Source organism: Streptomyces sp. MNU76 (assembly GCF_020982545.1).
In the GTDB taxonomy this organism is placed as follows: domain Bacteria; phylum Actinomycetota; class Actinomycetes; order Streptomycetales; family Streptomycetaceae; genus Streptomyces.
In genome coordinates, this window is sequence record NZ_JAJKLK010000001.1 from 1,206,231 (window position 1) to 1,321,573 (window position 115,343).

The following is a 115,343-nucleotide window of genomic DNA, read 5'->3' on the forward strand; positions in this document are numbered from 1 at the left end:
TGCTGGTGTCACGGTGGTCGCCGCAGACGTAGAGGCCGGCGAGGAGACGCACCGGGCGGCGCAGGTCGTGCGGCGCGGGCATCGCGGGGACCGCCTCGGGGACGTGGTAGGCGGCCAGCAGTTCCCAGCGGGTCGTGGACGTGCGGTAGAGACGGGCGAGTTGGGCGCGGACCGTGGCGTCGAGGTGCGCGGCGTCCGGGGGAGTGCCGAGGACCGTCGAGGTGATCAGGGCGCGGCCCGCCGGCGCCCGGCTCGGGTCGACCTGGCTGATCACCGCCGTGTGCGAGACGGGCCCGCTGCGGTCGGCGTCGAGGAGCAGCGCCGGTTCGGTCAACGGAGGCTCGTCCGTGGCGTGGTGCAGCACCGTCACCGGGTGGAACCCCGGCACGCGCAGACCGGGGAGCAGCGCGGCGGCGGACCGGGCGTCCGTGGCCAGCACCACGGCCCGGCAGACGAGTTCACCGTGGTCCGCCGTGGTCACCGAGGTCGTGCTCATGGCGGTCACCCGTACCCCGGTACGGACCGAACCCGGCGGCAGCGCGGCCGCGAGGAGTTCCGGCAGGGTGTCGGCGCCGCCCTCCGGGACGCAGAGCCGGCCGGTCGCGTAGGTGTGCAGGGCCAGGTCGGCGCAGCGGCTGGAGGTCGCCAGCGTCGGGTCGGCGAGCAGCGCGGTCAGCAGGGGACGGACGAAACCGTCGATCGTCCTGGGCGGGAAACCCCGGGTCGCCAGCGCCTGGGAGGCCGGGACCTCCGCCCGGGTGAGCAGCCGTTCGGGCGCGGTCGCGGCGAGCCGGGCCAGGGCCATGGCCAGCCGCGACTGATCGGCGGGAGCGCCCAGCCGACCGGGCCGGGTGCCCGTGGAACGGCCCTGGGGACGGCCCTGGTTCCGGGGGAGCCTAGGGGCGCTTGCGAGGGCGCGCGCGGCCGTGAGTGCGCCCCTCGCGCTTCGCAGGACGGGGGCGGCGCCTGCCCGCTGATGACGTCCGTCGGAGTGCAGCAGGACGCCGGGGGCGAACGGGCGCAGGGCCAGGGTGTCCACGCCCGGGGTGCGGCGCAGTTCCGGGTACGACGTGGAGAGCAGATGCGTCGTCCGGTCGAGGCGGAAGCCGTCGATCTTCTCGGTGGACATACGGCCGCCGACGGCGGGGGCGGCCTCCAGGACGAGGGTCCTGAGGCCCGCCCTGGTCAGATGTCCGGCCGCAGCGAGGCCGGCCACGCCGGCTCCTACGACGATGACGTCCACGTCCTCCGTGTCCGCCTGGTACGCCGACTGGTGCACCGACTCAAGCACGTGCCCCTCCCGAGGTCGCGCGGCTGCGGGGACGTTATGCCCACAACACCCATCTGAAATACCTGAGTTCGGCACGAGAGTGAAGGCGGGGCCCGGTCCCGGGGAAGGAGCGTGTGACCTCGCACGGGGGCATGGGCGGGGTGTGTGCGCCGGGCGTTCGGGGGGTGCGGGTTCGTCGGCGCACCCGATAACGCTCCATACCGACAACGAACCCCCCGGTCAGCCGAGCGCAGCTCGAATCGCGTCCTCGATCTCCGGATACCTGAACGTGAACCCCGACTCCAGCAACCGCGAGGGAACCGCCCGCGTGCTGCCCAGGACGTCACCGGCGACACCCCCGAGCGCGAGCCGCAGCGCGGGCGCGGGCACGGTGAACAGGGTGGGCCGGTGCAGCACACGCCCCATCGCCGCCGTGATCTCACGGTTGGTACGCGGGGTCGGCGCCGTCAGGTTGAACGGCCCGGACAGCGACGGCGTGAACAGCAGATGCCGCAGCGCCGCGACCTCGTCGTGCAGGGAGATGAAGCTCCAGTACTGGCGGCCGTCTCCCATCCGCCCGCCCAACCCGGCCTTGAACAGCGGGAACAGCGGACCCCACGCACCCCCGCCCCGAGCCACCACCAGCCCCGTACGGGCGAACGCCGTACGGATCCCGGCCTCCCGCGCGACCCCGGCCGCCCCTCCCACTCCACGCACAACGCGGACAGGAACTCCGACCCCGGCTCCGCCGACTCGTCCACCACCCGGTCACCGGTGTAGCCGTAGAACCCGATCGCGCTGCCGTTCACGAACACGCTCGGCGGGTGTCGAGCGTGGCGGCGGCCTCGGCGAGCGTCCGGGTGCCGCGCACCCGGCTCTCGCGGATCGTCGCCTTGTACGCGTCCGTCCAGCGGCGGGACGCCACCCCCGCGCCGGCGAGGTTGACGACGGCCGCGCACCCCGTGAGCCCCGCCCGGTCGACCCGTCCCGCGTCCGGGTCCCAGCGCACCTCGCCGCGCGCCCAGGGCTCCCGTCGCACGAGCCGGAGCACCTCGTAGCCGTCCTCGGCCAGGGAACGGGCCAGCGCCGAACCGATCAGGCCGGACGCACCGGCGATCGCGACACGAGAACCGGGCGGAACGGGTGATTCAAGGGTCATGCCCACCATCCTGCCCGGCGGGCGGAGCGAACGGCGGCCCGGGCACGCGAACCAGTCCGAACCTGCCGCCCGACGGCCGGTTCGCCGCCGTACAGTGGCCGCCATGCCCGTTCCGCACATACGCCAGGCGACCTCGGACGACGAGGACACGCTCGGTCGCCTCGACCGCGAGACCTGGTCCACGCTGCACTCCGTCCAGGAACGGCCCACGCAGCCGTACGAGCCGTTCTTCAACGAGCGGTACGGCCCCCACGACCACCTGGTGGCCGAGATCGGCGGCGCAGTCGTCGGCTACGTCCGCCTCGCCCTGCCCTCCAACCTCGCCTGTCACGCGCACGTCCGCCAGATCCAGGGTCTCGCCGTCGCGGACGAGGCACGCGGCTCGGGCGTCGCCCGCGCCCTGCTGCGCGCCGCGCAGGACGAGGCCCGGCGGCGCGGCGCACGACGGCTCACCCTGCGCGTCCTCGGCCACAACACGCCCGCCAGGAAGCTCTACGAGTCCGAGGGCTTCGTCGTGGAGGGCGTGCTGCCGGAGGAGTTCCTGATCGACGGGGCCTATGTCGACGACGTGGTGATGGGCCGTCGCCTCTGAGGCGTACGCCGTCACGAGGTCACGAGGTCACCCGTGTCCACCGGGGCCGTCGCGTTCGCGGCCCGCTCCGCGTCGGGGGCGACCTCGTCCACGGTGAGCACGTAACCCGTCTCCGCGTCCGAGGTGGAGCGGGCGAAGACGACGCCGAAGACCTTGCCGTCGGTGGTGAGGAGGGGGCCGCCGGAGTTGCCCGGGCGGACGGTGGAACGGATGGAGTAGATGTCGCGGGTCACCGAGTCGGTGTTGTAGATGTTCCGGCCGGTGGCGTCGATACGGCTGGCGACCGTGGCCGCCTGGAGGTCCAGACCGCCGTCCTCCGGATAACCGGCCACCACCGCCGCGTCACCGCGCCCGGCACTGGCGTCGAAGCGCAGCAGCGGGGCCTGCAGACCCGGGACGTACAGCACCGCCACGTCCTTGTCCGAATCGAACAGCACCACCTTCGCCTCGTACGCCTTGCCCACGCCCCCCACCCGCACGGTCGGCTCGTCGATGCCGGCCACCACGTGGGCGTTGGTCATCACCCGCTCGGTGGCGAACACGAAGCCGCTGCCCTCGCGGCCCTGGGTGCCGGCGACGCCCTCGATCTTCACCGTGCTGCGCTTGGCGGCGCCGGTCGCGGCCGCGGTGACGCTGTCGCCGGAGGGCTTGGCGACCTCGGCCGTCGCCTCGTTCTCGAAGGGGTTGAAGACCTGCGGGAAGCCCGCCTCGGTGAGCGCGGAGGTGGCGTTGGAGAACCAGGCCGGGGTGGTCTCCGGCATGGTGTCCTGCACGGCGCCGAGCAGCGCGGAGTTACGGATCGAGTTGGTCACCACCGCCGACGAGGAGGCCCCGAGGACGCTCGCGGCCACCCAGGCCACGATCAGCACGGCGACCGTGTTGGCCGCGGCCCCGCCGACGCCGTCGGCCACCCGCAGCGGACTGCGGTCGATCTCCCGCCGCAACCGCAGCGCCAGCCGGCCCGCCAGTTCGTGCCCGATCACGCCCGGCACCAGGACCGTCAGCACCGCGGTGATCGTCGCCGCCGGGGTGCCCGCCTCCACCAGCTCCATCATCCAGGGCAGCACCCAGACGCCTATCGCCGCGCCGCCGACGAAACCGGCGAGGGACACACATCCCGCGACCAGGCCGCGACGGTAACCGGACGCCGCGTAGACCAGGATCACCAGCATCAGCAGGATGTCGAGCACGTCCACTCCGACCGCCTCTCTCTAGGGACCCTGTAGTACGCGCGGCACGGGGACAGTGATCAGCTCCGCTCGCGCGGCATCCCGAGGGCCCGCGCGAACCGGCCATCGGCGCGCCGGCTCCGCCCCGAACAGTAAAAACGTCCCGGACCACGGCGTTGGTTCCTTCCGCTTCCCCCGGGTGGCCCACTCCACATCGCGGCCGGCGCGCATCCGGGTGACTGTGGGGCCATGCGTGTGTTCCGGATGTCGCGGGGGGCGCGAATACGGCGGCTGCCGCGCGTGTGGCGCCGCACACGGACCCCGCACGCCCCGGACCGGGCCCGGCAGCAGCCGCGCCGGTCCCACGGCCGCAGGCGCCCGGCCCGCGAGCGTATGCGCCTGGCCCGGGAGCGCGTGGACCTGCCCCGGCCGGTCCTTCTCCTACTGGCCTGCCTGCCGGGGCTCGCGGCCGTGCTCGCCCTGGTGCTGTTCGCGATCGGCGCGGACCGTACGGACGAGCGCGCCGACGGGCCCGCCACGACCCAGCCCGCCCTGCCGCACCAGGCGCCCCGGCCCCCATCGTGCCCAGGTCCCGTTGGCTGGAGAAGGACGCACCCACCCAGCCGCCCGCTCGCTACGACGACGAGGTCGCCGCCGTCTTCATCCACCACACGGACTCGCCGAACGGCTACGACTGCGCCGACGCGCCCCGCATCATCCGCGGCCTCTACACCGGCCAGACCGGTGCCAAGCACTGGGACGACATCGGCTACAACTTCCTCGTCGACCGTTGCGGCACCATCTACGAGGGCCGCGCGGGCGGCGTCGACCGGGCCGTCACCGGCGCCCACACCCAGGGCTTCAACCATCGCACCACCGGGATCGCCGCCCTCGGCACCTTCACCGCCGGGGTGCCCGTCCCGCAGGCCATGACCGACGCGATCGCCGCACTCGCCGCCTGGAAACTGGGCCTCTCCGACAGCGACCCCCGGGGCAGCGTCCGGCTCACGTCCAGCAACAGCCTCAGCCGCTACGCCGCCGGCACCACCGTCCTGCTGCCCACCCTCGCGGGCCACAGCGACGGCTTCATGACCAGCTGCCCCGGCGCGGCCCTCGCCGAGCGCCTGCCCGCGATCCGCGAACAGGCGGCCCGCCTCCAGGGCCGCTCCTAGGGGGTGTTTCGAAAGTCCCGCACAGCACCCACGGCGCCCGGCACGCACTCTCGCCGCACCGGCCGAAACCCCAAGTACGTCCAGTACGAGGGCTTTCGTCCGGCACGCCGAGAGCACGCACCGGACACCGCGGGCACCGCACAGGACTTTCGAAACACCCCCTAGCCCGCACGACCGTTCATCCGTTCACCGTTCACCGTTCACAGACAGCGCGCCGTCGGCTCACAGAGTTCTCCAAGATCCGCGCCCTACCTTCGTCGTGTCACGCCGACCGGAGGTGGGGAAAATGATCAGCAGCCGTACGAAGCACACGTCCCGCGCGCCGAGGACGTCCTGGTCCTCGGCCCTGCGGAGCCCGTGGACGGTGGCCTGCGCGACCGCCGTCGTCGTGCTCGGCCCGTCCGCCGTCACCGCGTCCGCGCTGGAGCGCGCCAACTCGGCGCCCCTGCACGGGGCCTCGGCCCCCGCTCACCCGGCCCCGGGCAAGGAGCGACGCCACCACGGCGGGCCGTACACCACCGAACAGCACGCCTACCTGCCGCGCCCGACGAACCGCGGCCTGCGCGCCTGAACCCGCCGTTCCCCGGTGCCGCGACCTACGCCCGGAAACGCTCCCAGAGCTTGGGGAGGCGTTCCGCGAGTGCGGACTCGTCCTCGAAGTCGAGCGGCGTGCCCTCGGGTTCGCCGGGCGGGGGCGGGATGCCGAGGTCCGGGGCGACCACACCGGTGAGCTGCTCGTACGCCTCGTCCGCGGCGTACCCCAGCTCCTCGCCGTCCCCGTCGATCTCCTCGTCGAAGTCGTCCAGCAGATCGGCGAGCGCGTCCGGGTCGTGCACCGCCCCCTCGAAGACCTCCCGGCCCTGGCCGATCAGCCAGCACCGGAAGTAGTCGAACGCGTCGTCACTGGCACCGCCCAGCAGTACCGTGGCGGCGGCCCAAAGGTCCCAGGTGTAGGCGCGGTTGTAGCGGGACTCGAAGTGCCGGGCGAAGTCCAGCACCGCCTCCGGGTCCAGCAGGCCGAGCCGTTCCACGAGCAGGTCGGCCTGGTCCTCGGGATCGCCCTCGGCGTCCTCCCGGGCCGTGTCCACCAACTCCCAGAACTCCGTCTCGTCCATCACTGGTCCAGCATCGTGCCTGGGAGGGTGGGACGCACGTGGAGAACGACCCTTTCTTGCCTCACGGCGCCTCGTACAGCCCGGCGAGCCGGCGCGCGTCCTCCGCGAAGCGCTCTCGCAGCCCTTCGGGAGCCAGCACCTCGACCTCCGCTCCGAGCGCGGTGAGCTGGGTGTGCGCCACCTCCTCCGACTCCACGCGGAGGGCGACGGTCACCCGGCCGTGCTCGTCGGGGGCGTCGGCCACGGCACTCAGGGCGTCCCGGGCCGACACGGGGTCCACGACGTACGGCAGCCTCCGCACCCCCTCCGCCGACAGCCGTACGACGACCTCGGCGCGCAGGATCGACCGGGCGAATCGTTCCGCCTGCTCGTCCCAGTGGGCCGGCAGATCGAACTCCTCGTCTCGGGTGAAGCGGTCGTCACCGGTGTCCACGCCGGTGAAGCGGTCGATGCGGTAGGTACGGAAGACCCCCGGTCCCGGCCGGGTGCCCGGGCCGGAGGGGGCGCCCGCGTCGGGGACCCTGGCGCACAGGTACCAGACGCCGGCCTTGAGCACGAGACCGTACGGCTCCAGGCCGCGCTCGACCTCGGTGTGCCCCTTGCGGTACCGCGCGACGATCCGGCGGTCGTCCCAGACCGCGTCCGCCACGGTGGGCAGCAGCTCGGGGGTCTTCGGCTCCTTGAACCAGCTCGGCGCGTCGAGGTGGAAACGCTGGGAGGCCGTGCGGGAGGCGTCGCGCAGGGAGGGGAGGAGTGCGGCCGACACCTTCAGCCGGGCGGCGGAGGCGGCGTCCTCCAGTCCCATCTCCCGCAGCGCGCCCGGCACACCGCTGAGGAACAACGCCTCGGCCTCCGTGCGGGCCAGCCCCGTCAGCCGCGTCCGGTACCCGCCGATCAGCCGGTATCCGCCGGCCCGGCCCCGGTCCGCGTAGACCGGGACGCCCGCCTCCGACAGCGCCTGGGCGTCCCTGGTCACCGTCCGCTCCGACACCTCCAGTTCCCGCGCGAGTTCGGCGGCGGTCATGGAGGGCCGGGACTGAAGCAGCAACACCATCTTGATCAGCCGGGCAGCACGCATGGGGCCATGATGCCGGGCCGGGGCGACAAAAGGGGGTGTCTTGTCGGGTGCGCTGTTCGGGTGCGGGTGCGTGGGGGCTTCTCGCGCAGTTCCCCGCGCCCCTGAAAAGCAGGGGCTGCGCCCCGTGCTTTTCATCCTTCAGGGGCGCGGGGAACTGCGCGAGAAGCCCCCACCGGGCCGCACTCGCCGACGAATCCGCGCCCCCGAGCTGTGAGGCGCCGCCCCTACAGCCCGTACCGCTCCCGGGCTTCCTTGACCGCCGTCGCCTTCACCTCACCACGCCGCGCGAGTTGCGCGAGCGCCGCGACGACGACGGACTGGGCGTCGACGCCGAAGTGGCGCCGCGCGGCCTCCCGGGTGTCGGAGATGCCGAACCCGTCCGCCCCGAGCGACGAGTAGTCCTGCTCCACCCACTGCGCGATCTGGTCCGGGACCTGCCGCATGTAGTCCGAGACGGCCAGCACCGGCCCCTCGGCCCCCTGCAGCGCCTGCCGCAGGAACGGCACCCGCTCCTCCCCGCGCAGCAGCGCCGCGTCGGCCTCCAGCGCGTCCCGCCGCAGCTCGCTCCAGGACGTCGCGGACCAGACGTCGGCCGCCACCCCCCACTCCTCCGCGAGCAGTTTCTGCGCCTGAAGGGCCCAGTGGATCGCCGTACCGGAGCCGAGCAGCTGCAGGCGCGGCGCGTTCGCCACCGGGGAGAGCCCCGCCGACTCGGCCGTGTTGAAGCGGTACAGGCCCTTGACGATGCCCTCGTCCACGCCCTCCACGGCCGGCTTCGCGGGCTGCGGCAGCGGCTCGTTGTAGACGGTCAGGTAGTAGAAGACGTTCGGGTCCTCGCCCGGCCGGGCCTCGCCGTACATCCGCCGCAGACCGTCCTTGACGATCGCCGCGACCTCGTAGGCGAACGCCGGGTCGTACGTCAGCGCCGCCGGGTTGGTCGCCGCGATCACCGGGGAGTGGCCGTCGGCGTGCTGCAGACCCTCGCCCGTCAGGGTCGTACGGCCGGCCGTCGCGCCGACGAGGAAGCCGCGGCCGAGCTGGTCGCCGAGCTGCCACATCTGGTCGGCGGTTCGCTGCCAGCCGAACATCGAGTAGAAGATGTAGAACGGGATCATCGCCTCGCCGTGCGTCGCGTACGACGTCGAAGCGGCGATGAAGTCGGCCATGGAGCCGGCCTCGGTGATCCCCTCGTTGAGGATCTGCCCGTCCTTGGCCTCCTTGTAGTACATCAGCTGGTCACGGTCGACCGGCTCGTACGTCTGGCCCTTGGGGGAGTAGATCCCGAGGGACGGGAAGAGTGACTCCATACCGAAGGTCCGGGCCTCGTCGGGGACGATGGGCACCCAGCGGCGGCCGGTCTGCTTGTCGCGGACCAGGTCCTTGACGAGCCGGACGAAGGCCATGGTCGTCGCCACGTTCTGCGAGCCGGAGCCCTTGTCGAAGGAGGCGAAGGTCTTGTCGGCGGCGGCCGGGAGGGGCGCCAGGGCGTGCGTACGGCGGGCGGGCGCCGGGCCGCCGAGGGCCGCGCGGCGCTCCTGGAGGTAGCGGACCTCGGGGGAGTCGGCGCCCGGGTGGCCGTAGGGCACGACCCCGTCGACGAAGTCGCTGTCCTTGATGGGGAGTTCGAGCAGATCACGCATCTGCTTGAACTCGTCCGTCGACAGCTTCTTCATCTGGTGGTTGGCGTTCTTCGACGCGAAGCCCTCGCCGAGGGTGAAGCCCTTGACGGTCTGGGCCAGGATGACGGTCGGCGCGCCCTTGAACTCGACGGCGGCCTTGTAGGCGGCGTACACCTTGCGTGCCTCGTGACCACCGCGCGAGAGGTGGAAGCACTCCAGGATCTTGTCGTCGCTCAGCAGCTTCGCCATCTCGACGAGCGCCGGGTCCTTGCCGAAGAAGTCCTGGCGGATGTAGGCGGCGTCACGGGTCTGGTACGTCTGCACCTGGGCGTCGGGCACCTCGCGCAGACGGCGTACGAGCGCGCCGGTGGTGTCCAGCTGGAACAGCTCGTCCCAGGACGAGCCCCAGAGCGTCTTGACGACGTTCCAGCCGGCGCCCCGGAACTGGGCCTCCAGCTCCTGCACGATCTTGAAGTTCGCGCGGACCGGGCCGTCGAGGCGCTGCAGGTTGCAGTTGATGACGAAGGTGAGGTTGTCCAGGCCCTCACGGGAGGCCAGGGCGAGTGCCGCCGTGGATTCGGGCTCGTCCATCTCGCCGTCGCCGAGGAACGCCCAGACGTGGGAGTTCGAGACGTCCTTGACGCCGCGGCTGGTGAGATAGCGGTTGAAGCGCGCCTGGTAGATGGCGGAGAGCGGGCCGAGGCCCATGCTCACCGTCGGGAACTCCCACAGCCAGGGCAGCCGACGCGGGTGCGGGTACGACGGGAGGCCCTCGCCGCCCGACTCGCGGCGGAAGTTGTCCAGGTGGGACTCGTTCAGCCGCCCGTCGAGGAAGGCGCGGGCGTAGATACCGGGGGAGGCGTGGCCCTGGATGTAGAGCTGGTCGCCCGAACCGTCGGCCTCCTTGCCCTTGAAGAAGTGGTTGAAGCCCGTCTCGTAGAGCCAGGCGGCGGAGGCGAAGGTGGCGATGTGGCCGCCGACGCCGTACTTGGAGCCACGGGTGACCATCGCGGCCGCGTTCCAGCGGTTCCACGCGGTGATACGGCGCTCCATCGCCTCGTCACCGGGGATGCCCGGCTCGGCGGCGGTGGGGATGGTGTTGACGTAGTCCGTCTCGAGCAGCTTGGGCAGCGCGATGCCGTTGCCCTCCGCACGCTCCAGGGTGCGGCGCATCAGGTAGGCCGCGCGGTGCGGCCCGGCCGCCTTGGTGACGGCGTCCAGCGAGGCCTGCCATTCGGCGGTCTCCTCCGGGTCGCGGTCGGGGAGCTGGTCGAGCGCGCTCGGCTGGATGGCGTGGGAGTCGGTCATTGCGCCGCCTTCCTCAGTCGAAGGGGGTTCCCTCATCGGTAAGGGTTTGGGGGTGCCCTTGGTCTTTGGCAGGACAGGGCTGGGGCTTCGGTGGAAGCCCGTCGGCGACTGTAACCCGCTGATCGATGATCGATCAAAGGGTTGCGAGCAAAATATCTTGATCACGAGAAAGTCGGCACGGGGTGCCTTCGGCGGTGGCACCGGGTGACCATTGTGATCCCGGGTTTGTGCAGGTGGGGCGGCGTTTGAGCGGGGGTTCGCTCAGGGGGTGAGTGGGTTGCGGCGCGTTGGCGGGTGCGGGTGCGTGGGGCTTCTCGCGCAGTTCCCCGCGCCCCTTGAAAGCATGGGGTGAGCCCGGGTGACCAAGGGGCGCGGGGAACTGCGCGACCAGCCCTCACGCACCCGCGGCCGAAAGCGCACCCCACCGCTACGCCGGCTCGTCGTCCGTGTGCGGGGCGCAGCCCAACACGTGGGCCTTGACCAGGTCCGCGATCCGCGGATCCCGGCGACGGAACGCGGCCACCAACTCCTCGTGCTCCTCGGCGTACGACTGCTGGACCGTCCCCAGCCACCGGATCGACAGCGCCGTGAAGACCTCGATCCCGAGCCCCTCCCACGTGTGCAGCAGCACCGAGTTGCCCGCCGCCCGCACCAGCTCGCGGTGGAACGCCACCGTGTGCCGCACCTGGGACGTACCGTCGGCGTTCCGGTCGGCCTCGTACAGCGCGGCCACGTGCGGCTCCAGCGCCGAGCAGTCCTCCGCCAGCCGCTCCGCCGCCAGCTCCGCCGCGATCGCCTCCAGGCCCGCCCGCACCGGGTAGCTCTCCTCCAGGTCGGCCGCCGTCAGGTTCCGCACCCGTACGCCCTTGTTCGGCGCGGACTCGATCAACCGCAGCGACTCCAGCTCGCGCAGTGCCTCCCGCACGGGAGTCTGGCTGACCTCCAGCTCCGTCGCGATCCGCCGCTCCACGATCCGCTCACCCGGCTTCCACCGTCCGCTCACGATCCCCTCCACGATGTGCTCGCGGATCTGTTCGCGCAGCGAGTGGACGACGGGCGCGGTGGTCATGCGGGCTCCTTCGGCGGGGGACAGAGCCCCAAGGGCGTTGACCTCTAGACAATAGAGCCGTGGCCGTTCGGTGGAGAGGCGCACGGGGGTGCTTTCGCGCAGGTGAGACGAGACTTACACGCTCCCACCGAGGACCGGTTTGTAAAGACCCGTACCGGCCAGGCTCAAGGGCCTCGTCAGGGGCGCGGCGCGAACACAGCGGTGCCCCGCCCGGAGAACTCCGGGCGGGGCACCGTCGTCACGCGTGCACCCAGGGGCTACAGACCGAGCTCGACCTCGAACTCGCCCGCCTCCAGGATCGCCTTGACGGCCGTCAGGTAACGGGCCGCGTCGGCGCCGTCGACCAGACGGTGGTCGTAGGAAAGGGTCAGGTAGGTCATGTCGCGGACGGCGATGACCGTGCCCTCCTCCGTCTCCAGGACGGCCGGGCGCTTGACCGTGGCACCGATGCCGAGGATCGCGACCTGGCCCGGCGGCACGATGATCGTGTCGAAGAGCGCGCCGCGCGAACCCGTGTTGGAGATCGTGAAGGTCGCGCCGGACAGCTCGTCGGGCGTGATCTTGTTGGCGCGGACCTTGCCGGCCAGCTCCGCCGTGGCCTTGGCGATACCGGCGATGTTGAGGTCACCGGCGTGCTTGATGACCGGGGTCATCAGGCCCTTCTCGGAGTCCACCGCGATACCGATGTTCTCGGTGTCGAAGTAGGTGATCGTGCCCTCGGCCTCGTTGATCTTGGCGTTGATGGGCGCGTGCGCCTTCAGCGCCTGGGCGGCGGCCTTGACGAAGAACGGCATCGGGGAGAGCTTGACGCCCTCGCGCGCCGCGAAGGAGTCCTTCGCGCGGGCGCGCAGCCTCATCAGACGCGTGACGTCGACCTCGACGACCGACGACAGCTGCGCCTGCTCGTGCAGCGCCTTGACCATGTTGTCGCCGATGACCTTGCGGATGCGCGGCATCTTGACGGTCTGGCCCCGGAGGGGGGACGCCTCCAGGGAGGGCGCCTTCTTCGCGGCGGCGACCGGGGCTGCGGCGGCCGGAGCCGGGGCAGCGGCGGCCTTCGCGGCCTCGGCGGCGGCGATGACGTCCTGCTTGCGGATACGACCGCCGACGCCGGTGCCCTTGACGGAGCCCAGGTCGACACCGTTCTCGGCGGCGAGCTTGCGCACCAGCGGGGTGACGTAGGCGCCCTTGTCGGTGGCCTTGGTGGCGGCGCGAGGCGCGGCCGGGGCCGGGGCAGCCGGGCGGGAGCCGGAGCGGCCGGAGCAGCGGCGACGGGTGCCGGAGCCGGGGCGGCCGGCTGCGGGTCGGAGCCGGAGCCGGAGCGGCGGGGGCGGGCGCCGGGGCAGGGGGGGGCAGCGGCGGCGGGCGCCGGAGCCGGGCAGCCGCCGGAGCGGCACCAGGGGCGCCGATGACGGCCAGCTTGGCACCGACCTCAGCGGTCTCGTCCTCGGCGACCGTGATCTCCAGCAGCACACCGGAGGTGGGCGCCGGGATCTCGGTGTCGACCTTGTCCGTGGAGACCTCGAGCAGCGGCTCGTCGGCCTCGACGGAGTCGCCGACCTCCTTCAGCCAGCGGGTGACGGTGCCCTCGGTGACGGACTCGCCGAGCGCCGGGAGGACCACGTCGGTGCCCTCGGCGGAGCCGCCGCCGGTGGCAGCCTCGGCGGTCGGGGCCTGAGCGGGGCCTCCTGCTCGGTGGAGGGCTGGGCCGCGGCGGGCTCGGGGCCGGCGCCGGAGCCGGGGCCTCCTCGGCGGCCGGGGCGGGGCGGCGGCGGGCGCGCCCGTGCCGTCGTCGATCAGTGCCAGCTCGGCGCCGACCTCGACGGTCTCGTCCTCGGCGACCTTGATGGAGGCGAGGATGCCTGCGGCGGGGGAGGGGATCTCGGTGTCGACCTTGTCGGTCGAGACCTCGAGCAGCGGCTCGTCGGCCTCTACGCGCTCACCCTCGGCCTTCAGCCAGCGGGTGACAGTGCCCTCGGTGACGCTCTCGCCGAGCGCCGGAAGGGTTACGGAAACCGCCATGGTTTCTGTTGCTCCTTAACGATTGCGGAAGTCTGGATCGTCGCTTCGTCGACCGAGGGTCAGTCGTGCGAGTGCAGCGGCTTGCCCGCGAGAGCCAGGTGGGCCTCGCCGAGCGCCTCGCTCTGCGTCGGGTGGGCGTGGATCAGCTGGGCGACCTCGGCGGGGAGGGCTTCCCAGTTGTAGATCAGCTGGGCCTCGCCCACCTGCTCGCCCATGCGGTCGCCGACCATGTGGACGCCGACCACGGCACCGTCCTTGACCTGGACGAGCTTGATCTCGCCCGAGGTGTTCAGGATCTTGCTCTTGCCGTTGCCCGCGAGGTTGTACTTCAGAGCGACGACCTTGTCCGCACCGTAGATCTCCTTGGCCTTGGCCTCGGTGATGCCCACGGAGGCGACCTCTGGGTGGCAGTACGTCACCCGGGGGACACCGTCGTAGTCGATCGGAACGGTCTTCAGGCCGGCCAGACGCTCCGCCACCAGGATGCCCTCGGCGAAGCCGACGTGCGCGAGCTGGAGCGTCGGGACCAGGTCACCGACGGCGGAGATGGTCGGGACGTTCGTGCGCATGTACTCGTCGACCAGGACGTAGCCGCGGTCCATGGCGACGCCCTGCTCCTCGTAGCCGAGACCGGCGGAGACCGGGCCACGGCCGACGGCGACGAGCAGGACCTCGGCCTCGAACTCCTTGCCGTCGGCGAGGGTGACCTTGACACCGTCCTGGGTGTACTCGGCCTTCGAGAAGAAGGTGCCCAGGTTGAACTTGATGCCGCGCTTGCGGAAGGCGCGCTCAAGAAGCTTGGAGGAGTTCTCGTCCTCGAGCGGGGCGAGGTGCTTCAGCCCCTCGATGATCGTGATGTCGGTGCCGAAGGACTTCCAGGCGGAGGCGAACTCGACGCCGATGACACCGCCGCCGAGGACGATCGCCGACTTCGGGACACGGTCCAGGACGAGAGCGTGGTCCGAGGAGATGATGCGGTCGCCGTCGATCTCCAGGCCCGGCAGCGACTTCGGCACGGAGCCGGTCGCCAGCAGGACGTGACGGCCCTGGACGCGGCGGCCGTTCACATCGACGGAGGTCGGGGAGGACAGACGGCCCTCACCCTCGATGTAGGTGACCTTGCGGGAGGCGACGAGACCCTGCAGACCCTTGTAGAGGCCGGAGATCACGCCGTCCTTGTACTTGTGCACACCGGCGATGTCGATGCCCTCGAAGGTGGCCTTCACACCGAACTGCTCGCTCTCGCGGGCCTGGTCGGCGATCTCGCCCGCGTGGAGCAGGGCCTTCGTGGGAATGCATCCCCGGTGCAGGCAGGTGCCGCCGACCTTGTCCTTCTCGATCAGGGCGACGTCCAGGCCCAGCTGAGCCCCGCGCAGGGCTGCGGCGTAACCACCGCTACCACCGCCGAGGATCACTAGGTCGAAAACGGTGCTGGCGTCGTTCGCCACGTCACGTCCTCCATGCATGTGCGCCGTACGCCGGTCGTCCGAGACCCGCGCGGCGGCTGGTGTCCGGCCGCTCTTCTTCGGCCCTATGGTGGGGGCCCTGTCCTGCCGAGCCCCATCTTCGCACTTGTCGCGGGCGAACGAGACGCCGGGCCGGGGTGTGAGACACCACACGCTCAGATGTGACAGGGGGCCGAGGGGCGGCGCCCCGTCAGGGGCGCGGGGAACTGCGCGACCGGCCGCGGCCGGCCCGCAGTCGCCCGCGTCCCTCAGGTGTCGAGCTCTTCGGCGAATGTCAGCCCAGGTCGCCGGAGGCGGCCCGCTCGGCCAGTCGCACCAGCGTCCGCACGGCGGTCCCGGTCCCGCCCTTCGGCGTGTACCCGAACGGGCCGCCCTCGTTGAACGCCGGCCCCGCGATGTCCAGGTGCGCCCAGGTGATGCCCTCGCCCACGAACTCCTTCAGGAACAGCCCCGCGACCAGTCCGCCGCCGGCCCGCTCGCCCATGTTCGCGATGTCGGCGGTCGGCGAGTCCATGCCCTTGCGCAGGTGGTCCGGCAGCGGCATCGGCCACGCCGGCTCGCCGGACTCCTCGGCGGCCTCGTGCACCGCGGAGCGGAACGCGTCGTCGTTGGCCATGATCCCGAAGGTCCTGTTGCCCAGCGCCAGCATCATCGCCCCGGTCAGCGTCGCCACGTCGACGATCGCGTCCGGCTTGTCCTCGGACGCCTTGGCGAGCGCGTCGGCCAGGACCAGGCGGCCCTCGGCGTCGGTGTTCAGCACCTCCACCGTCTTGCCGCTGTACATGCGCAGCACATCACCCGGGCGGGTGGCGGAGCCGGACGGCATGTTCTCGGCGAGGGCGAGCCAGCCCGTGACGTTGACCTCCAGCTTGAGCCGGGCGGCGGCGACGACCGCGGCGAACACGGCGGCGGCACCGCTCATGTCGCACTTCATCGTCTCGTTGTGCCCGGCGGGCTTGAGCGAGATACCGCCCGAGTCGTACGTGATGCCCTTGCCGACGAACGCCAGGTGCTTCTTCGCCTTGGAGCTGGTGTACGACAGCTGCACCAGCCGGGGCGTGGCAGCCGAGCCCGCGCCGACGCCGAGGATGCCGCCGTAGCCGCCCTTGGCGAGCGCCTTCTCGTCGAGGACGGTCACCTTGATGCCGTGCTCCTTGGCCGCGGTCTGCGCGACGGCGGCGAAGGCCTCGGGGTCGAGGTCGTTCGGCGGGGTGTTGATGAGGTCGCGGGCGCGGTTCAGCTCCTCGGTCACCGCGACCGCGCGCTCGACCGCCGCCTTGTGGGCCTTGTCGCGAGGCTTCGCGCCGAGCAGGACGACATCGGAGAGCGGCGCCTTGCCGTTCTTCGCCTTCGCGTCCTTGCCCTGCTCCTTGTAGGCGTCGAAGGAGTACGCGCCGAGCAGCGCACCCTCGGCGACGGCGGCCACGGCGGCGGCGTCGACCACGGGCAGCGCGAACGCGGCCTTCTTCGTGCCGGTCAGGGCGCGGGCCGCGGCACCGGCCGCGCGGCGCAGCGTCTCCGCGTCGAACGAGCCGTCCTTCTCGGGCACCGCGCCCAGGCCCACCGCCACCACGAGCGGAGCCTTGAAGCCGGACGGCGCGGGCAGCTTGGTCACCTCGCCCTCGGCGCCCGCGGCGCCGAGGGTCTCCAGGAGGCCTGCCAGCTTGCCGTCGTACGCCTGGTCCACGGCCTCGGCACCCGGCGCTACGACCAGGTCCCCGGACCGGGATGCAGGGCCCTTCGCGACACCGACCACGAGCGCGTCGACCCGGAGGCCCGACGCGGCGGCGGTGCTGAGAGTGAGAGCAGTCACGGTGGTGAAATCTCGCTTCCGATTGAGTTTCGGTGGCCGAACGGATGGGTCGACGTGCCGGGAACGAGCCTAGGCCCTTGTTCGGCCCATCGGACCTGGAGCGTCGGCCGGTTGCGCCGCGCCGTCCGTATGGCGTCCGCTGCGACCAGCCTCCCCGACTTTGCCTCCCGGACGTGCAGGGAGATCCCCATGGCTGAGGGATAGGGGGATCCCTTGTCGCGGCTGCGCGGGGCGCGCGTCCATGGTCCTCGCGCGTGGTGCCGACCGTCTTCGCGCGTAGCGTCGGAGACCGATTTCGATCATCCCTGCGGGCGTTCACCCCTATGTGACTTCATGGTCATTTTCGTGCGCTCATGTGCCCTGACCTGGGTGAGACCCGTCCCGCCGGTGAGTGATCAACTCATCTCATCGGTCTGCATCGTTTCCACAGCTTCCCCTCGGTGCGGCCGTTCAGTCCGGCCCCGGGGGAACTTCTCGGGGAAAGGGCGAACATGGCGCACAGCATCGACCAAGTGGCCTCCGAGCCAAGCGAGTTCGAGCACTACCGACGGCTCGCCGCAGCCGTCTGGGGCGCCGGCGCCGACACCCTCGCCCTCAACCGCGGGGGCTCGGGGCGCGGGTGTGCCATCTGGTGCACGGGGTGCCGCCGGGCATCGACGTCACGTCGCGGGTGTCGCCCACGCGCGGGGCGCCTCCGTGCACTGCGCGGTGCCCGGGGTGGGGGATCATCCCTGGAGTACGTCGCCGCACGCCTTGGAGCCCCCACGATGAGTCGCGTCCTCGCCCGCAGCGCCCTGCTGCCCCTCCTCCTGCTGACGGTGGGGTGCACGAGCGCCTCCGACGACCGGCCCGGCACCGGACGGGCGACGGGCGAGAGCGCCCGCTGGCGACCGGAGCCGGGCATCGAGTGGCAGTGGCAGCTCAGCGGGCGCCTGGACACCTCCGTCGACGTCCCCGTGTACGACATCGACGGCTTCGACCAGTCGGCCGACACCGTCGCCGAGCTGCACGACGACGGCCGCAAGGTCATCTGCTACCTCTCCACCGGGGCCTGGGAGGACTGGCGTCCGGACGCCGACGACTTCCCGAAGGCGGTGATAGGCAAGGGCAACGGCTGGGAGGGCGAACGCTGGCTCGACATCCGCGCCACCGACGTCCTCGAACCGCTGATGGCCGCCCGTATCGACATGTGCGCGGAGAAGGGCTTCGACGCGGTCGAGCCCGACAACATGGACGGCTACCGCAACGACACCGGCTTCCCCCTCACGGCCGCCGACCAGCTCCGCTACAACCGCCTCGTCGCCCGCCTCGCCCACGAACGGGGCCTCGCGGTCGGCCTGAAGAACGACCTCGACCAGATACCCGAACTCGTCGACGACTTCGACTTCGCGGTCAACGAACAGTGCGCCCAGTTCGAGGAATGCGAGGACCTCACCCCGTTCATCGAGGCGGGCAAGGCCGTCTTCCACGTCGAGTACGAGATGGAGACGGGCGACTTCTGCCCCGAGGCCCGCCGACTGGAGCTGAGCTCGCTGCTGAAGAAGTGGGAGCTGGGGGTGTGGCGGGAGGCCTGCTGACCCCTGGCAGGAGGGGCAGGGAGCTCAGCCGAGGGTGAGGACCACCAGCGCCGCCGTCGCCGCCGTCTCCGCGAGACCGCCGAACACATCACCGGTGACGCCCCCGAACCGCCGGACGCAGTGCCGCAGGAGCACCTCGGCGGCCGCACAGGCGAGGACGACCGCGAGGACCGTACGGCCGATGTCGTACGGCCCGAACAGCGCGCCCGTGCCCGCCGCCACGCACCCGGTCAACGCGGCCACGAGCAGCGCGCCGCGCACCGGCACCACCCGGCCACCGCCGCCCCAGCCCCTCCGGCCGGGCGGCGGGCACCCCGGCCCGCGCGGCCAGGGTCAGGGCCAGCCGGGCGGTGGTCGCGCCGACCACCGCCGCGAGCGCGCCCAGTGCCCAGGACTCGCCGTACGCCTCGGTGAGCGCGGCGACCTGGGCCAGCAGGACGAGGACGAGGGTGACGACACCGAACGGCCCGATGTCCGACTGCTTCATGATCCGCAGGGCGTCCTCGGCGGGCCTGCCGCTGCCGAGGCCGTCGGCGGTGTCGGCGAGCCCGTCCAGGTGCAGCCCCCGGGTGAGGGCGGCCGGCACGGCGACGGAGGCCACGGCGGCGAGCAGCGGCCCGGCCCCCAGGAACAGCAGGAGGCCGCCGAGCAGGGCCGCGCCCAGGCCGACGACCAGCCCGGCGACGGGCGCGCACAGCATCCCGGCGCGCGCCGCCTCACGGTCCCAGCGGCGCACGGTCACCGGCAGCACGGTGAGGGTGCCGAAGGCGAACCGCAGGCCGTCGGCGAGCGTCGGACGGGACGGGACAGGGGGCTCGGGGGGCGTGGACACCGGCGCAGGCTACCCGTCGCGGTGGAGCGGCTCGGCGGCGCCCGGGAGCAGTGCTGGATAAAGTTCGCATATGGGTTACTGGTGGGAGCGGAACATCATCGAGCCGGGCAAACTGCCGCTGCTGTTCGCGCTCACCGCGTTCATCCTGACGTTCCTGATCACCCGGGTCGTCACCCGTCTCATCCGGGCGGGCAAGGGACCGTTCCGCAACATCAGCGGCAGCGGTGGCGTCCACATCCACCACGTCGTCCCCGGGGTCGTGCTCACCGTCGTCGGCGGATTCGGCGCGGTGGCCAGCGACGGGCACGGTTTCGGAACGCTGATCTCCGCCGTGCTGTTCGGCATGGGCGCGGGTCTGGTGCTGGACGAGTTCGCGCTGATCCTGCATCTCGACGACGTGTACTGGAGCGAGGCCGGCCGCAAGAGCGTCGAGATGGTCGTGCTGACGGCCGCCCTGGTGGGGCTGATGCTGGTCGGCTTCCTGCCCTTCGGCGTCAACGACCTCAGCGAGGAGGAACTCCAGGACCGGGGAGCCGTCATGGTCAGCATGGGGACGAACTTCCTCGTCGCCCTGATCGCCCTCGCCAAGGGCAAGGCCCGCACCGCGATCTTCGGCGTGATCATCCCGATCGTCGCCGTCGTCGGAGCCGTCCGGCTGGCCCGCCCCACCTCCGCCTGGGCCCGCCGCTTCTACCGCCGCAGACCGCGCGCCCGCGCCCGCGCCTGGAAGCGCGCCTACCGCCACGACCGCCGCTGGTCGGGCCCCAGCCGCCGCTTTCAGGACTGGATCGGCGGCACCCCGGACGCGACCCCCGAGCGCCACTGACGGACGGCCTGCGCCGCGCACACCACCAGCACCGCCGCGATGGCCGCCAGATGCTCCTTGCCCGCGAGGTTCTCCTTCACCAGCACCTCGACGGCCATCGCCACGACCACCGCGCCCGCCGTGACGTACGCCCGGTACCGCCAGCCCGCGTACACGGCGAGCCCGACCACGGCCGCCGACGGGCCGGTGTCCACGACCTGCGCGTCCGACGCGGGCAGCCCGAGGAGGGGGACGTCCGGACCGAGCGCGACGCCCACGCGCGCGTACAACGTGCCGGCCAGCGTGGCCAGGTACGCGACCGCGAGGGTCCGCAGCCGTCCCAGACAGATCTCCGCGATACCGAACACGATCAGGATCTGCGCCAGCGCGCCCCACACCGGCAGGTCCAGCGCCGGTACGAACAGGGAGAGCGGGGTGCGCGCCAGGGCCGTCCAGAGCGGGTCCTCCGCCCGGACGGCGCCGACGTTCTCGACGAACCGGTAGCCCCAGGACTGCTGGTGCGTGACGTGGACGACGGCCGCGAGACAGACGGCCGTGACCGTCATCCAGATCGCGCGCAGCCGACGGCGGGCCAGGGGTGGGCGCACGGCGGCGTACAGGAGCCCCCACTCTGCGCGGGCCCAGCGGGCGACCCTGCCCGTACGCGTCTGCTTCATCCTCACGCCGTCAGAAGACAGGACGGGGGAGTGTGAAGTTGAGCGGGGTCGGAGTGATGCTGATCTCGTCGGGTTCCTGTGGGGTGCGTTGTCGGGTGCGGCTCCGGCGGGGCTTCTCGCGCAGTTCCCCGCGCCCCTAAGTGATCAGGCCTCCGCGGTCCTGAGGGGCGACCGGCGGCGGGCCTGAAAAGCACGGGGCGCACCCCTCTGCTTTCAGGGGCGCGGGGAACTGCGCGAGAAGCCCCACGCACCCGCACCCGACAACGCAACCCCCGAGGCCACCTACGTCGCGTCGTACTCCTCCGCGACGTTCTTCTCCTCGGCCTTCCCCGGCCCCACCACCCCGTCGGCCTCCCGCTCAGGCAGTTCCGCCGCCAACGCCGCCGCGGCCCGCACCAGCGGCAGCGCCAGCAGCGCGCCCGCGCCCTCGCCGGCCTTCACCCCGTGGTCGAGCAGCGGCTCGACGGCCATCCGGTCCAGCGCCTTGGCCTGTGCCGGCTCCCCGCTGCCCTGCCCGGCCAGCCACCAGTCCGGCGCCCGGAACGCGACCCGCTGGGCGACCAGCGCGCACGCCGCCGACACCACCCCGTCCAGGATCACCGGCGTCTTGCGCACCGCGCTCTGCAGCAGGAACCCGGTCATGGCGGCCAGATCCGCCCCACCCACGGTCGCCAGCAACTGCAACTGGTCCCCGAGCACCGGCCGGGCCCGCCGCAGGGAGTCCCGTACGGCCGCGCACTTGCGCATCCACGCCAGATCGTCGATCGCCCGCCCACCGCGCCCGGTCACGACCGACGCATCGGTCCCGCACAGCCCGGCGACGAGGACCGCCGCCGCCGTGGTTCCCCCGACACTCACATCACCGAGGACGACGAGGTCGGTCCCGGAGTCCGCCTCCTCGTCCGCGAGGGCGACGCCCACCCGGAAGGCGGCCTCCGCCTCCTGAGCCGTCAGCGCGTCCTCGACGTCGATACGCCCGGACCCGCGCCGCACCCGATGCCGTACGACCTCGGCGGGCAATGCCTCCGGGTCGCAGTCCAGCGCGAGGTCCACCACACGGACGGGTACGCCGAGTTGCCGGGCCAGCACCGCCACCGGGCTGCTGCCGTCCAGGACGCCCCGCACCAGCTCCACCGCGGTGCCCGCGGCCCGCGCGGAGACGCCGAGTTCGGCGATCCCGTGGTCGCCCGCGAACAGCAGCACCCGGGGCCGTTCGATCGGCCGCACCGGCACGGCCGACTGCGCCGCCGCCAGCCACTCACCCAGTTCGTCGAGGCGGCCCAGCGCCCCGGGCGGCACGATCTGCCTCTCCCGACGCGCCTCGGCGTCGCGGCGCACCCCACCGTCGGGGCGCTCGATCAGATCGGTGAAGTCGTCGAGATTAAGCGAGCTCATTCGCCGAACAGTACCGGCAGGGATCGAACACGACCGCGCCACACCATGGCCCCGCGACGCATGTACGTCCCACCGCGCCAACGGCACGTCATTGCACCGGGGACCGGGCTCACGTACGTACCTTTTTGGGGCGAATGTCCCTACGTCGCCCGCAGGAGCCGCCATGTCCCCCACCCCGCGGCCGGAGCCCGGCCCACTCGCGCCGGGAGTCGACCCCTTCCACGAACCGCGCCGGGAGGACTGCCCCTGGTGCGGCTCGCGGCAGTTGCGTACGCGGGTGCGCGCGCCGGAGGGGCGGCGGCGTACACCGGGCACGTTCGTGGTGGACGAGTGCCGGGACTGCGCGCACGCCTTCCAGAACCCCCGGCCCACGGCGGACGGGCTGCTGCTGCGGTACCACCAGCACGCCGCCGAGGACGAGTTCGGCACGCACTCCCTCGGGCGGCGCCGCCGCCGGCACCTGCGGGGCGCCGCCCGCGCGCTGCTGAGATATCCCGAACCGGAGAGCTGGCTCGACGTCGGCACCGGACACGGCCACTTCCCGGAGATCGCGCATGAGATCCACCCGTACACCTCCTTCGACGGTCTCGACCCGACCCCGCGCGTCGACCGGGCCTGGGAGGCGGGGCGCGTGGAGGAGGCGTACCGGGGCCTGCTCACCGACCCCGAGATCACCACGCTACTGCGCGCCCGCTACGACGTGGTGAGCATGCTCCACCACCTCGAACACACCGCCGATCCCCGCGAGGAGCTCCGTGCCGCCCGCGCCGTGCTGCGCCCCGGCGGCCTGCTGCTGCTCGAAGTCCCGGACCCGGCCCGCCCTTTGGGCCGCTGCCCGCCAGGAACCGGCGCCTCTGGAAGCCGTGCGACCGCCCCGCCCCCTGCACCTCGTGCCCCTGCGCAACCTGCTCGCCGAACTGCGCTCCCTGGGCTTCGAGGTCCTCACGGCCCGCCCGTGCACCCCCTCCCGCCCCGCGCACCGCATCCTCGCGCGCCGCGCCACACCACCGGCCGCCCCGCAGCCCCCGGGCGCCGATGGTCGAACGGGCGGACCCCTCAACCCCGTAGCGACAGCGCCCGCCCCGCCACCACCAGCAGCACGTGTTCGCACTCCTGCGCGAAGGCCGCGTTCAGACGGCCGAGTTCATCGCGGTAGCGGCGGCCGGAGGCGGTGGCGGGGACGATGCCGGAGCCGACCTCGTTGGAGACGGCGACCAGTGTGCGGCGCGTGTGCCGTACGGCCTCGGTGAGCTCGGTGACACGCGCCCGGAGTGCGCGCTCCCCGCCCCGGCCCACTCCGCGTCGTCCCACGCCCCCACCGCGTCCATGGCGTCCGTCAGCCACAGCGAGAGACAGTCGAGCAGCAGCGGCGCCCCGTCGTCGTCCTTCAGCAGCGGGACGAGGTCGCAGGTCTCGACCGTGCGCCAGGAACCGGGCCGCCGCTCGCGGTGCGCGGTGACCCGCTCGGCCCACTCCCCGTCACCGCCCCGCAGTCCGCCGGTGGCCACGTACAGGACGTCCGGGAACGCCTCCAGCCGCCGCTCGGCCTCCACCGACTTCCCGGACCGCGCCCCGCCGAGCACCAGCGTGCGCCGCGGCACATCGGGGACGTCCTCGTAGGCGCCGACCACCAGCGTCGTCCCGTCCGGCACGGTGCGCGCGCCCGCCGCCGCGAGCCGGCGCGGCAACTCGCCGTCCGCCGGCACGTCGTGGCCGATGTGCACGGCCACGACATCGGTCGTCGGGCCCACCGCCCCCGCCGCCCGCAGCCGGGCCAGCGCGTCCGGCCGCCCCAGCACGTCGAGGAGCACCATGTCGTACGGCTCCGACGGCCCCTCCACACCGGCGGGCGCGGCCCCCGGCGGCAGATACAGCAGCCGCCGGCCGCCCGGACCGGTCACCGCGTACCCGGTCCCGGGCGAGTCCAGGGCCAGTGCCCGCACCCGGTGTCCGCTCAGCAGCGCCAGCTCCCGCCCGTCCGGCACCCGCACGGGCTGCGGCAACCCCGTCGGCACCTCCACGGCGGGCCCGTCGTGCGGGTGCGACAGCAGGACCTGCCGTACTCCGGTGAGCGTGCGCCCGGCGCGCGCGGCCGCAAGGGCGGCGCCCGGAGTGAGGTCGAGCAGCAGTGTGCCGTCCACGAGCAGCGCGGTCGCCCCGCGCGCGGCCACACCGAGCGCGGTCGCGCACACCGCACACGGACAGTCGGGGCGGGGCAGCCCCGCGGGAGCGCCGGTGCCGAGCAATGTCAGTTCCACGTAGACGATTTTCCCGCGTCCCGATGAGTACTCGCAGATCTTGCGCGTCCGACCTAGGGTCTGTCCGTCGGATCAGGTCACAGGGGGGGCCGCGGCGCCTCATGAGCACCGGTGAGCGGGGTCCGGTGCGTGCGGCTGCAAGGCGGAGGAGGGAGTCGACGCGGAGCGATGGGGGCCCCTCCCGCTCGAGCGAAGCCGAGAGTGGCGGAGACCGACGACACGCGGCAGACGTGCGTGCCGGACCCCGCGTCTGGGACATGATCCGACGGACAGGCCCTAGGCTCAGGGGGAACCGGATCTTGCTCGGTGCCGGGTGCGGTGCCGGGCCGGTACTTACGGAGGCTCACATGGCGGCATGGACGTGGCGGTTCGAGAAGGCCGACGGGACGGAGGTCCAGCCCGCGGTCCAGCCCGAGGAGTTCACGACCCAGGGGGATGCCGAGTCGTGGATCGGCGAGCACTGGAAAGCGCTGCTGGAGGGTGGCGCCGACCAGGTCCGTCTCTTCGAGGACACGACGGAGATCTACGGGCCGATGAGCCTGCACGCGCAGGACGCGTAGCGCTCCGCGGGTGGGGCGGGGTCCTGCGGGGCTCCGCCCCGATCCCCGTGGGGGCGGACGGGTGTGTTGTCGGGTGCGGGTGGGTGGGGGCTTCTCGCGCAGTTCCCCGCGCCCCTGGAGCAGGCTGCGCCCCGTGCTTTCGGCCCGAAGGGGCCGGAGGCCCTTCAGGGGCGCGGGGAACTGCGCGAAGCCCCACCCACCCGCACCCGCCGACGAGACCCGCACCCCGAGCCGCTGGGCGCCCTCAGCCTCGCACCCCGCACAGGTGCAGCAACGCCGCCACCTGGCGATAAGGATCCGTCCGCCCGGCCCGCTCCTCCGCCGCGAGGAGCGCATCGAGGTCCCCCTGCCCGTCGGGCAGCCCCGCGTCGTCCGCGGCGAGGTCCGTGAACACCCGCACCCCGTACCAGGCGTGCAACGGCGCCCCGATCCCCGCGAGCGCGTCCGTCAAGGTCTCCAACCGATCCGCCCGCACATCCAGCCCGAGCCGGTTCCGGTACGCAGTGGTGTCGAACGCGGCCAGCGCCCCAGCCCAGTCCCCGGCGAGCCCCGCCCGCATCGCGAGCGCGTCCCCGTTGCGGACGAGCAGCGACAGCAGCCCACTCGGCGCCAGCATTCGCGCCAGCCCGGCCAGCAGGGCGTCGGGCTCCTCGACGTACATCAGCACCCCGTGACAGAGCACCACGTCGAAGCTGCCCGGCAGGAAGTGCACACCCGTGTCCCGGCCGTCCCCCTCGACGATCCGCATCCGCCCTCGGATGCCCTCGGGCTCGGCGGCGACCGCCTCCCGGGCCACGGCGATCAGCTTCGACTCGCGCTCGATGCCGGTCACCGCGTGTCCGGCCCGGGCCAGCCGCAGCGCCTGCGTGCCCTGCCCCATGCCCACGTCGAGCACCCGGAGCCGCTGCCCGACCGGGAAACGTCCGGCAATCTGCTCGTCGACCTGGCGCGAGACCAGCTCCTGTCGCACGACCTCACGCAGGGTGCCCAGTCGGTCCAGCCATGCCTGCGCGGCACCTTGTGAGAAAGGGGTGGTGCTCAGGGCCGCTCTCCGCGCTTGACCTGCGGCTTGGGCAGCCGGAGGCGACGCATCTGGAGCGTGCGCATGAGGGCGTAGGCCACGGCGCCCTTGGTGTTCGCGTCGGGGAAGCGCTCGCGCAGCTGCTTCTTCAGACGGAACCCGAGGCTGATCGAGTCGACCACGATCAGCACGATCACGAAGAGCCACAGCAGCAGCGCGATGTTCTGCAGCGACGGCACCTGCACCATGCTCAGCACGAGGATGATCACGGCCAGCGGCAGGAAGAATTCCGCGATGTGGAACCGCGAGTCCACGTAGTCACGGGCGAACCGGCGGACCGGGCCCTTGTCCCGGGCCGGCAGATAGCGCTCGTCACCGGTGGCCAGCGCCTGGCGCTGCTTCTCCATCGCGGCACGGCGCTCGTCGCGGGAGCGTTTGGCGGCCTCCTTGCGCGTCGTCGGCGTATTGGCGACGCTTCGGCGCTGCCCCTGGGCCACACTCCGTTTCGGAGTGGGGCGCCCCTTGGGGGCCTGCGGGTCACGGGTCTGCTTGGAGTCGGTCACCAGCGCCTTGTCGGCGACCGATTCCTTCTCGCTCTTGGCGCGGCTACGGAACACAAAACCCAAGGGTACGGGGTGCCGGGGCATGGACCCCAGTCGAGTGGGGAACGATCCGGCAACACCCGGCGTCCGTACTGGAGACAGAGCTGGGGCGACAGTTCGGAAAAGGGGGAGCGCGGTGACGGTTCGTCCGTAGCGGAGCTGAGGTGTTCCGGGGAGCGGCCCGTACGCAACCCCGGGAGTCACCTACTCCCTACGCCGGAGCGGTGCCGCACACAGTCGTCCTTGGGGATGACCGCATCCGTCCCCGAACAGTGCGGTAATGGATGCAGGGCCCGTACTGTGGGTTCTGTCGCAGACCTGTGAGCTGGAGTCCGTCAGAAGGGGGCGCGCGAAGCCCATGAGCGGTGTCATGAAGCGTATGGGGATGATCTTCCGCGCGAAGGCGAACAAGGCCCTTGACCGGGCCGAGGACCCGCGCGAGACCCTTGATTACTCGTATCAGAAGCAGCTGGAGCTGCTCCAGAAGGTGCGCCGGGGCGTGGCCGACGTCGCCACCTCCCGCAAGCGCCTGGAGCTCCAGCTCAACCAGCTCCAGTCCCAGTCCTCGAAGCTGGAGGACCAGGGCCGCAAGGCGCTCGCGCTCGGCCGCGAGGACCTGGCCCGCGAGGCGCTCTCGCGCCGTGCCGCGCTCCAGCAGCAGGTGACGGACCTGGAGACGCAGCACTCCACGCTCCAGGGCGAGGAGGAGAAGCTCACCCTGGCCGCGCAGCGCCTGCAGGCCAAGGTCGATGCCTTCCGCACCAAGAAGGAGACGATCAAGGCCACGTACACCGCCGCCCAGGCCCAGACCAGGATCGGCGAGGCGTTCTCCGGCATCTCCGAGGAGATGGGCGACGTCGGTCTGGCCATCCAGCGCGCCGAGGACAAGACGGCCCAGCTCCAGGCCCGGGCCGGCGCCATCGACGAACTGCTGGCCTCCGGCGCGCTCGACGACCAGTCCGGGATGCACAAGGACGACATCCAGGCCGAGCTGGACCGCCTCTCCGGTGGTACGGACGTCGAGCTGGAGCTCCAGCGCATGAAGGCGGAGCTGGCGGGCGGCCCGTCCGCCCAGCAGCAGGCCATCGAGGGCGGCACCGGCCAGTCGGCGCCGCAGCAGCAGTCCCAGCGCCAGGACACCCCGCGCTTCGACAAGTAGGGCGACTCCCGTCCCGGAGGAGGGCGACATGATCGTACGGATCATGGGGGAGGGGCAGGTGAGGTTGGACGACGTCCACTTCGCCGAACTGAACAAGCTGGACGACGTCCTGTTGGCGGAGATGGAGGTCGGCGACGGCCCGGGCTTCCGCCACACCCTCCACGCCCTCCTGGACAAGGTCCGCGAACTGGGCACCCCCCTGCCCGACGACTCCCTGGAACCTTCGGAACTGATCCTCCCGTCGCCGGACGCGACGCTGGAGGAGGTCAAGCAGATGCTGAGCGACGACGGCCTGATCCCGGGGTGAGGAGCCTGAAAAGCAGGGGCGCAGCCCCGCTTTTCAGGGGCGCGGGGAACTGCGCGACCGGCCCCCACCGGACCCGCACCCGACAACGCACGCTTTCGGGGTCGAAGGGGCAGCGCCCCTGGGGATGGGACGGGTAGGGGCGGCGGGGGCGAAAATCCCTGCCCCCACAGGTACCGCCGCCACCAGTTCCGCCCCCACAACCGCCCCGTACCGTAATCAACCGTGAGCACCCTCCAGCGAGCCAGGACCTGGCTGACGGCGCACCCCCTCGCGCTGGACGCCGCCCTCGCCGCGGGCGTCCTCGTCGCGATGGTCGCCGGCTCCTTCGTGGACCCCAACGCCGACCACGGCGACAAGTGGGGCGCCCGCACCCCCGACGCGCTCAGCCTCGCGCTCATGGTGCCGGCCGCCGCCGTCCTCGTCGCCCGCCGCCGCGCCCCCCTGGCCGTCCTGGCCGCGACCTGCGCGCTCACCCTCGCCGAACTGGTGACCGGCGACCCCCGCGCCCCCGTGGCGATGTCCGCCGTCATCGCCCTCTACACGGTCGCCTCCACCACCGACCGCCCCACCACCTGGCGCGTCGGCCTGCTCACGATGACCGTGCTGACGGGCACGGCCATGCTCGTCGGCCCGCTGCCCTGGTACGCCCAGGAGAACATCGGCATCTTCGCCTGGACCGGCATGGCCGCCACCGCCGGGGACGCGGTCCGCAGCCGCCGCGCCTTCGTGCACGCCATCAGGGAGCGCGCCGAACGGGCGGAGCGCACCCGCGAGGAGGAGGCCCGCCGCCGGGTCGCCGAGGAGCGGCTGCGGATCGCCCGCGATCTGCACGACGTCGTCGCCCACCACATCGCCCTGGTCAACGTGCAGGCCGGAGTCGCCGCGCACGTCATGGACAAGCGGCCCGACCAGGCCAAGGAGGCCCTCGCCCACGTCCGCGAGGCCAGCCGCTCCGCGCTGGGCGAACTCCGCGCCACGGTCGGGCTGCTGCGCCAGTCCGGCGACCCCGAGGCACCCACCGAACCCGCCCCGGGTCTGGTCCGGCTCGACGAACTCGTCGGTACCTTCCACAGCGCCGGCCTCGCGGTGGAGGTGGTCCGCGCCGACGAGGGGGTGAGCCTCCCGGCCGCCGTCGACCTGGCCGCGTACCGCGTCATCCAGGAGGCGCTCACCAATGTGCACAAGCACGCCGGTGAGGCGGCCAAGGCCGAGGTCAGCGTCGTACGCGTCGGCCCGGACGTGGAGATCACCGTCCTCGACAACGGCACCGGACGGACCGCGGCGGGCGACACGAGTCCCGAGAACCCCGAGGGCGGCGGGCACGGCCTGCTCGGTATGCGCGAACGCGTCGCCGCGCTCGGCGGCACCCTCACCACCGGCCCCCGCTACGGCGGCGGCTTCCGGGTCCATGCGATCCTGCCGCTCGAGACCCGAACGACCACCGCGGAAGACGTACGACCGTGATCCGCACGGTCGAGGCGGCGGCCGTACGACCGTGACCAGCGCCCCGGGGGACCCCGTATGACGATCCGTGTCCTGCTCGCCGACGACCAGGCCCTGCTGCGCAGTGCCTTCCGGGTGCTCGTCGACTCGGAGCCGGACATGGAGGTGGTCGGGGAGGCCTCGGACGGGGCGGAGGCGGTGCGGCTCGCGAAGGAGGAGCGGGCGGACGTCGTGCTGATGGACATCCGGATGCCCGGCACGGACGGGCTGGCCGCCACCCGCATGATCAGCGCCGACCCGGCGCTCGCCCAGGTCCGCGTCGTCATCCTCACCACCTTCGAGGTCGACGACTACGTCGTGCAGTCGCTGCGCGCCGGCGCCTCCGGCTTCCTCGGCAAGGGCTCCGAGCCCGACGAGCTGCTGAACGCGATCCGGGTGGCCGCCGGCGGAGAGGCACTGCTGTCGCCCACCGCCACCAAGGGCCTGATCGCCCGCTTCCTCGCCCAGCCGGACGACTCGGCCGGCGGCGAGGGCGGGGGCACCGCCCGCTCGGAGCGGCTCGCCACCCTGACCGGTCGCGAGCGGGAGGTGCTCGTCCAGGTCGCCGCCGGGCTCTCCAACGACGAGATCGCCGAGCGGCTGGAAGTGAGCCCGCTGACCGTGAAGACGCACGTCAACCGGGCCATGGCGAAGCTGGGCGCCCGGGACCGCGCACAGCTGGTGGTCGTCGCGTACGAGTCGGGCCTGGTACGACCGAGGGTGGACTGAAGGGCGCCGGGGACTACTCCACTCGGAGTATGCGCGGGATAAGGAAATGGCCCTGGGGAGCGAGGGAACGGGCGCTTCCGTGGCCCAGGGTATGAGGTGAGCGCTCACCATCGCTTCACACGAGCGACACATGGGGGGCAACAGCCGCATGTGGCAGGGGCGTTCGCCACCCGCTCACGCCACAGAAGAGAGACCCTGACCCATGTCCTGGCTGTCCCGGTTCAGCCTCGCACAACGGGCCCTCGTCGGTCTGATGTCGATCATCGCGCTCGTCTTCGGGGCGATCGCGATACCCCAGCTCAAACAGCAGCTGCTGCCCACCATCGAACTGCCCGTGGTGTCCGTGCTCGCCCCCTACCAGGGCGCCTCCCCGGACGTCGTCGAGAAGCAGGTCGTCGAGCCCATCGAGGACAGCCTCGAAGCCGTCGACGGCATCACGGGCGTGACCTCCACCGCCAGCGAGGGCAACGCCCTGATCATGGCGTCCTTCGACTACGGGCCCGGCACGGAGCAACTCGTCGCCGACGTCCAGCAGGCCGTGAACCGGGTCCGGGCGCAGCTGCCGGACGCCGTGGACCCGCAGGTGATCGCGGGCTCCACGGACGACATCCCGACCGTCGTCCTCGCCGTCTCCGCGGACCAGGACCAGCAGGCCCTCGCCGACGAGCTGGACCGGACCGTCGTGCCCACGCTGGAGGGCATCGACGGCGTCGGCCAGGTCACCGTCGACGGTGTACGGGACCTCCAGGTCACCGTCACCCCCGACGACGCGAAGCTGGCGAAGGCGGGCCTGACCACGATGGCCCTCTCCCAGGCCCTCCAGGCGGGCGGCGTCACCGTCCCCGCGGGCTCCTTCGACGAGGACGGCGCCAACCGCACCGTCCAGGTCGGCGGAGGCTACACCTCGCTGGAGCAGATCGAGAACCTGATGGTGCGCGGCGAGGGCGCCAAGAAGCCCGTACGTCTCGCCGACGTCGCCGCCGTCGAGGAGGAGCAGGCCAAGGCCGACTCCATCACCCGGACGAACGGTGAGCCGAGCCTCGCGGTCATGGTCACCATGGACCGCAACGGCAGCGCGGTCGCGATCTCCGAGGCCGTTGAGGAGAAGCTGCCGGACATGCGCCGTGACCTGGGCTCCGGCGCCACCGTCACCGTGGTCAGCGACCAGGGCCCGGCGGTCTCCAAGTCCATCGACGGGCTGACCACCGAGGGCGCCCTCGGTCTGCTCTTCGCGGTCCTGGTCATCCTGGTCTTCCTGGCGTCGGTCCGGTCGACCCTCGTCACCGCGGTCTCCATCCCGCTGTCGGTGGTCCTGGCGCTGATCGTGCTGTGGACCCGTGACCTCTCTCTGAACATGCTCACCCTCGGCGCGCTGACCATCGCCATCGGCCGCGTCGTCGACGACTCGATCGTGGTGCTGGAGAACATCAAGCGGCACCTCGGCTACGGCGAGGAGCGCGAGGAGGCCATCCTCAAGGCGGTCCGCGAGGTCGCCGGCGCGGTCACCTCCTCCACCCTGACGACGGTCGCCGTCTTCCTCCCCATCGGCCTCACCGGCGGCATGGTCGGCGAGCTGTTCGGCAGCTTCTCGCTGACCGTGACGGCGGCCCTGCTGGCCTCCCTCCTGGTCTCGCTGACCGTGGTCCCGGTGCTGTCGTACTGGTTCCTGCGCGCGCCGAAGGGCACACCCAAGGACGCCGACGAGGCACGCCGCAAGGCCGAGGAGAAGGAGGCGAAGAGCCGCCTCCAGCGCCTCTACGTCCCCGTCCTGCGCTTCGCCACCCGCCGCCGGCTGACCAGCCTGGCCATCGCGGCCGTCGTCCTCATCGGCACGTTCGGCATGGCACCGCTGCTCAAGACGAACTTCTTCGACCCCGGCGACCAGGAAGTCCTCAGCCTCAAGCAGGAGTTGAAGCCCGGCACCAGCCTCGCGGCGACCGACGAGCAGACGAAGAAGGTCGAGAAGCTGCTCGCCGACACCGAGGGCGTCAAGGACTACCAGGTCACCGTCGGCTCCTCCGGCTTCATGGCCGCGTTCGGCGGGGGCACCGACACCAACCAGGCCTCGTACAGCGTCATGCTGGACGACTCGGCCGACGCCGCCGGCGTCCAGGACACCATCGAGAAGGGCCTCGCCGGGCTCTCCGGCATCGGTACGACGACCGTCGCGGTCGGCGACGCCTTCGGCAGCCAGGACCTCAGCGTGGTCGTCAAGGCCGCCGACGCCGAGGTCCTGCGCAAGGCCGCCGAGCAGGTCCGTGACGCCGTCTCCACCATGGACAACGTCACCGACGTCACCAGTGACCTGGCGCAGAGCGTGCCGCGCATCTCGGTGAAGGCCACCGACAAGGCCGCCGCCGCGGGCTTCGACGACCAGACCCTCGGCGCCGCCGTCACCCAGGCCGTCCGGGGCGCGACGAGCGGCCGGGCCATCCTCGACGACACCGAGCGGGACGTCGTCATCAAGTCGGCGAAGCCCGCCGAGACCCTGAAGGAGTTGCGGGAACTGCCGCTGGGCGCGGTGAAGCTCGGCGACATCGCCGACGTGAAGCTGGTGGACGGCCCGGTCTCCATGACCCGCATCGACGGCCAGCGGGCCGCGACGATCACGGCGAAGCCCAAGGGCGACAACACCGGCGCGGTCAGCACCGACCTCACCGCCAAGCTGAACGCGCTCGACCTGCCCGAGGGCGCCACCGCCTCCATCGGCGGCGTCTCCGAGGACCAGGACGAGGCGTTCGCCTCCCTCGGCCTGGCGATGCTCGCGGCCATCGCGATCGTCTTCATGCTGCTGGTGGCGACCTTCCGGTCCCTGGTCCAGCCGCTGATCCTGCTGGTCTCGATCCCGTTCGCGGCCACCGGCGCGATCGGCCTGCTGATCGTCACCGGCACGCCGATGGGTGTCCCCGCGATGATCGGCATGCTGATGCTGATCGGCATCGTGGTGACCAACGCGATCGTCCTGATCGACCTGATCAACCAGTACCGCCGCCAGGGCTACGGCACGGTCGAGGCCGTCATCGAGGGCGGCCGCCACCGCCTGCGCCCGATCCTGATGACGGCACTGGCGACGATCTTCGCGCTGCTGCCCATGGCCCTCGGCATCACCGGTGAGGGCGGCTTCATCGCCCAGCCGCTGGCCGTGGTCGTCATCGGCGGTCTGATCACGTCGACGCTGCTGACGCTCCTGCTGGTCCCGACCCTCTACACGATGATCGAGATCCGCAAGGAGCGCCGGGCGAAGAAGAAGGCCCTGAAGCGGTCCGGCACCCCGTCCGAGCCGACGAAGCCGGAGCCGGACTCGGACTCGGAGGCGGGCAAGCCGGAACCCGCCGGGGTCTGACACCGTTCCTGGGGACTGAGCAGGAGTGAGCCCGCTCAGCCGCACGCCCCGAACGGTCTTGGGCGCACTGGTCCCCGGCGTACTCAACCCCGGGGCGGCGACACGCATCCTGTGCGTGGTCCGGGCCCGGGAGGCCAGTTCCCTCACGACCTGGCCAGATGGGTACGGCCAGAGGCGACGGGGAGGCCCCGGACCATCACTCCGGTGGAGCGGGGGCCCCGCACGCTGGCACCGTACCCGGCGTCCCAGATCGCCCGGTCACCGTAGTCCGGACAGCCCACACTGTTGCAAGCCCGGAAGCCGGCCATCACACGATCGAGCTAATTCGCCCTCGTGCGCACTTCCCGACAAGCGGTTGGCAACCCCCGAAGGTCCCGGGCGGCCGGGTCGTGGAACCACATGGTTCCGCGACCCGGCCGTCGCGCGTCGCCCTTACGTATCCTGTGCCTCGAACGGCTGGTCGGGCTGCTGGGGCCTGTCCGCATCGGGGGGAGGGACCAGGGCGTGCCGCTGCGCAGCGACGACCCCGGATCGGTCGGCGGGTACAAGGTGGTCGACCGGCTCGGCACCGGCGGAATGGGTGTCGTCTACCGGGCGAGATCCCGCTCCGGGCGCGAGGTCGCCGTGAAGGTGGTGCACGCCCAGTACGCGCAGGACGCCGTGTTCCGCAGCCGGTTCCGCCAGGAGATCGAGGCCGTCCGCAAGGTCAGCGGCGCCTTCACCGCGGCGGTCGTCGACGCCGACCCGGAGGCGGAGCGCCCCTGGATGGCCACCCAGTACGTGCCCGGCCGCTCGCTCGCCCAGCGCATCCGCGACCACGGCCCGCTCGACGGCACCGAGCTGCGCGTCCTGGCCCTGGGGCTGGTGGAGGCGCTGCGGGAGATCCACCGGGCCGGTGTGGTGCACCGGGACCTGAAGCCGGCCAATGTGCTGATGGCGGACGACGGCCCCCGGGTGATCGACTTCGGTATCTCGCGCGCGGCGGAGAACCTCGCCCTGACCGAGACCGGCCAGATGATCGGCACCCCGCCGTTCATGTCCCCGGAACAGCTCACCGACGCCCGCACGGCGGGCCCCGCCTCGGACGTGTTCTCGCTGGGCACCCTGCTGGTCTACGCCGCCACCGGCCGGGGTCCCTTCGACGCGGACAGCCCTTATCTGACGGCCTACCGGGTGATCCACGACGAACCCGTGCTGGACGGGGTGGACCCGCCCCTGCGGGCCGCGCTGGAACGCAGCCTGGCCAAGGAGGCCGCCGACCGCCCCGGACTCGACGAACTGGCGCGGGAGTTCGAGGCCGCTCTGCCGGAGCCGGAGCCGGGGTCCCTGCCGGTGGTGCCCCGGCGCGAGGAGGTCGCGGCCGCCGCCACGGAGTTCCACCTGGAGATCGGCACGGGCCCGGAGCCGGAGCCGCCCCCCGCCCGCCGACGCCGTCTCCGTCCCCTGCTCGCCGCGACCGGTACCGTCGGCGCGCTGGTCCTCGGGCTGACCGCCTATCTGCTGGGGCCGGGCCGCGCGGACACGACCGACACGGCGGCCCCCGCGCCGACCCCGACCTCCCGCTGGACGCCACCGCCCGGCGGCTGGAAGCCCTGGCAGACGACGGTGTTCGCGAAGGCCGCGGCGGGCGCACGCCGACCGTTGCCCTCGGGCGTCGGCGGCGTCGGCGGCGCTCCCTCCTGCCAGGTGCACGGCGGCGACGTCTACTGCGGCGGCGCGGGAGCCCTCCCGGTCCGCGTCGACGGCCGTACGGGCAGGACGGTCTGGCGCGCGGACATCGCGCCGGCGACCACCGAGCAGGACCGGTACTACGCCTCGGTCCTCGGCGTCAGGGACGGCACGGTCCTCGTGCAGCAGACCGTCTTCAGCGGCGAACCCGTGGTCGACCCGGTCGATGTCATCGCCCTCGACGCGGACACCGGCGAGCAGCTGTGGACCCGGCGGGTGGACATCTCCGACATCGACACGGCCCTGACCGGGGACCTCGTCCTCACTCCCGAACCCGACGGGGTGACGGTCACGGCGCGGTCCCCGCGTACCGGGGCCGAGCTCTGGTCCCTGCCGATGCCCGCCGGCCACCACTGCACGTTCACCACGGCCGGAGCGGGCACGTACGCGCACTGCCGGCCGGTGGCCCGGGACGCCAAGGCGGCGAACTCGGAATCCCGGGTCCTGGTCGTGGACCGCGCCGACGGCTCGGCCAGGACCGTGAAGGTGCCGCTGGACAGCGAACTCCTCGGCGTCAAGCAGGGAGATCTGGTCCTGGTCGTGGACGCCACCGACTACACCGACGCGACCCGCGGCGGCGACCCGATGTACGAGACGATCATGCTCCTGGACCTGGAGACCGGGTCCAGGGTGATGACGAAGCAGGGCGAGGACGGGCGGGGCCGAGCGGCCCTGGTGGGCGGCGTGCTGGTGTTCGTCCGGTCCGGCGGCCAGGTGACCGGCGTGTCACCGCACACGGGCGAGGTGCTGTGGCGGACCAGGACCAGCCTGGAACGACCGGGCGCGCCCGGGTACGACGCGTCCTCGGACACCTTCTACCTGGCCAGCGCCACCGGAAGGGTCGCGGCGCTCGACAGGCTCAAGGGCACCCTGCTCTGGGAGACGCTGCCCCGCGCCACGCCCATCTCGTCCGTCCAGGGCGAGCCCTGGGCACTGCCCCACGAGGGAACGGTGGCCGTGGCCGTCCCGGACGGCACCCTCTTCTCCGTCGACCCCGCTCACCCCGACCGGGAGCCCGTGTCGGGGTGAGCGCGGGGCCGGGGCCCACGAGGCGGTGCCGAAGGCGCGGTACGCAGGCGCCGGAGAAGGGTTACGGCAGCGCCAGCATCCGCTCCAGCGCCAGCTTCGCGAACGCCTCCGTCTCCTTGTCGACCTCGATGCGGTTGACGAGGGTGCCCTCGGCGAGGGACTCCAGGGTCCACACCAGGTGGGGGAGGTCGATGCGGTTCATCGTCGAGCAGAAGCAGACCGTGCGGTCGAGGAACACGATCTCCTTGCCCTCGGGCGCGAAACGGTTCGCCAGCCGTCGCACCAGGTTCAGCTCGGTGCCGATCGCCCACTTGGAACCGGCGGGCGCGGCCTCCAGCGCCTTGATGATGTACTCGGTCGACCCGACGTAGTCCGCCGCCGCCACGACCTCGTGCTTGCACTCGGGGTGGACCAGCACGTTGACGCCCGGGATCCGCTCCCGTACGTCGTTCACGGACTGCAGGCTGAAGCGTCCGTGCACCGAGCAGTGCCCCCGCCACAGGATCATCTTCGCGTCGCGCAGCTGCTGGACCGTGAGGCCGCCGTTCGGCTTGTGCGGGTTGTAGAGGACGCAGTCGTCCAGCGACATGCCCATGTCCCGCACGGCGGTGTTGCGCCCCAGGTGCTGGTCCGGCAGGAAGAGGACCTTCTCACCCTGCTCGAAGGCCCAGTCCAGGGCCCGCTTCGCGTTCGACGAGGTGCAGATCGTGCCGCCGTGCTTGCCGGTGAAGGCCTTGATGTCGGCGGAGGAGTTCATGTACGAGACGGGCACGACCTGCTCGGCTATGCCGGCCTCGGTCAGCACGTCCCAGCACTCGGCGACCTGCTCGGCGGTGGCCATGTCGGCCATCGAGCACCCGGCGGCCAGGTCCGGCAGCACGACCTTCTGGTCGTCGCCGGTGAGGATGTCCGCGGACTCGGCCATGAAGTGCACACCGCAGAACACGATGTACTCGGCCTCGGGGCGGGCCGCCGCGTCGCGGGCCAGCTTGAAGGAGTCGCCCGTGACGTCCGCGAACTGGATGACCTCGTCGCGCTGGTAGTGGTGGCCGAGCACGAAGACCTTGTCCCCGAGCTTCTCCTTGGCCGCGCGGGCGCGCTCCACCAGGTCGGGGTCGGACGGGGAGGGGAGGTCGCCCGGGCACTCGACACCGCGCTCGCTCCTCGGGTCGGCCTCGCGGCCGAGCAGCAGCAGGGCGAGGGGCGTCGGCTGTACGTCGAGCTCCTGGGTCTGGGCGGTGGTCACGACACGCACCCTTTCTGTTCTGCGGCTCGCCGCCCGGGGGAGGGTCGGCGGGACATTCGGGCTATCCTTTTCGTCGAATTGACGCTATCTATCATAACCGCTTCACGTCACTTTGACGATGCCCATAGCGTCGATGTGACATGAATCCCGGCGTGGCGATGTCCACACCCATCAGCGGCTCGGTGCCCACTCCGGCGGCCATGTGCGAGCATGAAGAGAGACGCGAACGAATCCGCGCGCCCCGGAATGAATCCGGGACCCCGGCGGTTGCAATCGTCGGCAAGCAGTCTCCGTACAACCCGGGAGAGATGTAGATGTCCGTATCGGACGAGACCGGCACCGTCACCGACGGCATCATCGTGACCGACGCCGCCGCGGCCAAGGTCAAGGCCCTGCTCGACCAGGAAGGCCGGGACGACCTGGCGCTGCGCGTCGCCGTTCAGCCCGGCGGCTGCTCCGGCCTGCGTTACCAGCTCTTCTTCGACGAGCGCTCGCTCGACGGCGACGTGGAGAAGGACTTCGACGGTGTGAAGGTCGTCACCGACCGCATGAGCGCCCCGTACCTGGGCGGCGCCACCATCGACTTCGTCGACACCATCGAGAAGCAGGGCTTCACCATCGACAACCCGAACGCGACGGGTTCCTGCGCCTGCGGCGACTCCTTCAGCTGAACCCCGCCCGCGCGGTGGCGCGCCACACGCGCCAGTCGGCACGAGAAGGCGGCGACCCCCTCCGAGGGGGTCGCCGCCTTCGTCGTCCGCGGCCGACGGGGCCACCGGGGCTGCCTATCGGGGCTGCGACTCCGCGATCCCGCCCTCGGGGATCTCCCTGCCGTCCGACCCGACCACCTTCCGGTCGCCCAGCGGCTTCTCCAGCGGCACCGTCCGCTCCACCACCTTGGCGATCATGATGCAGACCTTGCCCTCCCACGGAGTGTCGGTCACGGTGACCCTCACCTCGCCCGACTCCTCGCTCACCGAGGCCGAGTAGTCGCTGCAGACGCCACCCCAGAAGGACACGGTCAGCTCGTTCCCGTCGACCGTGTAGCCCTGCACCTGCACGTCGTGCGAGTCCGCGCCGGTCGGCGGGGTGTCACCCGGCTCGCCGGGCCGCTCGGTCGGCTCCGAGCGCGGCTCGGGGGAGGCCAGATACTTCGGATCGACCGCCGGATGCGTCACGGTGTAGTTGTCCCCGGCACCCGTCGGCCGCACCTCGAACATCCACGACGGCACCAGTGCCGGGTGACCGTCCACCGGATGCGACGCGAGCCCGAACACCGCGTTCTCGACGGTGACCGGCTCCGGCTTCGGTAGCGCGGTCATCCGCTCGCACGGCGTCTCGTCCGCGACGACCGTGCCCTTCTCCCCGGCCGTCCCGTTCTCGCCCTCCAGCGGCACGGGGCCGGTGCAGCCGCCGATGCCGCCACGCTCGGTGCCGACGCCCTGGCCCGAGCCGTTCAACAGCTCCAGCGCCCGTTCCGCGTCCACGACGGGGTACGTGTCGCTCTTCACCGGCGACTTCAGGTTGCCGCTGCCGCCGACCACCTGACCGTCGGCGCCGACCTGGACACCGGTCGACCAGCCGTACGTGGGCAGCCCACCCACCTCGGGATCGGCGTTCACGACCCGTACGGCGCCCATCAGCTGACCGGCGTCGAGCTTGGCGTCGTCCTGGCCGACGGCCTTGAGCACGGGTGCCGCCGCCTTCCTGGCGACCGCCTCGCTCACCGGGTCCCCGCTCTCGACGGTGCCCGAGGTGCAGACGTCGACCTTCCGGCAGTTGTCGGTGCCCGGCGTGTACCGGTTGAAGGTCCAGGTCCCCGGCGCCTGCTTGTTCACCCGCAGCACGGGTCCCGAACCGTCCCCGGCCGCCCCCACCTGCCAGGCCTCACCCTCGGCGGTCGGCTTGCCCGCCACCCCGAGGGCCTTCGCCAGCCGCGCGACCTCCGCGGCCGTCACCTCGCCCTTGACCACGTGGACGGCGGCGGAGCCGGGCCCCTCGGGCAGGTCGCCGTCCGCGCGATAGGTCACCCCGTTGGGGTCGGGTTCACCGGGCGCGATGCCGTTCGAACCGTCGCCGGTGTACCCGTCGAGCGCGAGAGGCGGGGGAGTGCCGCCACCGCCGGGCGAGCCGGAGCGCCCGCCGGTGCCGCCGGACCCGCCGGAGGAGGACGAGGCGAGGAGCGCCCCGCCACCACCGATCACCAACACGGCGGCCGCGACGGAGGCCACGACCAGCCGCGAACGCGGGGGCCGAGGGCGGGTGCCGGGGTCACTGTGCGCGGCGGCGGGATGCGGAGCCGAAGCCGGACTGGCATCCGTATCGGAGGCCGTATCGGAGGCGGAAGCCGGAGCGGAAGCTGAAGCCGGAGCTGCGGTGGAAGCCGGACTGGCATCCGAAGCGGGTGCCGACACCGCATCGGTAGCCTCCTCGGTCCCCTCGGCCTGCCCGGTCCCCTCAGCCTTCTCGGTCCCTTCGGCCTGCTTGGTCCCCTCCGGCTTCTCCGGGTTCTCCGGCTTTTCCGGCTTCGCGGTCTTCCCGGGCGCGCCCGCAGCCCCGAGTTCCTCCGGGGCGTCGGGCTCGGGGCCCTCGTCCGGGTTCTCGGGGTTGTCGGGTCGCTCGGGGTTCACCGCATCGCTCCTTCGGCAGGTCGTACACCGCCTCCCCTATACGGGGGACAGCGATGAGACGCGGCGGAGGAGCCGATGGTTCCCTCAGTCGCCGTACACCGGCATCGCGTCCACCAGCCGCGCTGACGTCACCGGCACCCTCACCCCGTGAATGAGCGAAGGAGACACCGGGGCCGTAATGACCTTCGTGGGGGCCGCCCAGTGCGGAGCCATCCTGGCGCAGTCGCCACGCAGCGCCGCGAGGTCGCCGTCGAGGTCGAACGGAACGGTGCCGTGGATCTCGGGGTTCGTCATAACGGCACCGTACGCACCGGAAACCTCACGAAGAAAGACCTACTATCGGGTAGTTTTGCCTGCTTCAGGCCGGCTGGACGACCCGGTAGCGTGAACTGTCAATCCCCTCTCCCTTCGCAGGAGTGTGTCCTCGCCGTGCGTATCGCAGTCTCCGGCTCCATCGCCACCGACCATCTGATGACCTTCCCGGGCCGCTTCGCCGACCAACTCGTCGCGGACCAGCTGCACACGGTCTCCCTCTCCTTCCTCGTCGACCAGCTCGACGTACGTCGAGGCGGTGTCGGCGCGAACATCGCGTTCGGCATGGGGCAGCTCGGCACGCGGCCGATCCTGGTCGGCGCGGCGGGCGCCGACTTCGACGAGTACCGCGCGTGGCTCGACCGGCACGGGGTGGACACGGCCTCCGTGCGTATCTCCGAGACGCTGCACACGGCCCGCTTCGTGTGCACCACGGACGCCGACCACAACCAGATCGGCTCCTTCTACACCGGCGCGATGAGCGAGGCCCGCCTCATCGAGCTCAAGACCGTCGCCGACCGGGTCGGCGGCCTCGACCTTGTCCTGATCGGCGCGGACGACCCGGAGGCGATGCTCCGCCACACCGAGGAGTGCCGCTCCCGCAACATCCCGTTCGCCGCGGACTTCTCCCAGCAGATCGCCCGCATGGACGGCGACGAGATCCGGATACTGCTGGACGGCGCCACGTACCTCTTCTCCAACGAGTACGAGAAGGGCCTCATCGAGTCGAAGACCGGCTGGTCGGACGCGGAGATCCTGGCGAAGGTGGGCCACCGGGTGACCACGCTCGGCTCGCGCGGTGTCCGCGTCGAGCGGGACGGCGAGGACCCCATCGAGGTCGGCTGCCCCGAGGAGGAGCGCAAGGCCGATCCCACGGGTGTCGGGGACGCGTTCCGCGCGGGGTTCCTCTCGGGCCTGGCCTGGGGCGTCTCGCTGGAGCGGGCGTCGCAGGTGGGCTGCATGCTCGCCACGCTGGTCATCGAGACGGTGGGTACGCAGGAGTACGCGTTGCGCCGGGCGCACTTCATGGATCGGTTCGAGAAGGCCTACGGGGACGAGGCGGCGGCGGAAGTGAAGAAGCACCTGAGCTGAGGTGGGCCGGGGCGACCACCGGGTTGCCGTGGTCGGCGCGTTGTCGGCCGCGGGTCCGATGTGGCTGGTCGCGCCCACGCGGCGGAGCCGCATAGAAGACACAGCCCCGCGCCCCTGAAGAGAGGCCTGCGGCCTCATCTCAGGGGCGCGGGGCGCCCGTCAGCTCACCCGGCGCACCACGTACGCCGCGCCCCGCTCCACCGGCTCCTCGCCCACATACTCCTGGCCCCGCATCTCGCACCACGCCGGGATGTCCAGGCGGGCCGCCTCGTCGTCCGACAGGACGCGGACGGTGCCGCCGACGGGGATGTCCCCGATCACCTTGGCCAGCTCGATGACGGGGACCGGGCACCGCTTGCCGAGGGCGTCCACGACGAGGGTGTCCTCCTGGACGGCCGTGACGGTGCCGGTCACCGGCGCCCCCAGCTTCTCCCGTACGGTCGCGACCGTCCCCGGCAGCACGGACAGGAACCGCTCGACGTCCTCGGCCGCCGCCCCGGCCGGCAGCGACACCCGGACGTTCCCCTCGCTCAGCACCCCCATGGCGCGCAGCACATGGCTCGGCGTCAGCGTGCTGCTCGTGCAGGAGGACCCGGAGGAGACGGAGAAGCCCTCGCGGTCCAGCTCGTGCAGCAATGTCTCCCCATCGACATAGAGACAGGAGAAGGTGACGATCCCCGGCAGCCGGCGCTCCGGGTCGCCCACCACCTCCACGTCCGGCACCAGCGAGGGCACCCGCGCCCGGATCCGCTCCGTCAACTCCCGCAGCCGCACGGCCTCCTCGTCGGCCCCGGCCCGTACGGCCCGCAGCGACGCGGCGGCCGCCACGATCGCCGGGATGTTCTCGAAGCCCGCCGCCCGCCCCGACTCCCGCTCGTCGGCGGGCCCATGCGCCACGAACCGCACCCCCTTGCGGACGACGAGCAGCCCGACTCCGGAGGGTCCGCCCCATTTGTGGGCACTGCCGGTCAACACCGACCAGTCCCCGTTCACCCGCCCCCATCCGAGCGACTGCGCCGCGTCCACCAGCAGCGGCACGCCCGCCGCCCGGCAGGCATCCGCCACCTCGGCCACCGGCTGCTCGGTTCCCACCTCGTGGTTGGCCGACTGCAGACACGCGAGCGCCGTGTCGGGGCGCAGGGCCTCGGCGTAGGAGGACACGGCGACCGACCCCGTGCGGGCCACCGCCACCCGGGTGACCGTCCCGCCGTCGGCCTCGTGCGCCTCCGCCGTGTGCAGCACCGAAGAGTGTTCGACCGACGACACGATCAGGTGGCGGCCCACCCGTCGCCGCCCGGCCAGCACCCCCGCGATCCCCGAGTGCACCGCCCGGGTCCCCGACGAGGTGAAGGCCAGTTCGTCCGCCCGGCATCCGACCGCCTCGGCCGCGGCCTCCCGGGCGGCGTCGAGCAACAGCCGGGCCCGCCGCCCCTCCCGGTACAACCGCGCGGGATCGGCCCACCCTTCGTCCAGCGAGGCCATCAGCGCCTGCCGAGCGACGGGATGAAGGGGAGCGGAGGAAGCGGAGTCGAAGTAGGCCACACCTCAACGCTAAAGCCTCGGGCCGGCAGCAAAGGGGCGCGGGGAACCGCGCGAACGGCCACAACGCTCGCGCACCCGCCAAATCACCCGAACCCCCGAGCTATTAGGCGCTCGGCATGACCCGCGGAGTGTTGGGCCCCCCTCCCCGCGCGACCCCAAAACGCGTCCAGTAGGGTTTGGTCCGCATAAACATCCAAACCCCTGCCCGTCGCAGGGCGGCGACCGACCAGCGAGAAGGCCGCAGCCATACCGCGCGGGCGAGACTCTCGGGAAGGCGCTACGTGAGTCCCAACGGCTCCGACCGCTCGCCGCGGCGCCCGATGCGGCGGAAGCTGCTGCAGGCAATGACCGCAGGCCTGGTCCTGGCAACCGCAACCGGTTGCACATGGGAGGACTTCCCCCGCCTGGGTATGCCCACCCCGACCACGGAAGAGGCTCCGCGGATCCTCTCCCTGTGGCAGGGGTCGTGGGCGGCCGCGCTCGCCACGGGCGTGCTGGTGTGGGGCCTGATCCTGTGGAGTGCTTTCTTCCACCGGCGCAGCCGCACCAAGGTCGAAGTTCCCCCACAGACCCGGTACAACATGCCCATCGAGGCGCTGTACACGGTCGTCCCGCTGATCATCGTCTCGGTGCTCTTCTACTTCACCGCCCGCGACGAGTCGAAGCTCCTCGACACGTCGAAGAAGCCCGACCTCACGGTCAACGTGGTCGGCTTCCAGTGGAGCTGGTGCTTCAACTACATCGAGAACGTCGAAGGCTCCACCGGCGACGCGAAGACCGACGAGAACCTGGCAGCGGTTCCCACCAAGTGGAAGAACCAGTTCCCGGACAACGCGGGCGGCGTCTACAGCTGCGGCATCCCCGGCGACAAGAACCCGCAGACCGGCAACCCCGGCCCCACCCTGTGGCTGCCCGAGGGCAAGACGGTCCGCTTCGTGCTGACCTCGCGTGACGTCATCCACTCCTTCTGGGTCGTGCCGTTCCTGATGAAGCAGGACGTCATCCCGGGCCACACCAACGTGTTCCAGGTGACGCCCAATCAGGAGGGCACCTTCCTCGGCAAGTGCGCCGAGCTGTGCGGCGTCGACCACTCCCGGATGCTCTTCAACGTGAAGGTCGTCTCCCAGGAGCGGTACGAGCAGCACCTGAAGGAGCTGGCCGAGAAGGGCCAGACCGGTTATGTCCCGGCGGGCATCGAGCAGACGCAGCACGAGAAGGACCGGGAGGTGAACCAGCTGTGAGCATCGTCAACGAACCCCAGGGCACCGCCGCAGACGAGGGCTCGTACGAGGACGAGCTGCCCGTCCGGCGCAAGCAGCCCGGCAACGTGGTGGTGAAGTGGCTGACCACCACCGACCACAAGACCATCGGCACCCTGTACCTGGTCACGTCGTTCGCGTTCTTCTGCATCGGCGGCGTCATGGCGCTCTTCATGCGCGCCGAGCTCGCCCGCCCGGGTACGCAGATCATGTCGAACGAGCAGTTCAACCAGGCGTTCACGATGCACGGCACGATCATGCTGCTGATGTTCGCGACGCCGCTGTTCGCCGGATTCGCCAACTGGATCATGCCGCTGCAGATCGGCGCGCCCGACGTGGCGTTCCCGCGGCTGAACATGTTCGCGTACTGGCTGTACCTCTTCGGCTCGCTCATCGCGGTCGGTGGCTTCCTCACCCCGCAGGGCGCGGCCGACTTCGGCTGGTTCGCCTACAGCCCGCTGTCGGACGCGGTCCGCAGCCCGGGCATCGGCGCCGACATGTGGATCATGGGTCTGGCCTTCTCCGGCTTCGGCACGATCCTCGGCTCGGTCAACTTCATCACCACGATCATCTGCATGCGCGCGCCCGGCATGACGATGTTCCGCATGCCGATCTTCACCTGGAACGTGCTGCTGACCGGTGTCCTGGTCCTGCTCGCCTTCCCGGTCCTCGCGGCCGCGCTGTTCGCCCTGGAGGCGGACCGCAAGTTCGGCGCGCACATCTTCGACCCGGCCAACGGCGGAGCGCTGCTCTGGCAACACCTCTTCTGGTTCTTCGGTCATCCAGAGGTGTACATCATCGCCCTGCCGTTCTTCGGCATCATCTCCGAGGTCATCCCGGTCTTCTCCCGCAAGCCGATGTTCGGCTACATGGGCCTGATCGGCGCGACCATCGCGATCGCCGGCCTCTCGGTGACGGTGTGGGCGCACCACATGTACGTCACCGGTGGTGTGCTGCTGCCGTTCTTCTCCTTCATGACGTTCCTCATCGCCGTACCGACCGGCGTGAAGTTCTTCAACTGGATCGGCACGATGTGGAAGGGCTCGCTGTCCTTCGAGACACCGATGCTCTGGGCGACCGGCTTCCTGATCACCTTCACCTTCGGTGGTCTGACCGGTGTCATCCTGGCCTCGCCTCCGATGGACTTCCACGTCTCCGACTCGTACTTCGTGGTGGCGCACTTCCACTACGTCGTCTTCGGCACCGTGGTGTTCGCGATGTTCTCCGGCTTCCACTTCTGGTGGCCGAAGATGACGGGCAAGATGCTCGACGAGCGTCTCGGCAAGATCACCTTCTGGACGCTGTTCATCGGCTTCCACGGCACCTTCCTCGTCCAGCACTGGCTGGGCGCGGAGGGCATGCCGCGCCGGTACGCGGACTACCTCGCGGCCGACGGCTTCACCGCGCTCAACACGATCTCCACGATCGCCTCGTTCGTGCTCGGTCTGTCGATCCTGCCGTTCCTCTACAACGTGTGGAAGACCGCCAAGTACGGCAAGCCCGTCGGCGTGGACGACCCGTGGGGCTACGGCCGCTCCCTGGAGTGGGCGACCTCCTGCCCGCCGCCGCGGCACAACTTCCTCACCCTGCCGCGGATCCGCAGTGAATCCCCGGCGTTCGACCTGCACCACCCGGAGATCGCCGCGCTCGAACAGCTCGCGCACGGCGGCCCGGCGGCAGGCGAGCTCGCTGCCAGCGGCAAGGAGGCCGGCAAGTGAAGGTCCAAGGCAAGATGTTCATCTGGCTGAGCGTCTTCGTCCTCGCCATGGCGATCGTCTATGGCGTGTGGTCGAAGGAGCCGGCCGGCACCACGGCGCTCTTCCTGGCCTTCGGCCTGTGCATCATGGTCGGCTACTACCTGGCCTTCACGGCCCGGCGGGTCGACGTGGGCGCGCAGGACGACAAGGAGGCCGACGTCGCGGACGACGCCGGTGAGCTGGGCTTCTTCAGCCCGCACAGCTGGCAGCCCCTCGCCCTGGGCGTGGGTGGCGCGCTCGCCTTCATGGGCGTCGTCTTCGGCTGGTGGCTGCTGTACTTCTCCACCCCGATCATCCTGATCGGTCTGTGGGGCTGGGTCTTCGAGTACTACCGCGGCGAGAACCAGAACCAGTAGCACGCGCCTGTAGCACGCACCGCGCGCACGGAAGCCCGGACACTCCGAGTGGAGGTCCGGGCTTCCCCCTTTCGCCACGCCGCGCGTAGCCCACTCGGCTCACCCGACGCGCCACGCCCGCCGGCCGTTCCTACGTTGAACCCATGAACACCTCACCCCGTAACCGCACGGTCGTCAGCGGCGCCCTGCTGGTGGTCTCCCTGGGAGCGGGCGTCAGCGCCTGCGGTTCCGGTGGCCACCCCCTCTCGGGCACGCCGTACGACGCGGCCGACCACGTCTCCTTCAACACCCCCTCCGGCGACGGCGAGAAGGCCGACCCGGACAAGCCGCTGGAAGTCACCGCCAAGGACGACGGACGCATCACCGACGTCACCGCCGTGGACGCCGCTGGACGCTATGTGGCGGGCGAACTCTCCGAGGACGGGGGTCGCTGGCGCTCCACGTCACCGCTCGCCGCCAACGCCCGCTACACGGTCCACGTGAGCACCGAGGACGAGGACGGCGCCCCCGGCCGTGAGACCGTCGCCTTCGACACCGGCCGCCCGCTCACCAAGAAGCGCCTGAACGTCACCTTCGGACCGAAGGAGGGCCGGTACGGCGTCGGCCAGCCCGTCACCGCCGAGCTCAGTCGGCCGGTCAAGGACAAGGCCGCCCGGTCCGTCGTCGAACGGGCGCTCAAGGTGGACTCCACGCCCGCCGCGGAGGGCGCCTGGCACTGGGTGGACGACAAGAAGCTGCACTACCGGCCCAAGGAGTACTGGCCGGCCGAGGCCACGATCCGGGTGCACAGCAACCTGGAGGGCCTCAAGATAGGCGACCGGCTCTGGGGCGGGAAGGCCGAGCCGATCCAGCTGACCACCGGCGCCAAGATAGTCGCCGTCACGGACGCCGCCGCGCACCAGATGACCGTCTACAAGAACGACGAGGTCGTCAAGCGGATACCGGTCACCACCGGCATGCCCGGCTACGACACCCGCAACGGCGTCAAGGTGGTACTGGCCAAGGAAGGCACCGTTCGCATGACCAGCGCCAGCATAGGCGCGTCCGACTTCTACGACCTGACCGTGCACCACTCCGTCAGGGTCACCAACAGCGGCGAGTACGTCCACGCCGCCCCCTGGTCCACCGGCTCCCAGGGGTACGCCAACGTCAGCCACGGCTGCACCGGCATGAGCATGGACAACGCCCAGTGGTTCTACGACACCATCAACGAGGGCGACATCGTCGAGGTCGTCAACTCCGCCGGTGACACCATGGCCCCCTTCGGCAACGGCTACGGCGACTGGAACCTCGACTGGAAGAACTGGCGCGAGGGCAGCGCCCTGGTGGGCGGCACGAAGGAAGTACCCGGACCCCAGGTGCAGGCTCGCCTGAGGCCCGAGTCCGTGTAGGCGAGATCTAGGGCCTGTCGTTCGGATCACGCCTGGGCCGCGGGGCTTGGTGCGCACATCTGCGGCGTTGTCGTCAGTTGCCAACGCTCCGCGTTGACGCCCTCCTCCGCCTTGCAGCTGCACGTACCAAGCCCCGCTCACCGGCAGCCGTCAGGCGCCGTCGCCCGAAGCCGGCGTGATCCAAACGACAGACCTAGGCGCTCAGCGCCTGCCGGTTGCGGAGCAGGGAGGCCAGCGCCGCCGCGAACTCCACCGGCTCCACCGGCAGGGTCACCGCCGCGTCCGCCCGGCTCCACGTGGCGAGCCACGCGTCCTGCGGCCGCCCGATGAGCACCAGCGCCGGCGGGCACTCGAAGATCTCGTCCTTGATCTGCCGGCACACCCCCATGCCCCCCATGGGCACGGCCTCGCCGTCGAGGACACAGACGTCGATCCCGCCCCTGTCCAGCTCCTTGATGACGGCGGCGGGGGTCGCACACTCGATGAACTCCACGGCCGGCACGTCCGGAGCGGGGCGGCGCCCGGTCGCGAGCCGCACCTGCTCCCGGGTGTTGGAGTCGTCGCTGTAGACCAGCACCGTGGCGGTCGGCTGCATTGTTCCTCCGTGACGTCAGCGTCTTAGGGACAGGGCCCGATGCGCGGATGCTACTCCCTCGAACCCCACGTCAGCACCGGTACGGAAGGGAGCAACACTCCGAACGGCACCCCCCGGAGTGAGGGCGGGATAAGCGACCGACATAATGTCGGTCGTGGCGACAGCAACGACAGTAGAAACCGGGCACGCGCACCCGTCGGTCAACCGGCCGAACCTCACCAGCGTCGGAACCATCATCTGGTTGAGTTCCGAGCTGATGTTCTTCGCGGCCCTCTTCGCGATGTACTTCACCCTGCGATCGGTGACCGGTCCGGAGTTCTGGTCGGAGAAGGCCGACACCCTGAACTTCCCGTTCTCGGCGACGAACACCACGATCCTGGTGCTCTCCTCCCTCACCTGCCAGCTCGGCGTGTTCGCCGCCGAGCGCGGGGATGTGAAGAAGCTCCGGATGTGGTTCATCGTCACGTTCGTGATGGGTGCGGTCTTCATCGGCGGTCAGGTCTTCGAATACACCGAGCTGGTCAAGCACGAGGGCCTGTCGCTCTCGTCCGACCCGTACGGCTCGGTCTTCTACCTGACCACCGGCTTCCACGGCCTGCACGTGACGGGCGGTCTCATCGCCTTCCTGCTGGTCCTCGGACGCACCTACGCGGCCAAGAGGTTCACCCACGAGCAGGCGACCGCGGCCATCGTCGTGTCCTACTACTGGCACTTCGTCGATGTCGTCTGGATCGGCCTCTTCGCCACGATCTACATGATCAAGTAGATCGGCGGCCGGGCCGGGCGACTGACGCGCCCGCCTCGCACCGAGAACGACCCTTCCAGAAGCACCGACGCAGAAGATCCTGACACCGGGGTAATCCGTGAAAAAGCTCTCCGCACGACGACGCCATCCGCTGGCGGCGCTCGTCGTCCTAACCATCGCGCTGGCGGCCTGCGCGGGGCTGTACACCGCCTTCGCGCCCGCGGACAAGGCGGTGGCCGAAGAAACCGCGCAGACCCTCACCATCGAGGAGGGCAAGAAGCTCTACGCCGTCGGCTGCGCGAGTTGCCACGGCACCGGCGGTCAGGGCACCTCCGACGGTCCCAGCCTCGTGGGTGTGGGCGCGGCGGCCGTCGACTTCCAGGTCGGCACCGGCCGTATGCCGGCCCAGCAGCCGGGCGCGCAGGTCCCGAAGAAGCCGGTCGTCTACTCGCAGGCCGAGATCGACCAGCTCGCGGCGTACATCGCCTCCCTGGGCGCCGGCCCGGAGATCCCGACCGAGAACGAGTACGACCCCGAGGGCGCGGACATCGCCGAGGGCGGCGAACTCTTCCGGACCAACTGCGCTCAGTGCCACAACTTCACCGGCAAGGGTGGTGCGCTGTCCGAGGGCAAGTACGCGCCGTCCCTTGAGGGTGTCGACCCGAAGCACATCTACGAGGCCATGCAGACGGGCCCGCAGAACATGCCGTCCTTCCCCGACACCACGCTGTCGGAGGAGAACAAGAAGGACATCATCGCGTACCTCGACGCGGTCAACAGCGACGACACCGTGGAGCCCGGTGGCCTCAGCCTCGGCGGGCTCGGCCCGGTCAGCGAAGGCCTCTTCGGCTGGGTGTTCGGGCTCGGCTCGCTGATCGCCGTCGCCGTGTGGGTCGCCGCTCGGACCGCAAAGGCCAAGAAGTCATGAGTAGCCAAAAGATTCCAGAAGAGAACCTGCCCGTAGAGCAGGACGACGCGCACGGCGCGGTCGCGGTCGCGGACGAGGAGAACCCCTTCGCGGACCCGGGCCTGCCGCCCCACGAGCACCGGGTGCAGGACATCGACGAGCGGGCCGCCAAGCGGTCCGAGCGCACGGTCGCCCTGCTGTTCACGGTGTCGATGCTGTCGACTGTCGGCTTCATCGCCTCCTACGTGGCGATCCCCGTCGACAAGGCGATCTACGTCTGGCCGATCGGGCACATCAGCGCACTGAACTTCGCGCTGGGGCTCACCCTCGGGCTGGCCCTGTTCTGCATCGGCGCGGGCGCGGTCCACTGGGCCCGCACGCTGATGTCGGACGTGGAGATCGCCGACGAGCGTCACCCGATCGAGGCCGCCCCCGAGGTCAAGGCCAAGGTGTTGGCCGACTTCAAGCAGGGTGCCAAGGAGTCCGCGCTCGGCCGGCGCAAGCTGATCCGCAACACGATGTTCGGCGCGCTGGCCCTGTTCCCGCTCTCCGGCGTCGTCCTGCTGCGCGACCTCGGTCCGCTGCCGGGCACCAAGCTGCGGCACACCCAGTGGGCCAAGGGCAAGAAGCTCATCAACATGAACACCATGGAGCCGCTGCGTCCCTCCGACGTCGCGGTCGGGTCGCTGACCTTCGCCATGCCGGAAGGCCTGGACGAGCACGACCACGACTTCCAGAAGAACATCGCCAAGGACGCCCTGATGATCGTTCGGATCCAGCCGAACGACATCAAGGACAAGCAGTCACTGGAGTGGTCGCACGAGGGCATCCTCGCGTACTCGAAGATCTGTACCCACGTGGGGTGCCCGATCTCCCTGTACGAGCAGCAGACGCACCATGCCCTCTGCCCCTGCCACCAGTCCACCTTCGACCTCGCCGATGGCGCCCGAGTGATCTTCGGTCCTGCGGGGCACGCCCTGCCGCAGCTGCACATCACCGTCGGTGAAGACGGCTACCTCGAAGCCGTGAGCGACTTCGACGAGCCCGTCGGCCCTGCCTTCTGGGAGCGCGGATGAGCACCACGACCAGCACCGAAGCGCGCGACCCGCGCGGCAAGGCACCGGCCGGCGAGCGCGTCGCCGACTGGGCCGACGGCAGGCTCGGGATCTACTCCCTGGCCAAGGCCAACATGCGCAAGATCTTCCCCGACCACTGGTCGTTCATGTTGGGCGAGATCTGCCTGTACAGCTTCATCATCATCATCCTCACGGGTGTGTACCTGACCCTGTTCTTCCACCCGTCGATGAACGAGGTGGAGTACCACGGCAGCTACGTCCCGCTGCAGGGCCAGCTGATGTCCGAGGCGTTCAACTCGACCATGCACATCTCCTTCGAGGTGCGCGGTGGTCTGCTGATCCGGCAGATCCACCACTGGGCGGCTCTGATCTTCCTCGCCGGCATGTTCGTGCACATGATGCGTGTGTTCTTCACGGGCGCGTTCCGCAAGCCGCGTGAGGTCAACTGGCTGTTCGGCTTCCTGCTGTTCGTCCTCGGCATGTTCACCGGCTTCACCGGTTACTCGCTCCCGGACGACCTGCTCTCCGGCACCGGTGTCCGCTTCATGGAGGGCGCTGTCCTGTCCGTGCCGATCGTCGGCACGTACCTGTCGTTCTTCCTCTTCGGCGGGGAGTTCCCGGGCGGCGACTTCGTGGCCCGCTTCTACTCGGTCCACATCCTGCTGCTGCCGGGCATCATGCTCGGCCTCGTGGTGGCGCACCTGATCCTGGTCTTCTACCACAAGCACACCCAGTTCGCGGGTCCCGGAAAGACGAACAACAACGTCGTCGGCATGCCGCTGCTCCCCGTGTACATGGCGAAGGCCGGCGGTTTCTTCTTCCTGGTCTTCGGTGTCATCGCGGCCATCTCGGCGATCGCCACGATCAACCCGATCTGGAACATCGGCCCCTACCGTCCGGACCAGGTGTCGACCGGCGCCCAGCCCGACTGGTACATGGGCTTCTCCGAGGGGCTGATCCGTGTCATGCCGGGCTGGGAGATCAACTTCTGGGGTCACACGCTCGTCCTGGGCGTGTTCATTCCGCTGGTGATCTTCCCGCTGGTGCTGGCCGCGATCGCGGTCTACCCCTTCATCGAGTCCTGGGTCACCGGCGACAAGCGCGAGCACCACATCCTGGACCGCCCGCGCAACGCGCCGACACGGACCGGTTTCGGTGTCGCCTGGATCACCTGGTACATGGTCCTGCTGATCGGTGGTGGAAACGACCTCTGGGCGACCCACTTCCACCTGTCGATCAACGCCATCACCTGGTTCGTCCGGATCGCGTTCTTCGTGGCCCCGGTCCTCGCGTTCATCATCACCAAGCGCATCTGCCTCGGCCTGCAGCGCCGCGACAAGGACAAGATCCTGCACGGTCGCGAGACCGGCATCATCAAGCGCCTGCCGCACGGTGAGTTCATCGAGGTCCACGAGCCGCTCAGCCAGGAGCAGCTGCACACGCTCACGGCGCACGAGCAGTACAAGCCGGCCGAGCTCGGCCCCGCGGTCGACGAGAACGGTGTCGCCCGCAAGGTGTCGCGCCTGGAGAAGGTCCGCGTCAAGCTGAACCGGGGTTACTACGGCGAGGACAGCCAGATCGCCAAGCCCACCGTCGAGGAGTACAAGGAGATCACGAGCGGCCACGGCCACCACTGATCGCTTCGCTTCGCCACACACGGTCGAAGGGCCCCCGTCCGATCTTCGGACGGGGGCCCTTCGCCGTGCCCCGACCTGGATAGGGTGGGCGTATCAGTGATTTCGCGGTCCGCGTGGCACCCCCTGCCCGCGGCTACGACACCCAGGAGCGGCTATGAGCGCTGTGACCCCCGCTGGAGGCGACACCGCGGCGGGCCGTTCCTGGCCCGCCGTGCTGAACGCGCTGCTGTCCGGGCACGACCAGGACGCCGGTGCCACCTTCTGGGCGATGGACCAGATCATGCGCGGTGAGGCGACGGACGCGCAGATCGCCGGGTTCGTGGTCGCGCTGCGGGCCAAGGGGGAGACCGTCGAGGAGATCACCGGTCTCGTCGAGGCGCTGTACGAGCACGCCAAGGTGATCGAGGTGTCGGGGAGGACCGTCGACATCGTCGGTACGGGCGGGGACGGCGCCAAGACGGTCAACATCTCCACGATGTCGTCGATCGTCGTCGCCGGTACGGGCGCGAAGGTCGTCAAGCACGGCAACCGGGCCGCGTCGTCGGCGTCCGGGGCGTCCGACGTGCTGGAGAAACTGGGCGTCAATCTGGAGCTGACGCCGCAGCGGGTCGCCGAGGTCGCCGAGGAGGCCGGGATCACCTTCTGCTTCGCGGTGAAGTTCCATCCGGCGCTGCGCCATGTGGCCGCCGCGCGGGGGCAGTTGGGCATCAGGACCGTCTTCAACGCGCTCGGTCCGCTGGCCAACCCTGCGAAGGTGCGGGCCCAGGCGGTCGGTGTGGCCGACCCCCGGATGGCGCCGATCATGGCCGGGGTCTTCGCCGAGCGCGGCAACTCCTCCCTGGTCTTCCGCGGGGACGACGGGCTGGACGAGCTGACGACCACGGCGACGTCGCGGGTGTGGGTCGTGCGGGACGGCAAGGTGACCGAGGAGGGCTTCGACCCGCGTGACGTGGGGTTGGAGCTGGTGCCGGTGGAGGCGCTGCGGGGGGCCGACGCGTCCTACAACGCGGATGTCGCGCGGCGGTTGCTGGCCGGGGAGACGGGGCCCGTGCGGGATGCGGTGCTGCTGAACTCGGCTGCGGCGCTGGTGGCGTTGGAGCCGACGTCCGGGTCGCTGGCGGAGCAGTTGCGGGGCGGGATGGAGAAGGCGGCGGAGTCGATCGATTCCGGGTCGGCGCGGCGGGTCCTCGAGCGGTGGGTCGCGGCGACGAACCGGTAGGACGAACAGGTGGTTGGTCGGGTACGGGTGGGTGGGGGCTGGTCGCGCAGTTCCCCGCGCCCCTAAGGCCTACGGCCCTTCGGGCCGAAAAGCACGGGACGCAGCCCCTGCTTTTCAGGGGCGCGGGGAACTGCGCGAGAAGCCCACCGGACCCGCACCCGCCGACGAATCCGCGCCCCCGAGCTATGAGGCGCCCCATCCCGCCATCCGGACACAAGTTGCGGCGCGACGATCACTTCACGTACGTTCTGGTTCAGGTCATGAGTGACAGCCCATAGCCCCGGCTGGCTGTCCGGCAACCCTCCGTCCGTGGCGGGGTGCCCCGGGTGAAGACCGGGTCGTAGGCAGCGAGGTCTACGGCAAGCGCGGTTTCGAGGGAGTCTCCCGTGAGCAAGCGAATGCGATAGGGACGCCGAGCCCCGCCTCCGCGCACCCCTTTCTCTTCTTTCTCCTCCTCCGTATGCCTTCCTTCGGCATGCCTCCTCACGGGAGTACCCCCATGTCTGTCTCCACCCTTGCCGCCGACCAGTCCGTTTGTGCCCCGCTGCCCGTTCTGGGCCGGGATGTCACCGTCCCGCTCGTCACCGGCGGCGAAGTCACCTACGCCGCGCTCGACTACGCGGCCAGCGCCCCGGCCCTGCAGCGCGTCTGGGACGACGTGGCGGCGTACGCGCCCTACTACGGCAGCGTCCACCGTGGCGCCGGCTACCTCTCCCAGCTGTCGACCGACCTCTTCGAGAACGCCCGCAGGACCGTCGCGGAGTTCCTCGACTGCCGCGCCGACGACCAGCTGATCTTCACCCGTTCGACGACGGACTCGCTGAACCTGCTGGCCCAGGCGCTCCCCGCCGACTGCCAGGTCTTCGTCTTCGAGACCGAGCACCACGCCTCGCTGCTGCCCTGGCGGAACGCGAGGGTCACCTACCTGGACGCGCCCCGCACGCCGAGGGAGGCCGTCGCCACCCTGGAGGCCGCCCTCGCCGACCGCGACCCGCACGGGCCGGCGCTGGTCTGCGTCACCGGCGCCTCCAACGTCACCGGTGAGATCTGGCCGGTGCGGGAGCTGGCCGCCGCCGCGCACGCGCACGGCGCGCGGATCGTCCTCGACGCCGCCCAGCTGGCCCCCCACCACCCCCTCTCCGTGCAGGAGTTGGACGTGGACTGGGTCGCCTTCTCCGGCCACAAGCTGTACGCGCCCTTCGGTTCGGGTGTCCTCGCCGGCCGCGCCGACTGGTTGCGCGCGGCGGACCCTTACCTCGCGGGCGGCGGCGCCAGCCGCAAGGTGACCCGGCGCACCGACGGCGGTGTGGACGTCGAGTGGCACGAGACCGCCGCCCGGCACGAGGCCGGTTCGCCCAACGTCATCGGCGCCTACTCCATCGCCTCCGCCTGCAAGGCGCTCACCGAGGCCGGGTTCGACACCCTGGTCGCCCGTGAGCGGCACCTGATCGACACCGTGCGCGCCGGGCTCGCCGACGTGCCCGAGGTGCGGATCCTCTCCCTCTTCGGGGACGACGCCCCGCGCGTCGGCGTCATCTCCTTCGTCGTCGAGGGCTGGAACAGCTCCCACTTCGCCGCCGCCCTCTCCGCCGAGTACGGCATCGGCGTACGCGACGGCCTCTTCTGCGCCCACCCCCTCGTCCGCACCCTCCTCGGCAGTGACCCGCAGACCCAGGGCGAGTGCGGCGCCCCCGAGGCCGCGCCCGGCGAGCGCTCCCTGAACGCGATCCGGGTGAGCTTCGGCGCGGGCACCCCCGACGAGCACGTGGAGCGGTTCGTGGGCGCGGTGAAGGAGCTCGTACGGGACGGCGCGCAGTGGAACTACCGTACGGAGGACGGGCGTTGCGTTCCGGCCGTCTGAAGGTCGGCCGTCTGAAGGTCGGGCGTCTGAAGGTCGGCCGTCTGAAGGTCGGCCGTCTGAAGGTCGGCCGTCTGAAGGTCGGCCGTCTGAAGGTCGGCCGTCTGAAGGTCGGCCGTCTGAAGGTCGGGCGTCCGGTCGCCCGCCGTCACCCGTGCGCCCAGGACGATCATCCGCAGGGCCCGTTCCGTGGCGTCGGCGAGGAGTTCGCTCACGCGGAGCATGGCCTCCGTGAGGGCCATCGGGGCGGGCAGGATGCCGGTGTACGCGTCCACGCCGGGCACCTCGCGCGCGCCCTCGCCGAGGGTGCCCGCGAGGGCGAGGACCGGGCGGCCGTGCAGCTTGGCACGCCGGGCGACCTCGGCGGGGACCTTGCCGCGCGGTGTCTGGTGGTCGAGGGCGCCCTCGGCGGTGATGACCAGGTCGGCGCGGGCGAGTCGGGCGTCGAGGTCCAGGTGGCCCAGCAGCACCTCGAAGCGGGGGAGCGGCCGGGCGCCCAGGGCGGCCAGTCCGGCCCCGAGGCCGCCGGAGGCGCCGGTGCCGGGGCCGTACCGGAGATCGGCGCCGGCCGGCACGTCGGGGAGGTCGCGGGTGAGGACGTACGCCCAGGTCTCCAGGGCCGTGGAGAGCTCTTCGACCTGCTCCGGTGTCGCCCCCTTCTGCGGGCCGAAGACCCGGGCCACGCCTCGCTCGCCGCACAGCACGTTGAACGGGTTGCAGGCCACCAGCAGCTCCACGTCCTTCAGACGGGGGTCGAGACGGGTCGGGTCGATCCGGTCCAGACGGGTCAACTCTCGCCCGCCCGCAGGTAGTTCGAGGCCGTCGGCGTCCAGGAGGCGCGCTCCCAGCGCCTGGAGGGCACCGGCCCCGCCGTCCGACGTACCGGAGTCGCCGCAGCCGATCAGGATCCGCCCCACGCCGGTGTCGAGCACGGCACGGATCAACTCGCCGACGCCGTACGTGGTCGTCGCGCCGGGGTCGCGCAGTGCGGTCGGGACGAGGGAGAGGCCCGCGACGGCGGCCATCTCCACCACGGCCGTGTCCGTCATGGCCGTGTCCGTCACGCCCGGGGCGGGGGAGCCGAGGAGGGCGAAGTGGGTGTCGACCGGTTCGCCGACCGGGCCCGTGGCGAACCGGGGGACCAGGCGGCCTCCGGTGGAGGCGGCCAGCGCGGCTGCCGTGCCCTCGCCCCCGTCCACCAGGGGGATGAGGTCCACCTCGGCCTCGGGGACCACCCGGCGGACGCCTTCCGCGATGGCTTCGGCGGCGGCCTCGGCCGACAGGAAGATCTTCCGCTGGGCGACGGTGTCCTTGTACAGCGGCAGCGCGACGGCGATCTCCCGCTGCTGTCTGAGCCATCGGGGGGACTGCCCGGGCCGGCCGACGAGTCCGATCAGTTCCTCGTGGACGTCGGCGTTCTGCCGTTGCAGGAAGACGGTCAGCAGTCGGGCCGGCTCGGTGAAGGGCCGTCCGGTCTCCGGATCGACGCCCTCCTCCTGGAGGTTGGTGAACTCCCCGGCCTCCTGGACCAGCAGTTCGTCGACCCGCTGGTCCACGTCCCGCAGGAGGATCGACCGCGTGGTCGTCGCCACCGAGGCGAGCGCCACGGTCATCACGAGCAGCAGCCACAGCAGGATCCGGACCCGGGCCGAGACCCGCCCGCGCGGTCGGTCAGCCGTCGTCACCGGGGCCGTCGTCGGCGTCGTCCCGGCCGTCCTGCTCGGCGTCGTCATCGTCGTCACTCGCGGAACTGTCGGTCACCGGGGGCCGCGAAACGACCTCGTCACGGGGCGTCGCCTCCGGCCGTGACGGGGTGGGACCGGGAGACCCGCTCTCCAGCTCCACCTTGGAGGGCACCTTCGGCGGCTGCGGGCTGTCGGTCAGGGCGAAACTGGTCGCGGCGATCCCGAGCGGAATCGCCACGACGGCGGCGAGAGCCGCGCTCCGGCGGGAGAAGACCATGGGGACGATCCTGCGGAAGGGACCCGTCGGCGCGGATGAGGGCGAGATGCGGACTTCTTCATCTCGGGGCGGCTCGCGGGTGCTCAGCCGTCCAGACCGATGGCGAACGCGGCCTCCAGGTCGTGCTGCGAATACGTCCGGAACGCCACGTGCGTGTCGGTGCCCAGCACACCCGGGATCTTGCTGATGGACCCGGGGATCACATCGGCCAGGTCGTCGTGGGCCTTCACCCGGACCATGGCGACCAGGTCGTAGGTACCGGTCACCGAGAACACCTCGCTCACGGACTCGAGGGCGGCGATCGACTCCGCGATCTCCGGGATCCGGTCCACGCTGGTCTTGATGAGCACGATCGCGGTGATCACGGCTGTTTCTCTCCCTCGGGGGCCGGAGCTGGGACGTCCGACGGAACATCCACGGGCGCTTTCACTCTAGCCCCACGCCCGTAGCGCCCCCACGCGTAGGCGAACCCCAGTCCGAACCCCACCAGGTGTGCCAGATAGGCGACCCCCGGCCCCGAGGTCTGCCGGCCCGCGGCCAGCCACTGCAGGCTCACCCAGAACGGCAGGGTGACCCACGCCGGGAAACGCAGCGGAAGAAAGAAGAGGAAGGGCAGGAGGCTCGTCACCCGCGCCCTGGGGAACAGGAACAGAAACGCGCCGAGGACCGCGGAGATCGCCCCCGACGCGCCGACCAGCGACTGCGGGGACCCGGCGTGCGCCGCCGCGTACGCCACCAGCGCGACATAGCCGCAGCCCACGTAGAAGAGGGCGAACTCCACATGGCCCATGCGCTCCTCGGCCATCGCCCCGAAGACGAAGAGGAAGAGCATGTTGCCGAGGAGATGCAGCCAGCTGCCGTGGACGAAGAGCGCCGTGAGGGGCGTGAGCGCCGCGCGCCCGGTGCCGTGGAACAGCTCGACCGGGACGACACCCCAGCGCCGGAAGTACGCCCGCTGCGCGGCGAGCAGCTCGTCCCCGGCGCCGTACACGGGGTTGAGGCCCGCCGCCGGTCCGATCAGGAAGAGCGCACAGCACACGGCGATCAGCCCGTACGTCACCGGCGCCGACTCGTTTCGTACGGTCCGGGCGGCCGAGGTGCTCCACTTGCCGATCATGAGCAGAGCATGACGTAACGGGACCCACCCGCACAGACCGCCTCGCCGCCGACGGCGATCGGCCCCGCCCCCGCGGGCAATCCGCGGCGCCACCGCAGGCGAACAGGCGTCCAGGACCGGTCAGGCCGTAGGGTTACGAGCCACACGCACCGGGACGCCGGTGTTACACGGAGACGGAAGAAGGAAGAGCAGCCACGATGACGGTTCCCCTGCCGACGGACACCACCCGCTGGCGCTGCACGCTCTGTGGCAACCTCACGCGGTTCGACGTGACCCGCTCGTCGAAGGTCGTCGAGTACGTTCACCTCGATCTCGCCGGGAAGCCCGAGGTCGAGGAGCGCAACGTGGTCAGTGAGACCATCGAGTCGGTCCGTTGCCGCTGGTGCAACGCCGTGGACCAGGTGGAACTCGTCGACAGGCCGGGCGCCGGCTCCTGAGGATGGGGGTCCCCCCGCCCCGGCGACGCCGGAAGCGGGGGACGGCCCCGCGAAGAGATGGGGTGTGACGGATGGTGGAGAGCTCAGGCGGGGGGCCGGGCGACGGCGCCGCTGAGGTGCTCGACCGTCCGCTGCCCGAGGGCGTCCGCAAGCGCGTCGTGCAGATCGTCTCCGACGGGTTCGGCGGACTGACCGTCGCCGAACTGCCCGCCCAGCTCAGACAGTACGCCCGGTTCGCCCCGAACCGCCGGGTCAAGTTCGCCGGGAACGCCATGGCGGCCGCCGTGGAGAGCGACACGCTCTTCAGACAGCGGATCGGGGAGCGGTTCCGGGAGACCCATCCGGAGCTGGCCGGCGCCCTCGACACGGGTGCGCCGCCCCCGGCCGCGGATCCGTTGGACGTGGCGGCCGCGGCCTATGTGCTGCGCCCCACGGGCTGGGTGAAGCTGGTCGCCGCCGCCGGTGAGGAGGCGCTGCGGGCCGACGCCGAGCGCGCCGACGAGGAGAGCCGGGCCGAGCTGGAGCGGCTGCGTGAGCAGCTCGCCGAGGCCCGCGGCCACACGAAGACCGAGACGGAACGGCTGCGCGCGGAGCTGGAATCGGCCAAGAAGGACGCCGACTCGCTGCACCGCAAGCTCCGGGCCGCCCTCAGCGACGTCAAGCGCGGCGAGGCCGCCCTGCGCAAGCTGCACGCCGAGATGGAGACCCTGCGCGCCGAGAGCCACGCCCAGGTGTCGGCAGCCGAGAGCGAGACCCGGCGGCTCAAGGCCCGGCTCGGCGAGGCGGAGGCCGCTCTGGAGGCCACCCGGCGGGCCGCCCGCGAGGGCCGCAGCGTCGAGGACATGCGGGTACGGCTGCTGCTGGACACCGTGCTGGACGCGGCCCAGGGCCTCAGACGCGAACTGGCACTGCCGCCGGTCTCCGTACGGCCCGCCGAGACCGTCGACGCGGTCGAGCCGGGCCGGATGACCCCGAAGGACATCGCCGCCCGCGCGCTGTCGGAGAACGACCCGGCGATCCTGGACCAGTTGCTGGCGCTGCCGCAGGCGCACCTCGTCGTCGACGGCTACAACGTCACCAAGACCGGCTATCCGCAGATGCCGCTGGAGAAGCAGCGGCTGCGGCTCCTCGGCCAGCTCTCCCAGCTCGCCGCGCAGACCGGAGCCGAGGTGACCTGTGTCTTCGACGGAGCGGAGCTGGCCGCGCCGGTGCTGCTCGCGCCGCCGCGCGGCGTGCGGGTGCTGTTCTCCAAACCGGGTGTCACCGCCGACGAGTTGATCCGCCAGCTGGTGCGCGCCGAACCCCCCGGTCGGCCGGTCATCGTCGTCTCCACCGACCGCGAGGTGGCCGACGGGATCGCCAAGGCGGGGGCCCGGCCGGTCGCCTCCGTGGTGCTTCTCAAGCGCCTTTCCTGACCTTTCGATCACTTCGACACCTTGCATCCCAAGTGCAACGTACAGGCGCTATGACCGAATTGACGGAACTGTTGCGCAACGTAGCGTCAACCGAGCGCTACGGGATGTGTGTTGAGTGTAAATTGTGCGCCCTGGGACGGGATTTTTCCTGTGGGGGATTTGAAGTGATCACCGTTGGGTCACTAGGGTCTGGGCTCAAACCTCTGAACGGGTGATCGTCGCCGGAGTCCCCGCCGGTCGGTCGCTCACATGAAGGAGTTCACCTACCGTGGCGTCCCACCGTCGACCCAAGCAGCCGAGCCGTACGCGTGTGACCGTGCTCACCACCGCTGCCGCCGCTGCCGTGGCCCTGACCTCGCAGGCTGCCAACGCCGCCCCCGGCGAGAAGCCGAGCAAGGACGACGTCCAGGCCAAGGTCCACAAGCTCTACGAGGACGCCGGGCGGGCCACCGACAAGCTCAACGGGGCCGAGGAGAAGCAGGAGAAGCTCGAAAAAGAGATCTCCACGATCCAGGACAACGTCGCCAAGGGGCAGGAGGAGCTCAACGAGCTCCGGGAGGGCATAGGCCTGGCGGCCAGCGCCCAGTACCGCTCCGGTGGCATCGACTCCTCGATCCAGCTCTTCCTCTCCGCCGACCCGGACGACTACCTGGACAAGGCCGCCACGCTCGACCAGCTGACCGGTCAGCAGGTCGAGGCGCTCAAGAAGATCCAGGAGAAGCAGCGCACGCTCGCGCAGCAGCGCCAGGAGGCCACGGAGAAGCTGGAGGACCTCGCGGACACCCGCGAGACCCTGGCGGACAAGAAGAAGGAAGTCCAGAGCAAGCTGGCCGCCGCGCAGAAGCTCCTCAACACCCTGACGGCCGAGGAGAAGGCCGCCCTGGACGAGCAGGAGACCCGCGCCAGCCGCGACGCCGGGGACCGCGTCGAACTCGGCAACGAGGCGCCCGCCTCCAGCTACGGCGCCGCCGCCCTCGCCGCCGCCGACACCCAGGTCGGCAAGCCCTACGTCTCCGGTGGCAGCGGCCCCAACTCCTACGACTGCTCCGGGCTGACCCAGTGGGCCTACGCCCAGGCCGGTGTCTCGATCTCCCGGACCACGTACACGCAGCAGAACGACGGCACGAAGATCGGCCGCGACCAGCTCAAGCCGGGCGACCTGGTGTTCTTCAACGACCTCGGACACGTCGGCCTCTACGCGGGCAACGGCATGGTCCTGCACTCCCCCTACCCGGGCACGGTCGTGCGCTACGAGTCGATGAGCACCATCGGCAGCTTCCAGTTCGGTGTCCGCGTCGTCGGCTGACACCTGCTCCGCCTCGAACAGGGCCGACCGTCACACAGTGTGACGGTCGGCCCTGTTCTGCTTCAAGATCAGGACACAGAGCCGCCCGAACGGGCGAATTCCCGCACCTCGTGCTGACCCCTTCCCCCGCTGGTGACCTGGGTCCCAGGCCGGACGTCACGCTGTGTTGCCGCGGAGGTCTTTGGCTGGGAGACCGTCACGCGGCTACTGTCGGCCGCGCTTCCCTCACCCGCCGTGAGCGCACCCCTTCCGCGGGGCGACTTCCGGCGCGGGGAGTGCCCTGTCCACCGTCGAAGGGAGTGCGGCTTCCCGTGGTGTCCCACAGTCGCCTTGTACCGTCCGGGTTCGACCGGGGCGCGGCCGCCGCCCTCGGTGTGCTGTCCGCCGCTGCCGCCGCCCTCGGCGCCATCCCCGTCCAGCAGGCCGCCGCCGCGCCGCACGACACCACCCGCGCCGAAGTGGACCGGTTGTACGAGGAGGCCGAGAAAGCCACCGAGGCGTACAACAAGGCCGACGAGCGCGCCGACGAGCTGCGTGAGCAGGTCGGCACCGCACAGGACTCGATCGCCCGGCAGCAGGACCGCATCAACACCATGCGGGAGTCGCTGGGTTCGCTCGCCGGCGCACAGTACCGCTCCGGCGCCCTCGACCCGTCGATCACCCTGCTGTTCTCCGAGAACCCCGACGACTACCTCGACCGGGCGTCCGCCCTGGACCGCATCAGCGCCCAGCAGGCGGGCGAACTCCACGACCTCCAGCAGGCCATGCGCGACCTCAACCAGAACCGCGCGGAGGCCGGCGGCAAGCTGACCGAGCTGGAGAAGAGCCGCAAGGCCGTCGCCCAGCACAAGCGGACCGTGGAGGGCAAGCTCGCGGCCGCCCGGCAGCTGCTCAACTCCCTCCCGGACGAGGAGCGCGCCGAGTACGAACGCGCCTCCCGCTCCACCGCCTCGGGCCGCACGGACATGCCCGACCCCGCCGGCGCCGTCGCCCCCAACGGCCGAGCGGCCGCCGCCGTCGCCGCGGCCCGCTCCGCCCTCGGCAAGCCGTACGTGTGGGGGTCCACCGGTCCCGACGGCTTCGACTGCTCCGGTCTCATGGTCTGGTCGTACGGCCAGGCGGGCGTCGGCCTGCCGCGCACCTCGCAGGCCCAGCGGTACGCCGGCACGCAGGTCCCACTCTCCCAGGCGCAGCCCGGCGACCTGGTCACCTACCGGCCCGACGCCAGCCATGTCGGCATGTACGTCGGCAACGGGCAGGTCATCCACGCCCCCTACCCGGGCGCCCCGGTCCGCTACGACCCCGTCGCTATGATGCCGATCGCCTCGGTCACGCGCCCCTGAGCGCCGCTCCGGTCCCCGGCCGCGACAGGGCGACGGCGGCCGGGAGCCGCACGTCGCCGCGGCAGTCGCCCCCGTGCCGCCGTACCCGGGCTGGGACCGGCCGACCCTGCCGGACGGCGCCTGGGTCCCCGTACGATCGGGAACGTGGCTGGTCGAAGGCGCGCGACGCGTTCCCGGTCCGGGTCGGGGGTCCGGCACGGGCTCCCGGGACGCGGAGGTGTTCCCTCGGCGGTCGCCCTCGCCCTCGCCGTCCTCGTCGGCTGCGGCGGCGACGCGGAACCCGACGCCGCCCGCGCCGACGTCGAGCGGATGCTCGACCGGCGGGCCACGGCGGTCCTGGAACGGGACGGCGCGGCCTACCGCGCCACCGAGGCGCCGACCTCCCCGGTCGCCGGTCAACTGGCCACCGGGGCGGCCGAGTTCGCCAACCTCCGCCGCCTTCCGCTGTCCTCCTGGTCCTACGACCTCAACTCCTTCCGCCGCTCCGGCGACCGGGCCACCGCCGAGGCGGCCCTGCGCTACCGGATCCGCGGCTACGACGAGTCGCCCGTCACCGCCGTACGGACCCTGACCCTCGTCCGGGACGACGACGGGGCGTGGCGGGTGGCCGCCGACGAGCCCTCGAAGAAGGGCACCGAACAGCTCTGGGAACAGGGGCGGATCGTCGCGGTACGCGGGAGCGGAGCCTCGTGCTGGGGGTCGGGCGGTCGGCGGACGCCCTGCGGGGTACGCGGCGCTGGCGGACCGGGCCGTGCCCGCCGTGACGGAGGCGTGGGGGAGGACTGGGCGCGGCGGGTCGTGGTCGTCGTACCGGAGTCGCTGGACGAGATGGCGGGGCTGTTGGGGCGCCCGCGGCCGGGTACCGGGGATCGCGGCGGTCACGACAGGGGAGGTGGGGGTTCGGCGAAGGCGCCGGCGGACCGGATCGTGGTCAATCCCGACGCCTACGCGGTCCTCGGTGACTTCGGCAAGCAGGTCGTCCTCACCCACGAGACGACCCATGTCGCCACGCGCGCCCACACCAACGCCGCGACGCCGCTGTGGCTCTCCGAGGGCTACGCGGACTGGGTCGGCTACCGGGGCACGGGGCGCGCGGCGTCCGATGTCGCGCCCGAGCTGCAGCGGGCGGTGGGGGAGGGACGGTTGCCTGCGGCGCTCCCCGCCGACGAGGACTTCGGCTTCGCCGACGACTCCGGGAAGCTCGCGCAGGCCTACGAGAGCGGGTGGCTGGCGTGCCGTCTGATCGCCGACCGGTGGGGTGAGGTGCGGTTGGACGAGTTCTACCGGGCGGTGGGTGCGCGTGGGGAGCGGGAGGGTGCGGTGGAAGGGGCGCTGGAGGAGGTGCTGGGGACGACGGTGGAGGGGTTCACGGGGAGTGGAGGGTATGCGCGGGCGCAGCTGGGGGAGGGTGAGGGGTGGGGAGGGTGGTTGGGGGTGCGTTGTCGGGTGCGGGTCCGGTGGGGGCTGGTCGCGCAGTTCCCCGAGCCCCTGAAGCACGGGCTGCGCCCGTGCTTTTCATCCCGCGGCCCCGTCTCTTCCAGGCCCGCAGAGTTGTGGTCCTTCAGGCCCGCAGGGGCCTGTTCCTTGAGGGGCGCGGGGAACTGCGCGACCAGCCCCCACCCACCCGCACCCGACAACGAACCCTCCGCGCCCCGGCCAACCCCTCACGAACCCAGCGGCTCCCTCGTACGAGTGGCCCGGCCCGGGTGGGGCTCAGGGGCAGCCCCGCGCACCGTGTCCTGCCACAGCACGCACGCGGCGCGCACCGCCGCCAGGACCAGCAGCCCGTTGCGGACGAACAGGAGCGTCACCCCCAGCCAGTCGCTCGCCACGACATGGCCGAACCAGATCGGGAACTCCAGCACGGTCACGAAGGACGCCACCAGGACCATGCCCCCCGGCAGCCCCATACGGCTCGCCCGGAAGCAGAGACAGACGGCGGCCAGCCCCACCAGCCACACCATGTACTGCGGGCTGATCACCCGACTCGTGGCCGTGAACATCAGCACCCCCACGAACGCCGCGTCCGCGAGCGTGTGCGGCGCGAACCGCCGTGCCCGCACCCGCCACAGCAGCAGCCACGCGAACGCCACCCCGCTGAGCAGCAGGGCCGCGTCGCTGACGACGTCGACGTGCGGGCCGAGGAACTCCACCGAGCCGTAGTTGAGCAGGACCTCCCCGTCCCAGCCGAACTGCCGGGCCACATGGAAGACCAGGGCGCCCAACGACTCCACCTCGGTGCCCCGGTCGCGCTGGAAGGTCAGGAAGGCGAAGGCGCCGGGCATGGCCAGGGCCAGGCCGGCCGCCAGCGTGAGGCCGGTGGCCACCGCCCAGACCCACGCGGCACGCCGACGGGCACCCAGGAGCAGCAGCGCCGGCCACACCTTCAGCAGGGCCGCGAAGGCCGTCAGCGCCCCCATCGCGCGCGGATGGCGGCTGCCGGCCAGGAGAGCCGCGACCGCCACCGCCGTCACCATCACGTCGTACCGGGCGTACACGGTCGGACCGAGCAGGGGCAGGCCCACCACCCACATCCGGGCGCCGCGCCGGCTCCTGCCGGGACGCGCGCCCGCGTGGAGGAGCAGGGCGAGGACCGCCAGGTCGGCGAGGAAGGCGAGGACGAAGAAGGCCGACGCGTAGTCCAGGAAGGGAAGCAGCGCGGGGGAGAGGATCGCGAGGGCGGCGGCGGGCGGGTACTGCCAGGTGACGTCGTTGTGCGGATACGTGCCCGTGCGCAGGGTCTCGTACCAGCCCTGGTAGATCACCGAGACGTCGCCGGTGACGTCCGGCCCGGGGAACACGAACACCTTGAAGACGAACAGCAGCAGGAGCAGCCGGGTCGCGCCCCAGAGTGTGAGCAGCCCGAACGGGAGCCGTCGAGAGCCCGTCATGTCCATCCGCACCACGTGTGTCCCTGTCCCTGTCCGTCCGCGCACCGGTTCGCCGGTGAGGGACATGATCCCCCGCCGGGCTGTGAGACGGCCGTGAGGCCCGGCCGGGCCCGGCGGGCCCTGGTGGGTGGGAACCGCCCCGGGGTGTGGGGATGTGCCTGGCGGCGGTGCGTCCGGGCCCGTTCGGTAGGGTCGGCGGCGATGCACAAGACCCTGATCGTGACCAACGACTTCCCGCCCCGGCCCGGCGGCATCCAGGCGTTCCTGCACAACATGGCGCTGCGGCTGGACCCCGAGCGCCTCGTCGTCTACGCGTCGACGTGGAAGCGCGGCCGCGAGGGCGCCGAGGCGACGGCCGCCTTCGACGCCGAGCAGCCCTTCACCGTCGTACGCGACCGGACGACCATGCTGCTGCCGACGCCCGCCGTCACCCGCCGGGCGGTCTCGCTGCTGCGCGAGCACGGTTGCGCGTCGGTGTGGTTCGGCGCGGCGGCCCCCCTCGGCCTGATGGCCCCCGCGCTGCGCAGGGCGGGCGCCGAGCGGCTGGTGGCCACCACGCACGGCCACGAGGCGGGCTGGGCGCAGCTGCCCGCCGCCCGGCAACTGCTGCGGCGGATCGGCGAGGGCACGGACACGATCACCTACCTGGGCGAGTACACCCGCTCCCGGATCGCCACGGCCCTCACCCCGCAGGCGGCCGGCCGGATGGTCCAACTGCCGCCCGGGGTCGACGAGAAGACCTTCCACCCGGGTTCCGGCGGCGCCGAGGTCCGCGCCCGGCTGGGCCTCACGGACCGCCCGGTCGTCGTCTGTGTCTCCCGGCTCGTGCCGCGCAAGGGGCAGGACACGCTGATCCGCGCGATGCCCGGCATCCTCGCAGCGGAGCCCGAGGCGGTGCTGCTGATCGTCGGCGGCGGACCGTACGAGAAGGAGCTGCGCCGGCTCGCCCGGGAGACCGGGGTCGCCGGGTCCGTGCGCTTCACCGGCGCCGTGCCCTGGTCCGAGCTGCCCGCCCACTACGGCGCAGGCGACGTCTTCGCCATGCCGTGTCGCACCCGCCGGGGTGGCCTGGACGTGGAGGGCCTCGGCATCGTCTATCTGGAGGCCTCGGCCACCGGCCTCCCCGTCGTCGCGGGCGACTCCGGCGGCGCCCCCGACGCCGTGCTCGACGGCGAGACGGGCTGGGTCGTACGGGGCGGTTCCCCGACGGAGGCCGCGGAGCGCGTCACCACCCTCCTCGGCGACCCGGAACTCCGGGCCCGCATGGGGCAGCGGGGACGGGAGTGGGTCGAGGAGAAATGGCGCTGGGATCTGTTGGCGGAACACTTGAAGGCATTGTTGTAGGCAGCCGACCCCTGGGGTGCGGGGAACTGCGCGACCAGCCACAGCAGGCCCGCAGCCGCCCATGATGCACAGGTGGCACCCCGGATGGCGTCCCAAAACCGGCCGACCCCCTAGCCGGAGCCGAATAATCCGCACATGCTGCGCACATGACAGCAAAACTGATGCAACGTCAGCTGACGAGACGTCACATCCTCGGTATGGCCGCGCTCCAGAGCGCGGCCGCCCTCGGCCTCACCCGCATCGGCCTCCAGTCCGCCCGGGCGGCCGAGCCCGACGCCGTCGACAACGCCCCGGCGATCGTCATCGGCTCCGGCTACGGCGCCGCCGTGGCCGCCCTCCGCCTCGGCCAGGCCGGTATCCGCACCCTCGTCCTGGAGATGGGCAAGGCCTGGACCACCCCCGGCTCCGACGGCAAGATCTTCTGTTCCACCAGGGAGCCGGACGAGCGGTCGATGTGGTTCAAGACCCGCACCGAGGCCCCGCTCGCCACGTTCCTCTGGCTGGACGTCGTCAACAAGGACATCGGCCTCCACCCCGGCGTGCTGGACCGGGTGCGCTACGCCAACATGTCGGTCTTCCTCGGCCGCGGCGTCGGCGGCGGCTCCCTGGTCAACGGCAGCATGGCCGTCACCCCCCTCCAGTCGTACTTCGCCGAGCAGTTCCCGACCGTCGACACCGCCGAGATGTACGGCACGTACTTCCCGCGCGCCCGCGCCATGCTCGGCGTCAACACCGTCGACCCCGCCTGGTTCGAGTCCACGGAGTGGTACCGCTTCAGCCGGATCTCCCGGGCCCACGCGGCGAGGACCGGCCTGAAGACCACCTTCGTGCCCAGCGTCTACGACTTCGGCTACATGCAGCGCGAAGCGGCGGGCACCGCGGCCAGGTCGGCTCTCGCGGGGGAGGTCATCTACGGCAACAACCACGGCAAGAAGAGCCTCGACAAGACGTACCTGGCCGCCGCCCTCGGCACCGGCAACGTCACCATCCACACCCTGGAACGGGCCCGGGGCATCCGCCGGCTGAGCGACGGCACGTACGTCGTCACCGTCGACCGACTCGACGGCACGGGCACGGTCGTCGAGACCAAGGAGTACGGCTGCACCTACCTGTTCCTCGGCGCCGGCAGCGTCGGCACCACCGAACTCCTCGTCCGCGCACGGGCCAGGAACACCCTCCCCGCCCTGGACGCGAGCGTCGGCGCCGGCTGGGGCCCCAACGGCAATGTGATGCTCGGCCGGGCCAACCACCTGTGGGACACGGTCGGGGCGAACCAGTCGACCATGCCGGTCATGGGCATCGACGACTGGGCCAACACCGCCAACCCCGTCTTCGCCGAGATCGCCCCCCTGCCCACCGGCCTCGAACACTGGGTCAGCCTCTATCTGGCGATCACCAAGAACACCGAACGCGCCTCCTTCACCTACGACGCCGCCGGCGACACGGCGAAGCTCGGTTGGAGCGCCGCCCAGAGCGCGGTCTCCTCGTCCATGGCCAAGAAGCTCTTCGACCGGATCAACTCCGCGAACTCCACGATCTACCGGTACGACCTGTTCGGCTCGCCCAGCAAGGTGTTCGCCGACGACTTCACGTACCACCCGCTGGGCGGCTGTGTGCTGGGGAAGGCGACCGACGACTACGGGAGGGTGAAGGGCTACTCCAAGCTGTACGTCACAGACGGCTCGCTGGTGCCCGGCTCGATCGGGGTGAACCCGTTCGTCACGATCACCGCGCTCGCCGAACGCACGATGGCGCGGGTCCTCGTGGAGGACACCGCGCCATGAGCCGACCGGCCCGTACGGCCGGTATGGGTTGCTACTTCTGGTAGATCGCCTCGATCTCGTCCGCGTAGTCCTTCGCCACCACGTTGCGCTTGAGCTTCAGGGACGGCGTCAGGTGGCCCGACTCCTCCGTGAACTGTGAGGACAGAATGCGGAACTTCCGCACCGATTCCGCCTTCGACACCGCGGCGTTGCCGTCGTCGATCGCGGCCTGAACGGCCGCGTTCAGATCGGCGTCCGCGCCCAGCGACGCCGCGGTGGAGCCCGCCGGCTTGCCGTGCTCGGCGGCCCAACGGCCCAGGAACTCCTCGTCGATGGTGACCAGCGCGCCCACGAACGGCCGCCCGTCACCCACCACCATGCACTCCGCGACCAGCGCGTGGGCGCGGATACGGTCCTCGATCACGGCCGGGGCGACGTTCTTGCCGCCCGCCGTGACGATGATCTCCTTCTTGCGGCCGGTGATGCTGAGGTAGCCGTCCTCGTCCAGGGTGCCGATGTCACCGGTGTGGAACCAGCCGTCGGCCAGCGCCTCCTCGGTCGCGCCCGGGTTGTTCCAGTACTCCTTGAACAGGTGTTCGCCGTGCAGCAGCACCTCCCCGTCGTCCGCGATCCGGATGACGGAGCCCGGCAGCGGCTGCCCGACCGTGCCGATCTTCTGCCGGTCCCAGGGGTTGAACGCGGTCGCCGCGCAGGACTCGGTGAGGCCGTAGCCCTCCAGGACCGTGAAGCCGATGCCCCGGAAGAAGTGGCCCAGACGCTCGCCCAGCGGAGCGCCGCCCGAGATCGCGAACTCGCCCTTGCCGCCGAGCACCGCGCGCAGCTTGCTGTAGACGAGCTTGTCGAACACCTTGTGCTTGATCTTCAGACCGAGGGCCGGGCCCGCCGCCGAGTCCAGCGCCCTGCTGTACGCGATCGCCGTGTCCGCGGCCTTGTCGAAGATCTTGCCCTTGCCGTCCGCCTGCGCCTTGGCCCGCGCCGAGTTGTAGACCTTCTCGAACACCCGCGGCACACCGAGGATCAGCGTCGGCCGGAAGGAGGCCAGCTCGTCGGTGAGGTTCTTGATGTCCGGTACGGTGCCCAGCTTGATCGGCGCCATCATGGGCGCGACCTGCACCAGCCGCCCGAAGACGTGCGCGAGCGGGAGGAAGAGCAGGACCGAGCACTCGCCCGTACGGAACAGGGGCCGCAGCCGCTCCACCACGTTCCCGCACTCGGCGAAGAAGCTGCGGTGGGTGAGCACGCACCCCTTCGGGCGGCCCGTGGTGCCCGAGGTGTAGACGATGGTCGCCGGGTCGTCCGCCTTCGCCAGCGAGCTGCGCTCGTCGACGGCCGCGTCGGTGACGTCCTGGCCGAGGCGGCCCAGCTCCTCCACCCCGCCGCCCTCGATCTGCCAGACGTGCTTGAGTGCCGACAGCGAGTCGCGCACCGACTCGACGGCGGCCGTGTGCGCCTCCAGCTCCACGATCATGGCGGTCGCGCCCGAGTCGGCGAGGATCCACTGCACCTGTTCCGGCGAACTGGTCTCGTACACCGGGACGGTGACCGCGCCGGCCGTCCAGATGGCAAAGTCGAGTAGGGTCCACTCGTACCGGGTACGGGACATCAGCCCGACCCGGTCGCCGGGCTGGACGCCGGAGGCGATCAGCCCCTTCGCGGCCGTCCGCACCTCGGCGAGGAACTGGACCGCGTTCACGTCCTGCCAGGTACCGCCCACCTTGCGGGCGATGACGGCGACATCGGGATGCTGCGCGGCGTTTCTACGGACGATGTCGGTCAGATTGCCGTCCGTCGGGACCTCGTACAAAGCCGGAAGGCTGAACTCGCGCAAGACTGCTGCTCCTCATAGGGCGCCGGCGCCACGACTCTGTGTTGCTGCGACGGTGCGGTCCAAGGCTGGGCGAGCGCTCAGGCCCCACGTGTTCCTTGGGCCGTACTGGTTGAAAACCTGAGCACAACTGGACTGCCCGGACGTTACCCGTCAGTATGGCCTCTCCGCGAGGGGGGTCCGGTGAGATGTTCTCCGCGTCACACATGGGGGCTCTCCCCGGGAAGAATAATCCCCTCACTTACTGACTGGCCAGTAACCGCACGTGCGACCGGCTCTGTTCACGTATGCCGCACCCGCCTACGCTTGATCGTCATGGCACGCACACCGGACGGTAACGGCAGAACGCGCATTCACGTGGTCAGCGACGTGCACGGCAACGCGCACGACCTGGCCGCAGCGGGTGAGGGCGCCGACGCCTTGGTGTGCCTGGGTGACCTGGTCCTCTTCCTCGACTACGCCAACCACTCCCGCGGCATCTTCCCCGACCTCTTCGGCGCCGAGAACGCGTCCCGGCTCGTCGAACTGCGCACCGCCCGGCGGTTCGAGGAGGCGCGCGAACTGGGGGCCCGGCTCTGGGCGGGCGTGGGCGAGGACCGCTCCGCCGTGATCGAGAAGGCCGTACGCAAGCAGTACGCCGAACTGTTCGCGGCCTTCCCCACCCCGACGTACGCGACCTACGGCAATGTCGACATGCCGCGACTGTGGCCGGAGTACGCGGGACCGGGGACGACCGTGCTCGACGGCGAACGGGTGGAGATCGGCGGCCGGGTCTTCGGCTTCGTGGGCGGCGGCCTGCGCACGCCCATGCGGACGCCGTACGAGATCAGCGACGAGGAGTACGCGGCCAAGATCGAGGCGGTGGGCGAGGTGGACGTGCTCTGCACCCACATCCCGCCGGAGGTGCCCGAACTGGTCTACGACACGGTGGCGCGCCGCTTCGAGCGGGGGAGCCGGGCACTGCTGGAGGCGATCCGCAGGACCCGCCCCCGGTACGCGCTGTTCGGGCACGTCCACCAGCCGCTGGCCCGGCGGATGCGGATCGGGGCGACGGAGTGCGTCAACGTGGGGCATTTCGCGAGCAGCGGGAAGCCGTGGGCGCTGGAGTGGTGAACGCCGGGTGGGGTGGCGAGGGTTCGGCGGGCGCGCGGTAGCCTTCACGCTGCACATACGTGCGCACCCACCTCCCTCACCGGACCGTCTCTGGAGGAGCCACGGCGATGGCGGAATTCACCAGTTCGAGCATCACGATCGAGGCCTCGGCCGCCGACGTCATGGCAGTGATCGCCGACTTCGCCCGCTACCCGGACTGGACGGGTGAGGTGAAGGAGGCGGAGGTGCTCAAGACCGACGACCAGGGCCGCGCCGAGCAGGTCCGGCTGGTCATGGACGCGGGCGCGATCAAGGACGACCAGACGCTGGGGTACACCTGGACCGGGGCGAACGAGGTGTCCTGGACGCTGGTCAAGTCCCAGATGCTCCGCTCCCTCGACGGGTCCTACATCCTCAAGCCGGTGAGCGACTCGGTGACCGAGGTGACCTACCAGCTCACCGTGGACGTCAAGATCCCCATGCTCGGGATGATCAAGCGCAAGGCGGAGAAGGTCATCATCGACCGGGCGCTGGCGGGCCTGAAGAAGCGGGTGGAGTCGGGGGCGTAGGTTTTTCGCCCACCCGCCCACCCGACCCGCCTTGGTGGTGGAGGGCGCCGTCGTGCGCCCACGGGGTCGGTGGGCTGGGCTGGGGGCGCGACCGCGCGTCGTTCGTGGCTGGTCGCGCAGTTCCCGCGCCCTGGGGAATCGGGCTTCGCCCTCTTCCCCTCGCTCCGTCCCCCGCCCACCTGCGGGCAGTCGTGCCGCTGGGGCGATGGGGCACCTCCCGCTCGAGCGAAGCCGAGGTGGGGGAGGGCGGGCGCAATCGGCACCCTGTCAGCGCCGGTGAGCGCCTCCCGCCCTCGCTCAGCCCGGGTGCCGGGTGCCGACGCGGCGAGGGGCAGCCCGCCGCTGGGCTACCGTTCACCCCCATGCGCACCATCCTGATCACCGGGCAAGGCGGCAGCGGCCGTACGACGGTCGCCGCGGCCACGGCGCTGGACGCGGCCCGCACGGGCACCCGCACGCTGGTCCTGAGCGCCGACCGCACGGACGGGCTGGGCGCGGCCCTCGGCACGGCCACGGGCCCGGAGCCCGTGCGCGTCGCGCCGCACCTCACCGCCTGGCGCCCCGACGCCGCGGCCGGCTTCCGGGAGGACCTCGTCGCGTTCCAGGAGCGCGCCGCGTCCGTCCTCGACCTGCTGGGCGCGGGACGCCTGGACGCCGAGGAACTCACGCCCCTGCCCGGCGCCGAGGAGCTCGCCCTGCTCCGGGCGCTGCGCGACGCCGCGCTGTCGGAGGCGTACGACCTGCTCGTCGTCGACCTGCCCCCCGCCCCACAGGCCCTCGCCCTGCTCGGCCTCCCGGAGGAACTGCGGCGGTATCTGCGCCGGCTGCTCCCGCCGGAACGGCAGGCGGCCCGGGCGCTGCGGCCGGTCCTCGGCCGTCTCGCCGGGGTGCCGATGCCCGCCGAGTGGCTGTACGAGACGGCCGCCCGTTGGGACGTCGAACTGGCCGCCGTCGCCGCGATCGTCGAGGACCCGGGCACCAGCGTGCGTCTGGTCGCGGAGCCCGGTCCGGCGGGCGCCGACCACACGCGCCTCGCGGGCGTCGGATTCGCCCTGCGGGCCCTCCCCGTCGACCTGCTGATCGCCAACCGGGTCCTTCCCCAGGGCACCCACGACACCTGGCTCGCCGGCCTCGTCGCGCAGCAGCGCAAGGCGTTGGAGGAGTGGGAGGAGCAGGGCGGGGCCCGCCCCGTACGGGGAGTGGCCCACCTCGGACGCGACCCCCGCGGCCTCGACGACCTCGCCGCTCTGGGCGTCCCCGGTACGGGTGACGCTCCCGCCCGGGTCACCTGGCCCGTCACCGACAACCTGGGGGCCGAGGGCGTGCTGGTGTGGCACATCCCGCTGCCCGGCGCGATACGGGACGAGCTGGATCTCATCCGGCGCGGCGACGAGCTGGTCGTCACGGCGGGCCAGTTCCGCCGTATCGTTCCGCTGCCGTCGGCACTGCGTCGCTGCACGGTCGGCGGCGCGGCCCTGCGCGACGGCCGGCTGAGCATCCGGTTCGCGCCGGACCCGCGGTTGTGGCCCCGGACCCGGTGAACCGTATACGCCCGTTCGGGTAACGTCGAAGGTACGAACCGTAGGCAGGAGCCCGCCATGAGCGAAGAGCGCCCCACGTCCGACGCCGCCGGCGAGGACGCGGCCGCACGCAGGGACGCGGCCGACGAGGCGCGGACGGCCGAGCAGGCGCGCGAGAGCGACCGTGCCCGCGCCACCGACGCCGACGCCTGGGCGACGGCGTGCGAGGAGGACCTGAACGCGGAGAAGGCCCGCCGCCGCGCTCAGTACGGGCCGCCCCCGGGCTCGGCCGCCGAGGAACTGCGCAAGCTGGTCGACACCGTCGCGGACAAGCTGTCCGGACTGCAGTCGCCGTTGCTCGGCGCCGTCGCCGGCGGCGCGGCGCAGCAGATGGTCAACCAGGTCGTCCGTCAGGCCAAGGCCGCCGTCGAACCCGTCATCGAACGCAACCCGGACGTCTTCGACCATCTCGCCGCCGCGGGCGGTGAACTCCTCGCCGCGTACCGCTCCGCCGTCGAGGCCCAGGAACGCCGCTGGACCAACCGGGACACCGGCCACCAGGGAGGCCGCGACCAGGGGGACGATCCGGGGCCCGGGGAGCGCATCGACCTGGACTGACGGCGGGCCGTCCGCCGGGCGGACGCCAGGAGTCCCGGGGCAGGGCCTCGGGTACGGTTGGCCGTAGCGGGGCTCGACCGAAACTGAGGGATTCATGGGACTCACCATCGGCGTCGACATCGGCGGTACCAAGATCGCGGCCGGTGTGGTCGACGAGGAAGGCAACATCCTCTCGACCCACAAGGTGCCGACCCCGGGCACGCCCGAGGGGATCGTGGACGCCATCGCCGCCGCCGTCGAGGGCGCGCGAGCCGGACACGAGATCGTCGGTGTCGGCATCGGCGCGGCCGGTTACGTCAACCGGCAGCGGTCGCAGGTCTACTTCGCCCCCAACATCGACTGGCGCAACGAGCCGCTCAAGGAGAAGGTCGAGGCCCGCGTGGGCCTGCCGGTCGTCGTGGAGAACGACGCCAACGCCGCGGCCTGGGGCGAGTACAAGTTCGGCGCGGGCAAGGGCCACCGCAACGTCATCTGCATCACCCTCGGCACCGGTCTCGGCGGCGGCATCATCATCGGCAACAAGCTGCGCCGCGGGCACTACGGCGTGGCCGCCGAGTTCGGTCACATCCGGATGGTCCCCGACGGTCTGCTCTGCGGCTGCGGCAGCCAGGGCTGCTGGGAGCAGTACGCCTCCGGCCGCGCCCTCGTCCGGTACGCCAAGCAGCGCGCCAACGCCACCCCGGAGAACGCGGAGCTCCTCCTCGGCCTCGGTGACGGCACCCCCGACGGCATCGAGGGCAAGCACATCTCCATGGCCGCCCGCCAGGGCGACCCCGTCGCGGTCGACTCCTACCGCGAACTCGCCCGCTGGGCCGGCGCCGGCCTCGCCGACCTCGCCTCCCTCTTCGACCCCTCCGCCTTCATCGTCGGCGGCGGCCTGTCGGACGAGGGCGAACTGGTCCTCGACCCCATCCGCAAGTCCTACAAGCGCTGGCTCGTGGGCGGCAACTGGCGCCCGGTCGCCGACGTCATCGCCGCCCAACTGGGCAACGAGGCGGGCCTGGTGGGCGCGGCGGACCTGGCGAGAGAACCCGACCCGATCATGTAGACGCCGGTCAGCGGACCCCGCGCCCTTCAGGGGCGCGGGGCACCGCGCGAAAATCCACGCCCCACCTGTAGTCGCAAACGGACAAATGCCCCGAGCTCCTGGGCGTATCTTGATCCATATGGCGACCACCCCGCTGCCCAACTCCCGCACCGACTCCGACGGTTCGGCAATCATCCGGGTCCTCAGCTACAACATCCGCTCCCTGCGTGACGACACGGACGCCCTCGCCCGAGTGATCACCGCCTGCGCCCCCGACCTGGTCCTGATCCAGGAAGCCCCCCGCTTCTTCCGCTGGCGCAAGAAGCTCGCCAGGCTCGCCGCCGCCTCCGGCCTGGTCACCCTCTCCGGTGGGGCCACCGCCTCCGGCCCCGCGCTGCTGTGCGGCCTGCGCGCCACGGTCGAACACACCGAGGACGTCCTCCTGCCCCTCACCCCCGGCCTGCACCGGCGCGGCTTCGCCACGGCGGTGGTCCGCTTCGGCCGCGCCCGCCTCGGCGTCCTGTCCTGCCACCTCTCCCTGCACAAGGACGAGCGGTACGAGCAGGGCGGCATGCTGCTGGACCGGCTGGCCGGTCTGGGCGTGACCCACGCGGTCGCGGGTGGCGACCTCAACGAACGCCCGGACGGCCGCACCTTCCGCCGCCTCGCCGGCGAACTCCAGGACTGCTGGACCACCACCCCGTGGGGCGGCGAGTACACCTCCACCCCCACCGACCCCCACCAGCGCATCGACGCGATCCTGGCCACGTCCGGCATCGAGGTCCTCGGCTGCGGCGTCCCCGTCGACCTCCCCGGCGTCACCGACGACGACCTGAGGGCGGCCACGGACCACCTGCCGGTCCTGGCCGCCCTCAGGGTCCCCGCCGAGGCCTAGGCCCTGTCGTCGAATTCCCGCCTGCCCCGCGACGCCGCGGCGACGGCGAGGGCCCGCCCGGAACGTTCCCGGGCGGGCCCTCGTGTGCGACGTGACGTCGGCGATGGTGGGGTCAGACGACCGCGCCCCGGCCCGGATCGTCGTCGTCCTCGTCGTCGCTCTTCATCCGCATCACCAGCGTGGCGAAGCCGCCGAGGAAGCCGCCGATGCCCAGGGTGGTGAGCCACCAGGTCATGTCCCAGCCGAGCAGCACCGCGAGCAGCAGCAGGACCGGACCGCCGATCACGCCCAGCCAGGCGAACTTGGCGGTCGCGTCGGCCTCCGGCAGTGGGGGCGGCTCGGGCGGCACGAAGTGGCCCTCGCCGTCCTCGCCGTCCTCGGAGTCCTCCTCGCCCGTGTCCTCGCCGACCGGGTCGGGCACGCTGTAGTCGCGCGGGCCCGCCCCGACACCGGGGGCGAACGCGACCGAGCTGCCGAGCGGCCTGGGGGCCGAGGGGCCCGCGGCGCCGTCGGGAGCCTTGTCCGCGGAGTCCTCCGGCTCGGCCTCCAGCAGGGCCAGGTCCTCCACGGACCGGAACGGCTTGGCACCCGGCGGGTCCGGCGGCTCCTCGCCGAACCCGGCGACGATGGCCCGCCAGGCGGCGTCCTCGTCGAACGGCACGTGCTGCTCCTCGCCGGCGTGCTGCTCCTCGCTCGGCGCATCGCCGGACGGGGCGCCCCCGGCGCCTCCGGCCGTGCCGCCCGCGGAACCGCCCGAGGAGTCCCCCCGGGAGTCACCGGGGGAGGCGCCCAGGGGCGCTCCCTGCTCCTCCGGCTCACGCTCGGAGTCGTGCTCAGCCACCAGTGGCCGTCCCTTCCCTCTGCTCCAAGGATCCCGGACCGATCTGCTCCACGGACCCCGAATCAGACTGCTGTACGGATTCCGCGTCGGACTTCTTCACGTCCGCCGCCTCGGACTCCGTCGCGCCCGGTCCGTCGGGGCCCTTCACCAGCCGGGTGACGAACGCGTGGCTCTCCTCGAAGATCCGGTCCGCGTCGTGGTCCAACGTCGCGACGTGGTGGCTCTGTTCCAGCAGGATCTCCGTGACGTCCGTCGACGACACCCGGCCGAGGACGCGCTCGGAGTCGACGGGCGGCACCACATGGTCCCGTGGGCTGTGCAGCAGCAGCAACGGCTGGGTGACCTGGGGCAGTTCCCCGTCGACGAGGCGCAGGAAATTGCGCAGGGAGTGGGCCGCGTGCAGCGGCACATGGCTGTACCCCAGCTCCTCGACGCCCTCCTTGGCGATGTCGCTGGTGATCCCCTTCGTGGTGGGGACGAAGTGCCGGAGCAGGGGGAGGGCGTGCGCGGCCGGGCCGTGCACCTTGTTCGCCGGGTTGACGACCATCACGCCGGCGACCGCGTCCCCGTGCTTCGCGGCCAGCCGCAGCGCCAGGGCGCCGCCCATGGACAGCCCCGCCACGAAGACCCGGGTACAGCGCTCACGCAGGGTCCGCAGCTCACGGTCCACCTCCGCGTACCAGTCCTGCCAGCCCGTCGGGCGCAGGTCCTCCCAGCGAGTGCCGTGGCCCGGCAGCAGGGGCAGCGCGACGGTCAGCCCCCGCTCGGCGAGATACTCCGCCCAGGGACGCATGGACTGCGGTGACCCGGTGAATCCGTGGCAGAGGAGGACTCCGATCTCCCCGCCCTCGTGGTGGTACGGCTCGGCTCCAGGAAGGACCGGCACGGTTCGGTCTCCTGTTCATGAGAAGGGTGTGAAAGTCCGGATGTGGTTCACCGTACGCGACCGCACTGACACCGACCAGGGGCTTCGCTCGACACCGGGCGGACCTGTCGGACTCCTGCCCGGGCGTCCGGGTTAAGGTCTCATCCACGGATCACAGAGAGGCACTCGGTTGTTGTACGGCGCGATGAAGGTCGCTATCGGGGGACCGCTCAAGGTCACCTTCAGGCCCTGGGTGGAGGGCCTGGAGAACATTCCGGCCGAGGGCGCCGCGATCCTCGCGAGCAATCACCTCTCCTTCTCGGACTCGTTCTTCCTCCCCGCTGTCCTGGACCGCAAGGTCACGTTCATCGCGAAGGCCGAGTACTTCACCACCCCCGGCGTCAAGGGCAAGCTGACGGCCGCCTTCTTCAAGGGCGTCGGCCAGCTCCCGGTGGACCGCTCGGGCGCGCGCGGCGCGGGTGAGGCCGCGATCAGGAGCGGCATACAGGTCATCGAGAGCGGCGAACTGTTCGGCATCTACCCCGAGGGCACCCGCTCGCCCGACGGCCGGCTCTACCGGGGCAAGCCCGGCGGACTGGCCCGCGTGGCCCTCGCCACCGGCGCGCCGGTCATCCCCGTAGCCATGATCGACACGGAGAAGATCCAGCCCCCGGGCAAGGTCCTGCCCAAGGTCATGCGCCCCGGCATCCGCATCGGCAAGCCCCTCGACTTCAGCCGCTACCAGGGCATGGAGCACGACCGCTTCGTCCTGCGGGCGCTGACCGACGAGGTCATGTACGAGATCATGAAGCTCTCCGGCCAGGAGTACGTCGACATGTACGCGACCGCAGCCAAACGGCAGATCGCGGACGCGGCCAAGGCCGAGAAGGAGGCCGACAAGGCCGCCCGGGCCGCCCTCGCCAAGGCCGAGAAGGAACAGGCCGCCAAGGAGCTGAGGGAACAGGCCGAGAAGGCCCGCGCGGACAAGGACGGCGCGGGAGAGGACCGCCCGGCTTCGTGACCGCCGGGTTCCCGGGTACGGTCGCGTTCCGGACGCGTATCGGGGCGCCCGGGGCGAGTCAGCAGGGGTGGGGACGTGCCGAAGCTCGAGCGGGTCATGGCGATGTCGGTGGAGCAGCCGCTGTGGCGTGCCCTGACCGGCTACCGGGTCCTGACGATGATCTATGCCGTCGGGCTGTTCATCAGTGCGTACGACAGGTTCGAGCGCCCCTGGCTGGCCGTCGCCTACTTCGCGGTGCTGGCCGGCTGGACGCTGGTGACCCTGCCCAAGGTCGCGGGCGCCGCCAGCTGCACCAAGCGGTTCCTCGCGGCCGACCTCACCATCGCGATCACCGGCATCCTGCTCACCCGGCTCGCCGACTCCACCGCGCGGATCGAGGCCGGCGGCCCCACGCTGCCGTCGATATGGACCGCCGGCGCCGTACTGGCCTTCGCCATCAAGGGCGGCTGGCGCTGGGCGGCCTTCGCCTCCACGCTCGTCGCCGTCGCCAATCTGATCCACCGGGGCGCCCCCACCCGCGACACCATCCACAACGTCCTGCTGGTCTGGGTCGCCTCCATCGCCATCGGCTATGTCGTCGAGGTCGCCCGCGCCTCCGAGCGCACCCTCGCCCGAGCCCTGGAGATCGAGGCAGCCACCCGCGAACGGGAGCGTCTGGCCCGGGACATCCACGACAGCGTGCTCCAGGTGCTCGCCATGGTCCAGCGGCGCGGCACCGCCCTCGGCGGCGGGGCGGCCGAACTGGGCCGGATGGCGGGCGAGCAGGAGGTCGCGCTGCGCACTCTCGTCTCCGGCGGTCTGGTCCCTGTCTCCCGGGTCTCGGAGGACGCGGCCCAGGGAGCCCTCGTACGCGCGTTGGACGCACCGGAGCCGTCCGACGGCGCCGGGGATCCCGTGGACCTACGGGCCCTGCTCGCCCCCTACGCCGGCGCGAAGGTCACCTTCTCCGAGCCCGGCGGCCCGGTGCCGCTCGCTCCGGCGGCGGCGCGGGAGCTGGCGGCGGCGGTCGGCGCCGCCCTGGACAATGTACGCGCGCACGCGGGCGACGGGGCCCGGGCGTGGATCCTGGTCGAGGACTGGCCGGACGAGATCATCGTGACGGTACGGGACGACGGCCCCGGCATCCCCGAGGGGCGGCTCGCCCAGGCCGAGGGTGAGGGGCGGCTCGGGGTGGCCCTCTCCATCCGGGGGCGGCTGCGCGACATCGGCGGCACGGCCGAGCTGATCTCGGTCCCGGGCCAGGGCACGGAAGTCGAACTGAAGGTACCCAAGGCCGCAGAGGGGCCGAAGGGCGTGCGGGGGAAGGCGGAGAAGCGGTGACGGAGAACCTCGAAAGCGCGGCGGGCGTGGAGAGCCCGGCGAGCCTGGGCGGCGGCAGGGCGGCCGACGGAACGGCGCGACCCGGCGGAGGCGATGGCGGTGGCGGTGGCCCGATCAGGGTCATGGTGGTCGACGACCACCCCATGTGGCGCGACGCCGTCGCCCGTGACCTGTCCGAGTCGGGCTTCGACGTGGTGGCGACGGCGGGCGACGGCGAGCAGGCGGTCCGGCGCGCCCACGCCGCCGCACCGGACGTCCTCGTCCTGGACCTGAACCTGCCCGCGAAGCCGGGTGTGCAGGTCTGCAAGGAACTCGTGGGGGCCGACCCCGCTCTGCGTGTCCTCGTGCTGTCCGCGAGCGGGGAGCACGCGGACGTCCTGGAGGCGGTGAAGTCCGGCGCGACCGGCTATCTGCTGAAGTCGGCGTCCACGGAGGAGCTGATCGACGCCGTACGCCGCACCGCCGTCGGCGACCCCGTCTTCACCCCCGGCCTGGCGGGCCTGGTGCTCGGCGAGTACCGCCGCCTCGCCTCCGAACCCGCTCCTGCGCCGGGCGCCGACGAGCCGAAGGCCCCGCAACTCACCGACCGTGAGACGGAGGTGCTGCGGCTCGTCGCCAAGGGGCTGAGCTACAAGCAGATCGCCGAGCGCCTCGTCATCTCGCACCGCACGGTCCAGAACCACGTCCAGAACACCCTCGGCAAGCTCCAACTCCACAACCGGGTGGAGCTGGTCCGGTATGCCATAGAGCGTGGTCTCGACGACGAGTAAACGCCTCGAATCACCCCATAGAGTGATGGCAATTTGATCAACTGCGATCAACTCCCCCTCAATCGGCCGTAATTCGTCGGAATCGCCTTCCCGTACATGTCGAAGTGACCTGGATCACTATTAGCGTGACCCTCACCAGGCAACCGCGGCGAAGGGACATTTCCATGCGCGTCGGAGTACTGACCGGAGGCGGCGACTGCCCCGGGCTCAACGCCGTCATCCGGGGCGTCGTCCGCAAGGGCGTGCAGGAGTACGGCTACGACTTCGTCGGCTTCCGGGACGGCTGGCGGGGACCACTGGAGAACGACACCGTCCGCCTCGACATCCCCGCCGTGCGCGGCATCCTGCCCCGCGGCGGCACGATCCTCGGCTCCTCGCGCACCAACCCGCTCAAGGAGGAGAACGGCATCCGCCGGATCAAGGAGAACCTCGTCAAGCAGGAGGTCGAGGCGCTCATCGCGATCGGCGGCGAGGACACGCTCGGGGTGGCCGCGCGGCTGTCGGACGAGTACGGCGTGCCGTGCGTGGGCGTCCCCAAGACGATCGACAACGACCTCTCCGCCACGGACTACACCTTCGGCTTCGACACGGCGGTCGGCATCGCCACGGAGGCGATCGACCGCCTCCACACCACCGCCGAGTCGCACATGCGCGTCCTGGTCGTGGAGGTGATGGGCCGTCACGCCGGCTGGATCGCCATCCACTCCGGTCTCGCGGGCGGCGCCAACGTCATTCTCATCCCCGAACAGCGCTTCGACGTCGACAAGGTGTGCGCCTGGGTGACGTCCCGCTTCAAGGCCTCGTACGCGCCCATCGTGGTCGTCGCGGAGGGGGCCATGCCGAAGGACGGCGAGATGGTCCTCAAGGACGGCTCGCTCGACTCCTTCGGCCACGTCCGTCTCTCGGGTGTGGGCGAGTGGCTGGCCAAGGAGATCGAGAGGCGGACGGGCAAGGAGGCCCGCACGACCGTCCTCGGCCACGTCCAGCGCGGCGGGACGCCCTCGGCGTTCGACCGCTGGCTCGCCACGCGCTTCGGCCTCCACGCGATCGACGCCGTGCGCGACCGTGACTTCGGCAAGATGGTCGCCCTCCGTGGCACCGACATCGTCCGCGTCCCGATCGCCGACGCGACGGCCCGCCTGAAGACGGTCGACCCGAAGCTGTACGAGGAGGTCGGCGTCTTCTTCGGCTGAAGGCGGCGGAGGGCGCCTAATGGGTCGGGGTGCGTGTGTCGTCGGCGGGTGCGGGTGGGTGGGCTTCTCGCGCAGTTCCCCGCGCCCCTGAAAGCAGGGCTGCGCCCCGTGCTTTCGGACCCGCAGGCCGGTGCTTTCAGGGGCGCGGGGAACTGCGCGACCAGCCCCACCCACCGCACCCGACAACGCACCCCAGACCCACCCACCCCGGCCCTAAACCGCCCGCAGCGACTGAACCCCCGCCACCAGCTCCCGCACCACACGCACTCCGTCCAGCGTCAGCACCGACTCCGGATGGAACTGCACCCCCGCGAACCCGGCCCCCGCAGTGCGTGCACCTCCCCGCCTCCACCACGGCTGACCTCGACCCCCGCGCCGCCAGCTCCCCGGCGGTCTCGTCGTCGCACCGGGCCACGAAGCTGTTGTAGAACCCCACGGTCTCGGCCCGCCCGAACAGATCGATCTCCGTCTGGGCCCCCTGGTACGGCACCTCCTTCCGTACGATCCCCAGGCCCAGCTCCGCCGCGATCAGCTCGTGCCCGAGACACACCCCGAGCACCCCGTACCGGTGCCCCCGCAACACTTCGGCGGTCAGCGACCGCAGGAACCGCATCTTGGGGTCGTCCCCGTCCGACGGGTCCCCGGGACCGGGCCCCAGCACCACCACGCCCTCGTGCGCGAGCACCCCCTCCCGCAGCCCCGGCTCGTCGTAGCGCCGTACCGTCACCTCCAGCCCCGACGACCGCAGCAGATGCGCGAGCATCGCCGTGAAGGTGTCCTCGGCGTCGACGACGAGAGCGTGCCCGGTCAGCTCACCCGTCCGCTCCCGCATCCGCAGCCAGAACGGGGCCAGCGAGGCCCGCCGCCCGTCCAGCGCGGCCCGCACCCGGGGGTCCTCGGCCAGTCCCGGCAGCACCCGCTCCCGCTCCGGCCGCCCGGGCCGCACCCCCAGCGCCGCCAGCACCCCCGCCGCCTTCGCATGGGTCTCGGCGACCTCGCCCGCGGGGTCCGACCCCCGGACGAGCGTGGCCCCGACCGGCACCTTCAGCCGCCCGTCCGCCGCGATGTCGGCCGTACGGATCAGGATCGGCGAGTCCAGGGTCTGCGCGCCGCCCGCGTCACGCCCCAGCAGCGCCAGCGCCCCGGCGTAGTACCCGCGCCCGACACCGTCCCGCCCGAGGGGCTCGTACCGCTCGATCACCCGGCAGGCGTTCTGCACCGGCGAGCCGGTGACCGTCGCGGCGAACATCGTCTCCCGCAGCACCTCCCGCGCGTCCAGCGAGGACCGCCCGCGCAGTTCGTACTCGGTGTGCGCCAGGTGCGCCATCTCCTTCAGCCGGGGTCCGATCACGACCCCGCCCATGTCGCCGACCGTGCACATCATCTTGAGCTCCTCGTCGACGACCATCGACAGCTCCTCGATCTCCTTGCCGTCGCCGAGGAAGGCCAGCAGATCCTCCGGGGTGGGGCCTGCGGCCGGATAGCGGTACGTCCCGCTGATCGGGTTCATCACCACCGTCCCGCCGGACATCCGCACATGCACCTCGGGGCTGGCACCCACGAGCGTGCGCTCCCCGGTGTGCACCACGAACGTCCAGTACGCCCCCCGCTCGCCCTCCAGCAGCCGCCGGAACAGCGCGAGCGCGTCGGCGCGGCCGAAGCCGGGGACCGTGCCCTCGTAGGTCCGCCGGATCACGAAGTTGGCGCCCTCGCCGCGTCCGATCTCCTCGCGCAGCACCCGGCCGACGATCTTGGCGTACTCCTCGTCGTCCACGTCGAAGCCACCGCCCTCGACCCGGACGTCATGCGCGGGCAGCTCCGCGAGGGCCTGCTCCAGCGGCAGTTCGTACGACTCCCGCGGCACCAGCACCGACAGCGGCGTCCCGTCGTCGCGGACGTCGAAACCGCGCTCGCGGATCTGCCGGAAGGGGACGAGGGCCAGCCCCTCGTCGGGGAGGTCGGCGAGACGCTCGTACGTCGTCACCGAGCCGATCAGCAGCTCCACCGTGTCGCGGTCGTGCAGACCGGGGGTGCGGCGTCGCAGCAGGGCGAACGGGCGGTCGTCGGACAGGAGCCGGGTCAGGTCCATGGGTTCCTCTTCCCTGGGGATCACCGTCGTCGCGGTGATCGTGATCGTGATCAGGGAGGAGCGGCCGGGCCCGGGATACACCGAAGGCCGCCCCTCGGGCGGCCTTCGCGAAGTCTTGCGTACGCGCAGTCAGTGGGCCGCCGGATGAGCGGTCCACCACCAGTTCTGGGTCGAGTGCGCGAACATGCGCCGCACCCTACCGGAGAAACCCCGGAAACTCACACGATCGACACCTGGTGGTCGGCTTAGGATCACGCGTGCCCCACATACCGAGAACGCGACTCCTGGCCCTCGTGACGGCGACGGCCGCCTTACTCGCCGGGCTGACCGGACACGGCGGCGGCATCGTCTGGTACGCCAACCACCTCTACGTCACCGACACCACCGGCGGCATCCGCGTCTTCGACGTCAACAAGCTGAGCAAGGTCGACACCTACGGCTCCGGTCTCAACACGTACGGCATCGACGGCGTCTCCGGCCGGTCGAGCGCCTGCGGCCTTCCGTACGTCCTGCCGCAGACCCACTACTACAAGCAGGCCTCCCCGCCGCCCTCCGGCGGTTGCGACAACGACGCCGTCGACGGGGCCCCGACCCCGACTCGCTCTGCTACTCGTGGCTCTCCCTCGACAAGACCGGCGGCGGCCCGTACAAGCTGGTCGCCGGCGAGTGGTACGGCGGTGTCGCGGGCGCCCGGATCGTGCGCTACCAGCTCAATCCGACCAGCGCCTCCACGTATCGGGGGCTGCTGAACATGTCCGGCGGCAGAACGGTGATCCACGACGCGTACGCCGCGACCCGCTACGTCGGCCTGCAGGGCGGCATGACCTGGACCGACGACACCGGGCTGCTGAACTTCGCCTTCCACAAGGGCTGCGCCCTCCAGCCCGCCGTGTTCTCCCGCACCTGGGTCGGCGACACCCGCGCCCCGACGGCCTGCAACGTCACGGTCGGCGGACGGCCCCACGCGAGCGGCAACTGGGCGGTCGGCACGCCTCAGGCGCTGAGCCACTGGCCGAGGCTCGGCACGGCACGCGTGGACGAGCTGTGGGGACTCACCGAACACATCTGCGCCGGCACCGCCCTGCGGGCGAGCTTCCCGCACGAGTTCGAGGCCGTCGAGGAGGCCGACGAGCGGCGCAACGCCTGCGATGGCTACCGGGGAGAGGCGAGCCTCTCCCTGCGTACGGTCTTCGCCGTCGGCTTCGACGACCCGGCGGTCATGGACCTCCACTGAGGCGCCCGCGGACCCCGCTCGGATCGAGCGGGGTCCGTCTCACTTGATGAGCAAGGGGATGGACGCCCGACATGACCCCGTAATGTGGACGTCGTGACCGTGAACGCTAAGTCCAGCGCGAGCGCTGGCAACACCTGGCGAGACCTGCCCGCGGCGCAGCAGCCCGAGTACCCCGACACCGAGGCTCTGCGCGCAGTCGTTGCGGAGCTCGAGTCGTATCCGCCGCTCGTCTTCGCGGGCGAGTGCGACCAGCTGCGCGCCCGGATGGCGTCCGTCGCCAAGGGAGAGGCGTTCCTCCTCCAGGGCGGCGACTGTGCCGAGGCCTTCGACGCCGTGTCGGCCGACCACATCCGCAACAAGCTGAAGACGCTGCTCCAGATGGGCGCCGTCCTCACGTACGCGGCCTCCGTGCCGGTCGTGAAGGTCGGCCGGATCGCCGGGCAGTACTCCAAGCCCCGCTCCAAGGGCACCGAGACCCGCGACGGCGTGACCCTGCCGACCTACCGCGGCGACTCCGTCAACGGCTTCGACTTCAACGAGGCCGCCCGCATCCCGGACCCCGAGCGCCTGAAGCGGATGTACAACGCCTCCGCCTCCACGCTCAACCTGGTGCGCGCCTTCACCACCGGCGGTTACGCCGACCTGCGCCAGGTGCACGCCTGGAACCAGGACTTCGTGAAGTCGTCCCCGTCCGGCCAGCGCTACGAGCAGCTCGCCCGGGAGATCGACAACGCGCTGAACTTCATGCACGCCTGCGGGGCCGACCCGGAGGAGTTCCGCACCGTCGAGTTCTTCTCCTCGCACGAGGCGCTGCTGCTCGACTACGAGTCGGCGCTGACCCGCGTGGACTCGCGCACCGGCCGGCTCTACGACGTCTCGGCGCACATGGTGTGGATCGGTGAGCGCACCCGGCAGCTGGACCACGCGCACATCGAGTTCGCCTCGAAGATCCGCAACCCGATCGGGATCAAGCTCGGCCCGACGACCACGGCCGAGGAGGCGCTGCAGTACATCGAGCGCCTCGACCCGGACCGCGAGCCCGGCCGCCTCACCTTCATCGTGCGCATGGGCGCGGACAAGGTCCGTGACAAGCTGCCCGAGCTGGTCGAGAAGGTCACCGCGTCCGGCGCCACCGTGGCCTGGGTGACCGACCCGATGCACGGCAACACCTTCGAGGCCGCCTCCGGCCACAAGACCCGCCGCTTCGACGACGTGCTCGACGAGGTCAAGGGCTTCTTCGAGGTCCACAAGGGTCTGGGCACCCACCCGGGCGGCATCCACGTGGAGCTCACCGGCGACGACGTCACCGAGTGCGTGGGCGGCGGCGACGAGATCTTCGTCGACGACCTGCACCAGCGCTACGAGACCGCGTGCGACCCCCGGCTCAACCGCAGCCAGTCGCTGGACCTGGCGTTCCTGGTCGCGGAGCTGTACCGGGACTAGTAGGAGATCAACAGTGGGTGCGCCTGTTACGGGTGCGTGACAGGGCATGACGTGGGGCGCGGATCACATACGATCCGCGCCCCACTCCACTGTTGCGCTTCCGGCTCGCCGGGTAAGGTTAGGTTAGCCTCACCGATCATCGGGACGGCGCCCTCTATCGATCCCGGCGGGAGGTGAACCGCGTGTTCGTCTGCAGTTGCTTCGGCGTCACCGAGCAGCAGGTCAAGAAGCATGCGGCGGACGGCGCCTGCACCCCTCGCCAGATAGCGTCCGCCTGCAAGGCGGGCACGGACTGCGGCTCCTGCGTCCGGCGGATCCAGGCGATCCTCGGCCGGGGCGCGTGCCCGCGCCGTGAGTCGGTCGACCAGGGCGAGTCGGTCTTCACCGAGCTCGAGGAAGCGGCCTGACCCGGTTCCCGGGCTGCCGCCCGGCTCAGCTCTCGGGCTGTTCGATCAGCTGCGCGATGTAGAGCGCCTCGCCGAGCTTCTCCAGCAGTTCCAGCTGGGTGTCCAGGTAGTCGATGTGGTGCTCCTCGTCCTCGAGGATCGACTCGAAGATGTTCGCCGAGGTGATGTCGCCCTTGTTGCGCATCACCTCGATGCCGCGCTTGAGGCGGTCGATGGCCTCGACCTCGATCTGCCGGTCGGCCTCGAACATCTCCTTGACCGTCTGGCCCACCCGTACGTGGAACAGCCGCTGGTAGTTCGGCAGCCCGTCCAGGAACAGGATCCGGTCGGTGAGCACCTCCGCGTGCTTCATCTCGTCGAACGACTCGTGACGCGTGTACTTCGCGAGCTTCGTCCAGCCGAAGTTCTCCTGCATCTTCGCGTGCAGGAAGTACTGGTTGATCGCGGTGAGCTCCGCGGTCAGCTGCTCGTTGAGGAATTCGATGACCTCGGGGTCGCCCTGCATCGCAGAGGCTCCTTCCAAGCGGGGAACTGGGAGGTTGCGCCGCGATGATTGCACCGCTGTCGAAGATCGTCCAGTAAGTGCAAGCTTAGTAAGTAAGTGCAGCCTTAGTTCTAAATGTCCGGGTCGGGTGGGCCCTGGTCATGTGCACCACTCGGGGTCTGTCAGGATGGAGTCATGGGTCAGCCGGTGGAACGCGAATCAGGAGATCGCGCATCTGAGAACGCCGCGTCGTCGCAGCTTCCGCCGGGACAGCGGCTCCAACGCGGCTGGCCGGTCACCCATTACGGGCCCGTCCCCAAGTTCCGTCCGGAGCGCTGGGACTTCCGGGTCTTCGGCGCCACCGCCGACGGCGAGAAGCACTCCTGGACCCACGACGAGTTCACCGCCCTGCCGTACGCCTCGGTCGTGGCCGATCTGCACTGCGTGACGAAGTTCAGCATGGTCGGCGCCGAATGGGGCGGCATCCCGGCCCGGACGATCCTGGACACCGCGCCGCCCGCCGCCGAGGTCACCCATGTGATGGTGTGGGCGGAGTACGGCTTCAGCTCCAACCTCCGCCTCGCCGACTTCGCCGACGACCGCACGATCTTCGCCACCCACAAGGACGGCGAACTCCTCACCGCCGAGCACGGCTTCCCCCTCCGCCTCGTCGTCCCCCACCTGTACGCCTGGAAGGGCCCCAAGTGGGTCCGCGGCATCGAGTACATGACCGCCGACCGCCGCGGCTTCTGGGAGGAACGCGGCTACCACAACATCGGCGACCCCTGGCAGGAGCAGCGCTACTCCTACCAGGAGGAACCGGGGGACGGCCCCGAGCTCTGACGTCGACGAGGCGCCCCGGCCGTCCCCGAGCCGCTCGGACCGTCCCGGTCGGCGTCAGCCGTCCCTGAGCTTCTTCAGGCGTTCCACGTCCGCCGCGTGGCCCTCCTTGCCGCCCGGGGTCTCGATGATCAGCGGGACGCCCTCCGTGGCGGGGTGGGTCATCAGGGCACGGAACGGGTCCTCGCCGATGTGTCCGGAGCCGATGTTCTCGTGGCGGTCCTTGTGGGCGCCGACCACGTCCTTGGAGTCGTTGGCGTGGATCAGCTTCAGCCGGCCCTCGCCGACCGTGTCCACCAACAGGTCCAGCGTCCGGTGCATGCCGTCGGGCCCGGTCAGGTCGTGGCCCGCGGCGAAGATGTGGCAGGTGTCCAGACAGACCCCCAGCTTCGGGTGGGCGTCCAGGGCCTCGAAGTACGGCCCGAAGTCCCAGGTGCGGGAACACAGCGAGGCCCCCTGGCCGGCCGTCGACTCCAGCAGCAGATACGGGTCGTCGTCGTGGGTCAACTCGTCCAGCAGCGGCAGCAGATACTCCCGTACCTGCTTGAGCGCCACCGAACGGTCCCGCCCGCCGGTCGCGCTGCCCGTGTGCACGACCACCCCGAGCGCGCCGATCTCCCGGCCCCGGCGCAGCGAGTGCCGCATCGACTCCACGGACTTCTCCGCCGTCGCCTCGGTGTGCGAACCGAAGTTGATCAGGTACGGCGCGTGGACGTAGGCGGGGATCGACTCCTCGGCGCAGGCCGCGCGGAACTCCTCGTCCTGCCGGGGGTTGCCGGCCGGGGTCGCCCAGCCGCGCGGGTTGGCGACGAAGACCTGGACGGTCTCGGCCTTCAGATCACGGGCGTAGGTCAGCCCGACGGAGTTCAGGCCCCCGGCGACGGGCACATGGCCGCCGACGGGGTTGCGGGAAGGGCCGACGGGACCGGGGCGGTGCCGGGGAGCCCGGGGTGGGGGCCGGGAGGCCGGGGACTGCGGAGTGCTCACCGCACCAGGGTGTCATGCGCTCCGAGGTGCCCGGCCGCCGGTTCGAGGCGACGGCCGGGCCGGTCCGTCAGCGGATCTCGATGGTGATGGTCGAGCCCTTGGGCGCGGTGTCCCCGCCGTCCACGGACTGGCTCCTGACCTCGTCGCCGAAGAGCCCGAGGAGCCCCCGGTCCTCCTCGACCTCGAAGCCGGCGTCCTTGAGCCGCTGGGTCGCCTCGTCGACGCTGTCGCCCACGACGTCGGGGACCTCGACCATCACGGGCCCCTTGGAGAGCGTCAGCGTGACGGTGTCGCCCTGGCCGACCTGCTTGCCCACCCCGGGAGCCTGCTCGGCCACGAGCCCCTTGTCGAACTCGGAGTTGACCCGCCCGGAGGCGATCTTCACCTTCAGGCCCGCCTGCTCCAGCTCGGCGGTGGCGTCCGCGACCGAATCGCCCGACACGTCGGGCACCTCCACCGGGGCGCCCCGGCTGACCACGATCCTGACCGCCGCGCCGGACGAGATCTCGGTGCCCGTCCCCGGCTGGGTGCTGATCACCTGCCCCCTGATGACCTCGTCGCTGAACTCCCGTGTCACCACGCCGGGTTCGAGCCCGGCGTCCTTCAGTTTGCTCTTCGCGACATCCAGCCGATAACCCTGGAGATCCGGCACCTTCACGGTCTGCGGACCCTTGGAGATCGTCACCGTCACCGTGTCGTTGTCCCGGATCCGCTCGCCGGGCGCCGGGTCGGTGCCGATCACCCTGCCCCGCTTGACGGTGTCACTGAACGCCCGCTCGACGTCGACGCCCAGCCCGGCGCCCTCCAGCCGCTTCGTGGCGTCCGCCTCGCTCTGCTGCAACACGGCCGGGACCTGCGTGAACTGACCCGAGTTGATGTACCAGACGCCGCCGCCCACGCCCAGGACGAGCACCACGGCGACGACGACCGCCCACAGCCCGCGCCGGGGCGCGGCGGAGGCGCGGGTGCGCCGGGGAGGCGGAGGCGCGTCGAACCGGCTGGTGCGGTGCAACCGCTCGTCGGGATCGAGTCCCACCGACCGCGACACGGACAGGGAACGCGGAATCACGCTCGTCCGGTCCTCCGCGGTGTCGTGGCCGTCGGCTATCGCCTGCGGCGGCACCGCGTCCAGCTGCTCGGCGCTCAGCGCGGCCCGCGCCTCCAGGGTCTGCCCGAGCAGCGCCACGGCGTCGTAGGGCCGCAGCTCCGGATTGCGGGCGGTCGCCGAGGCGACCAGCGCGTCCAGGTCGTAGGGCAGCCCCGGCACCGCGGCCGACGGCGGCGGCACGTCGTCGTGGAGCGCGTGGTAGAGCACCTGTGCGGGAGACTCGCCGGCGTGCGGCTTGCCGCCGGTCAGCATCTCGTAGAGCATCACGCCGCACGCGTACACGTCGACACGGGTGTCGGTCGTGCCGTGCTCCAGCTGCTCGGGGGCGAGGTAGGAGACGGTGCCGAGGACGGCGCCGGTCGTGCTGGTGACGGTGTCCACGGCCCGGACGAGCCCGAAGTCGGCGACCTTGACCCGGCCGTCGTCCCCTATCAGCACGTTCTCCGGCTTCATGTCCCGGTGCACGAACCCGGCGCGGTGCGCGGCGCCCAGCGCGGCGAGCACCGGCTCCAGGATGTCCAGCGCGGCGCGGGGCTGCAGTGCCCCACGCTCGCGCAGCACGTCCCGCAGGGTGCAGCCGGCGACGTACTCCATCGCGAGGTAGACGTACGAGCCGTCGGTGCCCTGGTCGTAGACCCCCACCACGTTCGGGTGGGAGAGCCGGGCCACCGACTTAGCCTCCCGGATGAACCGCTCGACGAACGTCCGGTCCGCGGCCAGCGTCGGATGCATCACCTTGAGTGCGAGCACGCGGTCGAGGCGGGTGTCCACGGTCCGGTAGACCGTGGCCATCCCGCCGACCGCGATCCGCGCCTCGACTCGATACCGGCCGTCGAGCACCTGGCCGACAAGCGGGTCCTGAAGGGTCGTGTCCACGCAGGTGAGTGTACGAGCCGCCGCCGACAGGCCCATGGGCCCCGGGACCCGGGAGACGTACTGCAGCAGAGCTGTGACCGAGACCGGAGGGCTGTGACGAGCGGGTCTCCGACGGAACTCGTTCGACTGTTCGAGTGAGGGCGGAGAGGCGTGAGCTCCGCCTCAGAACGCCGGGCGCTCCGGATCCAGCCGCGCCAGTCCCTCGCCGGGCGACGAGGCCTCCGCGAAGTGACGGCGGGGGATGCGGCCTGCCCGGTACGCAAGCCGTCCGGCCTCCACCGCGTGCCGCATGCCCTCGGCCATCAGGACCGGCTCCTGCGCCCGGGTCACGGCGGAGGCGAGCATGACGCCCGCGCACCCCAGCTCCATCGCGAGCGCGACGTCCGACGCCGTCCCCGCGCCGGCGTCCAGGATCACCGGCACGCGCGCGTGCTCGACGATCAGCTGGAAGTTGTGCGGGTTGCGGATGCCGAGCCCGGAGCCGATGGGCGACCCGAGCGGCATGATCGCGGCACAGCCCACGTCCTGGAGCTTGCGCGCGAGCACGGGATCGTCGTTCGTGTACGGCAGCACCGTGAAACCGTCGTCGACGAGTGTCTCGGCGGCGTCGAGCAGTTCGATCGGGTCGGGCAGCAGGGTGCGCTCGTCGGCGATGACCTCCAGCTTGACCAGGGACGTACCGAGCGCCTCGCGCGCGAGGCGGGCCGTCAGCACGGCCTCGCCCGCCGTGAAGCAGCCGGCCGTGTTGGGCAGCACCCGGATGCCGAGCCGGTCGAGCACCGACAGCACCGAGCCGTGCACGTCGGCGTTGACCCGGCGCATCGCGACCGTGGTCAGCTCCGTGCCGGAGGCCACCAGCGCGCGCTCCAGGACGTCCAGGCCGCTCGCTCCGCCGGTGCCCATGATCAGGCGGGACGCGTAGGTCGTACCGCCGAGGACGAAGGGGTCGTCTGCCATGGGATCAGCCTCCTTGGACGGCGGTGAGGACCTCGACGCGGTCCCCCTCGGCGAGGGCGGTGGTCGTCCACCGCGCGCGCGGGACGACGGTTTCGTTGAGAGCGGCGGCGACACCGGAGACGGACGGAGTGAGCGTCCGCACGATCGCGTCGAGGGCCGTGCCGCGAGCGATCTGCCGCCGCTCCCCGTTGACGGACACGGTCACGGTTCCGGCGGTGCTCATACGGGCTGCTCCAGGAGTTCGCGGGCCGCGCCGGCGCGGAACCGCAGGGGGGTGAAGTCGCGCGCCTCGGCCGGCAGTTCACCGGTGGTCAGCACCTCGGCCAGGACGTCCCCGGTGACCGGAGTGAGAAGCACCCCGTTGCGGTAGTGGCCCGTCGCGAGGAGCAGGCCGTCCAGCCCGCTCGGGCCGAGGAGCGGGGCATTGTCGGGGGAGGCGGGGCGCAGTCCCGCGCGGGTCTCGGTGAGCGGCAGTTCGGTGATCCCGGGGACGAGTTCGTGGGCGTCCCGCAGCAGTTCGTACACCCCGCCCGCGGTGACCGTCGTGTCCCAGCCCTGCTCCTCGCTGGTCGCGCCGACGACGAGTTCGCCGTTCTCGCGCGGCACCAGATAGACCTGGCTGCCGCGCACCACGGCCCGCACGATACGGCTCAGGAAGGGCGCGTACGGCTTCGGGACGGTCAGCCGCAGCACCTGCCCCTTCACCGGCCGCACCGGCGGCCGCACTTCGGCCGGGACCCCGGCGAGCCGCCCGCTGAGGCTGCCCGCGGCGAGGACGGTGTGCTCGGCGTCCAGCCGGTCGCCCGCGCCGGTGCGGACGCCCGTGGCCCGTTCCCGGGCCACCGACAGCTCCTCGGCCCAGGTCCGGTGGAACACCACCCCGGCGCGTTCGCAGGCCGCCACCAGGGCCGCGGAGAGCCGCCTCGGGTCGACCTGGTGGTCCCCGTCGACCCGCAGTCCGCCACGCACGCCCGGCGCGAGCATCGGTTCCAGGCGACGGCACTCCCGTCCGCTCAGCCACTCCGAGTCGAGGCCCGAGCGGCGTTGCAGGGCGTGCAGTTCGCGCAGATGCGCGCGGTCGTCGGCGTCGAGCGCGACGGCGAGGGTGCCCGAGCGGCGGTAGCCGAGGTCGAGGCCGGTGACCTCGGTCAGCTCGGCGGCGAAGTCCGGATAGCGGCGCGCGGACTCCAGGTTGAGCCCCAGCAGCGTCTGCTCGCCGTAGTGCAGTTCGGTCACGGCGGCGAGCATCCCGGCCGCCACCCGCGCGGCCCCGCCGCCGGGCTCGGGATCGACGACGGCCGTGGCGAACCCGCGCTGCGCGGACCGCCACGCCGTGACGAGACCGATGATTCCGCCCCCCACGACGAGGACGTCTGACGTGTGCGTACGCGACATGGGCGTCCAGCCCCTCCCTTCGCCGGCATGACCCGGATCAGGTTCGTACGGTCGGAGGCCGCCAGCCTCCCTCTCAGCCCGGTGCGCCCGGGCTCCCGCGAGTGCTCTACGGTGGCCCACCCTAGCCCCCGCCGTTCGTCCCAGTAAGGGAGCCCGTGCCCATGGCCCGCTCGCTCGACGGTCTCGTCCTCGCCCCCGTCGCCGACCAAGCCCCAGGTCAGGTGGGCACCCGCACCCGGTTCACGTACCACGAGGAGGACGGCGAGATCTGGGCCGACTACGCGGGCGGCGACGTCGTGCGCGGCCGGCTCGTGGGCACGCGCGCGGGGGACCGGCTGGACTTCCGCTACGTGCAGTTGAAGACGGACGGGACCACCGCCTCAGGGCACTGCGAGTCCCTCGTCGTCGAACTGCCCGACGGGCGGGTCCGGCTGGAGGAGACCTGGCAGTGGGAGTCGCGGCCCGGCAGCGGGACGAGCGTGGTGGAGCAGGTCGAGCCGGCGGACCCCACCCCCTGACTGACCGAATGTCAGTTGTCTATGGTGATCGGGTGAGCGAGCAGACGCAGCTGAGGGGCGGATCACCGGCGCGGCGCGTGGTCGTGGTGGGCGCGGGCATGGCGGGCGTGCAGACGGCGGTCGCCCTGCGGGAACAGGGCTTCACCGGCGACGTGGTCCTGCTCGGCGCCGAGCCGCACCAGCCGTACGACCGGCCGCCGCTCTCCAAGGCCGTCCTGCTCGGCAGCGCCGAGGGCTCCGCCTTCGACGTCGACTTCGAGGCGCTCGGCATCGACCTCCGGCTCGGCCGCGAGGTCACCGGCCTGAGCCCCGCCGACCACGCACTCGACACGGCCGCCGGGCCCGTCCCGTACGACGTCCTCGTCGTCGCGACCGGCGCCGAACCGGTCCGGCTGCCGGGCGCCGAGGGGGTGCCCGGGGTGCATCTGCTGCGGACCCTGGACGACGCCGAGCGGCTGCGGCCCGTGCTGGCACGGCAGCACGACATCGTGGTCGTGGGCGCGGGCTGGATCGGCGCGGAGTTCGCCACCGCCGCGCGCGAGGCGGGCTGCGCGGTGACGGTCGTCGAGGCGGCGGACCGCCCGCTCGCGGGCGCGCTCCCCGCGGAGGTGGCCGCCCCGATGACCGCCTGGTACGCCGACAGCGGCGCCACCCTGCGCACCCACGCGCGCGTGGCGCGCGTCGAGCCCGGGACGGTGGTCCTGGACGACGGCACCCGGGTCCCGGCGGGCGCGGTCGTCGTCGGCATCGGCGCGCGCCCCGCCACGGCCTGGCTGAAGGGCTCCGGCATCGAACTCGGCGCCCACGGCGAGGTGGTCGCCGACGACCATCTGCGCACCTCCGCAGCGGACGTCTACGCCGTCGGCGACTGCGCCTCCTTCCCCTCGGGCAGGTACGGCCGGCGCCTGCTCGTCCACCACTGGGACAACGCCCTCCAGGGCCCCCGCACGGTCGCGGCGAACATCGTCGGCGAGACCCCCGAGCCCTACGACCCCGTCCCGTACTTCTGGTCCGAGCAGTTCGGGCGGTTCGTCCAGTACGCCGGGGACCACGCCTCCGCCGACACGATGGTCCGGCGCGGCGACCCGACCGGCGCCGCCTGGTCGGTCTGCTGGCTCCGCGAGACCCGGCTGGTCGCCCTGCTGGCAGTGGGCCGCCCCCGCGACCTGGCCCAGGGCCGCCGCCTGATCGAAGCGGGCACAGCGATGGACCCGCTGCTGCTGGAGGACCCGGCGAGGCCCCTGAAGGCGGCGACGGCGTAGGCCGGACGCGGCTCGGCTACCCACTGTCAGTCCCAGATGGCAGTCTTGGAGACGTGACCGAGATTGACGCAAAGATCGATGCTCTCGTCCCCGCGTGGCTGACCCTTCCCGACATCGCAGAGATGCTGGACGTCGAGGTGACCCGCGTGCGGCAGCTGGTGAAGGAAGGCCAGCTCATCGCCGTACGCCGTGGTGAGAACCGCGCACTGCACGTCCCCGCCGCCTTCATCGACGGAGACAAGGTGGTCAAGGGCCTGACCGGCACCCTGACCCTGCTGAGGGACGACGGCTTCAGCGACGAAGAGATGCTGGAGTGGCTCTTCACTCCGGACCCCAGCCTGCCCGGCACCCCGGCCCAGGCCCTGAGCGAGAATCGCGGCACGGAGGTGAAGCGCCGCGCCCAGGCGCTCGCCGTCTGACCGGAAACACCTGAGGCACCAGACACACCGCACCCACCAGACAGACCAGAGACACCGGGGACACCCCCGGGAAGTTCGCAGCAGAGCCGCCTGTACGGCGTACGGGAGCCGGGGCCCGAGAGGGTCGCGTCCCGTACGCCGCACCGATCACGCACGCCAACGGGGGACGCACCCATGCCCGACGCCGCCGCACAGCTCGCCGACGCCCGGCTCTACCTCTGCACGGACGCCCGCAAGCGCCAGGGCGACCTCCCGCGGTTCCTGGACGCGGTCCTCGCGGGCGGCGTGGACATCGTGCAGCTCCGCGACAAGGGCATGGAGGCCGCCGAGGAGCTGGAGCACCTCCAGGTCTTCGCGGACGCCTGCCGCCGGCACGGCAAGCTGCTCGCCGTCAACGACCGCGCGGACGTCGCCCACGCCATCGGCGCGGACGTGCTGCACCTCGGCCAGGGCGACCTCCCGGTCCCGGCCGCCCGCGCCGTCCTCGGCACGGACGTGCTCATCGGCCGTTCCACCCACGCCGAGGAGGAGGCCGCCGCCGCGGCCGCCCAGGAGGGCGTGGACTACTTCTGCACGGGCCCCTGCTGGCCCACCCCACCAAGCCCGGCCGTCACGCCCCGGCCTGGACCTCGTCCGGTACACCGCCGCCCTCGCCACCGACCGCCCCTGGTTCGCCATCGGCGGTATCGACCTCGGCAATCTCGACGAGGTCGTCGAGGCGGGTGCCCGGCGGGTGGTGGTCGTCCGGGCGATCACCGAGGCCGACGACCCGGGAGCCGCCGCGGCGGAGTTCACCAAGCGGCTGCGCACCCTCTAGCCGGCCGCGTCCGCGGTGGCCTGGTGTCCACGTCTGTCCAAGGCGTGGACACCAGGTCGGCAAAGGGGACAAAAGCACCTGGTCTGGTTGGGGGACGGCGCCGACCTGACTAACCTGCCCGTATGGCCCTAGGAACCGCTTCGACCCGCACGGACCGCGCACGGACCGTGCGTGACATGCTCGCCACGGGCAAAACCACCTACTCCTTCGAGTTCTGGGCACCCAAGACGGAGAAGGGTGAGCGGAACCTCTGGAACGCCCTCCGCAGGATCGAGGCGGTCGCGCCCAGCTTCGTCTCCGTGACGTACGGCGCGGGCGGCTCCACCCGGGCCGGCACGGTGAAGGCGACCGAGCAGATCGCCGCCGACACCACCCTCACGCCGGTGGCCCACCTCACCGCGGTCAGCCACTCCGTCGCCGAACTGCGGAACATCATCGGCCAGTACGCGGACGCCGGCATCCGCAACATCCTCGCCGTCCGGGGCGACCCGCCCGGTGACCCGATGGCCGAGTGGATCGCGCACCCGCAGGGTCTGACCTACGCCGCCGAACTCGTCCGCCTCATCAAGGAGTCGGGCGACTTCTGCGTGGGCGTGGCGGCCTTCCCGGAGATGCACCCGCGCTCCCCGGACTGGGACAGCGACGTGGCGCGCTTCGTCGACAAGTGCCGGGCGGGCGCCGACTACGCGATCACGCAGATGTTCTTCCACCCCGACTCGTATCTGCGTCTGAGGGACGCGGTCGCGAGGGCCGGCTGCGAAACCCCCGTGATTCCCGAGGTCATGCCCGTCACCAGCGTGAAGATGCTGGAACGGTTGCCGAAACTCAGCAACGCCGCCATCCCGAACGCCCTGAAAGAGCGGATCGTCACAGCCAAAGACGATCCGGCCGCTGTACGCTCCATTGGCATCGAGTTCGCCACGGAGTTCTGCGCGAGGCTGCTGGACGAGGGAGTCCCCGGACTTCACTTCATCACCCTGAACAACTCCACCGCGACTCTGGAAATCCACGAGAACCTGGGCCTGCACCATCCACCACGGGCCTAGACCGGTCGCACTCGCGTACGACACACTGCGTAGCGGCTACAGGGAGAGGGGCGTACATGGGCTGGGCGGTCCTCTACATCGCGTTCGGCGTCGTCGCGTTGTGGCTGCTGGGTGAGGTGCTGCTGCAGTACAAGGCGCGTCTGCGCTGGCGCCTGCTCGCCTTCGCGGGCTTCCTCGGTGTCGTCCTCGGTGTCCTCATCCCCAACGTGATCGTCATCGGGCTGGGCGCGATCGCCTTCGCGGTCGGGCAGACGTACGTGACGCTGTCGTTCCGGCGCGGCTTCGAGGCCGGCTGGGCCGTCCGCCCGCGCTCCGGCGAGGGCGAGGACGGCGGCCGGCTGCCCAAGGCGGCCAAGAAGCGCCGGCGCGGCGAACCGGACCGCCAGGACCCGACCCTGGAGGTCACGGACCTGGAGACCACCGCCGCCGGAACCTACGCCCAGAGCGACGACCTGCTCGACGACCGCGACGACGACGTGTTCGTCCGCCCGCAGTCCACGCCCTCCGCGGCCGGGCCGGCCCCCGTCTACTCCCCGGAACCCATGCCGGACGACACCAGCACCTACGGCATCTACGGCGACGACAACGCCTACGCGGGCGCCACCGGCCAGCGGCAGGCGACCGCCGACCAGGCCGCGCAGGACGAGGCCTTCGCCTACTACGGCTACGACCAGCAGCAGTACGGCTACGACCCGTCGCAGCAGCAGTACGCCGCCTACTCCGACCCGTACATCGGCACCCAGACGTACGACGCCACGGCCTCCTACGACCAGTCCTACGGGCAGCAGGGGTACGGGCAACAGGGCTACGGCCAGGACCAGTACGGCGGCGGCTACGGCGGCGAGACCCCGCCCGGCGGCGTCTGGGTCCCGCAGCAGCGCAACACCGACGACCCGTTCGGCTCGGACCTCCCGTCGGACCAGCAGTACCCGTACCAGGGCAACGGCAACGGCAACGGCCAGAACGGCTACGACGAGCAGCAGTACCGTTTCTGAAGGATCCGTCCGGCCCCCGCTCCGGCCCCGGTGAGCCTCACTGGGAGCCGCGGAAGTCCGGTCCCTCGACGATCAGTCCCGCCACCAGCGCGCCCGACATCCCGGCGTGCGCAAGACCGCCGCCGGGGTGGGACCAGCCACCCACGGTGAACAGGCCCGGCAACGCGGTGGTGTTGGACGGGTGCAGCCATCGCCCGTCCGCCGCGGCGAGCGCCGGCGCCGGGACCGCGCCCCCCTCCGCACCGGTCGTCCGCGCGATGTCGGCCGGGGTGCGCACCTCGCTCCACAGCAGACGCTTGCGCAGATCGGGGACGGCGCGCTCGGCGGCGTCGACGAGCCGCTCGGCCGACACCTCGAAGTCCTCCGACTCCGCGCCGTTGCGCTCGGGTCCGGCGGGGACCGCGCACGTGACCGTGACCGCCTCGTGGCCGGCGTCCGGGACCAGTGCCGGATCGTCGGGGCGCAGCACCGTCACCGTGGGCCGGGCGACCGTCCCGTGCGACGGACCGAAGAGCAGGTCCAGCTCGGCGTCACGATCCTCCGCGTGCACCACCGTCCGGTGCGCCGCGTCCGCCGGACGTCCGCCGCGCAGCGCCAGCAGCACGGTCAGCCGGCTCGTCGCCCCGCGCTGGGCCGGCACCTCGCCGGCATCCCGCAGGACCGACCGCCGCGCCAGGCGGCTCAGCACCTCGGGCGCGACCCCGGCGACCACGAAGTCGGCCTCGGCCACCGCGCCGTCCGCCGACTCCACCCCGGCCGCCCGGCCGTCCTTCTCGACGATCCCGGTGACCTCGGCGCCGAAGACGAACTCGACCCGGCGGGCCAGGCACCGCTCGTACAGTGCCCGCGCCAACTCCCGCAGACCGCCCCGGACGTACCAGGTCCCGAAGGCGTGGTCGAGGTAGGGCAGGACCGCCGCGCTCGCCGGGACGCTCCTCGGGTCCAGGCCGTACGCGAGGGCGTGGCTCTCCAGCAGCGCCGTCAGCCGGGGATCGCGCAGTTCCCAGGCGCCGACCTCGGCGAGGGTGGCGGCGCGGCGGGTGCGCAGCAGCCGCCTGCGGGGGACCGAGGGGTACGGTTCGCGCTCGGCCAGGACCTTCCAGTCGGACCACAGCGGTTCCTCCAGGAGGGGCCGCCGGGTGCGGTCCCAGGCCTCGCGGGCCCGCACCAGGAAGTCGCCCCAGCGGTCGCCGACGCCCGGGCCGAGCGCGGAGTTCAGGGCGGCGACCACGCCCGCGCGGGAGGTGCCCGGCAGCAGGAGGTCGGTGCCGTCCGCGAAGACGTGCCGGGCCGCCGGGTCGACCTGGGCCAGGTCGACGCACTTCTCCAGCGGCTCCTTGCCGGTCTTGAGGAACAGGTCGCGGTGCACGGCGGGGAGCAGCAGCAGTCCAGGTCCCGTGTCGAACGCGAAGCCGTCGCGCTCGAAGCGGCCCACGGCGCCGCCGTAGGTCGTCGTGCTCTCGTGCACCACCACGCGGTGGCCCGCGACGGCCAGCCGGGCAGCGGCCCCCATCGCGCCGAGACCGGCGCCGATCACCGCGATTCTTGCCATGTGAGCGACCTTATCGGCCGCCGCTGACATCGCTTGTTCGCGGTCGAGCTCGGGCAGTGCGGTCGTTCGGCGGGTACGGGTTCGTCGTGGCTTGTCGCGCGGTTCCCCGCGCCCCTGACGGGGGGCAGGGGCGGGCCTGGGGAAGTACGCAGGGCTGAGTACCCGTACTCACCCGGTGAGATGAGTACCCGTACGGATGGGCTCCCACCTGCGGGAACGAGAGAGTGGAGGCACGGGAAGGGGCGCGGCCGCGGTACCGCCGACACGGGGCGGCGGAACGGCTCTCGCGCTCTTACCGCTCCTTCCGTCGACGCGAGTCGGCGGGAGCGAGGCACGGGGGAGTACGGGGGAACAGGGAAGCGCCGGTTCGAGGTGGCCCGCGGGGGACGCGGCCAGTTCGGACCGGCGCTCTCGTTTCCGCCCCGGCCCGGTCAGCCGTTCCCGCTCACGCGGCCCTGCAGCAGCCGGGACAGCGCCGCGTGGACGTCGTCCAGGGAGCGCTCCGGCTGGAAGGCCTTCCAGTCCAGCGCGGCCACCAGGACCATGCCGACCAGGGCCGACGCCGTCAGGCCGACGTCGATCTCGTCGCTCAGCTCGCCGCCCTCGACGCCGTCGCGGAGCACCCCCTCGACGACGGCGACCGCCTCCCGCCGGACGACCATCAGCGTGGACTGCCAGGCGCGGTTGGTGCGCCACAGCTCGGCCACGTACAGCTGGGTGAAGGACGGGTAGCGGTCGATGAAGACGAGCCCGGCCCGGATCATCGCGTCCAGGGCGTCGACCCTGCTGCCGCCCTCCTTCGCGGTCCGCTCGGCCGCCTCGCGGAGGGAGGCGGTGAGCAGTTCCACGCCGTGCCGCAGCAGCTCCTCGAAGAGGACCGACTTGCTCGCGAAGTTGTAGTAGACCGTGCCCTTGGCGACTCCGGCGCGCTCGGCGATCTCGTCCACCGTGGTGGCGGAGAACCCCTGCTCCGCTATGAGGGTGACGGCCGCTTCGTAGAGTTTCTGCCGGGTCGCCTCGCGGCGGCCCCCGCCTGCGCCGCCGGGGGCGTTGCTGCTTTCCATGGCCCTGATTGTCACAGGAACCGTGCCGTGCGCGGGAACAATGCCGTGCCGGGGAACATCGCGGTGCGGTGTCACAGACTCAACTCCGGGTGCAACCGGTCCAGGGTCCACACCTGCTTGCGGCGGGCCGACAGCGCGCTCAGCGCGAGGGCGCCGACGGTGAAGGCCACGAGCACCGCGCACGCCTGCCACACCGGGCCCAGACCGCCGCCCGTGATCAACCGCCTGAGGGCGTCCACGACATGGCTCATCGGCAGGAAGGGGTGCACCGCGTTGAAGAAGTCGGGGCTGGTCTGCACGGGGTAGGTGCCGCCCGCGGACGTCAACTGGAGCATCAGGAAGGCGAGGACGAGGATCCGGCCCGCCGCCCCGAAGCGCGCGTTGAGCCACTGCACGATCGCCGCGAAGCACGCCGTCACCAGGAACAGGAAGCCCACCGTCCCGGCCGCCCGTGCCATTTGCAGGCCGACCGCCCAGTGCAGCACCGCCATCAGCGCGACCGTCTGCAGCACACCCAGCGCCGCCACCGGCAGCCAGCCCGCCAGCGCGATCCGCCACGCCGAGGCACCCGCCGCGAGGGCTCGCCGGTTGAGCGGCTGGATCAGCATGTACGCCACCATCGCGCCCACCCACAGGGAGAGCGGGATGAAGTACGGGGCGAAGCCGGTGCCGTAGTTGGGCGCCTTGTGCAGGTCCCTGGTGGCCAACTGCACGGGATCGGCCATCACTTCGGTGCGCTGGTCGCGGTCCCGCTCGTCGTAGTCGGGGATCCGCTCGGCCCCCTCGTGCAGACCGCCCGCGAGCTTGCCGGAGCCGTCGGCCAGCTTGTACATGCCGCCCTTGAGGTCGACCGCGCCCGTCTTCAGATCGCCGACGCCGGTGTCGAGGTGCTCCGCGCCGGTCCTGGCCGTGCCGAGGCCGGTGTGCAGCGTCTTGGCCCCCTTGGCGACCTTCGTGGCGCCCTTGTCGAGCGCGTCGATCTTGGCGACGGCGTTGTCGAGGTCGGTGGAGAGGGTGGGCGCCGCCTTCGCGAGGGCGCGGGCCTGCTTCTCCAGGTTCCGCAGGTCCTTGTCGAAGGCCTTCATGTCACCGTCGTAGTTCTTGACCACGGTGTCGACGTCCTCGGCGAGCGTGGCCGCCTCCGCCGCCGCGTCCTTCGCCTTCTTCAGGTCCGCACAGGCCGCATCGGGCAGGACGGCCTTCTCGCAGCGGCGCTCGTGGACGTCGTCCAGGGTGTCGGAGGCGGTTCGGATGCCGGTGGCGGCGGCCGGCGCGGTCTTCACGAACGCGTCGAGGTGCCCCCGGATCGTGGCCGCCGAGTCGGCGACCAGGGTGGCGGTGTCGGCGATCGTGTCGCCGTTCTCGTTCAGGAAGGGCCGCACCTGGTCGGCCGCGGCGCCCACCTTGTCGGCGAGCTTCCCGGTGCCGTCCGCGACCTGCTGGGCACCGTCCTCCAGATCGCCCGCGCCCTCGTCCAGGTCCTTCAGCCCGCCGGACAGCTTGCCGCTGCCCTCCTTGGCCGTCCGCAGCCCGTCCGCGAGGTCCTTGGAGCCCTGCTCCGCCTTGTCGATACCGCCCTTGAGGTCGTCGGCGCCGTCCGCCGCCTTCTCGGTCCTGCCGTGGATGTCCGAGAACGAGATGAAGATCCGGTCCAGGAACGACCGCGAGGCCTTCGTCGACGCCGCCGTCCGCACCTCCGAGAACACCGTCCGGGAGATCTGGCCGACGATGTAGTTGTTCGCGTCGTTCGTCCGCACCTGGAGGGCACCCGTCTCCGGCACGTCCCCCGAACTGGACGCGATCCGCTCGCTGAAGTCCTTCGGCATGGTCAGCGACAGGTAGTACGTGCCGTCCTCGACGCCCGCGCGGGCCTCGGCGGCGCTCACCCGGTGCCACTCGAAGGTGTCGCTGTCCCGCAGCCCCTTGGCGATGTCGTCGCCCGCGGTCAGCCGCTGCTTGCCGACCGACGCGCCCCGGTCGTCGTTGACCAGCGCCACGGGGATGCGGTCCAGGCGGCCGTACGGGTCCCAGAAGGACCACAGGTACAGGGCGCCGTACAGCAGCGGCAGCAGCAGGAGCGAGACCAGCGCGGCGCGCGGCAGCTTCCCCCGGCCGAACCGCCTGAGCTCAAGCGCGGCCAGTTTCGGCGAGCGCATCGGCCGTCTCCTCGTCGTCGGATGTGTTGTCGGATGTGTTGTCGTCGGCGGTCTCGCGACCGCTGTTCCGGTGGTCGCCGCTCCGGCTGCCGGATCGCTCGTCCTGCTCGTCCTCGGAGCCTTCGTCGTCGGTGCGCTCTTCTCCGGGACTCTCGTCGCTCCTCGGTTCCCCGGGCGTCGTCGAGACCACTACCGCGCCCTTCGGGGCCTCGCTGCACACCGCCACGACCGTGAGTCCGGAATCGGTGAGGGACGTCAACAGGGCCCACATCTCCGTCCGTTCGGCGTCGGAGAGCTTCAGGTCGGTGTCGTCGACGCCGAGCAGCCGGGGCCGGCCGACGAGGGCGAGGGCGACCGACAGGCGCAGGGCCTCCATCCGGTCGAGGTCGCGCACGGCCGTCCGGGAACCCTTGGGGAGCGCCTCGCGGTCGAGCCCGGCGGCGGTCGTGGCGGCCTCGATCCGGTCCTTCAGCTCGGCGTCGCGATCGGCCCGGGAGCGCAGCAGCCCGCGCAGGGTGCCGTCGAAGCGCCGCTGCATCAGCGCCCGTTCACGCAGGTGCTCTCCGACGGTCAGGGCCGGGTCGAGGTCCGTCACCCCGGGGACGTGGGCGAGGGCGCTGACGCGGCGCACGGCCGCCATGCGCTTCGGCAGGTGCAGGGAGCCGACCGTGGCCCGGCCCTCGCTCGGCTTCATCCGGCCGGTGAGCGCGAGCAGCAGACACGTCCGCCCCGACCCGGACGGCCCCGCGAGCGCGACCAGCGAGCCGGCCTCCGCGTCGAACCCGACGCCCCGGAAGGCCCAACCGCGCGGCCCCTCGAGCCCGAACCCCTCCGCGCCGACGGCGACACCGCGGGCCGCCCTCCGCCCGGGGCCCGCTTCCCCTGCCTCTGCCATGCCCCGGAACCCCTCTGCCCTGGCTTTGAACTGACTGGTCAGTGCAAAAACTACTCCGAACCTTTGAACGAAGCAAAAGCGCAGGTCAGAACGGATTGTCAGTGGCATACCTCACGATGGGCACATACGGCACCTCGCGACAGAGCGTGCCGTCCGCAGACGACAGGAGGTTCGTCATGGCCAGCTACCACGCAGCAGCCGCCAACCGGCGCCGCGCCACCGGCCCTGCCCCCTCACTGACCGGCCCGGCGAGCGACGTGCACCCCGTGCTGCGCCGGGCGACGGCCCCGCCCGCCGCCCTCGACCTGCTGGCCCAGGCCCGCTCCGGACTCGACGAGGCGTCCGGACTCCGCACGCCCAACGAGCGGTACGCCACCGCTCACCTCGCGGCCCTGCGCACCGCCGCCGCGGTGCTCGCCGCCCGGGGTCGCCCCGAACCCACCCCGAAGCGCCGGGCCAAGATCCGGAGCGCCTGGGAAGTGCTCCCCGAGATAGCGCCCGAACTCGCCGAGTGGAGTGCGCTGTTCGCCTCCGGCGCCGCCCGCCGTGCCCGCGCGGAGGCGGGCATCCAGGGCGCGGCGAGCGTCCGCGACGCCGACGACCTCATACGCGACGTGGCGATGTTCCTGCGCCTGGTCGAGCGGATGCTGGTGCTCCAGCCGGTGCTGCCCCAACCCCGGCAGGACAGCGGCCCGGAGGTCCCGGACGCGGGCTGAGCGACCGTCCCGGCGCCGCCCATTAGGGTTGGGGTCACCAGCACCCTCCGTCACGGCCACCGGCCCGACGGAGACGCAAGCCCATCGCTCCGCCGCACACCAGGCGGTGCCGCGCCGAGGAGTCAACTGCCGTGTCGGACCCGATGCGACCCCGCGCCTCTCTCCGTACCGCCGTGGTCTGGGAGGTCCTCCAGGACGCCCTCGACCGCCGGGTGAAGGCGACGGGGCGTGAGTCGCTCGACGTACTGGACACCGGGGGCGGCAGCGGCAGGTTCGCGGTGCCCGCCGCCCGCCTGGGCCACCGGGTCACCGTCGTCGACCCCAGCCCGAACGCGCTGTTCGCGCTGGAGCGGAGGGCCGCCGAGGCCGGCGTCGCCGACCGTGTCCGGGGCGTCCAGGGCGACGCCCACGGCCTCTTCGACGTCGTGGAGCGCGGTGGGTACGACGCCGTGCTCTGCCACGGCGTCCTGGAGTACGTGGACGACCCCGCCGAGGGCATCGGCAACGCGGTGGCCGCGCTGCGCCCCGAGGGCGTCCTCAGCCTGCTGGCCGCCGGCCTCGGCGGCGCCGTCCTCGCCCGCGCCCTCGCCGGGCACTTCAAGGAGGCGCGGCAGGCGCTCGCCGACCCGAACGGACGCTGGGGCGAGGGTGATCCGGTTCCCCATCGCTTCACCGCCGAACAGCTCACCGGGCTCGTCGAGGGCGCGGGCCTCCGGGTCGCCGCCGTGCACGGCGTCCGGGTCTTCGCCGATCTCGTCCCCGGGGTGCTCGTCGACACCGAGCCCGGCGCCCTGGACGCCCTGCTCCAGCTGGAGGCGGCGGCCGCCGAGCTGCCCGCCTTCCACTCCGTGGCCACCCAACTTCATGTGCTGGGTGAGACGCGAGGGGCCGCCGAGTCCTGAGCCGTCTCCCGCGGCGGACGAGCCTGCCCCGCTGATCAGGGGCTCGGCGGCGGATGGAGTACGCCACAGGCCCCCCGATCGGGCGCTCGGAGCCGTATGATCGAGGGAGACCGTTCCGGCATGACGGGCCGTTCGCTGGGGAATTCACACCTCAGCGAGTCGGGGTGCCATGGCGGGTTCCGGTTGGCGAATTGGCGTAGAGGGGCGGGTTTCAAGGGGGCGATTCCCTGCCTATCCTGAAGAGGACCCCCCGGGTCGCCCCGGCGACCGCACGATGAGGAGGACTCCGTGCCGCTCTCAGAGCACGAGCAGCGCATGCTCGAGCAGATGGAGCGAGCGCTGTACGCCGAAGATCCCAAGTTCGCGTCAGCGCTTGAGGGAAGCGGGCTGCGTACGTACACCCGGCGGCGGGTCTACCAGGCGGTCGCGGGCTTTCTGGTGGGTATCGCGCTCCTCATGGCCGGAATGGTCGCACAGCAGATCTGGGTCAGCGTGGTGGGATTCCTCGTCATGCTGGGCTGCGCCGTGCTCGCCGTCACCGGTTGGCGCAAGGCCCCCAAGCCGGGTGAACAGCCCGCCGGTGCCGCAGGCTCCGCCGGTGCGCGTCGGCAGACGCGACAGCGCCGCTCCATGATGGACCGAATCGAACAGCGCTGGCAGCGCCGTCGTGACGAGCAGGGCGGCCACTGAGCCGGCCGAGACGCCGACCCGACAGCCACAGCTGAACACGGACGAAGGGTGACCACCCCGGCGGCGGTCACCCTTCGAGCATGCCCGCACGCGAACGCCCGCGCATCAGGGCACGCCCCTCAGGGGCTGCACGTGTGGGCACACCGGCCACAGCCGGGCCGGTCACCGAAAACCGGCGAACGCCCACCGGCGATCGACCACCGGCCGCCGCCTTGCTGTCGCGACCCCCGGACGGACGAACGGTCCTGTCCCCGCCGGGTTCGCCCGGCGGGGACAGGACCGTGACGCGTCGGCGCTAGCCGTTCCGACTCGGTGTGGGGCGTCGCCACGGCAGGCGTGGCGTGGGGAGCCGGGACAGCAGCTCGTCCCTGGTGTCCGCCCAGCGGGCCGCGAGGGCCCACACCACCCGGACGGTCGAACGCGGCAGCAGCAGTGCCCGCAATCTGGTGCGGCGGCCCGCGTGAGCCCTGAGACCGGCCCCGACCTGGTGCGCGTCCCGGGCGAGACCCGCCGGAACCTGTGGACGCGGAGCGAAGAGGACCTGCTCCACCGCCGCCGCCACCCGGTGCACCGCCTCGGCGGCAGCCGGTTCCAGCTCCCCGAGCCGCACGATCCGCGCGGCGGCCTTGCGGGGCGTCTGCGACTCGTCGGGCGCGATCCCGTAGTCCCACGCCGTGTCGGCCACCTCCTGCCAGGCGGCCAGCGCATGAGCCGCCGCGGCCTCCGTGCGGCCGTAGGAGGTGGCCCTGTCCGGCGGAGCCGGGGAGCCCGGCGCCTCGCTGCCCTCGTGGGTCACCTCCCGCGCGACGGCGGGCTCCTGGGTCCCCTTCGGCACCGCGCCCTGGTGCGCGCCCAGCCGCACGGACCGGACCCGCAGCCGCCACAGCATCGGCAGCAGCGGGATCGCCAGCACCAGAAGCGCTCCCGGGAGGATCAGCAGCGTCCAGGGCGAGAAGAACACCAGCCCCCAGAACGAGCGCTCCTCGTCGTCCGAACCCGGTACGGCCGCCGCCGACTCGGTCCCGCAGGCCCCCAGCTTCGCCTCCTGCGGCGTGCAGCTCTCGCTCGCCGACGGCTCGGCCGAGGGCGCCGTGGACGCCGACGACGAGGGACGGGGCACCTCGGGCAGCCCACCGGTGCCGGTGTCCTCGGGCACCGTGTACTCGGGCGTCGAACCCCGGTTGGGAGTGGGCTCGAAACGGGTCCAGCCCACGCCCTCGAAGTACAGCTCGGGCCAGGCGTGCGCGTCGCGCAGACCCACCGACATCGTGCCGTTCGTCTGCGGGGTGCCGGGGGTGAAGCCCACCGCCACCCGGGCCGGTATGCCCAGCGTGCGGGCCATGGACGCCATCGCGAAGGAGAAGTGGACGCAGAAGCCCTCCTTGTCCTCCAGGAACCGGGCTATCGCCCGGGCGCCCGTGCCCGACCGCACCTCCGTGTCGTAGGTGAACTCGCCGCTGAAGGCGAACCAGTCCTGGAGCTTCACCGCGCGCTCGTAGTCGTTCTTCGCGCCCTCGGTGACATCCAGCGCCGTCCGCGCCACCACCGGCGGCAGCGAGGCCGGCACCTTGGTGTACTCCCGCCGCAGCGCCGGCGGCGGCTCCGGTGCCGAGGCCAGCTGCTCCGCCGTGGGCTCCACGATCAGGCTCTCGACCTTGTACTGGGCGCCCTTGGTGTCCTGGCCGTGGTCACCGACGAGGGTGCGCCCCACGGGCTCGTACCGCCAGTCGCCGTCGATGTCCACGTTGGTCACCGGGTACGGCATCGGCAGCCAGTTCTGCTCGTAGTCCTCCGACGCGACGATCCGGGTCTCGATCGACGTCCGCTTGACGTCGGAGGCGAGACCGATCGGGGTGCCGAAGTCGTCCGGGACCCCCGTGATGGAGCGCTCGGTCGGGGTCCACGAGGTCCCGTTGAAGTTGTCCAGGGAGACGATCCGCAGATACATCTCCTGCACGTTGTCGGTGTTGGTGCGGTACGACAGGACCTGGCGGTCCTCGTCCACGTTCAGGCTGCCGCGCAGTTGCACCACCGGGTTCACCGCGGCGATCGTGCCGCCGCCACCGGAGCCACCGCCGAAACCGGCGCCCGTGCCGTCCAGGAGGCCCCCGTCGAGGGAGGGCAGCCCGAGCGGCACCACCAGGGCGATGCCCAGCGCGACCGCGCCGATGCGCCGCCCGGTGCGCACGGGCGCCACGGGGCCGCTCGCGGACTCCGGGCGCTGGGGACCCTGGGGCGCGCCGCCGAAGACCCTGCCCCACTGCGAGAGCCGGTCGCGGCTCTCGGTCAGGAGCAGCAGCAGATAACCGGCCGAGGCCAGCACGAACCACAGCCACGCGGCGCCGTCGGAGAGTCCCGCCGCGACCGAGTACAGCGCGAGCAGGGGGAGGCCGGCGGGGGCGGCGCTGCGGAACGTCACCGCGAGGGCGTCCACCAGCAGGCCTATCACCAGCACACCGCCGATGATCATCAGGCGGATGCCGTCGGTCAGCGGCGCCGGGATGGCGTACCGGCCGACGTCCTCGGCGCCGTTCTGCAGCAGCGTCGCGAAGTACTGGAAGGCCTCGGGGCCGGGGACGATCCCGGCCACCGCCCGCTCCCGGGCGAAGACCAGCGTCAGCATCATCAGGGTGACCAGGGCCTGGGCGGCCACGGTCAGCGGCCGGGCCAGCGGGACGCGCCGGGTGAGCGCTCCCACACCGGTCTGCACGCCCAGCATGAGCGCCGCCTGGATGATCCACGTCGCCGGGTCCACCAGCGGCAGCAGTGCGCACGCCGCCATGATCGTGGCGGCCCAGGCGCACAGCGCCAGTCTCGCCCGCCCGCTCATGACCGCCCCTCCGTACCGCTCCCGGACAGTACTCCGGTGCGCTGTCTGTCCGCCTGTCGCCACAGGTCCGTCAGCGAGGCGCCGCGCGGCACGGTCAGTGCCGTCCAGCCCGCCTCGTGCAGCAGCCGCAGCGACTCCTCGCTCGCGCTCCCGGCACCGGGCACCTCGCCCGGTTCGGTCGTCCACGCCTCGCTGTCCAGCAGGAAGGCGACCGCCCCACCGCCGCGCCGGCGCATCTTGCCGAGTACCGCCGCCTGCTCGTCGTCGAGGTCGCCGAGGAAGGCGACCAGCAGCCCCTCGTTGCCGCCGCGCAGCACGTCGTACGCGGGCGACAGGCTCGTGCCGGCGGAGTGGTCGATCACCGCGAGGGTGTCCATCATCAGTCCGGCCGCGTCGGCCGACTCCTGGCTGGCGCCCGCGAACCCGTCGGCGCCCTCGCCGGGCACCGAGCTGCCGGTGTCCGTCAACAGCCTGACGGAGAAGCCGCGTTCGAGCATGTGGACCAGCATGGAGGCGGCGCCGGAGACGGCCCACTCGAAGGCGGAGTCGGGGCCCGCGCCGAGGAACGCCTCGGCCCGGGTGTCCAGCAGCACCGTGCAGCGGGCACGCTGCGGTTGTTCCTCGCGGCGCACCATCAGCTCGCCGTAGCGCGCGGTCGAACGCCAGTGCACCCGGCGCAGGTCGTCGCCGTGCCGGTAGCCGCGCGGGATCACGTCGTCCTCGCCGGCCAGCGCCAGCGAGCGCTGCCGCCCGTCGCCGTACCCCTTGGCCTCGCCGCTCAGCCGCACCGGCGGCAGGGCCTCCACGCGCGGGACGACGGTCAGCGTGTCGTACGTCGAGAAGGACCGGGTCAGCTCGCACATGCCGAACGGGTCGGTCAGGCGCAGCTGCAGCGGGCCCAGCGGATAGCGGCCGCGCAGATCGGAGCGGACCCGGTACGACACCTCGCGACGCCCGCCCGCCTCCACCCGGTCCAGCACGAACCGGGGGCGGGGACCGAGCACGTACGGCACCCGGTCCTGGAGCATCAGCAGCCCGGTGGGCAGCCGCGAGACGTTGTCCATCCGCAGATGGACACGCGCCTCGCTGCCGGCGGGCACGCGCCCGGGGGAGAGGCGACGGCTGCCCGCGACCCGGTACCGGGTGCGGTACAGCACGGTCGCGCAGACCAGCGGCAGCACGGTGAGCAGCAGGCCGACCCGGAGCAGATCGCTCTGCCCGAGGACGTAGGCGCAGACCGCGGCCGCCACGCCGGCCGCCAGGAAGGAGCGTCCGCGCGTGGTGAGGCCGGCGAGGGCCGTGCGCAGCCCGCCCTTGTCCTGTTCCGGGGCGGGCGCCGGCCCTCCGGTGCTCATCCAAGCCTCCGCGGCGGCTGCTGCGGGTACGCGGGCGTGGCGTGGACCGAGCCGTACCCGCTCTGCGCCTGGGGGGCCTGCGGCACGGGGGTGCGCTGCAGGATCTCCTGGACCACCTGCTCCGGCGTACGCCGGTTGAGCTGCGCCTGGGCGGTGGGCAGCAGCCGGTGGGCGAGGATGGACACGGCCAGCGACTGGATGTCGTCCGGCAGGGCGTACTCCCGGCCGCTGAGGGCGGCGGTCGCCCTCGCCGCACGCAGCAGATGCAGCGTGGCGCGCGGCGAGGCGCCGAGTCTGAGGTCCGGATGGCTGCGGGTGGCGCCGACCAGATCCACCGCGTACCGCCGCACCGTTTCCGCGACGTGCACGCCCCGGACCGCTTCGATCAGCTTCACGATCTCGTGCGCGTGCGCCACCGGCTGCATGTCCTCCAGCGGCGAGACCCCGCCGTGGATGTCGAGCATCTGCAGCTCGGCCTCCGGGCTCGGGTAGCCGACGGAGACGCGGGCCATGAAGCGGTCGCGCTGGGCCTCCGGCAGCGGGTAGGTGCCCTCCATCTCCACCGGGTTCTGCGTGGCCACCACCATGAAGGGGCTCGGCAGCTCGTATGTGGTGCCGTCGATCGTGACCTGGCGCTCCTCCAGGGACTCCAGGAGCGCGGACTGCGTCTTCGGCGAGGCGCGGTTGATCTCGTCGCCGATCACGATCTGCGAGAAGATCGCGCCCGGCTTGAACTCGAACTCCTTGCGCTGCTGGTCCCAGATGGACACACCCGTGATGTCCGACGGCAGCAGGTCCGGCGTGAACTGGATACGCCGCACCGAGCAGTCGATGGACCGCGCCAGTGCCTTGGCCAGCATGGTCTTGCCGACGCCGGGTACGTCTTCGATCAGAAGATGTCCCTCGGCGAGCAGCACTGTCAGCGAAAGCCGTACGACCTCAGGCTTGCCCTCGATCACTTGTTCGACAGAACTGCGGACTCGCTCCACAGTGCTGGTCAGATCAGTGAGGCTCGCTCGATCGTCATAGGTCGTCACCCGGCCCTCCTCGGCCCGTTCTTTCTCCGGGCCGTCGCTCTGCGATGCGGACCGGCCCACCCCGAAACACGGACACCACGCGTGAACTGCTCAGCGTGACGCCACACCCGCATTCTTGCTGCCGTTACCAATCCGTGTCACTCGCCTGTGGATAACCGTCCGTGATATGTCAGGTTTGCGGCGTTCTGCCGGGCGAGATGCCAGCAGATTGACAGCAAAGCGGGGCTGCGCGGAACCGCCCTCGGGCGATAGGAGGGCGGTTCCGACCCTACGGTTCGACGGGACTCAGGCCGCGTCGATCTCCCGGAGCAGGCCGGTCTTCACGTCGAAGACGAAGCCGCGCACGTCGTCGGAGTGCAGCAGGAACGGGTTGGTGCGGATCCGCTGCATGGACTGCCGTACGTCCTGGTCGACGTCCCGGAAGGACTCCACCGCCCACGCCGGACGCTGGCCGACCTCGGCCTCCAGCTCGGTGCGGAAGTCCTCGGTGAGGGCCTCCAGGCCGCAGCCGGTGTGGTGGATGAGGACGATGCTGCGGGTGCCGAGCTTGCGCTGACTGATGGTGAGGGAGCGGATCACGTCGTCGGTGACCACGCCGCCCGCGTTGCGGATGGTGTGACAGTCGCCCAGCTCCAGGCCGAGCGCGTCGTGCAGGTCGAGGCGGGCGTCCATGCACGCCACGACCGCGACACGCAGGACGGGGCGGGCGTCCATCCCGGGGTCGGTGAACGCGGCGGCGTAGCGCTGGTTCGCCTCGACGAGGCGGTCGGTGACGGTGCCGTCGGATATGGCGCCTTCGGGGCCGGTGGGAACTGCTGCGGAGGTCGTCATAGCGAAGACGGTACTGGTCACGGCCGCCGAGGGCGCTCTGTGAGAGAGGACAAAGAACGTCATTGAGCCTTGTTGTGAGGTAACCCACAGGAGTGGCGGGATCACGGCTGTACGGGTGATTTGGCCGGACTCGCGGCTTCGTCCGGACCGGCGCCGCGACGCGCAGGCCGGTTGATTGACCGCGTGGGGCCGTGGACTAAAGTGACGCCGAGCGGGAGGCGCGGCCGGACGGCAAGGTGACGACGGGCCCCATGTCCCCCGCTGGACCGAAACCCAAGGAGAACCGGCGAGAGTCCGGCGTCTCCCCGCGTGCGCGGCGCGTACGTGCGGCTCGCGCCGGACCTGAGAGGGCCCCTTGAGCAACAGCCGCCACGTCCCCGTCATGCTCCAGCGTTGTCTGGACATGCTGGCTCCGGCCCTCACGGCGCCCGGCGCGGTGGTGGTCGACTGCACGCTCGGCCTCGGCGGCCACAGCGAAGCGCTCCTGACCCGGTTCCCCGAGGCCCGCCTCGTCGCCCTCGACCGGGACAAGGAGGCCCTGCGCCTCTCCGGCGAGCGCCTCGCCCCCTTCGGCGACCGCGCCACCCTCGTGCACGCCGTCTACGACGAACTCCCCGACGTGCTCGACCGCCTGGGCCTCCCGCGCGTCCAGGGCGTCCTGTTCGACCTGGGCGTCTCCTCCATGCAACTCGACGAGGCGGACCGGGGCTTCGCGTACGCCCAGGACGCGCCCCTCGACATGCGCATGGACCAGACGACGGGCATCAGCGCCGCCGAGGTCCTCAACACCTACCCGGCGGGCGAACTCGTCCGGATCCTCCGGGCGTACGGCGAGGAGAAGCAGGCCAAGCGGATCGTGTCCGCGATCGTGCGCGAGCGCGACAAGGAGCCGTTCGCCAACAGCGCCCGACTCGTCGAACTGATCCGCGACTCCCTGCCGCAGGCCGCCAAGCGCACCGGCGGCAACCCCGCCAAGCGCACCTTCCAGGCCCTGCGCATCGAGGTCAACGGCGAACTCACCGTCCTGGAACGGGCGATCCCCGCCGCGGTGAAGGCCCTCGCGGTCGGCGGCCGGATCGCCGTGCTGTCGTACCACTCGCTGGAGGACCGGCTGGTGAAGCAGGTCCTCGCGGCCGGAGCCGCCACCACCGCCCCGCCCGGACTGCCCGTCGTCCCCGAGCGCTATCAGCCGAGACTCAAGCTCCTCACCCGTGGTGCCGAACTTCCCACCGAGGAAGAGGTCGCCGAGAACCGGCGCGCCGCCCCCGCGCGTCTGCGCGGGGCGGAACGCGTGCGGGAGGACGT

General features: G+C 71.6%; 94 protein-coding genes, 8 pseudogenes and 2 riboswitches (2 of these 104 cut by a window edge). Of the genes and pseudogenes, 57 read left to right on the forward strand and 45 right to left on the reverse strand.

Annotation, left to right across the window (positions count from 1 at the left end):
- Nucleotides 1-1,291, reverse strand: the 5' portion of a protein-coding gene (locus tag E4N62_RS05205) for an NAD(P)/FAD-dependent oxidoreductase (protein WP_230212126.1). The gene continues 107 nt to the left of window position 1, outside the view; only the first 1,291 of its 1,398 coding nucleotides appear in the window; its start codon is at nt 1,289-1,291; the stop codon falls past the left edge of the window.
- A gap of 219 nt (nt 1,292-1,510) precedes the next feature.
- A pseudogene (locus tag E4N62_RS05210) lies at nt 1,511-2,429 on the reverse strand (TIGR01777 family oxidoreductase).
- A 103-nt stretch (nt 2,430-2,532) separates the two neighbouring features.
- On the opposite strand from E4N62_RS05210, the gene E4N62_RS05215 reads away from it, so the two are divergent.
- Nucleotides 2,533-3,021, forward strand: coding sequence for a GNAT family N-acetyltransferase (locus tag E4N62_RS05215; protein ID WP_230212127.1), 489 nt, complete (start codon nt 2,533-2,535; stop codon nt 3,019-3,021).
- 11 nt (nt 3,022-3,032) lie between these two features.
- Here E4N62_RS05215 and E4N62_RS05220 read toward each other — a convergent pair whose 3' ends face one another.
- Complete coding sequence (locus tag E4N62_RS05220; RefSeq protein WP_230212128.1) at nt 3,033-4,217, reverse strand: MarP family serine protease; 1,185 nt, start codon at nt 4,215-4,217, stop codon at nt 3,033-3,035.
- 366 nt (nt 4,218-4,583) lie between these two features.
- Here E4N62_RS05220 and E4N62_RS05225 point away from each other — a divergent pair.
- Together E4N62_RS05225 and E4N62_RS05230 are read left to right on the forward strand one after the other, a co-directional pair.
- Nucleotides 4,584-5,362, forward strand: a pseudogene (locus tag E4N62_RS05225) (peptidoglycan recognition protein).
- 286 nt (nt 5,363-5,648) lie between these two features.
- Entirely contained in the window at nt 5,649-5,933 is a 285-nt protein-coding gene (locus E4N62_RS05230; protein ID WP_230212130.1) for a hypothetical protein, read from the forward strand.
- Nucleotides 5,934-5,958: 25 nt separating this feature from the next.
- Here the strand turns inward: E4N62_RS05230 and E4N62_RS05235 are convergent, their stop codons facing one another.
- The 7 genes and pseudogenes from E4N62_RS05235 to E4N62_RS05265 all read right to left on the reverse strand — a co-directional run bounded on the left by E4N62_RS05235 (nt 5,959) and on the right by E4N62_RS05265 (nt 16,852).
- Entirely contained in the window at nt 5,959-6,477 is a 519-nt protein-coding gene (locus E4N62_RS05235; RefSeq protein WP_184898610.1) for a DUF4240 domain-containing protein, read from the reverse strand.
- 61 nt (nt 6,478-6,538) lie between these two features.
- A complete protein-coding gene (locus E4N62_RS05240; RefSeq protein ID WP_230212131.1) occupies nt 6,539-7,555 on the reverse strand; it encodes a YafY family protein in 1,017 nt (338 codons plus the stop codon).
- 224 nt (nt 7,556-7,779) lie between these two features.
- The gene (gene aceE / locus E4N62_RS05245) at nt 7,780-10,482 is read right to left on the reverse strand and encodes a pyruvate dehydrogenase (acetyl-transferring), homodimeric type (protein WP_230212132.1); all 2,703 of its coding nucleotides are present in this window, start codon (nt 10,480-10,482) and stop codon (nt 7,780-7,782) included.
- A 427-nt stretch (nt 10,483-10,909) separates the two neighbouring features.
- Nucleotides 10,910-11,551, reverse strand: coding sequence for a GntR family transcriptional regulator (locus E4N62_RS05250; RefSeq protein WP_045555398.1), 642 nt, complete (start codon nt 11,549-11,551; stop codon nt 10,910-10,912).
- A 257-nt stretch (nt 11,552-11,808) separates the two neighbouring features.
- Nucleotides 11,809-13,573, reverse strand: a pseudogene (gene sucB, locus E4N62_RS05255) (2-oxoglutarate dehydrogenase, E2 component, dihydrolipoamide succinyltransferase).
- Between the two features lie 59 nt (nt 13,574-13,632).
- Nucleotides 13,633-15,021, reverse strand: coding sequence for a dihydrolipoyl dehydrogenase (lpdA, locus tag E4N62_RS05260; RefSeq protein WP_230212133.1), 1,389 nt, complete (start codon nt 15,019-15,021; stop codon nt 13,633-13,635).
- Nucleotides 15,022-15,313: 292 nt separating this feature from the next.
- On the reverse strand, nt 15,314-16,852 hold the full coding sequence (locus tag E4N62_RS05265; RefSeq protein WP_230212134.1) for a leucyl aminopeptidase: 1,539 nt from the start codon (nt 16,850-16,852) through the stop codon (nt 15,314-15,316).
- A 767-nt stretch (nt 16,853-17,619) separates the two neighbouring features.
- Here E4N62_RS05265 and E4N62_RS05270 point away from each other — a divergent pair.
- Nucleotides 17,620-18,429, forward strand: a complete 810-nt coding sequence (locus E4N62_RS05270) for an endo alpha-1,4 polygalactosaminidase (protein WP_230212135.1) — start codon at nt 17,620-17,622, stop codon at nt 18,427-18,429.
- Nucleotides 18,430-18,453: 24 nt separating this feature from the next.
- Here E4N62_RS05270 and E4N62_RS05275 read toward each other — a convergent pair.
- A pseudogene (locus E4N62_RS05275) lies at nt 18,454-19,261 on the reverse strand (adenosylcobinamide-GDP ribazoletransferase).
- A 70-nt stretch (nt 19,262-19,331) separates the two neighbouring features.
- On the opposite strand from E4N62_RS05275, the gene E4N62_RS05280 reads away from it, so the two are divergent.
- On the forward strand, nt 19,332-20,087 hold the full coding sequence (locus tag E4N62_RS05280) for a hypothetical protein (RefSeq protein WP_230212136.1): 756 nt from the start codon (nt 19,332-19,334) through the stop codon (nt 20,085-20,087).
- Here the strand turns inward: E4N62_RS05280 and E4N62_RS05285 are convergent.
- The gene (locus tag E4N62_RS05285; protein WP_230212137.1) at nt 20,039-20,743 is read right to left on the reverse strand and encodes a hypothetical protein; all 705 of its coding nucleotides are present in this window, start codon (nt 20,741-20,743) and stop codon (nt 20,039-20,041) included. The genes E4N62_RS05280 and E4N62_RS05285 overlap by 49 nt on opposite strands.
- A 282-nt stretch (nt 20,744-21,025) precedes the next feature.
- Nucleotides 21,026-22,138: a nicotinate-nucleotide--dimethylbenzimidazole phosphoribosyltransferase gene (cobT, locus tag E4N62_RS05290; RefSeq protein ID WP_230212138.1), complete on the reverse strand. Its 1,113-nt coding sequence runs from the start codon at nt 22,136-22,138 to the stop codon at nt 21,026-21,028.
- Nucleotides 22,139-22,301: 163 nt separating this feature from the next.
- Between cobT and E4N62_RS05295 the strand changes: the two genes are divergently transcribed.
- The gene (locus E4N62_RS05295) at nt 22,302-23,294 is read left to right on the forward strand and encodes a class I SAM-dependent methyltransferase (RefSeq protein WP_230212139.1); all 993 of its coding nucleotides are present in this window, start codon (nt 22,302-22,304) and stop codon (nt 23,292-23,294) included.
- On the opposite strand, the pseudogene E4N62_RS05300 reads toward E4N62_RS05295, so the two are convergent.
- Nucleotides 23,195-24,396: pseudogene (locus E4N62_RS05300) on the reverse strand (bifunctional adenosylcobinamide kinase/adenosylcobinamide-phosphate guanylyltransferase). The gene E4N62_RS05295 and the pseudogene E4N62_RS05300 overlap by 100 nt on opposite strands.
- A 347-nt stretch (nt 24,397-24,743) precedes the next feature.
- On the opposite strand from E4N62_RS05300, the gene E4N62_RS05305 reads away from it, so the two are divergent.
- Nucleotides 24,744-24,956 (forward strand): hypothetical protein, encoded by a 213-nt coding sequence (locus E4N62_RS05305; protein WP_033528198.1) that lies wholly within the window; start codon nt 24,744-24,746, stop codon nt 24,954-24,956.
- Nucleotides 24,957-25,200: 244 nt separating this feature from the next.
- On the opposite strand, the gene E4N62_RS05310 is transcribed toward E4N62_RS05305, so the two are convergent.
- Nucleotides 25,201-25,914: a bifunctional 2-polyprenyl-6-hydroxyphenol methylase/3-demethylubiquinol 3-O-methyltransferase UbiG gene (locus tag E4N62_RS05310; protein ID WP_230212464.1), complete on the reverse strand. Its 714-nt coding sequence runs from the start codon at nt 25,912-25,914 to the stop codon at nt 25,201-25,203.
- Nucleotides 25,915-25,994: 80 nt separating this feature from the next.
- The gene (locus E4N62_RS05315) at nt 25,995-26,624 is read right to left on the reverse strand and encodes a DUF3043 domain-containing protein (protein WP_230212140.1); all 630 of its coding nucleotides are present in this window, start codon (nt 26,622-26,624) and stop codon (nt 25,995-25,997) included.
- Between the two features lie 325 nt (nt 26,625-26,949).
- Here E4N62_RS05315 and E4N62_RS05320 point away from each other — a divergent pair, with 325 nt between their 5' ends.
- The 6 genes from E4N62_RS05320 to E4N62_RS05345 all read left to right on the forward strand — a co-directional run bounded on the left by E4N62_RS05320 (nt 26,950) and on the right by E4N62_RS05345 (nt 36,356).
- Nucleotides 26,950-27,738 (forward strand): PspA/IM30 family protein, encoded by a 789-nt coding sequence (locus tag E4N62_RS05320; protein WP_268268926.1) that lies wholly within the window; start codon nt 26,950-26,952, stop codon nt 27,736-27,738.
- Nucleotides 27,739-27,766: 28 nt separating this feature from the next.
- On the forward strand, nt 27,767-28,045 hold the full coding sequence (locus E4N62_RS05325; RefSeq protein WP_045555382.1) for a hypothetical protein: 279 nt from the start codon (nt 27,767-27,769) through the stop codon (nt 28,043-28,045).
- Nucleotides 28,046-28,267: 222 nt separating this feature from the next.
- Nucleotides 28,268-29,509: a sensor histidine kinase gene (locus E4N62_RS05330; protein WP_230212141.1), complete on the forward strand. Its 1,242-nt coding sequence runs from the start codon at nt 28,268-28,270 to the stop codon at nt 29,507-29,509.
- 57 nt (nt 29,510-29,566) lie between these two features.
- Nucleotides 29,567-30,256, forward strand: coding sequence for a response regulator transcription factor (locus E4N62_RS05335; RefSeq protein WP_230212142.1), 690 nt, complete (start codon nt 29,567-29,569; stop codon nt 30,254-30,256).
- Nucleotides 30,257-30,458: 202 nt separating this feature from the next.
- The gene (locus E4N62_RS05340) at nt 30,459-33,599 is read left to right on the forward strand and encodes an efflux RND transporter permease subunit (RefSeq protein ID WP_230212143.1); all 3,141 of its coding nucleotides are present in this window, start codon (nt 30,459-30,461) and stop codon (nt 33,597-33,599) included.
- Nucleotides 33,600-34,103: 504 nt separating this feature from the next.
- Nucleotides 34,104-36,356: a PQQ-binding-like beta-propeller repeat protein gene (locus E4N62_RS05345; RefSeq protein WP_230212144.1), complete on the forward strand. Its 2,253-nt coding sequence runs from the start codon at nt 34,104-34,106 to the stop codon at nt 36,354-36,356.
- A 61-nt stretch (nt 36,357-36,417) separates the two neighbouring features.
- On the opposite strand, the gene nadA is transcribed toward E4N62_RS05345, so the two are convergent.
- A complete protein-coding gene (nadA, locus tag E4N62_RS05350; protein ID WP_184895094.1) occupies nt 36,418-37,602 on the reverse strand; it encodes a quinolinate synthase NadA in 1,185 nt (394 codons plus the stop codon).
- Nucleotides 37,603-37,916: 314 nt separating this feature from the next.
- Between nadA and E4N62_RS05355 the strand changes: the two genes are divergently transcribed.
- Entirely contained in the window at nt 37,917-38,273 is a 357-nt protein-coding gene (locus tag E4N62_RS05355) for an iron-sulfur cluster assembly accessory protein (protein ID WP_059080740.1), read from the forward strand.
- Between the two features lie 114 nt (nt 38,274-38,387).
- Here the strand turns inward: E4N62_RS05355 and E4N62_RS05360 are convergent, their stop codons facing one another.
- On the reverse strand, nt 38,388-40,232 hold the full coding sequence (locus E4N62_RS05360; protein WP_230212145.1) for a hypothetical protein: 1,845 nt from the start codon (nt 40,230-40,232) through the stop codon (nt 38,388-38,390).
- 84 nt (nt 40,233-40,316) lie between these two features.
- Nucleotides 40,317-40,526, reverse strand: a complete 210-nt coding sequence (locus E4N62_RS05365; RefSeq protein WP_230212146.1) for a hypothetical protein — start codon at nt 40,524-40,526, stop codon at nt 40,317-40,319.
- Nucleotides 40,527-40,661: 135 nt separating this feature from the next.
- Between E4N62_RS05365 and E4N62_RS05370 the strand changes: the two genes are divergently transcribed.
- Complete coding sequence (locus E4N62_RS05370) at nt 40,662-41,636, forward strand: carbohydrate kinase family protein (protein ID WP_230212147.1); 975 nt, start codon at nt 40,662-40,664, stop codon at nt 41,634-41,636.
- A gap of 159 nt (nt 41,637-41,795) precedes the next feature.
- Here E4N62_RS05370 and E4N62_RS05375 read toward each other — a convergent pair whose 3' ends face one another.
- Nucleotides 41,796-43,178, reverse strand: a complete 1,383-nt coding sequence (locus E4N62_RS05375) for a cysteine desulfurase/sulfurtransferase TusA family protein (RefSeq protein ID WP_230212148.1) — start codon at nt 43,176-43,178, stop codon at nt 41,796-41,798.
- A gap of 281 nt (nt 43,179-43,459) precedes the next feature.
- Here E4N62_RS05375 and coxB point away from each other — a divergent pair, with 281 nt between their 5' ends.
- From coxB to E4N62_RS05395, 4 genes are all read left to right on the forward strand, one after another.
- The gene (coxB, locus tag E4N62_RS05380) at nt 43,460-44,419 is read left to right on the forward strand and encodes a cytochrome c oxidase subunit II (RefSeq protein WP_230212149.1); all 960 of its coding nucleotides are present in this window, start codon (nt 43,460-43,462) and stop codon (nt 44,417-44,419) included.
- On the forward strand, nt 44,416-46,155 hold the full coding sequence (gene ctaD, locus E4N62_RS05385) for a cytochrome c oxidase subunit I (protein ID WP_230212150.1): 1,740 nt from the start codon (nt 44,416-44,418) through the stop codon (nt 46,153-46,155). Before coxB ends, ctaD begins: the two co-directional genes overlap by 4 nt.
- The gene (locus tag E4N62_RS05390; protein ID WP_033528182.1) at nt 46,152-46,550 is read left to right on the forward strand and encodes a cytochrome c oxidase subunit 4; all 399 of its coding nucleotides are present in this window, start codon (nt 46,152-46,154) and stop codon (nt 46,548-46,550) included. Before ctaD ends, E4N62_RS05390 begins: the two co-directional genes overlap by 4 nt.
- 143 nt (nt 46,551-46,693) lie before the next feature.
- Entirely contained in the window at nt 46,694-47,941 is a 1,248-nt protein-coding gene (locus E4N62_RS05395) for an Ig-like domain-containing protein (RefSeq protein ID WP_230212151.1), read from the forward strand.
- A gap of 193 nt (nt 47,942-48,134) precedes the next feature.
- Here E4N62_RS05395 and E4N62_RS05400 read toward each other — a convergent pair whose 3' ends face one another.
- Nucleotides 48,135-48,536 (reverse strand): hypothetical protein, encoded by a 402-nt coding sequence (locus E4N62_RS05400; protein WP_230212152.1) that lies wholly within the window; start codon nt 48,534-48,536, stop codon nt 48,135-48,137.
- A gap of 145 nt (nt 48,537-48,681) precedes the next feature.
- Here E4N62_RS05400 and E4N62_RS05405 point away from each other — a divergent pair, with 145 nt between their 5' ends.
- The 6 genes from E4N62_RS05405 (at nt 48,682) to E4N62_RS05430 (ending at nt 55,981) form a co-directional block, all read left to right on the forward strand.
- Nucleotides 48,682-49,302, forward strand: a complete 621-nt coding sequence (locus tag E4N62_RS05405; protein WP_230212153.1) for a heme-copper oxidase subunit III — start codon at nt 48,682-48,684, stop codon at nt 49,300-49,302.
- Between the two features lie 97 nt (nt 49,303-49,399).
- A complete protein-coding gene (locus tag E4N62_RS05410; RefSeq protein ID WP_220649383.1) occupies nt 49,400-50,209 on the forward strand; it encodes a c-type cytochrome in 810 nt (269 codons plus the stop codon).
- Nucleotides 50,206-51,264, forward strand: coding sequence for a ubiquinol-cytochrome c reductase iron-sulfur subunit (locus tag E4N62_RS05415; RefSeq protein WP_230212154.1), 1,059 nt, complete (start codon nt 50,206-50,208; stop codon nt 51,262-51,264). Before E4N62_RS05410 ends, E4N62_RS05415 begins: the two co-directional genes overlap by 4 nt.
- On the forward strand, nt 51,261-52,901 hold the full coding sequence (locus E4N62_RS05420; protein WP_230212156.1) for a cytochrome bc complex cytochrome b subunit: 1,641 nt from the start codon (nt 51,261-51,263) through the stop codon (nt 52,899-52,901). Before E4N62_RS05415 ends, E4N62_RS05420 begins: the two co-directional genes overlap by 4 nt.
- Nucleotides 52,902-53,055: 154 nt before the next feature.
- Entirely contained in the window at nt 53,056-54,120 is a 1,065-nt protein-coding gene (trpD, locus tag E4N62_RS05425; protein WP_230212158.1) for an anthranilate phosphoribosyltransferase, read from the forward strand.
- 256 nt (nt 54,121-54,376) lie between these two features.
- A riboswitch (SAM riboswitch) is annotated at nt 54,377-54,492 on the forward strand.
- 127 nt (nt 54,493-54,619) lie between these two features.
- Complete coding sequence (locus E4N62_RS05430; RefSeq protein WP_230212161.1) at nt 54,620-55,981, forward strand: aminotransferase class V-fold PLP-dependent enzyme; 1,362 nt, start codon at nt 54,620-54,622, stop codon at nt 55,979-55,981.
- On the opposite strand, the gene E4N62_RS05435 is transcribed toward E4N62_RS05430, so the two are convergent.
- The 4 genes from E4N62_RS05435 to E4N62_RS05450 all read right to left on the reverse strand — a co-directional run bounded on the left by E4N62_RS05435 (nt 55,942) and on the right by E4N62_RS05450 (nt 59,057).
- Nucleotides 55,942-57,303: a glycerate kinase gene (locus E4N62_RS05435; protein WP_230212468.1), complete on the reverse strand. Its 1,362-nt coding sequence runs from the start codon at nt 57,301-57,303 to the stop codon at nt 55,942-55,944. The genes E4N62_RS05430 and E4N62_RS05435 overlap by 40 nt on opposite strands.
- Before the next feature lie 346 nt (nt 57,304-57,649).
- Nucleotides 57,650-57,940, reverse strand: a complete 291-nt coding sequence (locus E4N62_RS05440) for a small secreted hydrophilic protein (RefSeq protein WP_230212163.1) — start codon at nt 57,938-57,940, stop codon at nt 57,650-57,652.
- An 83-nt stretch (nt 57,941-58,023) separates the two neighbouring features.
- Nucleotides 58,024-58,305, reverse strand: a complete 282-nt coding sequence (locus tag E4N62_RS05445; RefSeq protein ID WP_033528170.1) for an Lrp/AsnC family transcriptional regulator — start codon at nt 58,303-58,305, stop codon at nt 58,024-58,026.
- On the reverse strand, nt 58,302-59,057 hold the full coding sequence (locus E4N62_RS05450; RefSeq protein ID WP_230212165.1) for a rhomboid family intramembrane serine protease: 756 nt from the start codon (nt 59,055-59,057) through the stop codon (nt 58,302-58,304). Before E4N62_RS05450 ends, E4N62_RS05445 begins: the two co-directional genes overlap by 4 nt.
- Before the next feature lie 197 nt (nt 59,058-59,254).
- Here E4N62_RS05450 and E4N62_RS05455 point away from each other — a divergent pair, with 197 nt between their 5' ends.
- From E4N62_RS05455 to E4N62_RS05475, 5 genes and pseudogenes are all read left to right on the forward strand, one after another.
- A complete protein-coding gene (locus E4N62_RS05455; RefSeq protein ID WP_033528168.1) occupies nt 59,255-59,494 on the forward strand; it encodes a hypothetical protein in 240 nt (79 codons plus the stop codon).
- A gap of 71 nt (nt 59,495-59,565) precedes the next feature.
- Entirely contained in the window at nt 59,566-60,909 is a 1,344-nt protein-coding gene (locus E4N62_RS05460) for an NYN domain-containing protein (RefSeq protein WP_230212167.1), read from the forward strand.
- Between the two features lie 268 nt (nt 60,910-61,177).
- Complete coding sequence (locus E4N62_RS05465) at nt 61,178-62,215, forward strand: C40 family peptidase (RefSeq protein WP_230212170.1); 1,038 nt, start codon at nt 61,178-61,180, stop codon at nt 62,213-62,215.
- A 311-nt stretch (nt 62,216-62,526) separates the two neighbouring features.
- On the forward strand, nt 62,527-63,558 hold the full coding sequence (locus E4N62_RS05470; protein WP_230212172.1) for an NlpC/P60 family protein: 1,032 nt from the start codon (nt 62,527-62,529) through the stop codon (nt 63,556-63,558).
- A gap of 144 nt (nt 63,559-63,702) precedes the next feature.
- Nucleotides 63,703-64,962, forward strand: a pseudogene (locus tag E4N62_RS05475) (hypothetical protein); the annotation flags it as partial.
- 260 nt (nt 64,963-65,222) lie between these two features.
- Here the strand turns inward: E4N62_RS05475 and E4N62_RS05480 are convergent.
- The gene (locus E4N62_RS05480) at nt 65,223-66,455 is read right to left on the reverse strand and encodes a glycosyltransferase 87 family protein (RefSeq protein WP_230212470.1); all 1,233 of its coding nucleotides are present in this window, start codon (nt 66,453-66,455) and stop codon (nt 65,223-65,225) included.
- A gap of 195 nt (nt 66,456-66,650) precedes the next feature.
- Between E4N62_RS05480 and E4N62_RS05485 the strand changes: the two genes are divergently transcribed.
- A complete protein-coding gene (locus tag E4N62_RS05485) occupies nt 66,651-67,793 on the forward strand; it encodes a glycosyltransferase family 4 protein (RefSeq protein WP_230212174.1) in 1,143 nt (380 codons plus the stop codon).
- 197 nt (nt 67,794-67,990) lie between these two features.
- Nucleotides 67,991-69,577, forward strand: coding sequence for a GMC oxidoreductase (locus tag E4N62_RS05490; protein ID WP_230212472.1), 1,587 nt, complete (start codon nt 67,991-67,993; stop codon nt 69,575-69,577).
- 31 nt (nt 69,578-69,608) lie between these two features.
- Here the strand turns inward: E4N62_RS05490 and E4N62_RS05495 are convergent, their stop codons facing one another.
- Entirely contained in the window at nt 69,609-71,405 is a 1,797-nt protein-coding gene (locus tag E4N62_RS05495; protein WP_230212177.1) for a long-chain fatty acid--CoA ligase, read from the reverse strand.
- A 354-nt stretch (nt 71,406-71,759) separates the two neighbouring features.
- On the opposite strand from E4N62_RS05495, the gene E4N62_RS05500 reads away from it, so the two are divergent.
- The 6 genes from E4N62_RS05500 (at nt 71,760) to E4N62_RS05525 (ending at nt 77,123) form a co-directional block, all read left to right on the forward strand.
- On the forward strand, nt 71,760-72,515 hold the full coding sequence (locus tag E4N62_RS05500; RefSeq protein WP_230212475.1) for a metallophosphoesterase: 756 nt from the start codon (nt 71,760-71,762) through the stop codon (nt 72,513-72,515).
- 107 nt (nt 72,516-72,622) lie between these two features.
- A complete protein-coding gene (locus tag E4N62_RS05505) occupies nt 72,623-73,063 on the forward strand; it encodes an SRPBCC family protein (RefSeq protein WP_184895122.1) in 441 nt (146 codons plus the stop codon).
- Nucleotides 73,064-73,425: 362 nt separating this feature from the next.
- Entirely contained in the window at nt 73,426-74,604 is a 1,179-nt protein-coding gene (locus E4N62_RS05510) for an ArsA family ATPase (protein ID WP_230212179.1), read from the forward strand.
- A 57-nt stretch (nt 74,605-74,661) separates the two neighbouring features.
- On the forward strand, nt 74,662-75,201 hold the full coding sequence (locus E4N62_RS05515; protein WP_230212181.1) for a DUF5304 domain-containing protein: 540 nt from the start codon (nt 74,662-74,664) through the stop codon (nt 75,199-75,201).
- Between the two features lie 94 nt (nt 75,202-75,295).
- Complete coding sequence (locus E4N62_RS05520; protein ID WP_215454713.1) at nt 75,296-76,249, forward strand: ROK family glucokinase; 954 nt, start codon at nt 75,296-75,298, stop codon at nt 76,247-76,249.
- Nucleotides 76,250-76,367: 118 nt separating this feature from the next.
- Nucleotides 76,368-77,123 (forward strand): endonuclease/exonuclease/phosphatase family protein, encoded by a 756-nt coding sequence (locus tag E4N62_RS05525; RefSeq protein WP_230212184.1) that lies wholly within the window; start codon nt 76,368-76,370, stop codon nt 77,121-77,123.
- 112 nt (nt 77,124-77,235) lie between these two features.
- Here E4N62_RS05525 and E4N62_RS05530 read toward each other — a convergent pair whose 3' ends face one another.
- Nucleotides 77,236-77,964, reverse strand: a complete 729-nt coding sequence (locus E4N62_RS05530) for a hypothetical protein (RefSeq protein ID WP_230212186.1) — start codon at nt 77,962-77,964, stop codon at nt 77,236-77,238.
- Entirely contained in the window at nt 77,957-78,850 is an 894-nt protein-coding gene (locus E4N62_RS05535; RefSeq protein ID WP_230212189.1) for a carboxylesterase, read from the reverse strand. The genes E4N62_RS05530 and E4N62_RS05535 overlap by 8 nt, the downstream gene beginning before the upstream one ends.
- 184 nt (nt 78,851-79,034) lie before the next feature.
- Between E4N62_RS05535 and E4N62_RS05540 the strand changes: the two genes are divergently transcribed.
- The 4 genes from E4N62_RS05540 (at nt 79,035) to E4N62_RS05555 (ending at nt 83,133) form a co-directional block, all read left to right on the forward strand.
- Nucleotides 79,035-79,850 carry a 1-acyl-sn-glycerol-3-phosphate acyltransferase gene (locus tag E4N62_RS05540; RefSeq protein ID WP_230212192.1) on the forward strand — a complete coding sequence of 272 codons (816 nt, stop codon included), beginning with the start codon at nt 79,035-79,037 and terminating at the stop codon, nt 79,848-79,850.
- Between the two features lie 75 nt (nt 79,851-79,925).
- A complete protein-coding gene (gene macS, locus E4N62_RS05545) occupies nt 79,926-81,170 on the forward strand; it encodes a MacS family sensor histidine kinase (protein WP_230212194.1) in 1,245 nt (414 codons plus the stop codon).
- 122 nt (nt 81,171-81,292) lie between these two features.
- On the forward strand, nt 81,293-81,940 hold the full coding sequence (locus E4N62_RS05550; RefSeq protein WP_230212477.1) for a response regulator transcription factor: 648 nt from the start codon (nt 81,293-81,295) through the stop codon (nt 81,938-81,940).
- A 164-nt stretch (nt 81,941-82,104) separates the two neighbouring features.
- Entirely contained in the window at nt 82,105-83,133 is a 1,029-nt protein-coding gene (locus E4N62_RS05555; protein WP_184895143.1) for a 6-phosphofructokinase, read from the forward strand.
- Between the two features lie 213 nt (nt 83,134-83,346).
- On the opposite strand, the pseudogene E4N62_RS05560 reads toward E4N62_RS05555, so the two are convergent.
- Nucleotides 83,347-85,222, reverse strand: a pseudogene (locus E4N62_RS05560) (anthranilate synthase family protein).
- A gap of 129 nt (nt 85,223-85,351) precedes the next feature.
- On the reverse strand, nt 85,352-85,408 hold the full coding sequence (locus E4N62_RS49270) for a trp operon leader peptide (RefSeq protein WP_071528813.1): 57 nt from the start codon (nt 85,406-85,408) through the stop codon (nt 85,352-85,354).
- A gap of 71 nt (nt 85,409-85,479) precedes the next feature.
- On the opposite strand from E4N62_RS49270, the gene E4N62_RS05565 reads away from it, so the two are divergent.
- From E4N62_RS05565 to E4N62_RS05580, 4 genes are all read left to right on the forward strand, one after another.
- Nucleotides 85,480-85,971, forward strand: coding sequence for a hypothetical protein (locus E4N62_RS05565; RefSeq protein WP_230212196.1), 492 nt, complete (start codon nt 85,480-85,482; stop codon nt 85,969-85,971).
- The gene (locus E4N62_RS05570) at nt 85,920-86,456 is read left to right on the forward strand and encodes a hypothetical protein (RefSeq protein ID WP_230212198.1); all 537 of its coding nucleotides are present in this window, start codon (nt 85,920-85,922) and stop codon (nt 86,454-86,456) included. The genes E4N62_RS05565 and E4N62_RS05570 overlap by 52 nt, the downstream gene beginning before the upstream one ends.
- A gap of 93 nt (nt 86,457-86,549) precedes the next feature.
- Nucleotides 86,550-87,899: a class II 3-deoxy-7-phosphoheptulonate synthase gene (locus E4N62_RS05575; RefSeq protein ID WP_060885008.1), complete on the forward strand. Its 1,350-nt coding sequence runs from the start codon at nt 86,550-86,552 to the stop codon at nt 87,897-87,899.
- Nucleotides 87,900-88,072: 173 nt separating this feature from the next.
- Nucleotides 88,073-88,306 carry a bacterioferritin-associated ferredoxin gene (locus E4N62_RS05580; protein ID WP_230212200.1) on the forward strand — a complete coding sequence of 78 codons (234 nt, stop codon included), beginning with the start codon at nt 88,073-88,075 and terminating at the stop codon, nt 88,304-88,306.
- A gap of 25 nt (nt 88,307-88,331) precedes the next feature.
- Here the strand turns inward: E4N62_RS05580 and bfr are convergent, their stop codons facing one another.
- Nucleotides 88,332-88,811 carry a bacterioferritin gene (gene bfr / locus E4N62_RS05585; protein ID WP_220649409.1) on the reverse strand — a complete coding sequence of 160 codons (480 nt, stop codon included), beginning with the start codon at nt 88,809-88,811 and terminating at the stop codon, nt 88,332-88,334.
- 174 nt (nt 88,812-88,985) lie between these two features.
- On the opposite strand from bfr, the gene E4N62_RS05590 reads away from it, so the two are divergent.
- Nucleotides 88,986-89,633 (forward strand): sulfite oxidase-like oxidoreductase, encoded by a 648-nt coding sequence (locus tag E4N62_RS05590; protein WP_184895153.1) that lies wholly within the window; start codon nt 88,986-88,988, stop codon nt 89,631-89,633.
- A 54-nt stretch (nt 89,634-89,687) separates the two neighbouring features.
- Here the strand turns inward: E4N62_RS05590 and E4N62_RS05595 are convergent, their stop codons facing one another.
- The 5 genes from E4N62_RS05595 to thiO all read right to left on the reverse strand — a co-directional run bounded on the left by E4N62_RS05595 (nt 89,688) and on the right by thiO (nt 94,953).
- Complete coding sequence (locus E4N62_RS05595; RefSeq protein WP_374116930.1) at nt 89,688-90,617, reverse strand: deoxyribonuclease IV; 930 nt, start codon at nt 90,615-90,617, stop codon at nt 89,688-89,690.
- A gap of 67 nt (nt 90,618-90,684) precedes the next feature.
- Complete coding sequence (pknB, locus tag E4N62_RS05600) at nt 90,685-92,601, reverse strand: Stk1 family PASTA domain-containing Ser/Thr kinase (RefSeq protein WP_230212203.1); 1,917 nt, start codon at nt 92,599-92,601, stop codon at nt 90,685-90,687.
- A 162-nt stretch (nt 92,602-92,763) separates the two neighbouring features.
- On the reverse strand, nt 92,764-93,558 hold the full coding sequence (locus tag E4N62_RS05605) for a thiazole synthase (protein WP_215454678.1): 795 nt from the start codon (nt 93,556-93,558) through the stop codon (nt 92,764-92,766).
- A 4-nt stretch (nt 93,559-93,562) separates the two neighbouring features.
- Nucleotides 93,563-93,763 carry a sulfur carrier protein ThiS gene (thiS, locus tag E4N62_RS05610; protein ID WP_230212481.1) on the reverse strand — a complete coding sequence of 67 codons (201 nt, stop codon included), beginning with the start codon at nt 93,761-93,763 and terminating at the stop codon, nt 93,563-93,565.
- Nucleotides 93,764-93,777: 14 nt separating this feature from the next.
- Nucleotides 93,778-94,953, reverse strand: coding sequence for a glycine oxidase ThiO (gene thiO, locus E4N62_RS05615; RefSeq protein WP_230212206.1), 1,176 nt, complete (start codon nt 94,951-94,953; stop codon nt 93,778-93,780).
- A riboswitch (TPP riboswitch) is annotated at nt 94,951-95,062 on the reverse strand. It overlaps the preceding gene by 3 nt.
- A gap of 52 nt (nt 95,063-95,114) precedes the next feature.
- Here thiO and E4N62_RS05620 point away from each other — a divergent pair.
- From E4N62_RS05620 to E4N62_RS05645, 6 genes and pseudogenes are all read left to right on the forward strand, one after another.
- Nucleotides 95,115-95,471, forward strand: coding sequence for a hypothetical protein (locus tag E4N62_RS05620; RefSeq protein ID WP_230212216.1), 357 nt, complete (start codon nt 95,115-95,117; stop codon nt 95,469-95,471).
- Nucleotides 95,472-95,503: 32 nt separating this feature from the next.
- Nucleotides 95,504-96,733, forward strand: coding sequence for an NAD(P)/FAD-dependent oxidoreductase (locus E4N62_RS05625; RefSeq protein ID WP_230212218.1), 1,230 nt, complete (start codon nt 95,504-95,506; stop codon nt 96,731-96,733).
- A gap of 53 nt (nt 96,734-96,786) precedes the next feature.
- A complete protein-coding gene (locus tag E4N62_RS05630) occupies nt 96,787-97,152 on the forward strand; it encodes a helix-turn-helix domain-containing protein (protein ID WP_184895167.1) in 366 nt (121 codons plus the stop codon).
- A 174-nt stretch (nt 97,153-97,326) separates the two neighbouring features.
- Nucleotides 97,327-97,969 (forward strand): annotated as a pseudogene (gene thiE, locus E4N62_RS05635) (thiamine phosphate synthase).
- 122 nt (nt 97,970-98,091) lie between these two features.
- A complete protein-coding gene (gene metF, locus E4N62_RS05640) occupies nt 98,092-99,015 on the forward strand; it encodes a methylenetetrahydrofolate reductase [NAD(P)H] (RefSeq protein ID WP_230212220.1) in 924 nt (307 codons plus the stop codon).
- A 56-nt stretch (nt 99,016-99,071) separates the two neighbouring features.
- Entirely contained in the window at nt 99,072-100,010 is a 939-nt protein-coding gene (locus E4N62_RS05645) for a hypothetical protein (RefSeq protein ID WP_230212223.1), read from the forward strand.
- Between the two features lie 37 nt (nt 100,011-100,047).
- Here E4N62_RS05645 and E4N62_RS05650 read toward each other — a convergent pair whose 3' ends face one another.
- The 4 genes from E4N62_RS05650 to E4N62_RS05665 form a co-directional block, all read right to left on the reverse strand.
- Nucleotides 100,048-101,562: an NAD(P)/FAD-dependent oxidoreductase gene (locus tag E4N62_RS05650; RefSeq protein ID WP_230212225.1), complete on the reverse strand. Its 1,515-nt coding sequence runs from the start codon at nt 101,560-101,562 to the stop codon at nt 100,048-100,050.
- A 431-nt stretch (nt 101,563-101,993) separates the two neighbouring features.
- Complete coding sequence (locus tag E4N62_RS05655; protein WP_230212228.1) at nt 101,994-102,626, reverse strand: TetR/AcrR family transcriptional regulator; 633 nt, start codon at nt 102,624-102,626, stop codon at nt 101,994-101,996.
- A 71-nt stretch (nt 102,627-102,697) separates the two neighbouring features.
- Nucleotides 102,698-104,782, reverse strand: coding sequence for a YhgE/Pip domain-containing protein (locus tag E4N62_RS05660; protein WP_230212230.1), 2,085 nt, complete (start codon nt 104,780-104,782; stop codon nt 102,698-102,700).
- Nucleotides 104,754-105,677: an ATP-binding cassette domain-containing protein gene (locus E4N62_RS05665; protein WP_230212232.1), complete on the reverse strand. Its 924-nt coding sequence runs from the start codon at nt 105,675-105,677 to the stop codon at nt 104,754-104,756. Before E4N62_RS05665 ends, E4N62_RS05660 begins: the two co-directional genes overlap by 29 nt.
- A 176-nt stretch (nt 105,678-105,853) precedes the next feature.
- Between E4N62_RS05665 and E4N62_RS05670 the strand changes: the two genes are divergently transcribed.
- The 3 genes from E4N62_RS05670 (at nt 105,854) to E4N62_RS05680 (ending at nt 107,985) form a co-directional block, all read left to right on the forward strand.
- Nucleotides 105,854-106,393: an SAV_6107 family HEPN domain-containing protein gene (locus E4N62_RS05670; protein WP_230212234.1), complete on the forward strand. Its 540-nt coding sequence runs from the start codon at nt 105,854-105,856 to the stop codon at nt 106,391-106,393.
- 131 nt (nt 106,394-106,524) lie between these two features.
- Nucleotides 106,525-107,295, forward strand: coding sequence for a methyltransferase (locus E4N62_RS05675; protein WP_230212236.1), 771 nt, complete (start codon nt 106,525-106,527; stop codon nt 107,293-107,295).
- Nucleotides 107,296-107,583: 288 nt separating this feature from the next.
- Nucleotides 107,584-107,985, forward strand: coding sequence for a DUF3040 domain-containing protein (locus E4N62_RS05680; protein WP_184895187.1), 402 nt, complete (start codon nt 107,584-107,586; stop codon nt 107,983-107,985).
- Nucleotides 107,986-108,280: 295 nt separating this feature from the next.
- On the opposite strand, the gene E4N62_RS05685 is transcribed toward E4N62_RS05680, so the two are convergent.
- The 4 genes from E4N62_RS05685 to E4N62_RS05700 form a co-directional block, all read right to left on the reverse strand.
- Nucleotides 108,281-110,815, reverse strand: coding sequence for a DUF3488 and transglutaminase-like domain-containing protein (locus E4N62_RS05685; protein ID WP_230212238.1), 2,535 nt, complete (start codon nt 110,813-110,815; stop codon nt 108,281-108,283).
- Nucleotides 110,812-112,170 carry a DUF58 domain-containing protein gene (locus E4N62_RS05690; protein ID WP_230212240.1) on the reverse strand — a complete coding sequence of 453 codons (1,359 nt, stop codon included), beginning with the start codon at nt 112,168-112,170 and terminating at the stop codon, nt 110,812-110,814. The genes E4N62_RS05685 and E4N62_RS05690 overlap by 4 nt, the downstream gene beginning before the upstream one ends.
- The gene (locus E4N62_RS05695) at nt 112,167-113,207 is read right to left on the reverse strand and encodes a MoxR family ATPase (RefSeq protein ID WP_230212243.1); all 1,041 of its coding nucleotides are present in this window, start codon (nt 113,205-113,207) and stop codon (nt 112,167-112,169) included. The genes E4N62_RS05690 and E4N62_RS05695 overlap by 4 nt, the downstream gene beginning before the upstream one ends.
- Before the next feature lie 285 nt (nt 113,208-113,492).
- Nucleotides 113,493-114,038, reverse strand: a complete 546-nt coding sequence (locus E4N62_RS05700) for a carbonic anhydrase (RefSeq protein WP_230212246.1) — start codon at nt 114,036-114,038, stop codon at nt 113,493-113,495.
- Nucleotides 114,039-114,393: 355 nt separating this feature from the next.
- Here E4N62_RS05700 and rsmH point away from each other — a divergent pair, with 355 nt between their 5' ends.
- Nucleotides 114,394-115,343, forward strand: the 5' portion of a protein-coding gene (gene rsmH / locus E4N62_RS05705; protein ID WP_230212248.1) for a 16S rRNA (cytosine(1402)-N(4))-methyltransferase RsmH. The gene runs 7 nt beyond the window's last position; only the first 950 of its 957 coding nucleotides appear in the window; its start codon is at nt 114,394-114,396; its stop codon lies off the right edge, out of view.

Excerpts from the sequence above, each read along its gene's own strand:
- E4N62_RS05450 (WP_230212165.1), bottom strand. The coding sequence starts at position 59,057 with ATGATCGGCAAGTGGAGCACCTCGGCCGCCCGGACCGTACGAAACGAG.
- E4N62_RS05655 (WP_230212228.1), bottom strand. The coding sequence starts at position 102,626 with ATGGAAAGCAGCAACGCCCCCGGCGGCGCAGGCGGGGGCCGCCGCGAG.
- E4N62_RS05525 (WP_230212184.1), top strand. The coding sequence starts at position 76,368 with ATGGCGACCACCCCGCTGCCCAACTCCCGCACCGACTCCGACGGTTCG.
- E4N62_RS05605 (WP_215454678.1), bottom strand. The coding sequence starts at position 93,558 with ATGGCAGACGACCCCTTCGTCCTCGGCGGTACGACCTACGCGTCCCGC.
- E4N62_RS05235 (WP_184898610.1), bottom strand. The coding sequence starts at position 6,477 with ATGGACGAGACGGAGTTCTGGGAGTTGGTGGACACGGCCCGGGAGGAC.
- E4N62_RS05415 (WP_230212154.1), top strand. The coding sequence starts at position 50,206 with ATGAGTAGCCAAAAGATTCCAGAAGAGAACCTGCCCGTAGAGCAGGAC.
- metF (WP_230212220.1), top strand. The coding sequence starts at position 98,092 with ATGGCCCTAGGAACCGCTTCGACCCGCACGGACCGCGCACGGACCGTG.
- E4N62_RS05315 (WP_230212140.1), bottom strand. The coding sequence starts at position 26,624 with ATGCCCCGGCACCCCGTACCCTTGGGTTTTGTGTTCCGTAGCCGCGCC.
- E4N62_RS05295 (WP_230212139.1), top strand. The coding sequence starts at position 22,302 with ATGTCCCCCACCCCGCGGCCGGAGCCCGGCCCACTCGCGCCGGGAGTC.
- E4N62_RS05515 (WP_230212181.1), top strand. The coding sequence starts at position 74,662 with ATGAGCGAAGAGCGCCCCACGTCCGACGCCGCCGGCGAGGACGCGGCC.
- E4N62_RS05505 (WP_184895122.1), top strand. The coding sequence starts at position 72,623 with ATGGCGGAATTCACCAGTTCGAGCATCACGATCGAGGCCTCGGCCGCC.
- E4N62_RS05430 (WP_230212161.1), top strand. The coding sequence starts at position 54,620 with ATGTCTGTCTCCACCCTTGCCGCCGACCAGTCCGTTTGTGCCCCGCTG.
- E4N62_RS05510 (WP_230212179.1), top strand. The coding sequence starts at position 73,426 with ATGCGCACCATCCTGATCACCGGGCAAGGCGGCAGCGGCCGTACGACG.
- E4N62_RS05665 (WP_230212232.1), bottom strand. The coding sequence starts at position 105,677 with ATGGCAGAGGCAGGGGAAGCGGGCCCCGGGCGGAGGGCGGCCCGCGGT.
- E4N62_RS05690 (WP_230212240.1), bottom strand. The coding sequence starts at position 112,170 with ATGAGCACCGGAGGGCCGGCGCCCGCCCCGGAACAGGACAAGGGCGGG.
- E4N62_RS05400 (WP_230212152.1), bottom strand. The coding sequence starts at position 48,536 with ATGCAGCCGACCGCCACGGTGCTGGTCTACAGCGACGACTCCAACACC.
- E4N62_RS05590 (WP_184895153.1), top strand. The coding sequence starts at position 88,986 with ATGGGTCAGCCGGTGGAACGCGAATCAGGAGATCGCGCATCTGAGAAC.
- E4N62_RS05660 (WP_230212230.1), bottom strand. The coding sequence starts at position 104,782 with ATGCGCTCGCCGAAACTGGCCGCGCTTGAGCTCAGGCGGTTCGGCCGG.
- E4N62_RS05215 (WP_230212127.1), top strand. The coding sequence starts at position 2,533 with ATGCCCGTTCCGCACATACGCCAGGCGACCTCGGACGACGAGGACACG.
- E4N62_RS05460 (WP_230212167.1), top strand. The coding sequence starts at position 59,566 with ATGGTGGAGAGCTCAGGCGGGGGGCCGGGCGACGGCGCCGCTGAGGTG.
- cobT (WP_230212138.1), bottom strand. The coding sequence starts at position 22,138 with ATGAGCTCGCTTAATCTCGACGACTTCACCGATCTGATCGAGCGCCCC.
- E4N62_RS05520 (WP_215454713.1), top strand. The coding sequence starts at position 75,296 with ATGGGACTCACCATCGGCGTCGACATCGGCGGTACCAAGATCGCGGCC.
- E4N62_RS05405 (WP_230212153.1), top strand. The coding sequence starts at position 48,682 with ATGTCGGTCGTGGCGACAGCAACGACAGTAGAAACCGGGCACGCGCAC.
- E4N62_RS05325 (WP_045555382.1), top strand. The coding sequence starts at position 27,767 with ATGATCGTACGGATCATGGGGGAGGGGCAGGTGAGGTTGGACGACGTC.
- E4N62_RS05490 (WP_230212472.1), top strand. The coding sequence starts at position 67,991 with ATGGCCGCGCTCCAGAGCGCGGCCGCCCTCGGCCTCACCCGCATCGGC.
- E4N62_RS05670 (WP_230212234.1), top strand. The coding sequence starts at position 105,854 with ATGGCCAGCTACCACGCAGCAGCCGCCAACCGGCGCCGCGCCACCGGC.
- E4N62_RS05305 (WP_033528198.1), top strand. The coding sequence starts at position 24,744 with ATGGCGGCATGGACGTGGCGGTTCGAGAAGGCCGACGGGACGGAGGTC.
- aceE (WP_230212132.1), bottom strand. The coding sequence starts at position 10,482 with ATGACCGACTCCCACGCCATCCAGCCGAGCGCGCTCGACCAGCTCCCC.
- E4N62_RS05280 (WP_230212136.1), top strand. The coding sequence starts at position 19,332 with ATGGGTTACTGGTGGGAGCGGAACATCATCGAGCCGGGCAAACTGCCG.
- E4N62_RS05285 (WP_230212137.1), bottom strand. The coding sequence starts at position 20,743 with ATGAAGCAGACGCGTACGGGCAGGGTCGCCCGCTGGGCCCGCGCAGAG.
- E4N62_RS05650 (WP_230212225.1), bottom strand. The coding sequence starts at position 101,562 with ATGGCAAGAATCGCGGTGATCGGCGCCGGTCTCGGCGCGATGGGGGCC.
- E4N62_RS05395 (WP_230212151.1), top strand. The coding sequence starts at position 46,694 with ATGAACACCTCACCCCGTAACCGCACGGTCGTCAGCGGCGCCCTGCTG.
- E4N62_RS05420 (WP_230212156.1), top strand. The coding sequence starts at position 51,261 with ATGAGCACCACGACCAGCACCGAAGCGCGCGACCCGCGCGGCAAGGCA.
- E4N62_RS05700 (WP_230212246.1), bottom strand. The coding sequence starts at position 114,038 with ATGACGACCTCCGCAGCAGTTCCCACCGGCCCCGAAGGCGCCATATCC.
- E4N62_RS05335 (WP_230212142.1), top strand. The coding sequence starts at position 29,567 with ATGACGATCCGTGTCCTGCTCGCCGACGACCAGGCCCTGCTGCGCAGT.
- E4N62_RS05355 (WP_059080740.1), top strand. The coding sequence starts at position 37,917 with ATGTCCGTATCGGACGAGACCGGCACCGTCACCGACGGCATCATCGTG.
- trpD (WP_230212158.1), top strand. The coding sequence starts at position 53,056 with ATGAGCGCTGTGACCCCCGCTGGAGGCGACACCGCGGCGGGCCGTTCC.
- E4N62_RS05440 (WP_230212163.1), bottom strand. The coding sequence starts at position 57,940 with ATGGTCTTCTCCCGCCGGAGCGCGGCTCTCGCCGCCGTCGTGGCGATT.
- E4N62_RS05480 (WP_230212470.1), bottom strand. The coding sequence starts at position 66,455 with ATGGACATGACGGGCTCTCGACGGCTCCCGTTCGGGCTGCTCACACTC.
- E4N62_RS05270 (WP_230212135.1), top strand. The coding sequence starts at position 17,620 with ATGAGTCGCGTCCTCGCCCGCAGCGCCCTGCTGCCCCTCCTCCTGCTG.
- E4N62_RS05240 (WP_230212131.1), bottom strand. The coding sequence starts at position 7,555 with ATGCGTGCTGCCCGGCTGATCAAGATGGTGTTGCTGCTTCAGTCCCGG.
- E4N62_RS05455 (WP_033528168.1), top strand. The coding sequence starts at position 59,255 with ATGACGGTTCCCCTGCCGACGGACACCACCCGCTGGCGCTGCACGCTC.
- E4N62_RS05645 (WP_230212223.1), top strand. The coding sequence starts at position 99,072 with ATGGGCTGGGCGGTCCTCTACATCGCGTTCGGCGTCGTCGCGTTGTGG.
- E4N62_RS05230 (WP_230212130.1), top strand. The coding sequence starts at position 5,649 with ATGATCAGCAGCCGTACGAAGCACACGTCCCGCGCGCCGAGGACGTCC.
- E4N62_RS05250 (WP_045555398.1), bottom strand. The coding sequence starts at position 11,551 with ATGACCACCGCGCCCGTCGTCCACTCGCTGCGCGAACAGATCCGCGAG.
- E4N62_RS05685 (WP_230212238.1), bottom strand. The coding sequence starts at position 110,815 with ATGAGCGGGCGGGCGAGACTGGCGCTGTGCGCCTGGGCCGCCACGATC.
- bfr (WP_220649409.1), bottom strand. The coding sequence starts at position 88,811 with ATGCAGGGCGACCCCGAGGTCATCGAATTCCTCAACGAGCAGCTGACC.
- E4N62_RS05540 (WP_230212192.1), top strand. The coding sequence starts at position 79,035 with ATGAAGGTCGCTATCGGGGGACCGCTCAAGGTCACCTTCAGGCCCTGG.
- E4N62_RS05550 (WP_230212477.1), top strand. The coding sequence starts at position 81,293 with ATGGTGGTCGACGACCACCCCATGTGGCGCGACGCCGTCGCCCGTGAC.
- E4N62_RS05485 (WP_230212174.1), top strand. The coding sequence starts at position 66,651 with ATGCACAAGACCCTGATCGTGACCAACGACTTCCCGCCCCGGCCCGGC.
- E4N62_RS05340 (WP_230212143.1), top strand. The coding sequence starts at position 30,459 with ATGTCCTGGCTGTCCCGGTTCAGCCTCGCACAACGGGCCCTCGTCGGT.
- E4N62_RS05620 (WP_230212216.1), top strand. The coding sequence starts at position 95,115 with ATGGCCCGCTCGCTCGACGGTCTCGTCCTCGCCCCCGTCGCCGACCAA.
- thiO (WP_230212206.1), bottom strand. The coding sequence starts at position 94,953 with ATGTCGCGTACGCACACGTCAGACGTCCTCGTCGTGGGGGGCGGAATC.
- E4N62_RS05320 (WP_268268926.1), top strand. The coding sequence starts at position 26,950 with ATGAAGCGTATGGGGATGATCTTCCGCGCGAAGGCGAACAAGGCCCTT.
- E4N62_RS05365 (WP_230212146.1), bottom strand. The coding sequence starts at position 40,526 with ATGACGAACCCCGAGATCCACGGCACCGTTCCGTTCGACCTCGACGGC.
- E4N62_RS05555 (WP_184895143.1), top strand. The coding sequence starts at position 82,105 with ATGCGCGTCGGAGTACTGACCGGAGGCGGCGACTGCCCCGGGCTCAAC.